The organism is Pseudomonas sp. NPDC007930 (assembly GCF_042958985.1).
Lineage (GTDB): Bacteria > Pseudomonadota > Gammaproteobacteria > Pseudomonadales > Pseudomonadaceae > Aquipseudomonas.
This window is the reverse complement of the sequence record NZ_JBIBKC010000003.1, coordinates 223,411-333,589: the sequence shown is the minus strand read 5'-3', so window position 1 is coordinate 333,589 and position 110,179 is coordinate 223,411. Positions and strand designations below refer to the sequence as shown.

Here is a 110,179-nt window from a genome sequence, read left to right as displayed (position 1 = left end):
GGAAAAAGCGAACCTCCGGCGGGCACTGCAGCTTTTCGTAAAAAGAAAACAACACGCCGTTGCGAATAATTTACGCAAGATTCAAGCCAGAATGTTCCCCTGAAGGCCCTGGGCCAAGCCCTGCGGGCCTTCCAGGGCCCTCAGCGGCCCTTTGCAACACAGGCCCGAGAAAACCGCTATTACCGGAATTCCCAAAAACGGGCGCATGATCGCACCAATTCGAGGCAAGGGTAACACCTTGGAACAAAAACGGTGCAACCGCTCGGCGCAACCGGGTGCAGTGTGCGGCGCAAGGCTTTTTTCGCCATTGGCCGTTGCCACGCGTGATGTTTTTGCACTAAACGCTGTCGAAGGCTGCAACTGGATCGTTTTTTTCGTGGAGCACGTGTAGATGCTGAGACTTTTCGCCTGGCTGCTCATCCCCCTCCTCGCCGCCGGCAGCGCCCAGGCCGCGGAGAAACTGCGCATGGGCATGGAAGCCAACCACCCGCCGTTCAACAACACCGACGACAGCGGCCAGGTGGTCGGCTTCGACGCCGACCTCGGCCAGGCGCTGTGCGCCAAGATGAAGGTCGAGTGCGAGATCGTGGTGGTGCCGTTCGACCAGTTGATCCCGGCACTGGACGCCAACCAGTTCGACTTCATCATGTCGTCGCTGTCGATCACCCCCGAGCGCAAGCAGATCGTCGACTTCACCGACCCCTACTACGAGAACCGCTTGCAGTTCCTCGCCGCGCCCGAAACCTCCGTGAGCAATGACCCCGCCAGCCTGATGGGCAAGAAGATCGGCGCCCAGCGCGAAACCCTGGCCGCCGAATGGGTGCAGGGCAACGCCAGCCAGGTGGCCGACGTACAGCTGTTCGATAACCAGGACGACCTCTACAACGCCCTGGCTACCGACCAGATCGACGCCGCCCTGACCGACAAGTACGCCGCCTACGAATGGCTGCGCACCGACGCCGGCAAGCGCTACGAGCTCAAGGGCGACCCGGTGGAGAACAGCGACCAGATCGGCATCGCCGTGCGCCAGAACGACACCCTGCGCGCGCGCCTGAACCTCGCGCTCAAGGATGTGATCGCCGACGGCACCTTCAAGCGCATCAACGACAAGTATTTCCCGTTCAGCATCCGATGAACGCAGCGGGGCTACAGGGGCACTTCGAGGCGCTGGGGCGGTTTTTGAGTGAGCACCAGGGGCTGTGGCGCCCGGCGCCGTTCACCGTGCTGGCCTGCGCCTGGGAGCGCCAGCACCCGGCGCTGGCCGATTGGCTGCGCCAGCACAGCGTTGAACACGCCGACGCCGCCCAGGCCAACCCGTACGCCCTGCCAGCCCCCGCGCCCTACCCGGCCCTCGCCGAGCACGCCCAGGCGCTGTGCGAACTGCCCGCCCTGCCCAGCGCCGCCGTTGCCGCGCCGCCCCAGGGCCTGGCCACTGGCGTGCCCGGGCGCAAGTGGGCGCAGATAGAAGCCTTCGCCAGCCACCTGATGTTTGCCGCGCCCACGCGGCAGTGGCTCGACTGGTGCGCCGGCAAAGGTTACCTGGCGCGCCGGCTGGCAGCCGGTGGCGCCCCGGCGCGCTGCCTGGAGTGGGACCCAGCCTTGGTCAGCGCCGGCCAGGCCCTGAGCGAACGCCACGGCCTGGCGGTGCAGCACCTGGCCCAGGACGTACTCGCCGCCGGCGCCGCCGAGCAAGTACCGGCCGGCAGCACGCCGGTGGCGCTGCACGCGTGTGGCGACCTGCACCTGCGCCTGTTGGCCCTGGCCCGGCAGGCCGGCTACCCGCAACTGGCCATCGCCCCCTGTTGCTACAACCGCACCCAGGCCGAGCAATACCAGCCGTTATCCCGCGCCGGCCAGGCCAGCGGTTTGCACCTGAGCCGGCAAGACCTCGCCCTGCCCGCCAGTGAAGCGGTCACCGCCGGCCGCCATGTGCGCCGCCAGCGCGACCAATCGATGGCCTTCCGGCTGGCCTTCGACCTCTGGCAGCGCGCCCTCGGCGGCCATGACCGGTACCTGAACACCCCTTCGGTGCCGGTGGCCTGGTTGCACAAGCCGCTGCGCCAGTGGTGCCTCGACATGGCCGCCGTGAAGGGCCTGGCGGTGGCCACCGAGCCCGACTGGGCGCACCTCGAGCAGCAGGGTTGGGCCCGGCTGGCCCAGGTGCGCAACCTCGAACTGCTGCGCAACCTGTTCCGCCGCCCGCTGGAACTGTGGCTGGTGCTGGACCGCGCGCTGTATTTGCAAGAGGCCGGCTACCAGGTGCAGGTGGGCACCTTTTGCCCTCCGGCGCTCACGCCACGCAACGTGATGATCCTCGCCGAGCGGCGTTGAAACCTGTGGATAACTCTGTGCGTAAACCTGTGATAACGCGCACCCAAGCGCGCGCCCGCAGGCCGCTTCAACACCTGGCCGGGCCCGCTCGGATCGCCCATGGCGGGGCTTGCTGCTGGCACGCTGCCCATCCCCATGCAGGCAAAACGCTTTAGACCGATTGTGAATAACTATTCAGCGGTGGCGGTTCGCCTCGAGGATTTCGGCCAGGTCGATCACTGAGCGCACTTCGAATTTGCGTAGCAGCCGGCGCTTGTGCGAGCTCACGGTTTTGTTGCTGATATTGAGCATGCCGCTGATCCCCACGTTGCTGACCCCCAGCGCCAGGTAATGCAGCACCTGCAGCTCGCGCGGCGACAGCCCCGCCAGCACTTCGGCGTGCTTGGCCGCTTCCGCCCGAGGGGGCGCCATCTGGCTGGCCTCGCGGGCAAAGAAGATAAACCCACAGCGCAGCGCTTCGACCGCCAGCAGCAGGTGCTCCAGGCCATGGCGCTTGCACAGGTAGGCCATGGCCCCGGCACGCAGGCAGCGCGGGCCGTAGTGCTCGCCGAGGTGGGCACTGAGCACCAACACCTTGGGCTGGCGGGCCAGGGTCAGCAGCCGGTCGAGCACCTGCAGGCCACTGATGCCGGGCATATCGAGGTCAAGCACGAGCAGGTCGGGCTCGAGCCGGCGCACGCCCTTGAGCGCACTGATGCCATCGCCGGCCTCGCCCACCACTGAAATGTCCGCCCGCTCCAGGGTGCGGCGCACCACCGTGCGGATGAAAGGGTGGTCGTCGGCGATGAATGCGGTTTGCATGGTGTGGCTCCTAAAGGCCGGCATCGAAGATGAACGTGACGAAACCGGACCACTGCTTGCCCCGCGCCTCGTACAGCGGCCGGGTGTTTTCCATGGCCAGGGCGAAGGCGCCATTGAAGTGCCCCGCGCTGACCGAGTAACCCCACTCGCGGCCAGTGCCGGTGGGCCTGCCTTCGCCCGGGTAGCCCGGGGCCAGGTTGGGCGCGCCGGCCCAATCCAGTTTGATGTCGAACGGCGCCAGCGTCGCGGTGCCGGGCGCGCTCAACGCGCAGCGCTGGTCCGGGGCCTGGGTGCCACAACGGTACCCCACGCGGAACGAGCCATTGGTGTTGAGCTCGAACGGCACCCGCGCGTACATCGGCTCGGCCCCTTCCGGCACCCCGCCGCCCGCCGGCTGCAAGGCGATGGTGGTTGCCGGGTCGGGGAAGGTCACCCCCAGCTCGTAGCCCACTTCCAGCTCGAATTCCATCACCGCGCTGCCCAGCGAGATGGCCGCGCCCTGGCCCAGGGCGAAATCCTGCGCGCCCGCCCCAGTGGGCACGGCGCTGAACTGCAGCTGGCCCTTGTAGATACCGGCTGGGATCAGGTTGGCAGGGCGGGCCATCTCCAGCCGGTAGGCCGGGTAGAAATAGCCGTGGAACGACCACGGTTGGCGGCGGGTACTGCTGGTGTTGACCAAGCACTGAGCGCCGGCCTGTGGGGCGGTTACGTACCAATGGGAGTCAACTGTTTGGTTGGGCAGGTAGGTGGCGATCAAACTGCAGCCGTTGCCCACGGTGCCGCTGAAGGCATTGGGAGTAACGCTGGTCACGCTCACCAGGTAGTGGCGGGCGCCGTAGAAGCTCAGGGTTACCTCCACCGTGTTGCTGCCTGATCGCAACGTGACCGTTTGCGCGGGGGGAAACTTCACGCTGTAGTTATCCGCCCAGGCCGTGGAGCCCAAGGTCAAGGTGCGGTCGAACTCAAAAAAATAGCGCCCAGGGGAATCCTCGTTGATGCCGCACTTGTCGTTGTTGCAGAAGTTGCCACGGCTTTTGCCGTACAGGCGAATGTTGCCCGGGGCCGTAGGGTCGTAGCCCATCGATACCTTGAATACGTCGGCCTGGCAGGGCGCCAACACCAGTGCCAGCCACAAACATGCTGCCCCCCCACCCCTCAGGTACTTCATGCTCCCTCCTCCGGGTAGCGCATTCCGCGCACTTTTTCGCCCTCGACCAGGTTGAACCGGTAGTGCTGGCCGTTGCCAGGCAGCAGCGTGTGCGCCTGGCCGGGGCGCAGGTGTAGCTTTTGCCCCAGCGCGCACGGCTGCGCCGGGTCGCCACATTGGCGCAGGTTATCCAACAGCACCGTGGCGTTGCCGGCATTGCGCAGGGTCAAGCCCTGGGCAGACGGCTCAATTTGGGTGAGATAGTGGGTCTCGCGCGGCCGCACGATCAGCACCGCGCCGATTCCCTTGAGCACCTGCACCCCGGCGCCCAGCGCCTCCTGGTAGCGCGCCACTTCATCTTCGGCCAGGGTAAAGCCACTGCCCGCACCGGGTAGCACCGGCACATAGCGCACGCGAAAGTAGCGCTCGCGGTCACGGGCGCCACGGAAAATCAGCCTGACGCTGTGAAACCCCTTCGCCGGGATGATGAACTGCGCCGGCGTACCGAGCAGTGCACGCTGTAAACCCTGCGCCGGCAGCGGCAGTTCGGCCAGTTGGCCGTCGGCGCCGAAGGCCATTTCCGCCAACTCTAATTGCACGAAGGCGGTGTGCTCGCCGAAGTTCTCTACCTGCTGGGCCAGGCTGCTGCGCTCGGCCGGCAGGTAGCTGTACAGCGCGCCCAGGTTAAGGTCAGGCCCGGCTTGGGCGCTGAGCGGCGCCCAACACAGTACCGCCACGGCCCAATGGCGCAGCGCGGCCAGGCACTTCATAGGCCCGCCTCGAAAATCAACGTGAGGGTGCCGCTAAACAGCCGGTCGCGGGCCTTTTGCAGGGCGGCGGGATCCTCCACGCGCAGGTTGAACGCCCCCTGGTTGGCGGTCAGGGTGGGCACATAGCCAAACGTGCGGCCATTGCCGTTCGGCGTGCCCTGCTCGGTATAGCCGGGGGCAATCTCAACGGGCGTATTCCACGCCAGCGCGACCTCATAGGGGTGCTGGTTGCCACTGTACTGGCCGGTCAAGGTGCAGCGGCCATCGGCACTGACGGTGCCGCAACGGTAACTGACGCGGAATGGGCCATTGCTGTCGAGCTCGAACGGCACTCGCCCTTCAAGGTGGGTTGGCACCTGGTTCCATTGCGACCATCGGTTCCATTCACTCTGCCCACCCGGCGGCATCAGGCTTACCTCGTCGCCCTTGGGCAGGCGCACGGCCAGCGCTGGGTTGACCGTCAGGGTGATGTCGAAACCTACGCTAGAGGTGCTGATGTAGCCGTCACCGTTGCGGATTTGCCCTACCTGGAAGTCTGTACCCTCCTGCCCTACCGTGAACAAGGCTTGGCCACGGTACATCCCGTTGGCGGGCTGTTGCCCCGGCAGCAGCTCGGCCTGATAGATACCCTCCAGCTCGCTGCTATAGGTAACGGTGTAGTTGTCTGTGCTCTCGCGCAACGCAAACCAGCACAACTGGCTGGTGCCTGGCGCGTCGAGCATCCAGTTCACCTTCATCGCCGGCGGGGCGCCCAGGGTTCGCCGCTGGCTGCAGCCGGCGTTCACATTGTTGTTGAGCGCCGGGTGCAGCGGGTAATCCGTGTTGACCCCCAGGTAACTGCCGAGGAAGGTCAACTTCAGTTGCAGGGTTGCCCCGCTATCGGATACCAACTGTACCGTGCGCGGTGCTGGCAGCCTCAGCATGAACCCCAGATAGATGCTCGCGCTCCGGTAAAACCAGGCGATGCGCCTGTAATCGAACAACCGGGCTGCGTCTACGTTGGCCGCGCAGGGTTCTTGGCCGCAGTAATCAGAGGGGTTGCGAACGCTTACCCGAAGCGCTTCCCGCGCCTGGCTGGGAGCATATTCGAGCAGCAACGGTACGGTGGCGGCCGCCGAGGGCACGCTTGCCAGTATCACTGGCAACAGGCAGGCCATACGTTTGAGCCAAGGGGTCGGCATGGGTTTTTCCTTCACAACTGGGTGTCGAACACGACCGTGACATCACCGGACCACTGCTTGCCGCGTGCGGTGAACAGTGGGCTGGAGTCATCCATCACAAAGTTGAACACCCCCGGGTAACGGCCCATGGACGCGGCATAGCCGAAGGTCCTGCCCTGCCCGTTCGGCTGGCCCTCGGCAGGGTAGCCGGGGGCCAGCGGCGGTGCGTTGTCCCAGTTCAGGGTGATGGTGAACGGCGCGCGAGTATGGTTGCTGAAGGTGCCAAGGGCGCAGCGGCCATCATCGGCGAGGGTGGCGCAGCGGTAACTGACGCGAAACGGCGCATTGGTGGTGACGGAGAACGGCGCGCGGGCGCGCAGCACGGGCGGCCGGCTACCCGGTGCCCAGCTATCCCAGCCGCCGGCCGGCAGCAGCTCAAGGGTGTCGACCGGTTCGGTGAACCCTGCCTGGAGGTCCCGCTCCACGGTCATCTCGAAGTTCAGGGTGAAGCTGTAGTCGTGCACGCTGGAATTACGGCCTACGTCGAAATCCGGCCCGGCGCCATTGGTGACGTGATACACCAGCGACCCGGTATATACCCCCGCTGGCAAGCGCGGGTAGCCGGCTATCGACAACCGGTAGGCGGGCCCGGCTTCTACGTCCGCGGTCCAGGTCCGGTAGGCCATTGAGGCCGTGTCGATCCGGCAATGGCTGGTGTTCTCCGCTGAGTTTGGCTTCCAGATCACCCCCAGGTAATTACTACCCAGGTAGTAGTAATCCTGATTGCAGCCGGCCGCCATGTTGCCCTGAAACGGGTTGGCACCCATGCCGGTTTGCGCACTAGGGTACGGGCGCAAGTGCAGGGCAAACATTTCAACCTTCAGCTCGACGCTGGCGCTGCCAGAGGTTAACCGCAGCGTACGCTGCCCTGGCATTTGCATGGAAAAGTGCCGGCTGGTGTCTGGGGTACCCAGGGTCACGGTGCGGTCGTACTTGAACAGCGTTTGCGACCCCTCGTTGCTCGCACAGCGCCTGAGCGCGCAATAGGACGAATACGGGGCGTCGACGATTTTCAGCGCGTCAACAGTTCGCGGGTTGTACGCCAGGCGCACGGTGGCGGCCATCGTGGCGCAGGTGCCGAACACCCCCAGCAAGCACAGGCACAGACCCATCAAGCGCTTCATGCATCACCTCCTTCGGCGCCGGCAGTGGCGGCCACGTCTTTGGGCTGGCACAGCAGGTCGCCCATCAGCAACAGGTCGTTGTCGCGCTCGCCGCGGGCGGTGTCGACCGTGACCAAACAGCGCCGCTTGCCGTGGCGCACCTCCAGGGTGGGGGTGGCCTGGGCCATCTCGACCGCGAAGAAACCATCGGCCTCGCTGACGCTGCGGCTGGCGTGGTTCATCACCACCGCGCCAGGCAACGGTTGGCCGTGGTCGTCCAGCAGCCGGCCGATCACCGTGACCGTGCGCCGCACGAACACCTTCTGGTAGGCCACGCCGCCCTTGTTCACGTGGTAGCTCACCACCTGCGGCGCCAGCGCCACCGGTTCGCTGCCGTCGCCGCGCACGTTGAAGCGCAACCGGCCGGGGCGGTAAGGGGTGAGCGGTACCAGGTTGCGGCCCGGCTTGAGCCGCCCGGAGGCGCCGCCGTCGTCGAAGGTGGTGAGGGCGATGTCGTCCACTTCACTCACCACATCGACCACCATGCCGGCACGGTAGTCCACCCGGTCGCCGCTGGTAGCAACGTGTTGGCCGCCGACGGCGACGAGGTTGTCGAGGTTCAGGCCGCCGCCCCAGTCGCCGTCGTAGGAGGAGCTTTGCAGGTAGGCATCGCCGGCCACCCAGCGGTTCTGGAAGGTCGCCCGGCCGCCGACGCCAACGCCGTAGCTGTCCTGGTTGAGGGTGGCGGTAACGCTATCTATGAACGGCCCGCTGACCTGATGCTGGTAGTTCAGCGAGGCGGTTTGCTCGCGGCCGCCATCGCGGGCGGTGCGGTTGCCCACGCTGCCGTACAGCGAGTCGCCCTTGCCGCCGAGGGCCAGGGTGAGGCTGAGGTCGATGCCGCGGTTGCGTTCATCGCCGCTGCTGTAGCCACCGGGGCGATCGAACAGCGACAGCGTCCAGGTGCTGTCGGTGCCGAACAGGCGGGTGCGTTGTATCCAGGATACGTCGGCCCCAGCGCCGGTTTGCGCGCCTTGGTCGTAGGTGACCCGCGCCGAAAAGGTGCCGCTGGGGGTGACCTGGTGCTGCCAGTTCAGCGCGCTTTGCTCGGTGCGCTGCACCACCCGCCGGTAACGCGGGTTGAAGAACACCGGCAGGCGGTCGTCATAGGTGCGCCAGTACATCCATGAGCGGCTGTAGCTGGCCACCAGGTTGCCGCCGTTGTAGCTGTAGATCGCCTGCACATCGAGACCATCACCACGGCCCTGGGTACGGTAAACGTTGGCGTAGGTGCGCAGCGCGCTGGCCAGCGTCCAGTCCAGCGACAAGCCATATTGCATGCTGCCCTGCAGGTGCTCGGCGCTCATGCCGAGGATCGCCCGCGGGTGCAGCAGGTAGTTGGCGATCACCCCAGCGTTCAGGCCTTCGTCGCGCTCGTACTGCCAGTTGCTCGCCAACTCATGGCCCTTGCCGGCATATACGTTGTAGCGCCAACGCTGGCTGAGGTCGCGCCATTGGGTGGGCTTGTACACAAACTCCTCCGTGGTCGAGGTGACCCGGCCATCCTCGACCACCCGCACTTCCACTGAGTAGATCCCGCCCGGCAGTTTGCGCGTGTCCAGCGCCTGCAGCCCGGGCTGCACCGGCTGGCTGTAAAGCAGGCTGCCATCGCGGTACAGCTCGATGGTCGCCGGGCGGTTGGGGGTTACGTAAATGGGCGTGGCGCTGGGCTGCGGGTTGCTCACCGCCAAGGTGTCGCTGCTGCCGTACATCACCCCCAGGGTGCCTTCGGGCATGCCCAGCAGCGTGCGCGGCTGGCGGCTCAAGCCCTGGGCGCTGGGGGTGAAGTAACCCAGCCGAAGAAAGCGGTCGGCGTTCACGTGGTCGCCATACAGGCTGCGCAGGCGGTAGCGGTCGGTTTGGTTGTAATCGGTTTTGCTGCGGTCGAGCTGGCCTTCGGCAACGCCCGTCCACACCCCGAGGTTGGCCGTGGCGGTGCTGCTGAAGCTGGTGTACTGGGTGCGCTCGCTGCCGGCGGCGTTGAGGCGGTTGCGCAGCAGCAGGCCACTGCCCTGCTCGGGCAGGCTGTGGTAACGCGGCTGGCCGTCGTCGTTCTCGGCCTCGGCGGTGAGGATCGACAACGCCGAGCGTTGCAGGCTGTACTCCAGCGCCAGCAGTTGCCCAGGGCATTTTTGCGTACAGGCGCCCAAGGGCGTTGCCACGGCAAGGGCTTCGAGCCAGCGGTCGCGGCGCTCGGCCGAGACTTTGGAGTCTGCCACGCTGGTGTACTTGAGCAACTGCACGCTGTTGTCGCGCCCGAGCATCAGCATGGCATCGGCCATGTAGCGGCCGTTGAGGTCGACGCGCACCGCCAGCGGCACATCAAAAAAATGGTCGCGAAATTCAGCCGGCAGGTTTTTCGCCTGCGCCAGCAGGTCAGGCAAAGGCGCGCTGGCGCCTGGCGTAGCGTGGGCGCTGAGCACGCCGAGGGCGGCCGCGCAGGCGCAGGCCAGCCGCAGTGAAGGGTTCGCAGACACAACAGGTTTCCCATCCAGAAAAAAGAGGCGGGCCCGCAGGCCCGCGGGTGGCTTACGGCGCCTTCACGTCGAACACGACGTTCATGTAGCCGAAGTAGTTGGCCGGCTTGTAGGGGCCCGGCGCGGCGCCCAGCACCACGTCGAGGGTGCGCCCGTTGCCGGCATCCGCCGCGCTGATGAACTCGGTCGGCGTGGTGGCGTTGACGTCGGTGCCACCGATGTTCAGCGTGAGCGGAATGTTCTGGCCCAGGCCGGTGATGGTTGGCGGCGAGGTGAACTTGGCGGTCAGCGGCTCGCTGGATTTCACATACAGGCGTTGCTGAATGCCCAGCAGGTTGCCGTTTTCGTCCAGGCCCATGCGCTGCTCCTGGTTCATCCAGTTGCCTTCGTCACGAATGGTGAAGACCGAGGCCGGGATGTTCGCGGTGACCTTGATCTGGCGGGTGATTGGGTCCGCCGAGGCGAACTGGGTGGCGGCCGCCAGGGCCAGAGGAACCAAAAGGTACTTCTTCATGTGTTGCTCCTATCGTTGAGTGAATGCCGTTTGCTTGGTAGGGCTCGGCGTGCCCTTGATCTCGTAGGGCTGCACCCCATTCACGCCGCGGTCGTGCTCGAACAGCACGGTTTGCTCGGCGGTGAGGGGCAGCACTTGCTCGCCGCCCGGCACCAGGCGGTGCACTTCGGCCATGGCGCAGTCGTAGCCAGAGCTGTCGCAGCGGCGGAATTGGTCCAGCACGGCCGTGGCGTTGCCGGTGTTGCGCAGGCGCAGCACGCCGTCGCGCTTTTCCACCGCCAGCTCGTGCTTGACCGCCGTGGGCCGCACGAACAGCAGCGAGCCAAAGCCGGCCAGCAGCTGCACGCTGCCGCTGAGGGATTGCTCGTAGGCTTGGGTTTCGCCAGCGCTGAGCTGGAAGTCGTCGCCGGTTTCCGGCAGCACCGGGTTGAAGCGCAGGCGGAACAGCCGCTCACGGCTGCGATCACCGGTGAACAACAGCCGCACCGTTTGCATCCCGGCCGCCGGGATGATCAGCCGCGCCGGGCTGACCACCAGCTCGCGCTGGCCACCGGCGTCGGCGTTGTCGAGGGGGATTTCGTCGTAGCTGCCATCGGCCTTGCGGATCAACTCCCAGGCCTGCACCCGCACAAAGGCGGTGCTGTCGCCCTTGTTGTGGATGCGCTTGACGGTCACGTTCTTGTCGGCACGCAGGTAGTCGTTCATCGCCCCTATGGCGATCTGCGGCGCAGCGCTGGCCATGCCTGGCAATAAAGCCAGGGCCAACAGCGCGGCCTTCAGCGGGGTATTCATCGGTGCAGCCTCCCGGTAAACCAGCCGCAACCAGCGCGGCGATGGGGGGCATTTTTCCGGGTTGGCAGGCGGCGCCATGCAGGCACTTTCGCAACGATGGCGCTGAAAAGGCTGCAAATTGTTACAGGGCGGGGAGGTGGGGGTGGATTGAGGGTTTACAGGTTTGGGGCAACCGCTATAATCGGCGCCCTTGGCCGGTATAGCTCAGCTGGTAGAGCAACTGACTTGTAATCAGTAGGTCCCGGGTTCGATTCCTGGTGCCGGCACCACTTTTAGCTCCACTGCATTCCACCGAATGCTCTGGAAGCCCCGAAAACCCGCCCTTTGGCGGGTTTTTTCGTTCCTGGCCCCTCCGACGGGTTCCAAGAAAATCCCCTATCAGCGGGGCGATCTTTGGGGTACAGCGTCTTTGCCACTCGGAGACCGTACCCCTATGCCACGTTTAGCGATCCCCCTCAGCGACCTGCAATGGCGTACCGCCAAACCACGCGAAGGCGCCTAGAAGCTGTACGACGGCGGCGGCATGTACCTCTTTGTGAAACCCAATGGCGTGAAAACCTGGCAACTGCGTTACTTCAAGCCCAATGGCAAGGAAGGCACGCTGATCATCTGCAACTACCCCATCGTGCCGCTGGCCGTCGCCAGGCGTAAACGCGACGAAGCCAAGGCGCTGCTGCTCGACAACCTCGACCCCATGGAAGAGAAGAAAAACGGCAAGGTCGCCGCCCAGCGCGCCGCCCTGCTGTTCGAGACCGTAGCACTGGCATGGCACGCAGAGATGTCCCGGCGCTGGACCGAGGGCCACGCCAAGACCGTGATGAGCCGCCTGCGCACTCACGTATTCCCGCTACTCGGGCAACGGCCCATCGCCGAACTCGACACCCACGACCTGCTGGAAGTCACCCAGCAGCTCAAAGAGCGCGGCACCATGGACGTCGCGCTTCGGGTGCAGAACTACCTGACCACCATCACGCGCGGCGCCAAGCGGGCCCGGCAGATCAACCAGAACCCCGCCCTCGACCTCGCCGGCTCCATCCACGCGCCGCGCACGGTGCACCGCCCTGCCCTCTCACTCAACCGCCTGCCCGAGTTGCTCGAACGCCTCGACAACTACCAAGGCCGCGAACTGACCAAGCTCGCCGTGCTGCTCACGCTGCACGTGTTCGTACGCTCCAGCGAACTGCGCTATGCGCGTTAGCATGAGTTCGACCTGCCGCGCGCCCTGTGGGAAATCCCCGATACCCGCAAACCCATCGACGGCGTGCGCTACTCCACACGCGGCACCAAAATGAGTGGCGATATCCAGATCGTCCCGCTGTCGCCACAAGTGAGTGAGATTCTGGAGCGGCTGCGCAGCATGAACCGCTTTCCGAACTGGTACTGCCCGGTGACCGCAAGTACTGGAAGCCCATCTCGGAAAACACCATCAACCGGGTACTGCGCAACCTTGGCTACGACACTGCGAAAGAGGTATGCGGCCACGGCTTCCGCACCATGGCGTGCAGCGCGCTACTGGAATCAGGCCTGTGGACAGATGCGGCGATCGAACGGCAGATGAGCCACAAGGAGCGCAACCGCGTGCGCGCTGCCTATATCCACAAAGCGGAATTCCTTGAGCAGCGCCGGCTGATCATGGCGTGGTGGAGCAATTACATCGACGCCAACCGCAACGAGCATGTGACGCCGTACGAGTTCGCCCACCCGGCTGGGGATAACATTGCGGCCATGCACCGCCCGAGTGGATCAGTGGACCGGCGATAAGGTCGAGCCGGTGGAGCAACACATATCTCCAAGGTCGGGTCCTTTCAGACAGGGCTGCGAAGCCGCCCTGTCTGAAAGGACCTCACATTAAAAAGCTAAAAGCCAACGCCGATCTGTGGACAACTACTGATGTCCACCGCCGCCTGATTTATCCACAGGCTCAGATTTCAAGGTAATTCAGCGAGTTGACCAAGGTTATCAACAGCAGTAAAACGAAGCTTCACCGTGCTGCCGTTGGCAGCAAATGTGGCCAGAACCTGAAAGGTCACTCCCGGTGAGGGTGGTTCGACCTAAGCACGATTCGCGTCCGGCAGTTCGTGCGGTCACCTACGGGTGATGGAGGCCTACTTGTAAATCAGCCGCTGCGGCAGAGCCTTTTGGTTACTACGCAGCAGCAATCCAACCGCTTGGCCATTTCAGATGCGCCAACTCACCCTTTGCCCGTCTCTTTCACCAGGAAATAGACGGGCGCGCCAAGCACTGCTGCAGCCCACGGATGACGGGGCTTTGCCGCAATCCTCCTCGTGACAATCGGCGTGACAAACGCTGATTTCACCTGCAACAGCGACCTAGGTGATGGTGCCGCAGACCACGGAATGGCCTGCACCTGGCTGACAGCCAGGCACGCCCCGGTCATCGCATCGCTGCCTTCACCCGACTCAGGATCTCGCGGCGCTGGTTTCGTCAGCCAACGCAGCCTCCACCCGCCCACCGGTAACGGTGCTCAGGGGGCCAGATCATGAGATGCCCTAGCTCTTGGAAGTAAGGAGCCGTCAGTCCCGCGTTAGTGGACAAACCCCACAGGCCGCAGGGGCCTTGATCCCTGATAACACTCAACATTCTTGGCGGGACGAAGTGGGACTACCCTAGATCTAACTGCTAAAGGCTATTTCTAAAGCGTTGATTGAACGTCACAGTAAATTTGTGACGGGCAGCTGTGCCGTCCCGAGAACACTGCGCCGGTATTGTTAATTTTCGTAATCGATTCAGTCGGACCCACTGTAGGCTGGAAAATGGATATCAGGCGCGGCCAAGCTGGCTTGCCAATACACCACAGAAACCCTTATATTTCAGCTAGTTACTTAAATTATTGACTTTTTAGATGACACTCGACATTTTGATTGCAAGAAAACTAACTTCATCCACGACTTCATAAAAACAGCACCGGAGGACACCACCATAGTTTTTAAATCGATAGGCCGAGTTACCAATTAGTCATTCCCGTCACAGGCTGCCGCTACCATTGGCTTGTTTGCCGACTAAACAGGGGTTGTAAAATCTTGCAGATTGATGCAGTATCAATGAATAAAGGCTAATAGCCATCACGCTGAGATTAGGGAAGTCGCGATGCCAGGGAAAAAATATCGCCATCTGAATATTTTCTTGAAAAAACCCGAAGTCACCTACAATGGCTTTGCTGATCTTCTCGCTGCGGACAAAGACGTAGTGGGATATGAGACCGCTTCAAACCTTGATCTTAATGGAGTGTTGTACGTAAAGCGTGCAACTGAAAAAAAGCCAAATTGGTCAGACATAGCTGATGAAATTGCAGGACAAACCATTGCGGACATCGGCAACAAATCCAGTTCCGCTGTCCTGTTCATAAGGGTTGATAATGATGTATTTGCAATAGCCTTCGGTTATGGCAGACACTTAGTAGATCTATCATTTTTTGTCCAAGATTTTGGGCTTAAAACAGCATTAAATACTCTTGACCATGAGAGCCTTCGAAGTGTTGACATACATACGCTTGACGATCAGCCTGTGCAGAAAAAGTCACAAGCCACGCGAGACTCAGAAATAAGTGTTTTTGGCATCGATATCTCTAAAGACATTTTGCGAGCGGTCACAGGCACTCCAAAAACTGGCGTCGAATTTAAGAATATATCGGGTGGTGACGCTATGTTTTCTTTCGGGATAGAAATGGAGATAGGCGATCTAACCGATATAGCCAGGACGTTGAAATCTCAATATCAAAAAAATGACTACAAAGCTAACTTTCTATGGGTTGACAACGTCAAAAAAGTCAAGGAAAAGTCTCAAATAGATCATTTTGATGCTATCCTATTGGCAGCCATTAAAGCTCGCGACTCAAATTTAGTTTTAACTTTACCTGAAATTGAAAAATGGGATTCAATCGCAGGGTTCAGCTTTACACGCACAAAATCAAATCAAACGCCCACAATTTCCACCGACCTATACTTGGCTAATGTCGACGCTTCTAAGGTCTCTATCGAATCAATTAAACGGGACCAGCTACACGTTTTTGACATACACGACAACGAGTTTAGTCACTCGATTTACAAATGCATATACTACGAAGTCGCTGAAGCAAACAAAACCACAATAATTTTTGGTGGCACGTGGTATGAAATTGACAACTCGTTCATGGGAAGAACGAATGCAAGCTTGACGCAGATCGCCGTTTCACCTCTTCGATTCCCGCAAATTCATACATGGGAAGAAAGCAATAAATCCAAAATCGAAGCAGAGGGCGACTATAACATCAGAGCAGCTCAAGCGCATAGCTATTACTTACTAGATAAAAAACTTATTAAAAGTAACAAATCAACAAGCTCCGTTGAGCTATGCGACCTGCTCACATCAGCAAAACAGTTTATCCATGTAAAGCATCGAAAAGGTGGTTCAGCCGGATTGAGTCATCTTTTTGCTCAAGACAGTGTCGCTGCAGAAATATTGCTCGGAGACCGTGACTTTAGAAAATCAGCCAGAAAAGTTCTTGGCACGTTCGGTAATGCCGCTCGAGACCTCGTACCAATTGATAATTTTAAGAGTTCGGATTACGAGGTAGTATTTTTAATACTTGGAGATGAGCCAACCACGGTAAAAGATAACTTACCTTTTTTTAGTAAGGTAAATTTAGTGCGCGCCTACGATAATCTTTCCCAGCGTGGTTATACTGTATCCATTTCAGCCGCGTCAAAAATAGAAAAACCTCAGGCCACCCCATGATGTATAAGTAGCCCCTTACACCTCATCAAGCCAACGTGGCTGCCCGGGTAAACACTGTAAACGGTTGCTTGCCTATGAGGGCTACGACGCTGATTATGAGGCGTGATAAGGGGCTGCAAATAAGTCGCAAGCAGCTTGGTCAGCGACCATACTGATGAGAGCAATTGATGCTGGCGCTCCTACACTATTACTTTGGAGAAAGTCTCCTTCGGCGATCGCTCAGCTTGAAGCCCTCAGGTAGTGGCTTAAATAAATCTTCGCTCTGAGGCCATCTTTTTGTCCGGCTTTGGAACGCTCGAAGCGCGTCTATATCTAAAGTTTCCGCAATGATAAAATCATTATCGCCACCACGTACGCGAGCCAACTCTCGCCTATGGGGCTCTTTAAAAGGCGCCCTCACGCGACTACCTCCATACTTTCTGTTGTTAGACAAGGCCCACATTCGCAGAAAAACATGTTCGGCAGTGGCCACTATCGTACGGCTACAGCAGACTGTGAACGTTTGTAGGCATTCGTCAAATGGTGCCGCTCGGAAGGGCACGGCGCCAGCGAGTAAAAACTAAATCAATAAATTAACCCACAACCGGCAGCACAATAGTCAGCCCTAAACCCTTTGCCATCGACAACAGAGACGAGAAATGACATTCCCAATCAAGTTAAATGTAACTATTGAAAGTCACAATGGGAACTACAATAGGTCCATTACCTTGCAGAGCGGGCTAACTGTTTTAATAGGACCTAACGGGAGCGGGAAGACGCATTTACTAAGGGCCCTTAAAAACTCATTACATCCACATATCAAAGGCAAAAAAGTTAGATTTCTCTCTGCGGGCAGAATGGGATTACTTGAGCAGTACAGGTCAGATTTCAACGGTCACCATGGCGGCAATCCGTCATATAATAACGCCCAATTTGGAAGCAAGAGTGATGTTGTTCGCCGACATAACATTGAGACCCTAGAGGGAGATTTTCAAACCCTGTCCGAAAGAGCTGACATACTTATTAAAGTGCAAGAAAGGCTTAGAAAGCTCTTCAAGCGAGACATATTAATAGAATGGGATGGAGGGAGTTTAAAAGTTTCCTTTGCGAGATTAGACGGAGAAGATCAACCATATTCATCTGGAAGAGAAGCTTCCGGATTACTTCACCTAGTTGGGATATTGGCCGCCCTATACGATGATGATGTTGGAGCATTGCTACTCGACGAACCTGAAGTCTCATTACACCCACAACTTCAAGCCTTCTTACTAAATGAAATAATATCGGCGTCTGGTCACCCCTCGGAAGGAAGTTTCAAAAAAACAATTGTAATAGCTACCCACTCAACAGAAATGTTGAGAGTACTAAAGTGCGACGACCTATTATCATTACTATTCTGCCACGACCTCAGCCTCCCACCTGTCCAAGTTGATCCTTCTGCCGAAGAGTTAAAAAATCAAAAACTGAAAACTTTGGTTGCTCGTTTGGGCCAAGAGCACAAGCTTTCACTTTTCTGTCGCAGACCGCTGCTCGTTGAGGGGCCGTCAGATATGCTTCTTTGCAGTTTCATCTCTCAAAAACTGGAACTACATCTAGAGGCTGCTGGCTCTCAGATCTTACCAGTGATCGGCACGGGCCAGATGCCTGTAGTTTCGAAATTCATGAAACTCTTAGGAAAGACGCCAATAGTTTTAGCAGATGCAGATGCTTTCGCTGACGGCTTAGATCTTACAAATTATTTCCTCAAGGACTGCGAAGAGGCTAATCGAAAAGCAACCGGCACTGGAGCTAAGTCGGCCACGCAGCTTGCTACTACTGTGTACAATGATTTCTGCAATCTAGTGATCAGGTCCTGGGATGACATTTCTGCCATCGCAATTAGTCATCCTTATTGGATTAACAGAAAAGACATTGGTGACGCACAAGCAAAAAAACGAGCGTGCTTTTGCTCATTATTTGAAATTGATGACAGCAAGTTAAATGAGCTTAAATCAGGAGCAGAGTGGACCACAATAAAACGTCGAATCGAAGCAATACTCGACCTACTAGAACTGGCGGGATGCTTCATCTTGCGAAAAGGTGCGGTAGAGTCTTATTACAAGCATGCAGATCGACTTACCTCGGAAGGAAAACCAAGCGCTGCCGTTGATGAAATTTCTCACCTCGACACTCTCGGCAGTAAAGATATTTATGAAAACTTCCCTGAAATGGTTAGATGCATTAAGTTTGCGTCTCTGGCTGACCAAATTAGCGAAGCAGAATCATTACGTGACTTACTGTTATCCATTGCAGCACCTGCGATGGCTAAGCTTAATTCCGGCACAACAACACAAGAAATAAAAATCCTCTCAAAAACGATACTCAGAGAAAAGTCTGGGATTTTTGATTTATCCATCGAACATGACAGGCTAGTAGTCAAGCTACAAAGCAAAATTCTTAACGTCAGCGGCTTCCCAATGTACATTAGACGTGGAGATGATGTAATCAAAGTCGTCGAGAGCACATTATGTTAGAATTCAAATTTCTCTTATATTCTCGCATGAGCATCTGAAACAGATTACCTGGTTTATACGCTTAGTGCCTGTCACCATCGATTGTGGTGGCGGGCACTCACAGATCCTACTTAAGCACCGACTATATATCGCTTTATCAGGCGACGCCGTGCAGCTGAACAAGCCAAGAAATCCCGAATTCGATTCCACAGAAAGCCATGACCAGCCAAACGATTTATAGTGACTTTTTGAGATACGCTTAATTTTCCACAGAATTCCAGGCAGCCGGAAATACTACCCCAAGCGGCTGTGACCGTACGTCTGGTGCCACCATGAAACCAACACCATACTGGGGCAACGACCGCCCTAATATCCCTGCCCTTGAATAGGTCTTACCGGTCACTACTACACCACCCCTACAACTCCTCCAACGAAACCACCACACGCTGAGGCACAGCCAAACGCTCACGCACTACCGCGTAGAGCTCCCAATCCTCATCCCTGCCCCCGAGCTCATCAGCCCTCTGGTCACAACCACCCGCAGCATGCAATGCCGGCCCAATAGCCCCCGCCGGACCACCGCCACCCTCATCCAATCACCCCGCCCCGCAACCCAAACCCTACCCCCCCTCCAACCCCACCAAAACCTCCCGCCGCCGCTCCCCCGGCAACCGATAAAACAACACCAACATCCGCGCCAAATCATCCTCATCACAATAGAAATACGCCGCCGGCAACCGCAACACCGCCGCCACCTGCTGCACCGTCGCCGGGTTGGGCACATGCTTGCCCGTCTCATACTGGTTCATCCGCGCGCTCGCCGAAGCCGGCTCGATACCCGCCTCGATGCCCAACCGCTCCTGAGACAACCCCGCGGCCAGCCGCGCTTCCTTGAGCCGTTTACAGAATGTGGTCATTTTCTAGCCGCCAAAAGGCTAAGAGATTCTTAGATTCGGATAAGCTTGGTACTAAGAATTACTTAGCCAATAGTGTATGCCGAGGGGCCTGCCCCCAGGAGAAATGACCGTGAAGGCAAACACCGCCGCCCCGCCACACCACCTGCGCTGCATCGAAGCCGCGGTCATCCAGGCTGCAGAGGCCAATGATGGGCTCGCAATGCTCTTAACCCTGCTGGATGCTGCGCATGACCAAACCGCCAGCCTGGAGCAGGTGCGCTGTTTGCTCGAACCGTTGCAGCGCAAGCTAGCGGTTGCTCTGGAGCAGTTGGAGGGGTGGCGGTGATTGGCTGTTCTGCCGGGTTGCCGCCGCGCATTGGGCATTATTGGGGGGCAGCGTAACCCGGCGGCTTTTGGTTTAAGGGCAACGGTAGCCCCAGGTGGGGTAAATCTGTGTTTTGGCATTCAGCGCATGGCTTCGGGCCGCTTCGCCCGGCACAGCCATGATGCTGTTCACTTAAGCAATCAAAGCGCTGAATTGAGGGTGAAAGGCCCTGACTTCTCCCGTGGTTTTACCGAGCGCATGGCCTGACTGGCCCATCGCCCGGCACAGCCGGCCTCCCACCAGATATGTGTAAGCCATTGATATAATGGGCAATACACGCCCCCTGAGAGGCCGGCTGTGCCGGGCGATGGGCCAGGCAGGGCATGCACAAAATCAGCCCTATACGACAAAGTGAAATGGCTCAAGTGAACAGCATTACGCCACAACCGCCTCCCACCGCTTGTGCATTGCCCTGAAAACCGAGCACCACACAAATCTGGTGGGAGGCACCTGAACAACTACACAAAGCGACTAACAACCCACAGCCCTAAATCACCACCCCCGTAGGCACATACTCCCACTCCCTGGCATTACTGATCCGCCCATCCTGCGGCTCGAGCACCTTCAGTTCCCCACGCGGGTCGATGAACAGGTTTACCGCGTGCCCGCCGTGGTCGTTGACGCCGCGCAGCAGGCCGATGGCGTAGGGCAGGTCTTCCTTGGCGAAGTACGCATGCTTACTGGCCTCGGCCTTGTACACGTAGGAAAAGTCTTCACAGTCGAACACCTCTGGCTTGTAGGTGAACCGCCGCAGGCCAGACTCTTCATAAATTGCGCGGGCCCGTGTGTAGGTCACCGCAGCGCAGTGGCGGTCGTCGCGCAGGTCGGCGTGGGCGAGGCTGGCGTTCGGCCAGGTGGCCTTGAGCAGCGCGGGGATTTTCTCGCGCACCACATAGAATTTGTGCAGCGAGAACTCCAGTGCCGCCTCACTGGCGGAGAACTTCAGCCAGTTCCAGCCATCAGCGCCGGCCGCCAGGTACAGGGGGGTGTCTTCGTTGTTCCAGTACAGCGCGAACCTCGGCAGCTCGCCCGCCTCCTGGCGCTGGAGCCGGGCGATCAGCTTGGTGTGGGGGTGGTGGGGCCACTTGCTCGCGCCGAAGAAGGCCCATTCATTTTCTTTGCCATGGCCATTGGCGTACATCGCCCAGCTTTGCCCGTCGACGGTCAGGCTGAGGGTGCCGCGGGTATCGGTCGGGTTGCCGGTAAAGCGGAAGGTGATCGGGTAAACCGCTTGGTAGTACTCCTCGTACTGCGCCATGAAAGCCCACCCCCAGGTTGCCTTGGCGCCCTTGTGCAGGCACAGCACGCGGCCGTGCTGGTCTTTCAGCACGTAGGCATCCGAGCTGCTGAGGTCGCGCACGCGCAAGGCACGGCTGAGGACCATGGCGGTGTCTTGCGGCAACGGCTCGGGCGCGGGTGGGTCGTGCTCTTCAGGTGAACGCTGGGGTGGCGGGGGTATTTGCTGGGCGGCCAGTTGGTCCCATGGCGGAGTGGCTTCAGGGCCGATGTAGTTCAGTTTCATGTGCATTCCTTTGCAGCGGCTGGCGGGGTGCCAGCTGGAATGCGCGAGGGTGGCCGAGGGGCGTGGTGGCGGCAACCCGCAGGGTTTCCCTGAGGCCAAGCCTGCCGTTCTCCATATGTAACAAAGTCGCTACACTGCCGGCACAAAAACAAGCCCCACCCGTTGCCGGAGCCCCCCTATGGTTGAATGGTCCGCCCTCGCCCTTTCTATCGCCGCGCTTTTTTCCTTGGCGTTCTACGTTAAATGGAGCAGCCCCAAGGCTGAAAAGCGCCGGCACAAAAAACGCTTGAAGCAAATCCCGGCGTTCGACCGCGGCAAGGTGATCTTCCATGAGCACTACCCACGCTTCAGCTACGGCCCCGGCAGCTATGGGCTGCCAGCGGTGCGCGAGTTTGGGGATGGCACCACCTTGGTGATTGGCAACTATTGCTCCATCGCCGAAGAAGTGTTGATCGTGCTGGGCGGCCACCACCGTACCGATTGGGTGAGCACCTACCCCTTCCCCTCGCACCTGAGCGAGGCGGCGCACATTGCCGATGCCAGCCAGTCCCGCGGCGATGTGCTGATCGGCCACGACGTGTGGCTGTGTTCGCGCTGCACCATTTTGAGTGGCGTCACGGTGGGTAATGGGGCGGTGGTGGCGGCGGGGGCGGTGGTAACGCGCAACGTACCGCCGTACGCGATCGTGGCGGGCAACCCGGCGCGGGTGATTGGCTGGCGCTTCGACGAGGCGGTGCGGGCTGAGGTGCTGGCGGCAGAATGGTGGCTGTGGCCACGCGAGGAAGTGGCGGCGGTGGTCGGGCTGCTGTGCAGCGACAACATCGGGGCATTTTTGAACCATGCCCGGGCCCGGGCGGGCGCGGCCGTTGCGGCCTGACACCGGGCAAAGCCCCTCCCGGCAACCGAGAGGGGCCCGCAATCGCCAGCATCAGAAGATGCTGATCGGGTACTCCACGAACGCGCGCACTTCGTTGCCGTCGGTGTTGTAGTCGCTGGCGTTGTTCGACACGCGCAGCCACGAGCCACGCAGGCGCAGCTTGAGGTCTTTGGCCGGGCCGCTTTGTACGACGTACTGCAGCTGGTTGAAGATCTCGCGCTCGGTGCCTTCGCCGTCGTTGGTGCGGATGTTGTCGCCGCGCACGTAGGCCACGCGGTAGGTCAGGCCGGGCACGCCGTACTGGGTGAAGTCCAGGCCGTAGGCCAGCTGCCAGGAGCGCTCGTCTTCGGCGTTGAAGTCCGACCAGTAGGAGTTGGCCAGGAAGATCGTGCTGCCGCCGTCGCCCACGCCGCCGGCGTTGCGGTACCAGCCGTACTGGTAACCGGTGCTGCCGCTGCTGCGCTGGTGCGCCAGGGTGAACGAGTGCGCGCCGAAGGCGTAGGTGGCCGCCAGGCTCCAGATCTTGTTGTCCTGGCCGGTGCCGAGCTGGTCAGCGTAGCTTTGGTCCAGGTGGGTGCGGTAGCCGTTGAAGTCGAAGGTCAGCGACTGGCTGTTCTGCAGCGGCAGCACGTAGGTGGCGCCCAGGTACTGCTTCTTCAGGCGGTCTTGTACGTCGGAGGCGTACAGCGAGGCGCTGAGGTTGTCAGTGAACTTGTAGCTGCCGCCCAGCACGTCGATCTGCTTGAGGTCGCCGCTGTCGGGGTTTTCGGCGCTTTTGCGGGCTTCGCGGGTGAAGTGGCCGGCGTTCAGCTCAAGGCCGGCGATCTCCTTGGAGGTGATCATGGTGCCGGTGAAGCTTTCAGGCAGCAGGCGCGAGTCGTCGTGGTTCAGTACCGGCAGGGTGGGCATCATGTCGCCGTACTTGAGCACGGTGTTCGACACGCGGAATTTCACCGCGGCGCCGGCGCGGGCGATGTCGCCGGCGGCGTTGCCGCTATCGCCCTGCTTGAAGAAGTCGATGCCGGGGGCCCCAGAACGGCCCTTGCCGCCGTCCAGGCGCAGGGCGTACAGGCCGAAGGCGTCAACGCCCACGCCCACGGTGCCTTGGGTAAAGCCAGAGCTGAAGTGGCTGATGAAGCCCTGGCCCCATTCGGCTTTGTCTTGCTTGTGCTGGTAGTCACGGCTGATGTACGCGTTGCGCAGCAGCAGGTCGAGGTGGCTGTCTTCGACGAAACCTTTGGCGTCGGATTGGTCGCTGGCCATGGCCTGGCCGGCGGCGAGTACGCTCAGGGCGGTCAGGCCCAGACGGAATTTCAACATCACTGTTTTCCTTATTGGCAGTTATCAGCGCGTGCGGCCTTGCCCAAAACACAAAAGGCCCGCCAGTGGAGATACTTAGCGGGCCTTCGTAGGCTGGGCAGTGGCGACGGTGAGCTCCCCCCACACGCGCAGGGGCGGCATGCTAGCCAGCAGGTACTAACGTGTCAATTTGGAGATGTGCGCGGGCCACCCGCGAAAACAGCGCAACGGCAAGAGGCATCCTGCCTGCCGTATCAGAAGGGATTTTGTATCAGGGTTTGAAAACACCTAGCAGCGCTTCGAGTTCGGCATCGCTGAACAGCCCGCTGGGGTAGCGGTCGGCCATCAGGCTGCGGGGGTCTTTATGGTCGAACGGTACTGCGCCCTTGGCCTTGAACCACTGGGCCAGCAGTTGCAGCGATACGGCATCAGGTTTGGGCTGAAACGAGCCACTGGATACATTCATGGTGGTCACTCCCGGTAAAACGAGCGGTCAAGCTATCCGATGTTTATGACAAATCCGCGATATCGTTTCGCAATGTAATAGCCTGCTCAACAATACAAAACCTGTGCCAGCCACGCCCCCGGGTAAGCGCGCCGTTACCTGAAAGCCGCCCCTAAGGGCGGCTGGTTGGCCTTACGCGGCCGGTTGCTGCTGGGTCAGGCAGTGGATGTTGCCGCCGCCGAGCAGCAGCTCGCGGCCGGGCACCATCACCACCTGGTGCTGCGGGAACAACTGCTCTAGCAAGGCTTTCGCTTCGCTGTCGAGGGGGTCATCGAAGCTCGGCGCGATGATCCCGCCATTGACGATCAGGAAGTTCACGTATGAGCCGGCGAGGCGCGCGGAGGGGTTGCGCTCTTGGGTACCAGCCACCAGGTCGACCCCGTCGCATTCTTCCTGGGTGGCATACAGCGGCCCGGGGATGGGCATTTTGTGCACTATGAAGGGGCGGCCCTTGGCGTCGCGGCTGCTTTCGAGCACCTTCAGGGCGGCTTGGCAGCGTTCGTAGTTGGGGCTTTTCGGATCATCTGTCCAGGCCAGTAACACTTCGCCCGGGCGGACGAAACAGCAGAAGTTATCCACATGGCCATTGGTTTCGTCGTTGTACAGCCCCTCGGGCAGCCAAACGATTGTGCTCACGGCCAAGTGCTCGCGCAGCACCGCTTCGATCTGCTCACGGTTCAGGTGCGGGTTGCGGTTGTGGTTCAGCAGGCACTCTTCGGTAGTGACCAGGGTGCCCTCGCCGTCTACATGGATAGACCCACCCTCGAGCACGAAGCCCTCGGTGCGGTAGCGGTCGCAGTGCTCGAGTTCGAGGATTTTCTGCGCCACTTCGTCGTCACGCTGCCAGGGGCTGTACAGCCCGCCCTCGAAGCCGCCCCAGGCGTTGAACGCCCAATCCACGCCGCGCACCTGGCCGTTGCCGTCGATCACGAAGGTCGGCCCGGTGTCGCGCACCCAGGCGTCGTCGTTACTGATTTCGACCACGCGGATGTTCGGCGCGTCGAGCCGCGCCCGGGCGTTGCTGAACTGCGCGGCAGACACCGCCACGGTCACCGGCTCGAAGCGGGCGATGGCCTTGGCCAGCGCCACATGGGCGGCCTGCACCGGCTTGCCGCCCAGGCGCCAGTTGTCGGGGCGCTCGGGCCAGACCATCCAGGTCTGGCTGTGGGGCGCCCATTCGGCGGGCATGTGGAAGCCGTCGGCGCGTGGGGTGGTGGTCAGGGTTGCCATGGTGATTACGACTCCAGAGAACCATCAAGGGTTTTGACCGGGCCATACAGGTTGGGCCGGCGGTCGCGGAAGCTGCCCCAGGCGGCGCGAGTGTGCTCGAGCCGGTCGAGGTCAAAGGTGTGCACCAGTATGCCTTCTTCGGCCTCGCCGAGGGCCTGCACCTTGGCGCCGAACTGATCGGCAATGAACGAAGAACCATAGAAGGTGATCGCGTAGCCGTCTTGTTCTTCGCGGCCGATGCGGTTGCTGGCCACCAGCGGCATCAGGTTGGCGCCGGCATGGCCTTGCTGCACGCGCTGCCAGTGGTCGCGGGAGCTGATGGTGGGGTCGTGCGGCTCGCTGCCGATGGCGGTGGGGTAGAACAGCACCTCGGCGCCCAGCAGCGCCATGCTGCGCGCGCACTCGGGGAACCACTGGTCCCAGCAGATGCCCACGCCGATTTTCGCGTAGCGGGTTTGCCACACCTTAAAGCCCGTGTCGCCGGGGTTGAAGTAGTACTTCTCGTGGTAGCCGGGGCCGTCGGGGATGTGGCTTTTCCGATAAGTGCCGAGGTTCTGCCCGTCGGCGTCGATGATCGCGACGCTGTTGAAGCGGGCCCGGCCGGCCAGCTCGTAGAAGCTGATCGGCAGCACCACTTGCAGCTCACGGGCCACCTGCTGGAAATGTGCGATGGCGGCGTTGGCCTCCACCGCGGTGGCCAGTTGCAGGTAATCCGGGTTGGGCTTCTGGCAGAAGTACGGCGCCTCGAACAGCTCCTGGATCAAGATGATCTGCGCGCCCTCGGCGGCGGCGGCGCGAACCAGTTTTTCGGCGCGGGCGATATTGCCCTGGCGGTCCCAGGTACAGGCCATCTGGGTGGCGGCTACGGTGACGAGGCGGCTCATGATCTCTCCTGATCGGCGGGCAGCAGGTATGAAGAGCCGAATTTATAGCCGATAAAAATCGTATTTAGAAGGGTTTGCAATGGATTTATAGGAAATAAATACTAAATAAAGCAGATTAAAATCGGTTATTTGTGCTGTTGCTAATGGCCTATCGCCCGGCACAGCCGGCCTCCCACGGGTTCTGTGTTGCCTCGTGAATCAATGGCTTGCACAAATCTGGTGGGAGGCCATGGTCCGGCACTCCGGCTGTGCCGGGCGATGGGCCCTGAAGCTCATGCACAAAATCAGCAAAGCTCACATGTTCATGCCCTCCACGAGGCCGTGAAGTTGCTTAGGTGAACAGCATTACGGCGTAGCCGGCCTCCCACCGGTGCGGTGATGTGCTCACCCCGTGGGAGGCCCCGAAGCCTAAAGCCCCTCCTCCAGTACCTTCGCCACGCTGTCGACGAAAAAGTCCACGCTGCGCCGGGTGGTGTTCATCGGCGGCTTGATCTTGAGGATGTTCAGGTGGTCACCGGTGGGCTGCATGAAGATCCCCAGCTCGCGCAGGCGCTCGCACAACAGGGCAGTTTCTTCAGTGGCCGGCTCCAGCGTGGCGCGGTCGCGCACCAGTTCCAGGCCCAGGTAAAAGCCCGAACCGTGGGCCGCGCCGGCCAGGGGGAAGCGTGCTACCAGTTCTTCGAGGCGCGCCTTGAAGTAGCGGCCGGTGTCGCGAGCGTTGGCCCACAGGCCTTCTTCGGCCATCACATCGAGCACCGCCATGCCGATCTGGCAACTCACCGGGCTGCCGCCAGCGGAGGAGAAAAAGTACCCCTCGGCTTCCAGCGCCTCGGCCACTTCGCGGCGGGTGATCACCGCGCCCAGCGGGTGGCCGTTGCCCATGCCCTTGGCCATGGTGATGATGTCGGGCACCACGCCCTGCTCCTCGAAGCCCCAGAAGTATTCGCCCAGGCGGCCATAGCCCACCTGTACTTCATCGGCGATGCACAGGCCGCCACGGGCGCGCACCTTGGCGTACACCTGCTCGAGGTAGCCCGGCGGCAGGGCGATGCCGCCGGCGTTGCCGTACACCGGCTCACAAATGAACCCCGCCAAGGGGCGCCCGGCCTGGTCGATGGCGGCCAGCTTGGCGTCGACGCTTTCGAGGTAGGCCGCAGTGCTGCCGGGGCCACGGTGAACGCCGCGGTAGGTGTTCGGCGCCACCACCGGGTGCACCCAGCCGGGGCGGGTTTCCAGGGCTTGGGGGTTGTCGGCGATGGACGTGGAGATGGCGTCGGTGGCCACCGACCAGCCGTGGTAGGCCTCGAGCACGCTGAGCACGTCGCGCCCGCCGCTATAGGCCCAGGCCAGGCGGATCGCCAGGTCGTTGGCCTCGGTGCCGCTGTTGACCAGAAACACCCGGTCCATGCCCGCCGGGGCCTTGGCCAGCAATTGCTCGGAAAACTCCGCGATGGCCGCGTAGTGAAAGCGCGAGTTGGTGTTCAGCAGCGACCATTGCCGCGCCGCCACCTCGGCCATGCGCGGGTGGCCGTGGCCGAGCACCGCCACGTTGTTGAGCATGTCGAGGTAAGAGCGGCCTTGCAGGTCGATCAGGTGGTTGCGCCAGCCGCGTTCGATGCGCGGCGGCGCCTGGTAATAGTGTTTTTGCGAGCGAGCGAAGCTGGCGTCGCGGCGCGCCAGCCATTGGCCGGCGTCGTCTTCGGCGGGGGCCTCGCAGGCCCAGCCGAGCACCGCCGCCGGCGCTGGGCACAACGCCGCCCAGGCCTGGGCGCGGGCGGCGCTGCAGAACAGCGGCGGCGTAAGGCCAGGGGCGGCCAGTTGCACGGTCACGCTGTCGCCGGCGCGGCCCAGGGGCTGCCCGGCCGCCACCGTTTCACCTTCGCCAACGCTGGGCACCAGGCCGCTGAGCCACAGCCACTGGCCGGTGCCCTGCAGGCATGCACGGCCCTCGGCGCCGAGCTGCCACACCCCGGCAAACGGCGCCTGCAGCGGGCTGCCGGCGGGCAACCGCAGTTGCACGTGCAGGGCGAAGGTTTCTGGCGCCTCGGCGCAATCCGGCTGGGTGCGCGCCAGGCGGTACTCGCCATAGCGGGTGCTGGCCACGCCCGTGCCGGCCAGCTCGGCCAGCAACCGCGCTTCGCTGCCGGGTGCCTCCCAGTTGCCGGCCTGCCAGTGCGGGCTGAGCACGCCGAGGTCCACGCTGCGCACGCTGCCGGCGGCCACCTGGGGGAACAGCGGCAGGCACGGCGTGGCCGGCGCGGCCGCCGGTGGCAGTGCACAGGCCTGGAGGATCGCCTGCTCCATCAGCGCCATCGGCAGCGAACGGGCGGTGTCGAAAATCGCCCATTCGTGGGCGACGTTGTCGCGGATGTACTGGTTATCAGGGTCTAGCGCCAACTGCTGGGCAGAGCTGAGCACCAGCACCGCGGCGCGCCCGGCGATGATCGGCCACAACGCCCGCGCCTCGGCCAGGCTCAGCGGCGCCTGGGCATGGAAGGCGCGCACCGCGGGGAGGATCACCCACGGGTCGCCATGGCCATGGTGCAACAGCGCCGAGCAGCTTACCGCCAGCTCCGCCACCCGCCAGGTGCGCACCAGGTCGCCGAAATCGATGATCCCGGCCGGCTGCCAGTGGCGTTCGGCATCGCGCAGCCACACGCTGTTGTCGTCGGTGAGGTCCAGGTGCACCGCTTGCTCCGGCAGTTGCGCCACAAGCGGCGCCAAGGCCGCCCAGGCCTGCGCCACCCACTCGGCGACCTGCGCCTGGCGGGGGGCCCCGGCCAGCACCGGCAACAGGTGTTCGGCCACCGCCGGCAGGTGCTTAGGGTCCCACTGCAAGGCACGGGCGAGGCCGGGGTGATCGAAGCCGGCCAGGCCCTGGCTGACCTGCCCGGCCAGCGTACCCAGGCGCGCCACCAGCGCCGGGCCCAGGTACGGGCGTTGGGTCAGCGGTTCGCCGCTGAGGTAGCTCAACAGCCGCACCCAGTAACCTTCACCGCCCAGTTCGATCGCCAGCAGGCCGTTGCCGGTAATATCCGGCACCACTTTAGCCACGGGTAAACCTTGCCCGGCCAAATGCTCGAGGGCACAGTGCTGCGCCTGTAATTCGGCCTCGGCATACGCCGCGCGGCAGATTTTCATCACGAAGCGCCCGGCCGGGCTGACCAGCAGGAAGTTCTGGTCCTGCTGGCTGCCCAGTGGGCGAAGCTCACCGGCCAACCTATAATGCGCTTGCAACAGCTCTAGCGCCTGAGCTTCGCTCAGGTTGGGGGCGGCCAGGCCGGTTCGGTGGGTGAGGGTGTGCAGCGGCATCGGGGCAACCTCGGCAGTTTTAAGGCGCCAATAACGCCACGGTCAGGGGCCTTTGCGCAAGGCCCCAAGGGTGAAGGCAAAGCAACGTCAAATTGCCAGCGCTGAACGGTTTGCCGACCGATCAAACTTGCGCGCCCCGGCGGTTCACCACACAGTACCGCTGAACCGTTTCGAGTACGAAGCAAGGCCCCCCGTCGACTTCAAGGACTATAGGCACCCTCATGAGAATTCTCGTCACCGGCGGCGCAGGTTTCATCGGCTCGGCTGTGGTACGGCACCTGATCGCCAACACCCAGCACGACGTCCTGAACCTCGACAAGCTCACCTATGCAGGCAACCTCGAATCCCTGCAGCCCATCGCCCACAACACCCGTTATGAATTCGTCCGCGCCGACATCGCCGACCAGGCCACGGTCAGCGCGGTGCTGGCCCGCTTCAAGCCCGAGGCGGTGATGCACCTGGCGGCCGAATCCCACGTCGACCGCTCCATCGACGGCCCCGGCGCGTTCATCCAGACCAACGTGGTCGGCACCTACGCCCTGCTCGAGGCGGTACGTGGCTACTGGGCCGCGCTGCCCGCGGCCGAGCGCGAGGCGTTTCGCTTTCACCACATCTCCACCGACGAGGTGTACGGCGACCTGCACGGCGTCGACGACCTGTTCCTCGAAACCACGCCCTACGCGCCCAGCTCGCCGTATTCGGCGAGCAAGGCGGCGTCTGACCACCTGGTCCGCGCCTGGCACCGCACCTATGGCCTGCCGGTGCTGATCACCAACTGCTCGAACAACTACGGCCCGTACCACTTCCCGGAAAAACTCATTCCGCTGGTGATCCTCAACGCCCTCGAAGGCAAGCCGCTGCCGGTGTACGGCGATGGCAAGCAGGTACGAGACTGGCTGTTCGTCGAAGACCACGCCCGCGCACTGGTCGAGGTGGTCAGCCGTGGCAAGGTGGGCGAAACCTACAACATTGGCGGCCATAACGAGCAGCAGAACATCGACGTGGTGCGCGGCATCTGCGCCCTGCTCGATGAACTGGCGCCGCAGCGCCCCGCCGGCGTCGCCCAGTACGCCGACCTCATCACCTTCGTCAAAGACCGCCCCGGCCACGACCAGCGCTACGCGATCGACGCCAGCAAGATCAAGCAAGACCTGGGCTGGGTCCCGGCGGAAACCTTCGAAACCGGCCTGCGCAAAACCGTGCAGTGGTACCTGGCCAACAAGGACTGGTGCAGCCATGTCCAGGATGGCAGCTACCAACGCGAACGCCTCGGCAACACCGAACACAAGGACTTGATCGCATGAAAGGCATCGTACTGGCCGGCGGCTCCGGCACCCGCTTACACCCCATTACCCTCGGCGTTTCCAAGCAACTGCTGCCGATCTACGACAAACCGATGATCTACTACCCGATCTCGGTGCTGATGCTGGCGGGTATTCGCGAGATCCTGATCATCTCCACCCCGCTCGACCTGCCGCAGTTCCGCAACCTGTTGGGCGACGGCAGCCAGTTCGGCGTGCACTTCAGCTACGCCGAGCAGCCCTCGCCCGATGGCCTGGCGCAGGCGTTCCTGATCGGCGAGCAGTTCATTGGCGATGACTCGGTGTGCCTGGTGCTGGGCGACAACATCTTCCACGGCCAGCACTTCTCCGACCAGCTCAAGCGCGCCATCGCCGAGCCTACCGGGGCCACGGTGTTCGGCTACTGGGTGAAAGACCCTGAACGCTTCGGCGTGGTGGAGTTCGACGCCGCCGGCAAGGCGCTGTCGATCGAGGAAAAACCGAAAAAACCGAAGTCGAGCTACGCGGTCACCGGCCTGTACTTCTACGATAACGACGTGGTGCAGATCGCCAAGAACGTGAAGCCTTCGCCACGCGGCGAGCTGGAAATCACCGACGTCAACAACGCCTACCTCGACCGCGGAGACCTGCGCGTAGAGCGTTTCGGCCGCGGCTTCGCCTGGCTCGACACCGGCACCCACGACAGCCTGCTCGAAGCCTCGCAGTACGTGCAAACCGTGGAGCACCGCCAGGGCCTGAAGGTTGCCTGCCTGGAAGAAATCGCCTACCAGCATGGCTGGATCGACGAAACCCAGTTGCTGGTGCGCGCCGAGGCCTTTGGCAAAACCGGCTACGGCCAATACCTGTTCAGCCTGGCGAGAGACGACCGATGAAAGTGACCCCTACCGCCATCCCGGAAGTGCTGCTGATCGAGCCGAAGGTGTTCGGCGACGAGCGCGGGTTCTTCTTCGAGAGCTTCAACGAAAAGGTGTTCCAGGAAGCCACCGGGGTGGCCTTGCCGTTCGTGCAAGACAACCACTCGCGCTCGCGCAAAGGTGTGTTGCGCGGCCTGCACTATCAACTGCAAAACCCCCAGGGCAAGCTGGTGCGGGTAGTGGCCGGCGAGGTGATCGACATCGCGGTAGACATCCGCAAAAGCTCGCCCACCTTTGGCCAGTGGGTCAGTGCGCGGTTGTCGGCCAGCAACCACCAGCAGTTCTACATTCCGCCAGGGTTCGCCCATGGTTTCGCGGTGCTTAGCGATTACGCTGAATTCCTGTATAAAACCACGGACTACTACAACCCCAGCGCCGAGCGTAGCATCGCTTGGGATGACCCAGACCTCGCCATCGACTGGCAGCTGGGTGGCATCGAGCCGCAATTGTCTGCCAAGGACCTGCAAGGCAAACGGTTCAGAGACGCGGACGTTTTTGAATGAAGATCCTCATCACCGGTGAGCACGGCCAAGTTACCCAGGCACTGCAGCGCGCGCTGCAAGGCCTGGGTGAGGTGGTCGCCTTGGGCAGCCAGGCGCTAGACCTGCGCCAGCCCGAGGCGATCCGCCAGGCCGTGCGCCGGGAGCGCCCCGGGTTGATCATCAACCCGGCGGCCTACACCGCGGTAGACAAAGCCGAAACGGACCAGGCCGACGCCTTTGCCGTGAACGCCAACGCGCCCGGTGTACTTGCCGAGGAGGCCGCCGAGCTGGGCGTGCCGCTGCTGCACTACTCCACCGATTACGTGTTCGACGGCAGCAAGGCTGGCCGTTATGTCGAAACTGACCCTACCGCCCCGCTGGGCGTGTACGGCGCCAGCAAGCTGGCCGGTGAGCAGGCCATTGCCGCCGTGGGTGGCGCGCACCTGGTGCTACGCACCAGTTGGGTGTACTCGCGGCAGGGCAAGAACTTCCTGCTGACCATGCAGCGCCTGCTGCAAGAAAAACCCGAGCTGCGCGTGGTCGCCGACCAGGTGGGCGCGCCCACCTGGGCCGGCACCATCGCCGCCAGTACCCGCCAACTGATTGAACGCTGGCAGGGCGGCAACCCCGGCGCCTGGGGTGTGTACCACCTCGCCGCGGGCGGCGAAACCTCCTGGTTCGGCTTCGCCGAAGCCATCGGCGCCCAGTTGCGCGCCGCCGGCAAGCCGTGCGCCACCCTCGCGCCGATCAGCACGGCCGACTACCCCACCCCGGCCAAGCGCCCGCTGAACTCACGGCTCGACTGCTCGAAGCTGGCCCAAGAATGGGGCGTAAGCCTGCCGGACTGGCACACTGCGCTGCTCGCCTGTTTGGCTGAGCGCTAGGCTTCAGGGCCCTTCGCCCGGCACAGCCGGCCTCCCACCAGATTTGTATAAGCCATTGATTTACGCAGCAATACCCAACCCGTGGGAGGCCGGCTGTGCCGGGCGATGGGCCAGTCAGGTCATGCGCTCAGTGAAACCACCTGAAGTAATCAGGGCTTTTTACCCCCGATTTGGCGCTCTGATTGCTTAAGTGAACAGCATTACGGCACAGCCAGCCTCCCAAGAGGTAAGGCGTTGTGCTGGCGAGTGGTAGGCGCGCATTAGCCCAACGCCTCGGGCATAATCCCCCCATGCCTGCCCAACTCCTCGCCCCCGCCCTGCCACGCCGCCCTCGCTGGCGCAGCCTGGCCATCCTCGCCCTGTGCCTCGCCCCGCTACTGTGGCCGGTGCAGCACCTTGCCGAGCGCTACTACCGCGGTGAGCTGGCCAGCCAGAACCGCCAGACCCTCGACCTTTACGTGGCCAACCTGTTGGGCATCCTGCACCGCTACGAAACCCTGCCGCAGATCCTCGGCGGGCTGCCGCCGCTGCGCCAGGCCCTGGCCGCCCCTGGCAGCGGCGAGGCGATCGACGGCGCCAACCGTTTGCTCAAAGACATCACCCAGCAAACCGGCGCCGAGGTGATGTACCTGATGAACACCTCCGGCGACACCCTGGCGGCCTCCAACTGGGACCAGAAAGACTCCTTCGTGGGCCGCAACTTCGCCTTCCGCCCGTATTACCGCGACGCCATGGCCGGGCACCTGGGGCGCTTCTTCGGCCTGGGGACCACCTCGGCCAAGCGCGGCTACTTCTTCGCCGCGGCGATCCGCGACGGCGAGCGAGTGATCGGCGCGCTGGTGGTGAAGGTCGACCTCGACCACACCGAACGGCTGTGGGGCAAAACCCCCGAGCAACTGGCGCTGACCGACCAGTACGGGGTGGTGATCCTCACCTCGCGCCCTGACTGGCGCTACCGCGCCACCCGCGCCTTGACCGCGCAGGAAAGCCAGGCCATCGAGGCCAACCTCGCCTACCCCACCCGCGACCCGCAGCCCCTGGCGCTGGATGCCACCGCTTGGGTGATCCAAAGCCGCGCCATCAGCGAAACCGGCTGGACGGTCAACCTGCTGGCGCCGCACAGCCTGGTCGACCGCCCGGTGCGCAGCGTGCTGGCCACCGCCGCCGGGGCGCTGCTGGTGCTGATGCTGGCCCTGGGCCTGATGATGCAGCGGCGGCGCAACTACCTTGACCGCATCGCCTTCGAAGGCCGCGCCCGCCATGAGCTTGAAGTGCGCGTGGTAGAGCGTACCGGCGCCCTGGAGCGGCTGAACAACCGCCTCAAGCAAGAAGTGCTCGAGCGCGAACACGCCCAGCAAAAGCTGGTGCAGGCCCAGGACGAACTGGTCCAGGCGAGCAAGCTGACCGCCCTGGGCACGATGTCGGCAAGCATCAGCCATGAGCTGAACCAACCGCTGGCGGCCATCCGCAGCTACGCCGAAAACGCCGAAGTGCTGCTCGACCACCAGCGCACCGACGACGCCCGCGGCAACCTCAAGCTGATTGGCGAGCTCACCTCGCGCATGGCCTCGATCATCGCCCACCTGCGCGCCTTCGCCCGCCGCGACCACCATGCGCCAGAAAGCGTGGCGCTGCAGCCGGCCCTCGAAGACGCCCTGGCGCTGCTGGCCAAGCGCCGCCGGGCGATGGGCGTAGAGCTGATTCGCGACCTGCCAGACGCGCCCCTGTGGGTGCAGGCCGGCGAAACCCGCCTGCGCCAGGTGCTCGGTAACCTGCTGGCCAATGCCCTCGATGCCCTGACCGAAAAAGCCAACCCGCGCTGCCTGTGGATCAGCGCGGAAAAAACCGCCGACGGCGTGGCCCTGCACCTGCGCGACAACGGCCCGGGGTTCACCCGTGAAGCCCTGGCCCACGCCCGCGAACCGTTCTTCACCACCAAAACCCGCACCCAGGGCCTTGGCCTGGGCCTGGCCATTTGCGATACGCTGATGCGTGCCCTGGGCGGTGAGCTGCTGCTGGCCAACCACCCGCAAGGCGGCGCCCTGCTGACCCTGCGCCTGCGCGCGGCGCGGCCGGGCGCCAACCTTCAACCTCCCGAGGAATTCGCATGACCACCGAGCGCATCGACCCCGCCGTGGAGGTGGTGCTGGTCGACGACGACCCCCACCTGCGCCGGGCGCTGGCGCAAACCCTCGACCTCGCCGGGCTGAAGATCCTCCCCTTGGGCGAGGCCAATGGCCTGGCCGAGCGCATCGGCAAGGATTGGCCCGGGGTGATCGTCAGCGACATCCGCATGCCTGGCCTCGATGGCCTGCAATTGCTCGACAAGCTGCGCGGCGTCGACCCAGACCTCCCCGTGCTGTTGATCACCGGCCACGGCGACGTGCCGCTGGCAGTGCAGGCCATGCGCGCCGGCGCCTATGACTTTCTCGAAAAGCCCTTCGCCAACGAAGCCCTGCTCGACAGCGTGCGCCGGGCCCTAAGCCTGCGCCGGCTGACCCTTGGCAACCGCCACCTGCGCCTGGCCAGCGGCGACGACCAAGCGCTGGGCGCGCGGCTGGTGGGCAACTCGGTGCAGATGGCGCGCCTGCGCGACCAGGTCGGCGCCCTGGCTGGCACCCGCGCCGATGTGCTGATCCTCGGTGAAACCGGCGCTGGCAAAGAGGTGGTCGCCCGCGCCCTGCACGACCTTTCAAGCCGGCGCAACGGGCCGTTCGTGGCGATCAACGCCGGCGCCCTGGCCGAGTCTGTGGTCGAAAGCGAGCTGTTCGGCCACGAGCCCGGGGCCTTTACCGGGGCGCAAAAACGCCGCATCGGCAAGTTTGAGTTCGCCAACGGCGGCACGCTGTTTCTCGATGAAATCGAAAGCATGAGCCTGGATGTGCAGGTCAAGCTGCTGCGCCTGTTGCAGGAGCGGGTAGTCGAACGCTTGGGCGGCAACCAGCAGATCCGCCTCGACATCCGGGTGATCGCCGCCACCAAAGAAGACCTGCGCCAGGCCGCCGACCAAGGGCGCTTTCGCGCCGACCTGTACTACCGGCTGAACGTGGCCTCGCTGCGCATCCCGCCGCTGCGCGAGCGTGGCGAAGACATCCTGCTGTTGTTCCAGCATTACGCCGGCAGCGCCGCCGAGCGCCATGGCCTGCCCTACCGCGAGCTGGCCCCGGCGCCGCGCGCGCAACTGATGCGCCACGCCTGGCCGGGCAACGTGCGCGAGCTGCAGAACGCCGCCGAGCGCTACGCCCTTGGGCTGGACTTGGCGCTGGATAGCGACGCCCCGCAGGCGCCCGCCCTGGAGGCCAGTGCCAGCAACAGCCTGGCCGAGCAGGTCGAGCGCTTCGAGCGCAGCCTGATCCTCGAGGAAATGGCCAAGCCGCACACTTCTCTGCGCAGCCTGGCCGAGGCGCTGGGCATGCCGCGCAAAACCCTGCACGACAAACTGCGCAAGCACGGCCTGCACTTTGCCGCCGGCGACGACCCTGAATAAGGCCCCGCGATGGACCTCGAAACCCTGCTGCACCGCGACATCCCCCTGACCCGCGAGCTAGGCCTGACCGTGCAAAGCTGGGCCGCGGGCCGCTTGGCCCTCGGCCTGCCGCTGGCGCCGAACGTGAACCACAAGCACACGCTGTTCGGTGGCAGCCTGTATTGCGGCGCAGTGCTGGCGGGTTGGGGCTGGCTGCACCTGGCCCTGCTCGAGGCCGGCGAGCACGGCGGGCATATCGTGATCCAGGATGGGCACATTCAGTACCCGCTGCCGGTGCGCGGCGACGCGCTAGCCATCTGCGAGGCGCCAGCGCCGGCGCTGTGGCAGCGCTTCTTGACGACCTGGCGGCGCCATGGCCGGGCGCGCATCGAACTGGCCACCTACCTGGTCGAGGCTGGGCAAAGCGAGCCGGCGGTAAGGTTCACCGGGCAGTACGTGCTACACCGCTGAAGTGAGTGCCAGCAGCGGGGCCTTCCAGGCCACGCCGGCGGGCAGCGCGATAAAGAAGTCGTTGAGCAGGCTGGCCCGCGCCGGGTAGCTGAAGGGCGTGCCGTCCAGGCCCAGCACCTCACCGCCGGCGCCTTCGAGCACGCCCTGGGCGGCGGCGGTGTCCCACTGCGAGGTCGGCGCCAGGCGCGGGTAGCAATCGGCGCTGGCTTCGGCCACCAGGCAAAACTTCAACGAACTGCCCACGTTCACCCGCTCCAACTCACCCACCACCCCAGCCAAGCCCTCGAGCAAACGTTGCTGCCGCTCGCTGGTGTGGCGCCGGCTGGCGACCACGGTAAAGGCCTGCCCGGCCGCGGGCTGCTGGCGCACCCGCACCGGTTGCGGCGCCTGGCCAGGTTCGCAGCGCCAAGCGCCGAGGCCCGCGCCGCCGAACCAGCAACGGCCGTTCACCGGCATGCCGACCACGCCGAACACCACCCGGCCGGCTTCGATCAGGGCGATATTGACGGTGAACTCCTCGCTGCCGGCGATGAATTCCTTGGTACCGTCGAGCGGATCGACCAGCCACCATTGCTGCCACTGGGCGCGTTCTTCCAGCGGGATGTTGGCGTCTTCCTCCGACAACACCGGGATGTGCGGCGCCAGCGCGCGCAAGCCCCGCACGATCACCTCATGGGCGGCGAGGTCCGCGGCGGTTACCGGGGAGTCGTCCTGCTTGGCGGTGACCGCCACCTCGGTGCGCCAGAACGGCACGATGGCGCGGCCGGCTTCGGCGGTGAGGGCAATCACGCCCTCGAGCAGTGGGTGCGGGTAGTTCATGGGCGCGCCGCCGCGCGCTCGGCGAGCAGGTCGCGCACCAGGTACAGCGCGGCCAACGCGCGGCCCTCGCTGAACTGGCTGTTCTGCGCCAGGCTCGACAGCTGCCGCAGGTTGACCTTGTCTACCCGCATCGGCTCGGGCTCGTCGCCTTCGAGGCGCTCCTCGTACAGGTCGGTGGCCAGCACCACCTGGATTTTCTGGCTCATGTAGCCGGGGTTGAGCGAGAGCTCGGTCAGGTGTTCAAGCTGGCGGGCGCCGTAGCCGGCCTCTTCTTTCAATTCACGGTTGGCGGCGGCCAGTACGTCCTCGCCAGGCTCGATCAGCCCTTTGGGCAACGACAGCTCATAGGTGTCGGTGCCGCCGCAGTACTCCTCGACCAGCACCGCGTGGTCGGCGTCGAGCATGGCGACGATCATCACCGCGCCATGGCCGGTACCGCGCCCCACCAAGCGCTCGTACACCCGTTCCACGCCGTTGCTGAAGCGCAGTTGCACCTGTTCAACACGGAATATCCGGCTGCTGGCAACGATTTCGCGAGCGAGAACGGTGGGTTTCTGGCGCATGGCGGAGCTCCTTGGCGTGAACGAGTTACTATACATGGGCTATCGCCTTTTCACCTGCCCGAGGCCCCACCATGGCCGTACTCGACTGGTCAAATATCGACACCGTGTTGCTCGACATGGACGGTACCTTGCTCGACCTGCATTACGACAGCCACTTCTGGCTGACCCACCTGCCGCAGCGCTATGCGCAGCTGCACGGCGTGACCCGCGAAGCCGCCGACGCGGCGATGGGCACCTTGTTCAGGGACCATGCCGGCACCCTGAACTGGTATTGCCTGGACTTCTGGACCCGCGAGCTGAACCTGCCGGTGCGTGAACTCAAGCGCGAAACCGCCGAGCGCATCGGCGAGCGCCCCGGCGCGCTGGCGTTCCTGCGGGCGCTGCGCGAGGCGGGCAAGCGGGTGGTGCTGATCACCAACGCGCACCGCGACGTGCTGGCGCTGAAACTTGAAAAAGTCGCCCTCGAACCCTGGTTCGAACGGCTGATCAGCTCTCACGACTACGGCTACCCCAAGGAGGCCCAAGCCTTCTGGCAAGCCTTGCACGGCGAGCTGGGCTTCGCCCCGGAACGCTGCCTGTTCATCGACGATACCCTGCCGATCCTGCGCAGTGCCCGCACTTTCGGCATTGGCCACCTGCTCGCGGTAAAAGCCCCGGACAGCAGCCAGCCGGCCAAGGACACCGAAGAGTTCGACGCGGTAGACGACTACGCCACCCTGGCCGCCGGCCTGTAACCGGCTGCTTCAAGGAAGCCCGATGGACATCAAGCAACTGCGGTTCCTCATCGCCCTGGACGAAACCCGCCACTTCGGCCAGGCCGCGGCGCGCTGCCACATCACCCAGCCGACGCTGTCAATGCGCCTGCGCAACCTGGAGGAAGAACTCGAACTGCCGTTGGTGGTGCGCGGCCAGCGCTTCGAAGGCTTTACCGCCCCCGGCGAGCGAGTGCTGGCCTGGGCCCGCAGCGTGCTGGCGGCCTACGACGGCCTGCACGCCGAGGCCGCCGCCTGCCGCGGGCACCTGGTCGGCACCCTGCGCCTGGGCGTGGTGCCGCTGTCGAGCTTTGACCCGGTGCCGTTGCTCACCGGCCTGCACGCCGAGCACCCGCAGCTGCGCTTCGAGTTGAGCGCGCTGAGCGCCGAGCAGATCCTCGAACACCTGGCGAGCAACCGCATCGACCTGGGCGTGTCGTTCCTCGAACAACTCGACAACGACCGCTTCGAAGCGCTGCCATTGTGCGAAACCCGCATGGGCCTGCTCTACGACGAACGGCACTTCGACTTCGGCGAGCAGCCCTTGAGCTGGGAGGCGGTGGCCGCCTTGCCGCTGGGCATGCTCACCAACAGCATGCAGTTTCGCCAGTCGATCGACCACGCCTTCGGCAGCCGCGGCCTGGCGCCGCAACCGCTGCTGCAAACCGACGCCGTGCACCAATTGCTGCAAGCGGTTCACGGCGGCCTGTGCTGCGCGATCATGCCGCTGGACGGCGGCCTTGAGGCGCTCACCGAGCACCTGCGCCTGCAGCCGCTCGACCAGGGCAGCAACCTTGCCAGCCTGGGCTTGATCATGCGCCGCAGCGCGCCGCGTTCGGCCCTCGCCGAGGCCTGCTTCGCCTTCTGCCAGCGCGGCTTCGAGGAGTGATCGACGCGCTCTATCGGCGTATCGGCACTAGCGATTAGACGCCCCCGGCAAACCGGCATAGGCTGAAATCAAACCTCTGCCGGTTGCCACGCCATGCCTGCCAAGCGCCCGGCCCTGGTGGTGCCTGCCCCGCCGCAGCCCACCCAGGCCAGCCAGCCGTATACCTACAGCAGCCTCGAACAGGCGCCCGCTGCCAGCACCCTGTTGGCAGACGAAATCGCGCTGGCGATCGCCTACAACGGCATCAGCCAGGCCGTGATGATGGTCACCCCGACCGACCTCGAAGACTTCGTGGTCGGCTTCAGCCTGGGCAGCGGCATCGTCACCGCCGCCGCCGACATCTACAGCGTGCAAGTGGCGGGCTGCGGCGCGGCGTATCAGGCCGAGGTGGAGATTTCCAGCCGGGCCTTCTGGGCCCTGAAAGACCACCGCCGGCAGTTGGCCGGCACCAGCGGCTGCGGGCTGTGCGGGGTCGAGGCGGTGGAGCAGGCGCTGCCCGAACTGGCCAGCCTCGCCCCCGCCGCCCTGCCCCCGGCCGAGTGGCTGGTGGGCCTGCGCCAGCGCCTCGGCGAGTTCCAGCCACTGGGCCAGCACAGCGGCGCGGTGCACGCGGCGGTGTTCATGGACGCCCAAGGCACGCTGCGCTTCGGCCGTGAAGACATCGGCCGGCACAACGCCCTGGACAAACTCATCGGTGCGCTGGCGCGCCAGCGCATCAGCAGCCACGGCGGCCTCGCCGTGGTCACCAGCCGCTGCAGCCTGGAGCTGATTCACAAAGCCCTGCGCGCCGGCCTGCACACCCTGGTCAGCTTGTCTGCCCCCACAGGCCTTGCCGTGCAATGGGCACGGCGGCACAACCTCAACCTCATTCACTTGCCGCATCACAGTGCGCCGCGGGTGTATAGCCCCGCGTTGGAGAAGCACGCATGAGCACCGACAAACTCGACACCCGCGCCCCCGCCTCTGCCCCCCGCTACAAGCCCTACAGCGGCGCCGCCGCCGGCTGGGGCGCATTGCAGAGCGTGACCACCGCCTGGCTGCGCAGCGGCAATGCGCTGAAAAACATCCGCACGATGCTCAAGACCAACCAGAACGGCGGCTTCGACTGCCCCGGTTGCGCCTGGGGCGACTCGCCTGAAAGCGGCATGGTGAAGTTCTGCGAGAACGGCGCCAAGGCGGTGAACTGGGAAGCGACCAAGCGCCGCGTAGACCCGGCCTTCTTCGCCCGCCACAGCGTGACCTCGCTGCTTGAGCAGAGTGATTACTGGCTGGAGTACCAAGGGCGGGTAACCCACCCGATGATGTACGACGCCGCCACCGACCGTTACAAGGCGGTGAGCTGGGACGAGGCCTTCGGCCTGATCGCCCGCCACCTGAAAAACCTCGAAAGCCCCGACCAAGCCGAGTTCTACACCTCCGGCCGGGCCAGCAACGAAGCGGCCTACCTGTATCAGTTGTTCGTGCGCGCCTTTGGCACCAACAACTTCCCCGACTGCTCGAACATGTGCCACGAAGCCAGTGGCGTGGCGCTGTCGCAAAGCGTGGGGGTGGGCAAGGGCACGGTGACCTTCGCTGACTTCGAACACGCCGACGCGATTTTCGTCTGGGGCCAGAACCCCGGCACCAACCACCCGCGTATGCTCGAACCGCTGCGCGAGGCCGTGGAGCGTGGCGCCCAGGTGGTGTGCATCAACCCGCTCAAAGAGCGCGGCCTGGAACGCTTCCAGCACCCACAGCACCCGCTGGAAATGCTCACCAACGGGTCCGAGCCGACCAACACGGCGTACTTCCGCCCGGCGCTGGGCGGTGACATGGCCATCCTGCGCGGCATGGCCAAGTTCCTCCTGCAGTGGGAACGCGAAGCCCAGGCCAACGGCGATGCGGCGGTGTTCGACCACGACTTCATCAACGCCCACACCGCCACCGCCGAGGAATACCTGGCGGTGGTCGACGCCACCCCCTGGGAGCAGATCGTTGCCCAATCCGGCCTGCCGCTGTACGAGATCGAGCAGGCCGCGCGCATGTACGCCAGCGCCAAGCGGGTGATCATGTGCTGGGCGATGGGCATTACCCAACATCGCCATTCGGTGCCGACCATCCAGGAAATCGCCAACCTGATGCTGCTGCGCGGCAACCTCGGCCAGCCGGGCGCGGGCCTGTGCCCGGTGCGCGGCCACAGCAACGTGCAGGGCGACCGCACCATGGGCATCAACGAACGCCCGCCGGCGTTCCTGCTCGAGGCGCTGGAAAAACGCTTTGCCTTCAAGGTGCCGCGGCACAACGGCCATAACGTGGTCGAAGCGATCCACGCCATGCTCGACGGCCGCGCCAAGGTGTTCATCGGCCTGGGTGGCAACTTCGTGCAGGCCACCCCAGACAGCCCACGCACCGCCGAAGCGCTGCGCAACTGCGACCTCACCGTGCAGATCAGCACCAAGCTCAACCGCAGCCACCTGATCCACGGCAAGGACGCGTTGATCCTGCCGTGCTTCGGCCGCACCGACATCGACCTGCAGGGCGAAGGCCCGCAGGCGGTCACCGTGGAAGACTCGTTCAGCATGGTGCACGCCTCGTTCGGCCAGTTGCGGCCGATTTCCGAGCAGATGCGCTCGGAGCCGGCGATCGTCGCCGGCATGGCCAAGGCCACCCTGGGCAACCACCCGGTGGACTGGGACTGGGTGATCGCCGACTACAACCGCATCCGCGACTTGATCGCCGACACCATCCCGGGCTTTACCGACTTCAACGTCAAGCTCAACCACCCGGGCGGCTTCTACCTCGGCAACAGCGCCGCGGCGCGGCGCTGGAACACCCCGTCCGGGCGCGCCAACTTCAAGCCCAACGCGCTGCCCAGCGACCTGTTGCATGAGAAGGTTCACGCCACTGGCCTGGTGCCGGACCTGATCCTGCAAACGTTCCGCTCCCACGACCAGTACAACACCACCATCTATGGCATGGACGACCGCTACCGCGGCGTACGTGGCCAGCGCGACGTGGTGTTCGCCAACGAGGCCGACATCATCCGCCTGGGCTTCCAGCCAGAGCAGAAGGTCGACCTGGTCACCGTGTGGGAAGACGGCCGCGAGCGGCGGGTCAAGGGCTTCACCCTGCTGCCGTACGACATGCCGGCCGGCCAGGCCGCGGCCTACTACCCGGAAACCAACCCGCTGGTGCCGCTGGAGAGCGTTGGCACGGGTAGCCACACGCCGACCTCGAAGTTCGTCGCGATACGCGTGGAACGCGCCAGCGAGAGCGCGCGGATCATCTGAAGCCAGGCGATGAAAGGGCTGAAAAACCCGATCACGGTACTGGCATAAAGCCCTGGTGCGCGGATAAGCTGCGCGGCATGTAACGGCCTTGCTACAGGTTTCCCGGTCAAACGCACGGGAGTGGCAAGCAGGAGATGCCCATGCAGCCCGCCAACCAGGACGGCGTAACACAGATGCAACACGCGCAACCCGGCAAGATCGACGTGGTGCTCGGCTCGCCCGCGCGCAAAACCCGCCGCCCCGCGCCTGCCAGCGGCCCCTCGTGGGGGCGTTGGGCGCTGTTGGTGGCGTTGGGCCTGGGCGGCGCTTGGTACTGGCAAGGCAGCAAGGCGCCGGCCAGCGTGCCAGCGGTGGCCGCCGAAGCGATGCCAGCCCCAGCGCCCGAGGCGCCCCAGCCGCTCATTGGCGAACGGGGCGCGGCCAAGCCGGCACCCGCGCACAGCTTCGCCCCTATCGAAACCGCGCCAGCGCCCTTCGTCGCCGAGCCCGCCCCGGCACCGGCGCCCGCCGCGCCACGCACCGGGCTGGTGTCGCAGGCCTACCTCGACAAATTCCACGCCACCCGCCAGCCGGCGGCGCGCCCACGCGCCTTCCAGACTGCGCAGGTGATGATCCGCGGCGTGCGCGAGGGGCGCTACCAGGCGCAATGGCGCATCTATGACGGCGTGATCGACAACGACAGCGTGTGCATGAACTTCGAGGCCAACACCGGCGAACACATGGACTGCCGCGCCGCGGCGGCGCAGTTCTTCCGCGAGCAATGCAAAAGCTGGAGCCGCCGCGCCGAAGGCAGCCGCGACGAGGTGACCAAGGCCACCCGGGAGCAGTACTGCGGGGCGAGCCAAAGCTTCAAGGCTTGAGGGCCTATCGCCCGGCACAGCCGGCCTCCCACAAGGTCTGTGTTGTGCTTGATTTCCGGGACAATACACATCTGGTGGGAGGCCGGCTGTGCCGGGCGAAGGGCCGGTAAAGCTGGCAAAAAACCTTCCCCCTGAACGCAAAAAACCGCCCGAAGGCGGTTTTTCTGGCAGCGGGCGGGTTAGGCCTGCGGGCCGGCGTTGCGGATGGCGTCGGACACTTCGAACTTCTTGAAGTTTTCAGTGAACAGGCCCGCCAGGCCTTTGGCCGCGGCGTCGTAGGCGGCTGGGTCAGCCCAGGTGTTGCGTGGGTTGAGCAGGCCGGCGTCAACGCCCGGTACGGCTTTTGGCACGTCGAGGTTAACGATGGCCAGGTGCTCGGTTTCAGCACCGATCAGCGCGCCACTCTGGATGGCGGCGATCACGCCACGGGTGGTCGGGATGTTGAAGCGCTTGCCCACGCCGTAGCCACCGCCGGTCCAGCCGGTGTTGACCAGGTACACCTTCGAGCCGAACTGGCGGATGCGCTTGATCAGCAGCTCAGCGTACACGCCAGCCGGGCGCGGGAAGAACGGCGCGCCGAAGCAGGTGGAGAAGGTCGACTTGATGCCGCTGCCCGAACCCATTTCAGTAGAGCCCACCAGCGCGGTGTAGCCCGACAGGAAGTGGTAGGCGGCTTGTTCTTCGCTCAGGATCGACACCGGTGGCAGCACGCCAGTCAGGTCGCAGGTGAGGAAGATCACCGCGTTCGGCTCGCCGCCGAGGTTTTTCGGCGCGCGTTTTTCGATCAGCTCGCGCGGGTAGGCGGCGCGGCTGTTCTGGGTCAGGCTGTCGTCGGTGTAGTCGGGCAGGCGGGTTTCGGCGTTCAGCACGACGTTTTCCAGCACCGCGCCGAACTGGATGGCCTTCCAGATCACCGGCTCGTTCTTCTCGGTCAGGTCGATGCACTTGGCATAGCAACCGCCTTCGATGTTGAACACCACGCCGTCGCCCCAGCCGTGCTCGTCGTCACCGATCAGGTAACGGGATTCGTCTGCCGACAGGGTGGTTTTACCGGTGCCCGACAGGCCGAAGAACAGGGTCACATCGCCCTCTTCGCCCATGTTGGCGGCGCAGTGCATCGGCAGCACGCCCGAAGCCGGCAGCAGGTAGTTCTGCACCGAGAACATGGCTTTTTTCATTTCGCCGGCGTAACGCATGCCAGCGATCAGCACCTTCTTGGCGGCGAAGTTGATGATCACGGTGCCGTCGGAGTTGGTGCCATCACGCTCCGGCTCGCACACGAACCACGGCGCGTTGAGGATCTGCCATTCCTGCTTGCCGGCCGGGTTGTACTGTTCCGGGTTGATGAACAGGCAACGGCCGAAAAGGTTGTGCCAGGCGGTTTCGGTGGTCATCTTGACGGCGAGGTAGTGCTGCTCGTCAGACCCTACGTGAACGTGGGAAACAAAGTGGTCGCGCTCGCCAACGTAGGCTTCGACCCGCGCCCACAGGGCGTCGAATTTGTCGGCCGGGAACTTGCGGTTGATCGGGCCCCAGGCGATCTGATCCTGGCTGGATGGCTCTTCCACGATGAAGCGATCGACCGGCGAACGGCCGGTACGATGGCCTGTCTTCACAACCAGCGAGCCATTGGCGGCAAGCTCACCTTCACCGCGGCGAAGGGCTTCTTCGACCAGTTGTGCGGTGCTGATGTCGGTGTACACGGCGTTTTTGGCTTGCGTCATGTGAATCCCCGTCGGCTCTCGGGCCGAGTATTTCAAACGTTTTGTAGTAGAAAACACAAACCTACTACAGCTGAAAATTGGGCCGGATTATGCCAGAAACGCCCAAAAAGAGTAGAGCCTTCCGGTCGAAAACGGCGCTATTCCGGCGCTTACACGCTCACTTGGCAGTGGTAAATCGCTTCAGTGACGGGTCTCTGACGGCCCTTGGACCCCACCGCCGGCAAACAGTTGCGCGACGTCGGCCTCGTCGAACAGGTAGCGTTCGTTACAGAACTGGCAGTCGATCTCGACCTGCCCGCCCTGCTCCTGGACCAGGCTCAGGGCGTCTGCTTCACCCAGGCTGACCAGCGCCCGCGCGGAACGTTCGCGCGAACAACTGCACTGAAAGCGTAGCGGCTGTTCGTCGAACAGGCGTACCGCTTCTTCGTGGTAGAGCCGGTGCAGCACGGTTTCGTTGCTCAAGCCCAGCAGTTCCTCGGCGCTGAGGGTGTGGGCCATGGCCAGCAGGTGCTCCCAGGTATTGGCGCGGTCTTCGTCGTCGCGCTGGTGCTCGGCCGGCAGTTGCTGCAGCAGCAGGCCACGGGCGTTGCTGCCGTCGGCCTGCAGCCAGAAGCGCGTGCCCAACTGTTCCGACTGGGCGAAGTAGTTGTCGAAGCACTCGGCCAGGGTTTTGCCATCCAGGGCGACGATGCCCTGGTAGCGCTGGCCTTTGCGCGGGTCGATGGTCATCGCCAGCGAGCCGTCGGGCATCAGTTCGGCGAGGTCCGTGGCAGCGCCCAGGGCGGCTTCGTCGTAGCGCGCCAGGCCGCGGATTTCGCGCTCGCTCGAGCACTCGATCATCAGCAGCGGGATCGGCCCGTTAGAGCGCGCCTGGAGGATCAGCAGGCCGTCGAACTTGAGGGTACCGACCAGCAAGGCCGCGGCGGCCATGAACTCACCCAACAGCCGGGCCACCGGCTCGGGGTACGGGTGGCGCGCGAGCACCTCGCCGTAGCTGCTGGCCAGGCTGACGAACTCACCGCGCGCGTCGGCCTCGTCAAAAATGAAACGTTGGGAAAAATCGGAAGGCAACGATGAAGGCATAGGTTTGCAGATCATTAAAAGATGACAAAATATGTATCGAAGAAAAAATTAATTCTCCGACCCCGGCATACCGCAAGGCGCCGCTTGAAACTGCTCTACAGAGGTATCTTATGAACAAACCGGACTTGTTCCAACCAAGGTGGAACGCCAGCGGTCTAATTCTGTGCAACCTGGCCGCGCTGGTGCTGCTGGGCCTGTGGCTGTGGCCCAGCGCGCATGAGGCGATGACCGCGTTCGACCAAGGCTTCTATACCTGGGTCAACCAACCCCTGGCGACCAACACAACCTGGCGATACCTCTGGACGGTGGGCAGCCTGCGCCCGTTCGATGCGGTGGTTGGCCTCATTCTACTGTTTTTGCTGATCCGCGGTGATTGGGTTTTCCGCGCGGTGCAGGTGCGCCAGGCATTCTGGGGCTTTATCGCCGTGCTGCTGCTGTTGCTGGTGATCCGCGCGCTGTTCTCCAAGCTGTGCGACCGGCTCGGCTGGCAGCACGACAGCATCTCGATGGTGATGCCCAATGCCGTGCACCTGAGCGACTGGTTCCCGCACCTGGAGAAAACCTGGGAGCTGAAAGACCGCTCCAGCAATAGCTTCCCCGGCGACCACGCCTCGGTGCTGTTGATCTGGGCGATGTACATGACCGTCGCCGCCCGCCGCGCCGGGCAGGTTGTGCTGGTGTGGGCGCTGGCCGCGTTGTTCAGCCTGCCGCGGCTGGTGGCCGGCGCGCACTGGGGCCAGGACGACTACATCGGCGGCGTACTGATGGCCCTGCTGGCGTTGGGCTGGGGGTACTACACCCCGTTCGTGGCCCACGCCAGCGGGTGGCTGACCCGCGTGACCGCGCCGCTGTTCAACCTGCTGCAGCGCCTGCCACTGGTCAACCGCCTGAGCGTGATCAGCGCTTGAGCCCGAGCAACTGGCGGCGCTGCTTCTTGGTCGGGCGGCCGTCGGTCTCGATGCCCATTGCCCCCGCCTTGCGCAGCGCCGCGGCGTTCTCCCGCCCGGCCAGGCTGGCGGGGGTTTCTTCATACAGCGTTTGCGCTTCGGGGGCGCCACGGCGCACCGCCGAAAGCGCCTTGACCACCACCGTGCGTTCGTCGAAGCCGGCGCGGATCTGATACTCATCCCCCACCCGCGGCTCTTTGCCTGGCTTGCAGCGCTCGCCACGGTGGTGAACCTTGCCGCTTTCTATCGCCGCCTTGGCCAGCGCGCGGGTTTTGAAAAACCGCGCCGCCCACAGCCATTTGTCGAGGCGGACCTTGTCATCCTGTTCAGCCAGATCGGGCTTAGCCACAGCGTTACCTCATCTTGAAACATAACCGCACTCTACTACCACCTGCGGTGGATGCAATCTCACCCGCCTTGCGATTACAGTTCAGCGGCACGGTCTATTCTGTGCAGGCATGGCCAAGGGCCTGCCTTTATTCACGTATTGCGGCTGAACCCATTGAAAACATTCGATCATCTTTCTGTGATAGGCCTTCGCGAGTGGGTGGCGCTGCCCGAATTGGGTGTGGCGGGCCTACGGGCCAAAATCGACACCGGCGCCAGCACCTCCAGCCTGCATGCCACCGAAATCGAACCGTTCGAGCGCGGCGGTGAACCTTGGGTGCGTTTCAACGCTCATCTGGGGTCAGTGGTGCAGTTGCGCCACCGCCGCTGCGAAGCGCCGCTGGTGGCGATGAAAACGATCAAAAGCTCCAACGGCCAGGCGCAGGTGCGTTACACCATCCGCACCACCCTGGCGCTGGGCGACCGGGTATGGCCGGTGGAATTCACCCTCGCCTGCCGCAAGGCCATGCGCTACCGCCTGCTGCTGGGCTCCAAGGCGCTGGTGGCGGGCCAACTGGTGGTCAACCCGGGCCTGACCTACGTACAAGACAAACCGGCGTTTCCGGTTTCCATCCCTAGCACCACAGGTGTTGCATGAAGATAGCCGTACTGTCGCGAAACCCGCGTCTGTATTCCACCCGCCGCCTGGTCGAGGCCGGTGAGCAGCGGGGCCACGAAATGGTCGTGGTCGACACCTTGCGCGCGTACATGAACATCGCCAGCCACAACCCGCAGATCCACTACCGCGGCAAGCCGCTGGAGGGCTTCGACGCGGTGATCCCGCGCATCGGCGCTTCGGTGACCTTCTACGGCTGCGCGGTGCTTCGCCAGTTCGAGATGATGGGCGTGTACCCACTCAACGAGTCGGTGGCCATCGCCCGCTCGCGAGACAAACTCCGCTCGCTGCAGTTGCTGTCGCGGCGCGGCCTGGGCTTGCCGGTCACCGGCTTTGCCCACTCCCCCGACGACATCCCCGACCTGATCCAGATGGTCAACGGCGCCCCGCTGGTGATCAAGGTGCTCGAGGGCACCCAGGGCATCGGCGTGGTGCTGTGCGAAACGACCAAGGCCGCCGAATCGGTGATCGAGGCGTTCATGGGGCTGAAGCAGAACATCATGGTGCAGGAGTACATCAAGGAAGCCGGCGGCGCCGACATCCGCTGCTTCGTGGTGGGCGACAAGGTGATCGCGGCGATGAAACGCCAGGCCAAGCCTGGGGAATTCCGCTCGAACCTTCACCGTGGCGGCACCGCCAGCCTGATCAAGATCACCCCGGAAGAACGGGTCACGGCCATTCGCGCGGCCAAGGTGATGGGCCTGCAAGTGGCCGGGGTCGACATCCTGCGCTCCAACCATGGGCCGCTGGTGATGGAGGTGAACTCCTCGCCTGGGCTGGAGGGCATCGAGGAAACCACCGGCAAGAACGTGGCGTCGATCATCATCGAGCATTTGGAGAAGAACAGCGGGCCTAACCTGACCCGTACCAAGGGCAAGGGCTGAAGGGCCCATCGCCCTTAAGTGGCGTCTCTGGGCAGCATCAAGTTCAACGGCAAACGCACTCGCGCTTCCATCCCGCCGCCCTCACGGTTGCGCAACTCCACGTTGCCGCCGTGCATGCCGGCGATCCGCTTGACGATCGCCAGCCCCAGCCCGGTGCCCTTGCTGCGCGCCCGGTCACCGCGGGTAAAGGGGTTGAAGATGTTCTCGAGCTCCTGCTCGGTCAGCCCCTCGCCGCGGTCGAGCACGCTGAGCACCACGTAGGGGGCGATCGAGTCCCCCGCCAGGTGCGCGTGCACCTCAACCTGGTCGCCACCCCCGTGGTACAGCGCGTTATCCACCAGGTTGGTCAGCAAGCGCTTGATCGCCACCCGCCGCAACGGCACCGGCGGCATGGGCTGCAACTGCAGGGCCACCTGCGGTGCCACCTGGTTGAACGGCGCGACGATCTCTTCGACCAGGCAGCCCAGGTCGGCCTCTTCCACGGCCTCGTCACGGCCGTCACGCATGAACGCCATGAACTGGTCGAGAATGGCGTCCATGTCTTCGATGTCGCGGACCATGTCGTCGGAAAACTCGTTGCGTTCGCCCATCAACGCCAACGACAGGCGCAGGCGGGTCAACGGGGTGCGCAGGTCATGGGACACCCCTGCCAGCATCAGCTCGCGCTCGCGCCCGGCCTGCTCCACGTCTTCGGCCATCTGGTTGAAGGCGCTGTACACCTCCTGCATCTCGCTGGGCTGGTCGCTCAGCGGCAGGCGCACGCTGCGGCCCTTGCCCAGTTCACGGGCGGCGGTCACGAGCATTTTCAACGGGCGGATCAATTGGCTGACGAAGATCCACGCCGACAGGGTAGAGAGCACGCCAATGGCAAGGAACCAGCCCAGCACGCTCCAGATTTTCTGCCCGCGCAGCGGGTGGGGGTACAGCGGTACTTTCATCCAGTCCGGCCCCAGGCTGGGGGCGCGCACCCACAGTGCTGGCGGTGCGTGCACGCGCAGGCGCACCTCGGTGTCTTCGCCCAGCTCGGCCTGCATCTGCCGCTGGTAGATCTCGCTGTACGGCCAGTGCTGTTCGCCCTGCGGCACCCCATTGCCCACCACGCGGATCAGCCCGGCGGCGGCGGCGATTTTCTCTCGGTTCAGTTCATCCGCGGCCCAGTAGGCGCGAAGCGTCAGGCCAACGCCGTGGCTGTACTGGCGGTCGACCAGTACGTCTTCGTTCATCAGCAGGTAAACCAGCGTCAGCGCCTTGGAGAACAGAACGGCGATCAGCACCAGCCAGAGGGTGCGGGCAAAGAAGCTTTGGGGGAACCAGAGCGGCGCTTTCATAGAGGCTCATCAAACACGGAAACGCAGAAACGAAACAACCCACCACTGGCGCGTAGGCCAGCAGTGGGCGGGGGCGTTGTGGGCCCAGCAGCTCACTTGGCGGTGTGGCCGTCCGGTACGAATACGTAGCCGACGCCCCAGACCGTTTGGATGTAACGCGGCTTGGCCGGGTCCGGTTCGATCATCCGGCGCAGGCGGGAGATTTGCACGTCGATGGAGCGCTCCAGCGCATCCCATTCACGGCCGCGGGCCAGGCTCATCAGCTTGTCGCGCGTCAGCGGCTCGCGGGCGTGAGACACCAGCGCCTTGAGCACGGCGAATTCGCCGGTGGTGAGCATGTGCACTTCGTTACCGCGCTTGAGCTCGCGGGTGGCCAGCGACAGCTCGTAGTCGCCGAAGGTGACCACTTCGTCGGAGTTACCCGGCGCGCCCGGCACCGGTACGTACTGGCGGCGCAACACCGCCTTGACCCGGGCCATCAACTCGTCGGGGTTGAACGGTTTGGCGAGGTAGTCGTCGGCGCCGATTTCCAGGCCCTTGATGCGGCTCAGCTCGTCGCCCTTGGCGGTAAGCATGATGATCGGCACCAGGTTGTTGGCCGCGCGCAGGCGGCGGCAGGCGGAGAGGCCGTCTTCGCCAGGCAGCATGAGGTCGAGCACCACGAGGTTGAACACTTCACGGCCGAGCAGGCGGTCCATGTCTTTGGTGTTGGTGACGGTGCGGGCGCGGTAGCCCTTGCTGACAAAGAAACGCTCCAGCAGGCTGCTCAACCCTGGGTCGTCATCGACGATGAGGATTTTATCGCCTTCAACGGTTGCGGCAGTGCTACTCATGAATAACTCCTGTGGGGGGCGCGGCGCGCATTATGCCGTGGGCCGGTGGTAGCCGTGCTGTATGCATTGTTAGCAGATTTTTCCTGGCGGGGCAGCCGAGGGTTTTGTCGCTGTTTGCCGCAGGCCTGACCCGCGCGCCCCCTGGGTGGTTATAATGCGGCCTTTTTCGAGCTCCGGCAGCGCCGGAATGTGACCGCCACGCCGCGCCAGGCCTGGCCCCAATCGTTTGCAGGTGGTTTTATGGAAAGCATCAACAGCCGCATCGCCGAGGAACTCGGCGTTCGCCCCCAGCAGGTCGAAGCGGCCGTCGCCCTCCTCGATGAAGGCTCTACGGTACCGTTCATCGCCCGCTACCGGAAAGAAGTCACCGGCAGCCTCGATGACACCCAGTTGCGCCACCTCGAAGAACGCCTGCGCTACCTGCGCGAACTCGACGAACGCCGCGCCAGCATCCTGGCCAGCATCGACGAGCAAGGCAAGCTGACCCCAGAACTGGCCCGCGAAATCAAACTGGCCGACACCAAAACCCGCCTCGAAGACCTCTACCTCCCCTACAAGCAAAAACGCCGCACCAAGGGCCAGATCGCCCTCGAGGCCGGCCTCGGCGAGCTGGCCGACGGCCTGTTCGGCAACCCAGGGCTCGAGCCCGAGGCCGAAGCCGCGCGGTTCATCGATGCTGAAAAAGGCTTTGCCGACACCAAGGCCGTGCTTGAAGGCGCCAAGTACATCCTGATGGAGCGCTTCGCCGAAGACGCCACCCTGCTCGAAAAACTCCGTGGGTTCCTCAAGCAGGAAGCCACCCTGAGCGCGCGCCTGGTGGCCGGCAAGGAAACCGAAGGGGCGAAATTCCGCGACTACTTCGAGCACGACGAGCCGCTCAAGAGCATGCCGTCGCACCGCGCCCTGGCGATTTTCCGTGGCCGCAACGAAGGCATCCTGAGCGCCACGCTGAAGGTTGGCGAAGAGCTGCCCGGCACCCTGCACCCGTGCGAGCTGATGATCGGCGAGCGCTTCGGCGTCAGCAACCAGCAGCGCCCGGCCGACAAGTGGCTTGGCGAAGTGGTGCGCTGGACGTGGAAGGTCAAGCTGTACACCAGCCTCGAGAACGACCTGTTCGGCGAGCTGCGTGACAACGCCGAAGGCGAAGCGATCCGGGTGTTCGCGCACAACCTCAATGACCTGCTGCTGGCCGCCCCCGCCGGCCCGCGCGCCACCCTCGGGCTTGACCCAGGCCTGCGCACCGGCTGCAAGGTCGCGGTGGTCGACGCCACCGGCAAGCTGCTCGACACCGCCACCGTGTACCCGCACGTTCCGAAAAACCAGTGGGACCAGACCATCGCCGTGCTCGCCGCGCTGTGCGCCAAGCACGCGGTAGACCTGATCGCCATCGGCAACGGCACCGCCAGCCGCGAAACCGACAAGCTCGCGCTGGAGCTGATCAAAAAGTACCCAGGCCTGAAGATGACCAAGGTGGTGGTGTCCGAGGCGGGTGCTTCGGTGTACTCGGCCTCGGAACTGGCCGCCCGCGAATTCCCCGAGCTCGACGTGTCGCTGCGTGGCGCCGTGTCGATCGCCCGGCGCCTGCAAGACCCACTGGCCGAACTGGTGAAGATCGACCCTAAATCCATCGGCGTGGGCCAGTACCAGCACGACGTCTCGCAATTGAAGCTGGCGCGCAGCCTCGATGCCGTGGTCGAAGACTGCGTGAACGCCGTGGGCGTAGACGTGAACACCGCCTCGGTGGCGCTGCTCAGCCGTATCTCCGGCCTCAACGCCACCCTGGCGCAGAACATCGTCAGCCACCGCGACGCCAACGGTGCCTTCCGCACCCGGGCTGATCTGAAAAAAGTCAGCCGCCTGGGCGAAAAAACCTTCGAGCAGGCCGCGGGCTTCTTGCGGGTGATGAGCGGTGACAACCCGTTGGACGCCTCTGCCGTGCACCCGGAAGCCTACCCGCTGGTGCAGCGCATCGCCCAGGGCACCGACCGCGACGTGCGCTCGCTGATCGGCGACAGCGGCTTCCTCAAGCGCCTCGACCCGAAGAAATTCACCGACGAAACTTTCGGCCTGCCGACCGTGACCGACATCCTGCAAGAGCTCGACAAGCCCGGCCGTGACCCGCGCCCCGAGTTCAAGACGGCGGAGTTCCAGGAGGGCGTCGAAGACCTCAAAGACCTGCAGCCCGGGATGATCCTCGAAGGCGTGGTCACCAACGTCACCAACTTCGGCGCGTTCGTTGACATCGGCGTGCACCAGGATGGCCTGGTGCACATCTCGGCGCTGAGCGAGAAGTTCGTGAAAGACCCGCGTGAAGCGGTCAAGGCCGGCGACGTGGTCAAGGTCAAGGTGATGGAAGTCGACATCCCGCGCAAACGCGTGGGCCTGTCGATGCGCATGGGCGACACCCCCGGCGAAAAAACCGAAGGCCCCCGTGGTGGCGGCCGCCCAGCTGCCGCGCCACGCGCTGCCCAGGGTGGCCAGCCACGCGCCAAGGCTGAAGCCGCTCCCGCCAGCGGGGCCATGGCCGCGCTGTTCGCCAACGCCAAACAACTGAAGAAGCGCTAATGGACATCCCTGCCGGCCTGACCGAAAGCCCCTTCAGCCAGTTGCTCGGCTGCCGCGTGGTGCGGCTCGAAGAGCACCTGGCGGAGGTGGCCCTGGCGTTGACCAAGCCGCTGCGCAACCGCCTCGGCAAGCTGCACGGCGGCGCCATGTTCAGCCTGGTAGACGTCGCCATGGGCCTGGCCTGCTCCACCGCCCATGGCTTCGACAAATCGAGCGTGACGCTGGAATGCAAAATCAACTACATCCGCGCCGTCGCCGACGGTGAGGTCAACTGCATCGCCCGGGTGATCCACGCCGGGCGGCGCACGCTGGTGGTCGACGCCGAAGTGTTCCAGAACGACAAACTGATGGCCAAGGCCCAGGCCACCTTCGCGGCTCTGTAGCCGAAGCCCCCCGGGTTGGAGTAGTGTCGGCGCAAACGGCACTGCTTGCAGCCCGGGTATTCCCGACCAGGCGACGACGCCGGTGATTGCGCCCCCTTGTAACTGATCGTTCCACCCCCATATCGGGGCGACCGATGCGTGAAGGAACTGACTTTGAGCGAATTTCTCACCCGCCGCCTGCAGCTGCTGGGCGCGCCTGCCAACCTGAGCCTGCTCACGCAGTGCCTGCACGGTATCGAACGTGAATGCCTGCGGGTAACCGCCGATGGCCGCCTGGCGCAGACGCCGCACCCCGAAGCCCTGGGCTCGGCGCTGACCCACGAACAGATCACCACCGATTATTCCGAATCCTTGCTGGAGTTCATCACCCCAGCCCTGGCAGACCCAGCCGACACGCTGAAAAGCCTCGAAGCCATCCACCGCTTCGCCTACACCGGCTTGGCCGACGAACTGCTGTGGAGCCCGTCGATGCCCTGTACGTTGCCGGCCGAGGCAGACATCCCGATCGCCTGGTACGGCACCTCGAACATCGGCCAGCTCAAGCACGTGTACCGCAAGGGCCTGGCCGTGCGCTATGGCAAGACCATGCAGTGCATCGCCGGCATCCATTACAACTTCTCGATCCCCGAGGCGTTGTGGCCGCTGCTGCGCGCCAGTGAGGGCAGCAACGCCAGCGACCGCGATTACCAATCCAGCGCGTACATCAGCCTGCTGCGCAACTTCCGCCGCTACAGCTGGCTGCTGATGTACCTGTTTGGCGCCTCGCCAGCGCTGGACGCCGGCTTCCTGCGGGATCGCCCGCACCAGCTCGAAACGTTCGATGCCACCACGCTGTACCTGCCCTACGCTACCAGCCTGCGCATGAGCGACCTGGGCTACCAGAACAACGCCCAGGCCGGCCTCACGCCCTGCTACAACGACCTCGCCAGCTACACCGAAAGCCTGCGCCAGGCCGTGGCCACCCCGTACGCGCCGTATCAGGAAATCGGCACGCACAAGGATGGCGAGTGGGTGCAGCTGAACACCAACGTGCTGCAGATCGAAAACGAGTACTACTCGAACATCCGCCCCAAGCGCGTGACCTACCCCGGCGAGCGGCCGATCCAGGCCCTGGCCGCACGCGGCGTGCAGTATGTAGAAGTGCGCTGCCTGGACATCAACCCGTTCCTGCCGACTGGGGTCGACCTGGCCGAGGCGAAGTTCCTCGACGCCTTCCTGCTGTTCTGCGCGCTGGAGCACAGCCCGCTGATCGACGACAACGAGTGCGGCGCCTGCGCCAGCAACTTCATGAGCGTGGTCAAGGAAGGCCGCCGGCCGGGCCTGCAACTGCAGCGTGGCGGCGAGCCAGTAGCCCTGCAAGCCTGGGCCAGCGAGCTGCTGGAGCGCATCGCGCCGATCGCCACGCTGCTCGACCGCGCCAACGGCCAAAGCGCCCACGCCGAAGCCCTCGCGGCCCAGCAGGCCAAGGTCGCGGACCCAGCACTGACGCCGTCGGCGCAGGTGCTGGCGAGCATGCGCGAGCATGAAGAAGGCTTCGTGGCGTTCTCGCTGCGGCAAAGCCGCGCCCACGCCGAAGCACTGGCCAGCCAGCCGCTGACCGAAGCCGAGAAGGCCAGCTTCGGCCAATTGGCCCGTGAGTCGCTGGAAAAACAAGCCGCCATGGAACGCGAGGAAGTGGGGGATTTCGACCTGTTCGTGGCGGCGTATCAGGCGAGCATTCTCGCCATCAGCCACTGACCCCTCGCCCGGCACCGCCGGCCTCCCACCTCATCTTGGGGGAGGCCAGCCGCCTCAGCCTATCGTCTTCTCGAAAATCTTCGAATTACGCTGGAAGTTGTACAGCGACGCCCGCGCCGCCGGCAGCCGTTCTACCCCGCTGGGCTCGAAGCCGCGCTCGCGAAACCAGTGGGCGGTGCGGGTGGTGAGCACGAACAGGGTTTTCAAGCCGCTGGCCAAGGCCCGCTCTTCGATACGCTCCAGCAGCTCGTCGCCGCGCCCGCCATGGCGGTACTCCGGGTTCACCGCCAGGCACGCCAGCTCACCGGCGTCTGAGTCGGCAATCGGGTAAAGCGCCGCGCAGGCGATGATCATCCCCTCCCGCTCAACGATGCTGAAGTGCGAAATTTCCCGCTCCAGCACCTCGCGCGAGCGCCGCACCAGAATGCCTTGTTCTTCCAGCGGGCTGATCAGTTCGATCAACCCGCCCACGTCTTCGATGTTCGCCTCGCGCACCCGCTCGAACTGCTCCTGGGCCACCAGGGTACCGTTGCCCGCACGGGTGAACAGCTCGCTGAGCAGCGCGCCGTCTTCGGCGTAGCTGACGATGTGGCTGCGCGCCACGCCGCCCTGGCAGGCCTGGGCGGCGGCGTCGAGCAGCTCGCCCTGGTAGTCGTCCGGGCCCAGCCTTTGCAGTTGCGCCGGCACTTGCAGTGGGCTGATTTCCCGCACCAGGCGGCCATTGGCATCGAGCAGGCCGGGTTCGGCGCCGAACAGCAGCAGTTTGTCTGCCGCCAGGTCTACCGCCGCGCGGGTGGCGACGTCTTCGCAGGCAATGTTGAAGATCTCGCCGGTGGGCGAATAGCCCAAGGGCGACAGCAGCACGATGGCGCGCTCGTCCAGCAAGCGGTTGATGCCCTTGCGGTCGATACGCCGCACCTCGCCGGTGTGGTGGTAGTCCACCCCTTCGAGCACGCCGATCGGCTTGGCGGTCACGAGGTTGCCGCTGACCACGCGCAGCCGCGAGCCCTGCATCGGCGAGGAGGCCATGTCCATTGACAACCGCGCTTCGATGGCGATGCGCAGGTGGCCGACGGCGTCGATCACGCACTCCAGGGTGGGCGAGTCGGTGATGCGCAGGCCGTTGTGGTAGCGCGGGGTAATACCGCGGGTGGCCAGGCGGCTTTCGATTTGCGGCCGCGAGCCGTGCACCAGCACCAGGCGCACGCCCAGGCTGTGCAGCAACACCAGGTCATGGACGATGTTGCCGAAGTTAGGGTGTTCTACGCCATCACCGGGCAGCATCACCACGAAGGTGCAGTCCCGGTGGGCGTTGATGTAAGGCGAAGCGTGGCGGAGCCAGTTAACGTATTCGGGCATGGGGCAGAGGGCCTGTGGCAATTCAAGACGAAAGCGCGATGCAACGGTTGAGGTTGGTTATCGTCGTAACAGGCTTGGCAACACGCGCGCGCTCCTTAGGGTGTGAATACGGTAACGGCCACCGGCTATTCAGGCCGGGGCCAGGCAGTAATGCTGGATCAATTCACGCAATAGACGCACGGTAGGCTCTAAACGTGACAATTCCAGATACTCGCCGGGTTGGTGGGCGCAGCGGATGTCGCCGGGGCCCAACACGATGGTCTGACTACCCAATTTCTGAAAATACGGCGCTTCGGTGCCGAAGGCCACCGCCTCGGCGCGGTGGCCGGTGAGGCGTTCGGCCACCTGCACCAACTCGGCGTCGGCGGCCTGCTCGAAAGGCGGGACCTCATCGAACAGCGGCGCGTAGTCGATTTTCACCTGGTAGCGCTCGGCCAATGGGTTGAGCTTTTGCGCGATCGCAGCGCGCAGTTGGGCAGGGTCCATGCCGGGCAGCGGGCGCAGGTCGAACTCCAGCGAGCATTGCCCGCAGATGCGGTTGGGGTTGTCGCCACCATGGATGCAACCCAGGTTGAGGGTGGGCTGCGGCACGCCGAACTGCGGGTTGTTGTACACCGCCTGCCAGTGCTGGCGCAGGCCGATCAGCTCGCCCATCACCGCGTGCATGGCCTCCATTGCGCTGTGGCCCAGGCTGGGGTCGGACGAGTGGCCGCTTTGCCCGAGAATGTCGATGCGCTCCATCATCACGCCCTTGTGCAGGCGGATCGGCTTGAGGCCCGTGGGCTCGCCGATCACCGCCGCGCGGCCGAGCGGCTTGCCGGCCTCGGCCAGGGCCTTGGCGCCCGACATCGAGCTTTCTTCGTCACAGGTGGCCAGCACCAGCAACGGCTGCTTGAACGGCTGCGACAGCAGCGGCTTCACCGCCTCGATCACCAGCGGGAAGAACCCCTTCATGTCGCACACGCCCAGGCCCAGCCAGCGGTCGCCCTGCTCGGTCAGCGCCAGCGGGTTGGTCGCCCACAGGCGCTCGTCGAACGGCACCGTGTCGCTGTGCCCGGCCAGCACCAGGCCGCCGGGGCCAGTACCGAAGCTGGCGAGCAGGTTGGCCTTGCCCGGCGCCACCTGCTGCACCTCACAGGTGAAGCCAAGGTCCCCCAGCCAAGTGGCCAGTACGTCGATCACCGGCTGGTTGGGCATGTCGAGCGAAGCTTGGGTGCAGCTTACCGACGGCGTGGCGATCAGCGTGGCAAACTGCTCTTTCAGGGGCGGCAAAGGCATCGGTCATCTCCCGGTTGTGCCCCATCATAGAACCATCCGCCCGCTGGAATAAACCGGTCAGCGCCCCGGTGCGGTACACTGGGCGCCTTTTTCGCAGCTACGCTACTGCCCCCCGGGCGCCTGGATTCAAACCTGCCATGCACAAAGAAACCGAAATCAAACTGCGGGCCAGCCGCGACACCCTGGCCGCCCTGCGTGAGCACCCGTTGCTCAAGAAGCGCAACAAAAGCGGCTGGTCGCGCCATGAGCTGAGCAACCAGTACTTCGATACCCCCGAGCGCGACCTGGCCGCCGCCAAGGTCGCGCTGCGCCTGCGCAAGGATGGCGAGCAGGTGATCCAGACCCTGAAAACCCGCGGCCAGAGCGTGGCGGGTTTGTCTGAGCGCAACGAGTACGACTGGCAGCTCGACAAACCCAAGCTCGACCTGAAAAAACTCAACGACGAGTGCTGGCCGGCCGCCTTGGCCGAGCTGGATAAAAAAACCATCAAGCCGCTGTTCACCACCGATTTCGTTCGTGAAAAAGCCGAAATCGCCTGGGGCCGCGGCAAGGCCAAGGTGGTGATCGAGGCGGCGCTGGACCTCGGCCACGTGGTCGCCGGCAAGCAAAAGGAAGAAATCTGCGAGCTGGAACTCGAACTGCGCGAAGGCGAGCCTGCCGCACTGCTGGAGCTGGCCGCCGAGCTGGCGCAAACCCTGGCGCTGATGCCGTGCGACATCAGCAAGGCCGAGCGCGGCTACCGCCTGTTCGACGCCGGCAGCTACAGCCTCGGCCAGCCTGCGCCGGCGCTGAACGCCGACATGGCGCTGGACGCCGCCTTCACCGCGATCGCCTGGCACCTGCTGGGCAGCAGCCAGCGCCTGGCCGAGCAGTATCGCTTCAACGGCCACTGGCGCCTGCTGCAAGACTGGCTGCAATGCCTGGTCGAACTGCGCGCCGTACTCGGCAGCCTCGGCCAGGCCGCGCCGCGCGCCAGCACCCACGGCCTGCGCGCCGCCCTCGACGCCCTGCTCGAAGACTGGCGCCCGCTGGTGCAAGCCGGTAACGACGATGAAGACGTGCGCCAGGTCGCCCCGGAGCAATTCGCCGAAGAACTGCTCGACCCGCGCTGGGGCCACTTCTCCCTGAGCCTGGCGCAGTGGCTGCTGGCCGAAGGCTGGAAGGCCGAACGCAAGGCCCGTGGCGACAAGCTCGGCGCAGTGGCCCTGAGCAACTGGCTGGCGACCTTCATCGGCGACGAAGGCGGGGCGCTCAAACCCGAACGCTACCAGCTGCAACCCGAAGACCTCGCCGAGCAGCTGCCGCGCATCGAGCGCCTGATGGTGTGGCTGCGTTACGGCCGTGAGGTGCTCGAGGTGCCTGAGCTGGACCGCCTGTTCGGCGAATTGAACAAGCTGCGCGAACTGGCCCTGGCCGAGCTGACCGATGACACCCGCCCTGCCCGCGCCGCCCAGGCATTGGACGTGTCGCGCCAGGTGGCGTGGAAACAACTGGTCAAACGCTGACCGGCAAACTGGTGGTGGACTTGATCTCCGACAGCGCGACGGTCGAGTTCACCTCCTGGATGCCCGGCACCAACGACAGCTTCTCGAAGAAAAACCGTTCGTAGGCCTCGATGTCGGCGGTGACGATGCGCAGCATGAAGTCCACCGCCCCCATCAGCACATAACACTCCAACACCTCCGGGAAACCGCGAATCGCCTCGGTGAACTCGGTGAAGTTCGAGCGCCCGTGGGCGTTGAGCTTGACCGCGGCGAAGATCTGCGTGTTCAAGCCCAATTTTTTGCGGTCGAGCAGCGACACCTGGCTGCGAATCACCCCCTCCTCCTTCAACCGCTGGATGCGCCGCCAGCACGGCGACTGCGACAGCCCCACCCGCTCGGCCACCTGCGCGCTGGACAGCGTGGCGTCGTCTTGTAGCACCACCAGAATCTTACGATCGAAGGCATCCAGCTCTGCTTGCATAAAAATACCCATTAACGGCCGTTAGCCGATTGAACAATTTTTGAATCGGTTATAGGCAGCATAGATAGCAAAGAACCTCTCGCCGCGGCAATGCCACAATAGCCCCGACCCCAACGGAGCCCAGGCCATGACCCTGCATACCCTCGACACCCCTTCCCGCCAGGACCCATGGGGCAAAGCCCAGGCGTTGACCCGCGTGCGCTTTCGCCTCACCGCCCAGGCCCAGCCCGACGTGCCCTGCCGCGTGCTCAACCTGCTGGCGATGCAGTACCTGATGGCCGAACAGGCCCAGTGGCAGGTCAGCCAGGGGCAGCTGAACCTGGAGTTGGAGGTGGCCGAGGTGAGCTGGCACCGCGCCCAGTTGATCGCCGAGCGCATGCGCGGGCTGGTCGACGTTGCCGCCGTAACCCTGGAAGAAGCACGGCCCCTGGCCGCGCTGGCGTGAACAGACACATCGGCTTACCGGCCCAGCCGCCGCGGCGCCCTGGGCTGAACTAGGCTGCGGGGCCGTGACCACGGATGGTCACTCACTGCCAGGACGCCCCCATGAACAGCCCAAGCCTTGATGACGACCGCCCGCTGGTGCTGCGCGACGTGCTCGCGCAACTGGCCAGCCAGCACATTCTCGACGCGGCAGACACCGCCGCGGTACTGCACACGGTGAACGCCGGGCGCCACCCGCTGGTGGCCATCGCCCAGCGGCAATTGGCCGACCGGCGCCCACCGCACGCCACGCTGTGCCTTGAAACCCTGACCCAATGGCTGGCGGAGCACAGCGGCCTGCCGTACTGGCGCATCGACCCGTTCGAGGTCGATGCGCTGAGCATCACCGCTCAGGTGCCGGCAGCCTTTGCCGAGCACCATCAAATTTTGCCGTTGCGGGTCGAGGCCGAGCGGATCATCGTCGCCACCGCCCAGCCCGGCGTGCGCAGCTGGCATGCCGCGCTGGCCAGCGCCACGCAAAAACGCATCGAGCCGGTGGTCGCCAACCCCGAGGTGATCGCCCGCTTGATCGGCCAGTACTTCAGCCTGGCGCATTCGGTGCGGGGCGCGCGCCAGGCGAGCGAGGCCGCCGAGCCGTTACCCCAGCCACCGAGCGTGGCCAACGCGCCGGTGGCGCAGATCGTAGACTGGCTGCTGGGCTATGCCTTCGAACAAGGCAGCAGCGACATTCACCTCGAGCCACGCGGCGGCCACGCGCAAATCCGCCTGCGCATCGACGGCCAGTTGCGCAACGTGTACAGCCTGCCCAGCGCGGTGGCCACGGCGGTGATCAGCCGGCTGAAGAGCCTGGCGCAGCTGAACCTGGCGGAAAAACGCAAACCGCAAGACGGGCGCTTTCGCCACAACCTCGCCGCCGGCCAGGTGCTGGAGCTACGCGCCGCCACCCTGCCCACGCCCTTTGGCGAAAAAATCGCCCTGCGCGTGTTCGACCCACAAGTGCTGCAAAAACGCTTCGCCGACCTGGGCCTGGCCGGCGAGCCACTGGCGCGGTGGCAGGGGATCATCGCCCAGCCCAATGGCATCATCCTGGTCACCGGGCCCACCGGCTCGGGCAAAACCACCACGCTGTACACCACCCTGGGCGAGCTGGCGCGGCCGGAGGTGAACCTGTGCACCCTCGAAGACCCGATCGAGATCGTTAACCCGGCGTTCAACCAGATGCAGGTGCGCCACAACATCGAGCTGGGCTTTGCCAGCGGCCTGCGCGCGCTGATGCGGCAAGACCCAGACATCATCATGGTGGGTGAAATCCGCGATGGCGAAACCGCGCAAATGGCCGTGCAGGCCGCGCTCACCGGGCACCTGGTGTTGTCGACCCTGCACACCAACGACGCCCCTTCGGCCATCACCCGGCTGCTAGAGCTGGGCGTGCCGGGCTACCTGATCAACGCCACCTTGCGCGGGGTGATGGCCCAGCGCTTGTTGCGCAGCCTGTGCCCCCGCTGCAAAGCCGCCAGCCCACTGCCTGAGGGCCAGTGGGCGGCCTTGATACACCCCTGGCAGGCCGCCGCGCCGCGCCAGGTATACAACCCGGTGGGCTGCCATGAATGCCACGGCAGTGGCTACCGCGGCCGGCTGGCGGTGTACGAAATCCTGCCGCTGCCCGGCGGCGACGCCGAACAGCCCAGCGCTGGGCTGGCCCCCGGCAAATTGCGCGCGCAGGCTTACCGCCAGGGCATGCGGCCGCTGCGTATCAGTGGGCTGTTACAGGTGGCGGCGGGTGCTACCAGCGTGCAAGAGGTGTTGCGGGTGACACCTGCGGTGCAGGGAAATAGTTGCGCGGCGCTGTGAACTCTAGGGCACTGCCCGCCATCAAAAACATCAGCGTACAACAATCAGGAGTCTTGCCATGCGCGTCAAAACCGTCATCTTCAGCGCTGTGCTGCTTTCCCTGCCAGTGGGCTCGGCGATGGCCGATTCGTTCTGGCGCAACGTGCTCTCTTCGGGGGCAACCACCGGGTCGACCTACCTGACCTTCAAAGACCACAAAATGGTGGTGGCCGCGCAAGACGACGCGGGCAGCTTCGTGGCCAGCGACGGCGCCATCCGTGGCCCGTTCCTGGAAGCGGCGATCACCCGCTACCGTAGCGAAAACCCTGGCGTACAGGCCAGTGACATGGACCTGGCCAACGCCATCCTGGCCAAGAACGCCCTGGCCGACCAGCAGTAACCCGCTGCCGGCGCCTGGGGCTTACTCGCCGATGGCGCTTTTGTAGCCGGCGGCGTCGAGCAGTTTATCCAGCTCGGCGGCATCCGCCGGCTTGAGCTTGAAGAACCAGGTGCCGTACGGGTCGGTATTGACCGCTTCCGGCCCATCGGCCAGCGAGTCGTTGACCGCGATGACTTCGCCGCCGACTGGGGCGTAGATGTCCGAAGCGGCCTTGACCGACTCGACCACCGACACCTGCTCGCCCGCGGCAACGCTTTTGCCAACCTCTGGCAACTCAATGAACACCACGTCACCCAGGGCTTCCTGGGCATGGTCGCTGATGCCAACGGTCACACTGCCGTCGGCTTCCAGGCGTGCCCATTCGTGGCTTTCGGCGTAACGCAGTTCGGCGGGGATATTGCTCATGTGGTTCTCCTCAAGGACATCAGCGGTAGACCGCCTGTAGTAATCACTTCACACCAGGATTTTGCCATGGCGCACGAAGGTTGGCTTGACCACCCTCACCGGCAGCCAGCGCCCGCGAATTTCGACCTCGGCGCGCTCGGCGGTGCCGGCCGGCACCCGGGCCAGGGCAATCGACTTGTTCAGCGTAGGCGAGAAACTGCCGCTGGTGATTTCACCTTCGCCCAGCCCCGCCACCCGCACCACCTGGTGGGCGCGCAGCACGCCGCGCTCTTCGAGCACCAGCCCGACCAGGCGGCTACCCGGCCCTTGGGCTTTTTCTGCCTCCAGCGCCGCGCGGCCGATAAAGGCCCGGCCCTGGGGCTCCAGCGCCACCGAACCGGCGAGGTTCGACACCCACGGTGAATGCTGCTCGTCCATGTCTTGGCCGTACAGGTTCATCCCGGCTTCGAGCCGCAATGTATCACGCGCGCCCAGGCCGATGGGCGGGATACCGGCGCCCATCAATTCGTTGAACAGGCCCACTGCCTGCTCGGCCGGCAGCAGGATTTCCAGGCCGTCTTCGCCGGTGTAGCCGGTGCGGGCGATGAACCAGTCACCGGCCAGCGCGCCCTCGAACGGGGCCAGCCGTTGGATCAGCTCGGCGTGTGCCTGGCCGAGCAGTTGCGCGACCTTCTCCCGCGCTTGCGGGCCCTGCACGGCGAAAATGGCGAGGTCTGGCCGCAGTTGCAGGCGGATGCCCTGGGCCGGCAAGTGCTGCTGCAGCCAGGCGAGGTCTTTGTCGCGGGTGGCGGCGTTGACCACCAGGCGCAAGCCAGTGGCCATGCGGTACACGACCACGTCGTCGATCACCCCGCCGCGCTCGTTGAGCATCGCGCTGTACAGCGCCTGGCCGGGCACGGCCAAACGTGCCAGGTCATTGGCCAGCAGGCCGCGCAACCAGGCCTGGGCGCCTTCGCCCTGTACATCGATGACCGCCATGTGTGAAACATCGAAAACGCCGCAGTCACGGCGCACCTGATGGTGTTCTTCTACCTGCGATCCATAGTGCAGGGGCATGTCCCAACCGCCAAAGTCGACCAGTTTGGCCCCCATGGCCACGTGCAGGTCATAGAGAGGCGTACGCTGTCCCATGGGTTTCTCCTTCCGGGCAATGCGAAAGCGCGCGCCAGAGCGGTTGCCGGCGCTTCAACGAGAAGCGCGGCAGCCCTGGCAGGCGCCACGTGCCGCGCATTGTAGCCGTATGGCGGGCGCTCGGCACCTTAAGCCAGGCGCGCCGAACGGCGGATCAACAGAATCACCGGCACCAGCCCGACCAGCACCAGCGACAGCGCCGGCAGCGAGGCGCGGGCCCACTCTCCCTCGCTGGTCATTTCAAATACCCGCACAGCGAGGGTGTCCCAGCCGAACGGGCGCATCAGCAAGGTGGCGGGCATTTCCTTGAGCACATCGACGAACACCAGCAGCGCCGCGCTCAGCGCGCCAGGCAGCAACAGCGGCAGGTACACCCGGGTGAACAGCGGCCGCCCAGCCACCCCCAGGCTACGGGCGGCCTCTGGCAAACTGGGGCGCACCTTGGCCAGGGCCGCCTCCAGCGGCCCGTGGGCCACCGCCAGAAAGCGCACCACATAGGCCAGCAACAACGCGCCGAGGCTCCCCAGCAGCAGCGCCTGGCCGTACAGCGGCACCACCAGCCAGCGGTCCAGCGCGCCGAAGGCGAGCATGATCGACACCGCCAGCACCGAGCCTGGCAAGGCATAGCCCAGGGTTGCCAGGCCCACCCCCGCCGCCACCCGGCGCTCCGGCACATTGCGCCGGGCGAAGGCCAGCAAGGCCGCCAGCGCTACGGTAGCCAGCGCCGCGGCGGCGCCCAGGTAGAGGGTGTGCAACACCAGCCCCAGGTAGCGTTCGTCGAGGTCGAGCCGCCCGCGCCGCCAGCACCAGGCCAGCAATTGCAGCAGCGGCACCACAAAGGCGCAGCCAAACACCAGCAGGCACCAGCCACTGGCCAGCGCCGCACGCCAGCCGCGCAGCGTATACAGTGCCTGGCGCCGGCCACGCTCCTGGGTAGGCGCCACCCGGGTGCGGGTGCGCCGCTCGCCATACAACAGCAGCATCACCGCCAGCAGCAGCAGGCTGGCCAGTTGCGCGGCGGTGGGCAGGCTGAAGAAGCCGTACCAGGTTTTGTAGATCGCCGTGGTGAAGGTATCGAAGTTGAACACCGCCACCGCGCCAAAATCCGCCAGGGTTTCCATCAGCGCCAGGGCCACACCGGCGCCGATCGCCGGGCGCGCCATGGGCAGGCCGACGCTGAAGAACGCCCGCCACGGCGAGTGCCCGAGCGAGCGCGCGGCTTCCATCAGGCCGCGCCCCTGGCTGATGAAGGCCGTGCGCGCCAGCAGGTACACATAGGGGTAGAACACCAGCACCAGCACCAGGATCACCCCGCCGGTGGAGCGCACCCGCGGCAGCCGCACGCCACTGCCGAACCACTCGCGCAGCGCGCTTTGCACCGGCCCGGCGAAATCGAACAGGCCAACGAAGACGAACGCCAGCACGTAGGCGGGAATGGCAAAGGGCAGCATCAACGCCCAATCGAGCCAGCGCCGGCCGGGGAATTCACACAGGCTGGTGAGCCAGGCCAGGCTCACCCCAAGCAGGGTGACGCCGCTACCCACGCCCACCACCAGCAGCAGGGTGTTGCCCAGCAGGCGCGGTAATTGGGTGGCCCAGAGGTGCGACCAGATCTCCAGGTCGATGCGCTGCCAGCTCAGCACCAGCACACTCACGGGCAGCAGTACCAGGGCGGCGCTGGCGAACACCAGCGCCCGCCACCGCTGCCGGGCCGGCCACGGCATGGGGGTCAATTCCAGGCCGCGCGGTCCATCATGCGGATGGCCTCGGCCTGGCGCTTGCCTGCCACTTCCACCGGCAAGGTATCAGCCTTGAAGCTGCCCCAACTGGCCACCTCCGCCGACGGGGCGACCGCCGGGTTGGCCGGGAACTCCTGGTTCACGCTGGCGAAAATCGCCTGCGCCTCAGGCCCGGTCATCCATTCCACCAGCGCCTTGGCGGCCTCCGGGTGGGGGGCGTAGCGGGTCAGGCCGATGCCCGAGAGGTTCACGTGCACGCCGCGGTCCTGCTGGTTGGGCCAGTACAGCTTGACCGGCAACGCGGGGTTGTCTTTGTGCAGGCGGCCATAGTAGTAACTGTTGACGATGCCCACGTCGCACTGGCCAGCGGCGATGGCCTGGAGCACGGCGATGTCGTCCGAGAACACGTCGGTGGAGAGGTTGTTCACCCAGCCCTTGAGCACCCGCTCGGCCTGCTCGGCGCCATGGGTTTCGATCAGGGTGGCGGTCAGCGACTGGTTGTAGACTTTTTTCGCCGTGCGCAGGCACAGCCGCCCTTCCCAGGGTTTGTCGGCCAGTGCCTCGTAGGTAGACAATTCTTGCGGTTTGACCCGCTCGGTGGAGTAGGCAATGGTTCGCGCGCGCAGGCTCAGGCCGGTCCAGGCGTGGCTGGCGGCGCGGTATTGCGGGGGAATGTTGGCATCGATCACTGGCGACTGCAGCGGCTGCAGAATGCCCATCTGCTCGGCCTGCCAGAGGTTGCCGGCATCGACGGTGAGCAGCAGGTCGGCCTTGGCGTTCTCGCCCTCGGCCTTGATGCGCTGCATCAGCGGGGCTTCTTTGTCGGTGATGAACTTCACCTCGACGCCGGTGCGCTGGGTGTAGGCGTCGAACACCGGTTTGATCAGCTCGTCGATGCGCGAGGAATAGACCACCACCGGCTCGGCGGCCTGGGCGCTGGCCACGCCGCCGCAGAGGGCCAGGGCCGCCAGTAAACGCTTGCATGCCGCCATGAGTATCGCCTCGCCTGAAGTAAAGAGCGCGAGATGATAAAAAATCGCATCTAACCGGACAAAGGCAAGCGGTTACCGAATGTTACGGGCGCGCCAGTTCCGGCAGGTCGCCCACCTGCCCCAGGGCCTGGCGCACGAACAGCGCCTTGGCGTCGGGCAAGCGGTCGGCCCACTTCAAACCGGTGTTGCGCAGCCAGCGCAGCGCCACTGGTTCAGCCTGGAACAAGCGCTCGAAGCCCTCCATCGCCGCCATCAACGCCAGGTTGTGCGGCATGCGCCGGCGCTCGTAACGGCTGAGCACCCGCTCATCGGCCAAGGCCTCGCCGCGGCGGCGGGCGTGCAGCAGTTCTTCGGCCAGCACCGCGGCGTCGAGCAGGCCGAGGTTCACGCCCTGCCCGGCCAGCGGGTGGATGGTGTGGGCGGCATCACCGATCAGCGCCAGCCCGGGTTGTACATAGCGCTTGGCGTGGCGCTGGCGCAACGGCACGCACAGCCGTGGGTCGGCTTCGAGCACCGCGCCCAGGCGCTGTTCGAACGCGCCGCCCAAGGCCTGGCAAAACGCCGGGGTATCGAGGGCCATCAATTGTTCGGCCTGCGCCGGGGTGGTCGACCAGACGATCGAGCACCACTGCTGCTGGCCCTCGCGCAGCAGCGGCAAGAACGCCAGCGGCCCCTCGTCGGTAAAGCGCTGCCAGGCGGTAGCACGGTGCGGCTGCTCGGTGCGCACGCTGGTGACGATGGCATGGTGCAGGTAATCCCACTCACGGGTGGCGCAACCGGCCAGGCGGCGCACGGCGGAGTTGGCGCCATCGGCGGCGATCACCAGCGGGGTGCGCACCTGCTGGCCGTTGCTCAGGGTAAGCAGCCAATCATCGCCGGAGTGGCGCAGTTGCTCCAGCCGCGCCTGGCCCACCAACGCAACGCCGGCGGCGTTCAGGGCGTCGAGCAGGGCGTCTTGGACCACGCGGTTTTCAACGATGTGCCCAAGCACCTCGGCCTGCACGCTGGCGGCACTGAAGTGGATGCGCCCGGTGCCGCTGCCATCCCACACGTGCATGTCGCTGTAGGGGCTGGTGCGCCGCGCGGCCATGCCGGCCCACACGCCCAGCCGCTCGAACAAGCGCTGGCTGGCGGCAGACAACGCGCTGACCCTCGGTTCGAAGGCCGCTGCCGCGTCAAACGGCTGCGCCGCGGTGGCGCCGCCATCGATCACCAGCGCCTCGACGCCCTGCCGGTGCAGGGCCAGGGCCAGGGTGCTGCCGACCATGCCGGCGCCGACGATGACGATCTCTGCCTGGGTGTGCATAGGGTGGCCTTGTGAGGTCATGGCAGGGGCAAGCCCGGGCGAGTGCCCAGGCCCATGGCCTGGCGGGCGAAGGCATGCCGCGCCGGCGGGAACAGGTCGAGCGCGGCCAGCCCCAGCCCGCGGCCAGTGGCCAGCCAGTGCTGGGCGCCGCTGAACAGCCGGGTGACCCGGTCAGAGAAGCCGACCGTCAGCCACTGGTCCCGCTGCTGGCTGGCCAGGTAGGCCTGCAGGGTGGGGAAATCCCCCGGCAGCGCCGGGCTGGCGGCCAAGGCCTGGGCCAGTGCGTTCACATCACGCAGCGACAGGTTGAAGCCTTGCCCGGCGACCGGGTGCAGGCTGTGCGCGGCGTTACCCAGCACCACCAGGTGCGGGCGCACCTGCTCGGTGGCCTCCACCAGCACCAGCGGGTAGGCATGCCGCGCGCCAACCTGGCGCAGGCCGCCCAGGCGGAAGCCAAAGGCGGCTTGCAGCTCGGCCATGAAGGCGGCATCGGGCAGCGCCAGCAAGCGCTCGGCATCGGCCGGCTGGCGCGTCCATACCAGCGCGCAACGGCGCTCGGGCAGCGGCAGCAGGGCCAGTGGCCCGGCCGGGGTAAACCGCTCAAAGGCCTGCCCGGCGTGATCGTCACTGAAGCTGACGTTAGCGATCAGCGCGGTTTGCCCATACGGGCGGTGGTTCACCGCGATGCCAAGCTGGTCGCGCAACTGCGAGCGGCCGCCGTCGGCCAACACCGCCAGCGCGCAGCTGGCCTGCGAGCCATCATCGAGCTGCAACTGGTAGCCCGCGCCCGCGGCGCTCAGGCGCTCGACCTGCGCCGGGCAGCGCCAGGTGATCACCTCGCGGTCCAACGCCTGCCACAGGCACTGGCCGAGCCAGGCGTTCTCCACCACGTAGCCCAGCGCCGGCACGCCTTCTTCGGCGGCGCTCAGCCGGGCAGCGCCGAAGCGGCCTTGGTCAGACACATGAATGCGTTCGATCGCGGCGCCGCGCTGGGCAATCGCCGCCCACACGCCGAGGCGCTCGTAAATCAGCCGGGTGCCGTAGGCCAGCGCCGAGCTGCGCGCGTCATAGCTGGGCTGGTAGCTGTCGCCGGGGGCGAACGGTTCGACCATCAGGATCGACCAGCCGCGCGCCTTGGCCAGGCCCTGCAGGGCCAGCGCCAGGCTGGCGCCGACCAGGCCGCCGCCAATGATGGCGATGTCGTAATGCTTCATGCGGTCACGGCCTCGGCCATCAGCGCCTCGATGGCATCAGCCGTTTTTGGTACGCCGCCGGTGAGGATTTCACACCCCTGGCGGGTGACCACCACGTCGTCTTCGATGCGCACGCCAATGCCGCGCCACTTCTTCGCCACGCGGCTGTTGTGCGGGGAGATGTAAATGCCCGGCTCGACCGTCAGCGCCATGCCCGCTTCGAGCACGCGCCACTGGCCGCCGACCTTGTATTCGCCCACGTCGTGCACGTCGAGCCCCAGCCAGTGGCCGGCGCGGTGCATGTAGAACTCCCGGTGGGCGTCGGCGGCGATCAGCGCATCGACCTCGCCCTCGAGCAGGCCCAGGCGCACCAGCCCGGCGGTGATCACCCGCACGGTGGCCTCATGGGCCTGGTTCCAGTGCTTGCCGGGGGCGATTTGTTCGAAGGCGGCCAGTTGCGCCTCCAGCACCAGGTCGTAGATGGCGCGCTGCTCGGGGCTGAAGCGGCCGTTGACCGGGAAGGTGCGGGTGATGTCGCTGGCGTAGCAGTCGATTTCACAGCCGGCGTCGATCAGCACCAGGTCGCCGTTGCGCAACGGCGCGTTGTTGTCCTGGTAATGCATGATGCAGGCATTACGCCCAGCCGCGACGATCGAGCCGTAGGCCACCAGCCGTGCGCCGCTGCGGCGGAATTCGTAGTCGAGCTCGGCCTCCAGGCTGTATTCGTGCAGCCCTGGCCGCGCCGCGCGCATCGCCCGCAGGTGGGCCCGCGCGGAAATGGCCGCGGCCTCGCGCATCACCTTCACCTCGGCGGCGCTCTTGTACAGGCGCATGTCGTGCAGCAGGTGGTTCAGCGCCACGAATTCGTTGGGCGGCTGCGCGCCCATGTGGGCCTTGGAGCGGATGGTATTGACCCACTCCATCAGGTGCCGGTCGAACTCCGGGTTGCTGCCCATGGCGGTGTACACCCGGTCGCGGCCTTCGATCAGCCCGGGGAGGATGTCGTCGATGTCGCCGATGGGGAAGGCGTCGTCGGCGCCGTACTGGGCGATGGCGCCCTCCTGGCCGGCGCGCACGCCATCCCAGAGCTCGCGGTCTGGGTCACGGTCGCGGCAGAACAGCACGTATTCCCCATGCTCGCGCCCGGGGATCAAAGCCATCACCGCTTCCGGCTCGGGGAAGCCGCTGAGGTACTGGAAGTCGCTGTCCTGGCGGTAGGCATGCTCCACGTCACGGTTGCGGATCGCCAGGGCGGCGGCGGGCAGGATTGCGATGCTGTTGGGCACCATCTGCTGCATCAGCGCCTTGCGGCGCCGCGCGTACTCGGGCTTGGGGATCTGAACCATGGGCAAGCAGTGACCTCAGCGAATGCTCAGTGCAAGGAAGGCTTGGGCGCCTCGGCGGTGGCGGCCTGCCCGCCCAGTTCGGAGAACAGCAGCAGCGGCGCGACGCGCAGGTACTCCATCACCTCCATGTAGTCGTTCTCGCCGTCTTCGGATTCCTCGAGGGCGTCTTGCACCTGGGCGATCGCGGCGAGGTCTTGCAGCACCTCGCGGGCGTCGTTGCTCAGGGCACGGTCGCCGGCGACGATGCCGAAGCCAGCGAGAAAGCCTTGGCACCATTGGCCCAGGGCTACGGCGCGCTCGGCCAATGGGGCGTTGTCGTCGGGCAGCAGCAGGACCACGGTCACTTCACTGCCGCCGAGCTCGGCCTTGGCCATTTCCTGCAGGCCCAACAACGCCTGGCGGATGTTGTCGGCCGGCTCGCTGGCGAGGATTTCGGCGGCGTCGGCCAACCAGGGCCCGGGCTCGAAGCCGGCGCCGGCGCAGCAACGCCCCAGCAACAGGCCGTGCAGCTCAGCCGGCGAGACGGGATGGCCAGCACTGCCGAGCAGGGTGGCGAAAGCTTGATAGGGTGAACTCGGAGTCGGCATGGGCAGCTAGGCGCCAAGCGGCGCAATGTCTAGAATGGAAGCCTCGTATCCTACACCGGCAGGTAAGCCAAGACCATGACCGGTGCCAGGTTGAACACCCGGCACGCACGCAGGTCTTCACTCGTTCGGATGCCCCACAACAGGACCGCCCCGCCCCCATGGAACAGAACGACCTGCAAGAATTGATGGACCGGCTCGAGCGCCTGATCGACCGCGTCGAACAGCTCAAGCAACAGAACAGCCTGCTGCAGGCGCAGGAAAAGAACTGGCGTGAAGAACGCGCCCATCTGATCGAAAAGAACGAAATCGCGCGGCGCAAGGTGGAATCGATGATTTCCCGCCTAAAGGCCCTGGAGCAAGATTCATGAGTTCGAGCAACAGCGTGACCGTACAAATTCTCGACAAAGAGTATTCGATCATGTGCCCGCCGGAGGAGCGCAGCAACCTGCTGAGCGCGGCCCGCTACCTGGATGGCAAGATGCGCGAGATCCGCAGCGGCGGCAAGGTGATCGGCGGCGAGCGCATCGCCGTGATGGCCGCGCTGAACATCACCCACGACCTGCTGCACCGCCAGGATGCGCCCGACGCGCCGCTGGCTGGCACCACTCGCGAGCAGGTGCGCAGCCTGCTCGAGCGGGTCGATCTGGCCCTGGCACCGGACCAGGAACCGCCCAAGGGCTGATTCCAGCGCTGCTTTGCGGTATACTTGTGTTCGCTCCCTGAAGTATGCGCCAGTCGGTTATGTCCCTGAGCCGATACGCACAACCACGGAAGTTGCACGTTGAGGCTGGTGTGCATGTCCGCCTGACGGAAAGCCTTAAAGCCTCCTGCAATCTCCACCTTGAACTTTCGGGTTCAAGGGCTACACCGACAGCGGTTCGTCGGGGAGCCCCTCTTTCCAAGCCGGCCTGGCAGGGCACCGCATGATCGAAACCAACGGCCTGTCACGCCAGCAATTGCGCCGCCAGCTACGCCTGGCGCGGCGCGCCCTGGGCCCAGCCGAACAACGCGCCGCGGCCCAGCGGCTGTACCGGCAACTGGCGCAGCACCCGCTGTTCCGCCGTGCCCGGCACCTCTCGCTTTACCTTCCCAACGACAGCGAAATTGACCCACGCCCCTTGCTGCTCGAGGCCCAGCGCCGCGGCAAAGCGACCTACCTGCCGGTGCTGCGCGCCTGGCCGCGCACCCATATGGTGTTCCAGCGCGTGCGCCCCGGCGAACGCCTGCGGCCGAACCGCTTTGGCATCCCGGAGCCGCACGTGAACGTGCGCAAGCAGCGAGTGGTATGGGCGTTGGATGTGGTTCTGCTGCCGCTGGTCGGTTTCGACGACAGCGGCGGCCGGCTGGGCATGGGCGGTGGCTTTTATGACCGCAGCCTGGCCTACCTGGGGCGGCGCAAGGCGTGGCGCAAGCCGCTGCTGCTGGGGCTGGCCCATGAATGCCAGCGGGTCGACCGGCTACAGCAGGCGAGTTGGGACGTGCCCCTGGCGGGCACGCTCAGCGACCAGGGCTGGTACCTGGCTCAGCGCAACGGTACGGCGTAGGCAGCCTCGATCGGCGCGGGGCGGCTTTTGCCCCAGAAGCTTTGCGCGTACCCGGTGGTAACGATGCCCAAACCGAATAGAAACACCAATACCCACAGCAAATCCGGTTTACGGCGCATCGAGTGCCCCCCTTCAGGCCACTGAAAATTCAACGATGCCGGGGTTGCCCCCGTGCAAAAACGCGCGCATTTTGCGGCAACTGGCAGCGCTGCGCAAACGCTCTGATCGACCGGTTGTCGGTTAGGCAAAAGCTGGCCCAAGGCCTTCATTCCACGCACCAAAGGCACCTTCCGCATGGCCTACTGGCTGATGAAATCCGAACCCGACGAACTGTCGATCAGCACCCTCGGCACCCTTGGCCGCGCCCGTTGGGATGGCGTACGCAACTACCAGGCGCGTAATTTCATCCGCGCCATGGCGCCAGGTGACGAGTTTTTCTTCTACCACTCCAGTTGCCCCGAGCCGGGCATCGCCGGCATCGCGCGCGTCACCGGCCCGGCGTATCCGGACCCAACCGCACTGGAGAAGCAAAGCCCGTACCACGACGCCAAGGCCACCCCTGAGAAAAACCCCTGGAGCGCGGTAGATGTGGAACACGTGCGCACCTTTAGGCAGGTGATCAAGCTGGGGGCGCTGAAGGCCCAGGCCGGGCTGGAGGGCTTGGCGCTGGTGCAGAAAGGCAGCCGGCTGTCGGTGATGCCGGTGACGGATGAAGAGTGGGCGGTGGTGTGTGGGATGGCCTGAAAAGTAGAGACACTATTGGTGCCAAGGCAGCTTCAATAAAAAGGCTTAGTATCGCCATTTTGGCTATATGCGCTAAAATGTCGACCAAATACAGATTCAGAGAATGCTATCGCATCGAGCTTAGGGAGAAGGATCACCGCCCACCCCATGTTCACCTTACAGGTGCGGGTGTTGACGTGATGATTGCTCTACAGCCTGTATCCATTATGCAAGGGACTGCCCCTGCCCCTGTCCTGAGGGAAGCACTCACATGGGTCAGGCAACATCAGCGAACACTGCTGGAGGACTGGTACTTATGGCACCCATGAAGCGGCCACGGCTGGCCTCGGTCAGAGTGAGTGGCAAACAGTCACTGCAATTGCAGTTCATAGACGGGCGCTCACTACATCTGCACATGGGTAGCGACATCGCAGCGTTTCCTGGCCTTCGGCCGTTGAAGGATGCCAAAGCGTTCGCCCAAGCGACTTTGGGCGATGGGGGCTGGTCTGTTGAGTGGCCCAAGCTTGATATCCAACTTGGTGCCGACACACTGCTCTACGATGCTCTTGCCCAGAATGCCCCGGATGAAGAAACCAGGGTTTTCATCAAATGGCGGGCGACCAGTGGTCTACCGCTGAAGCTGGCAGCGGATGCCCTAGGCGTCGCCCAACGCACAATCACCCGCTACAGCAGTGGCCAGGTTCCGGTGCCTAAAACTCTGGCCCTGGCCTGCATTGGCTGGGAAACCCAGCAACAACGACAGGTGCATTAGCTACCCTCACTGCACAATCAAGTTGTTAAACAACAAATCCTCAACGATCGGCTTGCCTTCTTCGTCATTGAGCACCTGCTGGGTTTCCTTCAAGGCTTCCTGGCGCAGCTTCTCCTTGCCCTCCATGGTGCTCATGCTGTCTTGGGTTTGCTGGGTGAACAGCTGCACCAGTTGGTTGCGAATCAACGGCTCATGGTGCTTGAGCGCGGCCTCGGCTTCGGCGCCGGTGACCTTCAGCGCGATGTCGGCCTTGTACACGTGCAGGCGCGCGCTGCCGTCGAGGGCGTAGTTCCCCACGAACGGTGGGTTGAGGCTGTAGTACACAACCTTGGTGGCCGCGTCCTTGCCGCCTTCTTCGGCGGCGGAAGCGCCCAGCGGCAGGGCCAGGGCAAGCAGCAGCGGGATCCAGGCTTTCACGTCGATGACTCCTTGAACAATGCGCACAGCATAGCCGCCAGGGGCAGCGCTGCCAAAAGATACAGCAGCGTATCGGCCGCGGCGTGGGAAGCCTTAGGGTATTTGCGGGACCGGGTTGAAGCAGCGGCGGATGCGCGCTTCGAGGTTCCGGTCGGGCATGGCGTGGGTGCGCAACGCCGCAATCGTTTGTTCTACGTATTCGCGGGTAGTGCCCGAGCGGCCGCAGGCGCTGGCCAATACCTGCACCAGCAGGTCGTCCGGAAGGTTGCCGGCGTAACTGGGCAAGTGGCGCTGCAGCACGAAGCCCAGGGCCTGCACCTTGGTGCCGTCGTCCAACCGGCAACCGAGCCAGTGCGGGCGGTACGACGGGTACGGCATCTCGCGCTTCCACAGCGCCAGCAGGCAGTTCTCAAGGTCGTCTTCAGGCAGCCGATAGGCGAAGCCGCTGCACGAGCCGCCTCGGTCCAGGCCAAACACCAGCCCGGGGTTTTCCGGGGTGCCGCGGTGCTCGTGGGACCACAGGTACAGCCCTCGGTGGTAACCGAATACCCGCGCGCGCCGGCGCTCGACGCTGTGGCACTCGGGCCGCCAGATCAGCGAGCCGTAGGCGAACAGCCACACCGGGCCGCCACGGTGCTGGCTCATGGTTTGCGCGAGCGAGAGGTGCAGTTGCGCTTCGGTCAGTTGCGGGCCGAAGTCGAGCGACGGTGGGTAAACCACCCGGTTGAGCAGCGTAGCGTCGATGGGCGACATGGCGAAAGCCTGGAATCCCCGTGTTCAGCGCTGGGGGCTGAACACTCTGCAGCGTGTGGCCGTTGGACTGGCTTTTACCGTAAGGCAAACAGGCTGGCGATAGCAACCCCCCGGAAACTTATAACCCGCTGATTTACCGGCCGTTATAAGCACCGAGATGGAACACCCCGGCCGCCCGCGCACAACCGCCGTGCACAAGCCTACCCGCGTGGGGCATAGGCAAACACGTCGGCACGCATCTGGTGCGCGTCCATGCCCGCCTCGACCAGCGCATCGAGGGTGGCGTAGACCATGTTCGGCGAGCCGCTGGCATACACGTGCACGCCTGCGAGGCTGGGCAGGTCTTCGCGCACGGCCTCATGCAGCAGGCCACAACGGCCCTCCCAGCCGCAGAGGTCGCTGACCACCTTGTGCAGGTAGAGGTTGGGCAACTGCTGCCACTCGTCCCAGTGGTCGAGCTGGTAGAAGTCTTCGGGGCGGCGCACGCCCCAGTAAAGGTGCACCGGGTGCTTGAAGCCTTGGGCGCGGCAGTGCTCGATCAGGCTGTGCATCTGCGCCATGCCGGTGCCGGCGGCGATCAGCACCAAGGGGCCGTTGGGCAGCTGTGCCAGGTGGGTATCGCCAAACGGCATGTGCACCCGCGCGGTGCCGTCGCGGCGCAATTGCGCCAGGATGGCCTTGGCACTGCCCTCGCGGCCGAGAATATGCAATTGCAGGTCACGCCCGCTGTGGGGCGCCGAGGCCAGCGAGAAGGCCGCCTTGTCGGCGCCTTCGCGTTCGAGCATCAGGTATTGCCCGGCGTGGTAACGCGGCGGCTTGCCGGCCGGCGCGCGCAGGTGCACCAGCACCACATCGCCGCCCACCTCGCGGCACTCGACCACCTGGCAGCCATACACCTTGGCCGGCAGCTCGCCCAGGGCCAGCACGCCATCCCAGAGCACGATGCAGTCTTCCAGGGGCTCAGCCACACAGGCGTAGAACTCGCCGTGGTCAAGCACCTTGCCGTCCTGGCGCACCGAGCCCTCCACCAGCAGCGCGGCGCACACATGGCAGTTGCCATTGCGGCAGCTTTGCGGGCATTCATAGCCCAGGCGCCGCGCGGCCTCGAGAATCCGCTCGCCGGGCAAGGTCTGCAATACCGCCCCTGAAGGCTGCAAGGTTACGCGCATCAATCTATTCCCAACTGGTTCCAAAGCTCATCGACACGTTGGCTGACCGCATCGTCCTTGACGATCACCCTGCCCCATTCGCGGCTGGTTTCACCCGGCCACTTGTGGGTCGCGTCCAGGCCCATCTTCGAGCCCAGGCCCGACACTGGCGAGGCGAAATCCAGGTAGTCGATCGGCGTGTTGTCGATCATCACGGTGTCGCGCTTGGGGTCCATGCGCGTGGTCACCGCCCAGATCACGTCGTTCCAGTCACGGGCATTGATGTCGTCGTCGGTCACGATAACGAACTTGGTGTACATGAACTGGCGCAAAAACGACCACACACCCAACATCACGCGCTTGGCGTGGCCGGGGTACTGTTTTTTCATGGTGACCACGGCCATCCGGTACGAGCAGCCTTCCGGCGGCAGGTAGAAGTCGGTGATCTCCGGGAACTGCTTCTGCAGGATCGGCACGAACACCTCGTTCAGCGCCACGCCGAGGATCGCCGGCTCATCCGGCGGCCGGCCGGTGTAGGTGCTGTGGTAAATCGGATTGCGCCGGTGGGTGATTCGTTCAACGGTGAACACCGGGAAGCGATCGACCTCGTTGTAGTAACCGGTGTGGTCGCCGTAGGGGCCTTCATCGGCCATTTCACCGGGGTGGATCACCCCTTCGAGCACGATTTCGGCGCTGGCCGGCACCTGCAGCTCGCTGCCGCGGCATTTGACCAGCTCACTGCGATGGCCGCGCAGCAGGCCAGCGAAGGCGTATTCGGAGAGGCTGTCTGGCACCGGGGTCACAGCGCCGAGAATGGTCGCCGGGTCCGCGCCCAGCGCCACGGCCACTGGGAACGGCTGGCCGGGGTGTTTTTCGCACCATTCACGGTAATCAAGCGCGCCGCCGCGATGGCTCAACCAGCGCATGATCACCTTGTTGCGGCCCAGCACCTGCTGGCGGTAGATGCCCAGGTTCTGCCGGTCTTTGTTCGGCCCACGGGTCACGGTCAGGCCCCAGGTGATCAGCGGCGCCACGTCGCCCGGCCAGCAGTGCTGCACGGGCAGCATGCCGAGGTCGACGTCTTCGCCCTCGATCACCACCTCCTGGCAGGCGGCGTCTTTCAATACCTTCGGCGCCATGGCGATGATCTTTTTGAAGATCGGCAGCTTGGACCAAGCGTCTTTCAGGCCCTTGGGCGGTTCGGGCTCCTTGAGGAAGGCCAGCAGCTTGCCGATTTCGCGCAGCTCGCTAACGTCTTCGGCGCCCATGCCCAAGGCCACCCGGCCGGGGGTGCCGAACAGGTTGCCCAGCACCGGGATGCTGTGGCCGGTGGGGTTTTCGAATAGCAACGCCGGGCCCTTGCGCCGCAGGGTGCGGTCGCAGATCTCGGTCATCTCGAGCACCGGCGACACCGGCACCTGAATACGTTTGAGTTCTCCGCGCCGCTCCAGCTGCTGCACGAAGTCCCGCAGGTCCTTGAATTCCATTGGCTACGCCATGTACGAATTGATGGCGTATATCCTAACCGTTGCGCCGCTGCGTGGCACGGGGCAGAAGCAAATGGCCCTTCGCCCGGCGCCGCCGGCCCTTCCCGGGCCAAGGTGAGGCCCAATAAAAAAGGCGCCCGTTTCGGGGCGCCTTTTTAAGGCCAGCAACCAGGGTTACTTGCGCTTCATCGACAGGAAGAACTCGTCGTTGGTCTTGGTCTGCTTGAGCTTGTCGACCAGGAACTCGATGGCGGCGATCTCGTCCATCGGGTGCAGCAGCTTGCGCAGAATCCACATGCGCTGCAGTTCGTCGTCGGCGGTCAGCAACTCTTCGCGGCGGGTGCCGGAGCGGTTGATGTTGATGGCCGGGAACACGCGCTTCTCGGCGATGCGGCGGTCCAGCGGCAGCTCCATGTTGCCGGTACCCTTGAACTCCTCGTAGATCACCTCGTCCATCTTCGACCCGGTTTCGACCAGGGCGGTGGCGATGATGGTCAGCGAACCGCCTTCCTCGATGTTACGGGCGGCGCCGAAGAAGCGCTTGGGTTTTTCCAGGGCGTGAGCGTCGACACCACCGGTGAGCACCTTGCCGGAGCTCGGGATCACGGTGTTGTAGGCACGCGCCAGGCGGGTGATGGAGTCGAGCAGGATGACCACATCCTTCTTGTGCTCGACCAGGCGCTTGGCCTTCTCGATCACCATCTCGGCCACTTGTACGTGGCGGGTTGGCGGCTCGTCGAAGGTCGAGGCAACCACTTCGCCGCGCACGGTGCGCTGCATTTCGGTCACTTCTTCCGGGCGCTCGTCGATCAGCAGAACGATCAGGTGGCACTCGGGGTTGTTACGGGTGATGTTCGCCGCGATGTTCTGCAGCATGATCGTTTTACCAGCCTTCGGCGGTGCGACGATCAGGCCACGCTGGCCTTTGCCGATCGGCGCGCAGAGGTCGATCACACGGCCGGTCAGGTCCTCGGTGGAACCGTTGCCGGCTTCCATCTTCAGGCGCTTGTTCGGGAACAGCGGCGTGAGGTTTTCGAAGAGGATCTTGTTCTTGGCGTTCTCAGGGCGGTCGAAGTTGATCGAGTCGACCTTGAGCAGCGCGAAGTAACGCTCGCCTTCTTTTGGCGGGCGGATCTTGCCGACGATGGTGTCGCCGGTACGCAGGTTGAAGCGGCGGATCTGGCTGGGCGAGACGTAGATGTCGTCTGGGCCGGCCAGGTACGAGGCGTCTGCCGAGCGCAGGAAGCCGAAGCCATCCTGGAGGATCTCCAGCACGCCGTCACCGGAGATTTCTTCGCCGCTTTTGGCGTGTTTCTTCAACAGGGCGAAGATCACATCCTGCTTGCGCGAACGGGCCATGTTTTCAATGCCCATCTGTTCGGCCATGTCGAGCAGATCGGTAATCGGCTTTTGCTTGAGTTCAGTCAGATTCATAGAGGGAATGACGTGTTCAGAGATGGAGGGATTAAGCTTTGGGCTTAGGAAGGCCGCGCCGTGGGAAGGCGATAGGATCGCGTATATTCGACTTGGAATGGGTCGGCGGCGACTAGCAGAGGGCACTGGAGGAACCAGGGCGAAGCCGAATGTACCACCGTGAAACGCATGCAGCAAGCGCCCAGGCAGAAAAAAGCCCCGCATTTTGCGAGGCTTTTCAGCTCAGGCGGGCTGGGCTCAGATGTTCGCGTCGAGGAACGCGGCCAGTTGCGACTTCGACAGGGCGCCGACCTTGGTGGCGGCGATTTCGCCGTTCTTGAACAGCATCAGCGTCGGGATACCGCGCACGCCATGCTTGGCTGGGGTTTCCTGGTTTTCGTCGATGTTCAGCTTGGCGATGGTGACCTTGCCGTCGTAGGTGCCGGCGATTTCGTCCAGTACCGGGGCGATCATCTTGCACGGGCCACACCATTCAGCCCAGTAATCGACCAGCACGGGGCCGGCGGCTTTCAGCACGTCGGCGTCGAAGCTCGCGTCGGTGACGTGCTTGATTTTATCGCTGCTCATGTGTGTCTCCGGGTTTCGAAAGTGGAAAAGAGTGGCACCATCATAGCCTCCCCCGCCCGCTGCTGAAAGGCTTGGGTGATTGTCTCTCACTATAGGAAACATCATTCGCGTCAATCGGTTCAGGGCGCGACGAAGGCGATCCCGGTGCGCAGGGCGGCGTTGCGCACGTGGTCCTGCATGGCCTTTTGCGCCGAGGCGGCGGCATGGCGCGCCAGCCCGCGGAGGATTTTCCGGTGCTCGGCCCAGGTTTCCATGGCCCGTTCGGGGCGAATGAACGGCAGCTTCTGGCTTTCGAGGAAAAGGTCGGCGCGGGCGCTGAGGATGCCAGCGATGGCCTGGTTGCCACTGGCCCAGAGAATGCGCTGGTGGAAGTCGAAGTCCAGGCGGGCGGCGGCCTCGAAGTCGGCGTTGCGCAGCTCGAGGCGCATTTGCCGCACGTTGTCTTCGAGCAGGTCGAGGTCGCTGGCGGTCAACGTGACCGCTGCCAGCCCGGCGCAGAACCCCTCCAGCGCATAGCGCAGCTGGAAGATGTCCGCCGCGCCAGCCTGCCCGGCGAACGGCCAGGCGCCTTCCGCCAGTTGGGCCTCTGGCGCCTGCACGAACACCCCCTTGCCCGGCTGCACGCTGACCACCCCCAGCGCGCTCAGCGACGACAACGCCTCGCGCAGCGACGCGCGACTGACCCCCAGCTGCAACGCCAGGTCGCGTTGGGACGGCAGGGCATCGCCGGGGCGAAAGCCCTGCTCGCTGATGAGCTTGCGAATGCCGTCCAGGGCAACCGCCGGCACGGCACGGGAGAGAGAGTTCATGGTTGGCCAGTCACGGGTGAAAACGCTGTTTTATAGCGAAACCCAGCACACTGCAAGCCACGCCCAACACTGGCGCAAGCCCCGTATTCATTGGGCCAAAACAGTGCACCAAGCCCACCCCGGCGCACGCCAACTGTTCAGACCAGTATGACCGCCAAGGCACACCCGGCGCGCCCTCGCGGGCCGCGCGCAAGCGCTGGCACGCCCTGTGCTAAGCCTCAACCAGCCCATTCACGCCTCGGAGGTTCCCCCATGCTCAAGCGCTCCACTCTCGTGTTCGCCGCGCTGCTTGGTGCCAGTGCACTGTTCCAATCGGTAGCCCAGGCGGATGCGCTGAGCGACATCACCAGCCGCGGCACGCTGAAGGTCGCCGTGCCGCAGGACTTCCCGCCGTTCGGCTCGGTCGGCCCCGACATGCAACCGCGCGGGCTGGACATCGACACCGCGGCGCTGCTGGCCAAGCGCTTGAACGTCAAGCTCGAGCTGACCCCGGTCAACAGCACCAACCGCATTCCGTTCCTCACCACCGGCAAGGTCGACCTGGTGATCTCCAGCCTCGGCAAGAACCCCGAGCGCGAGCAGGTGATCGACTTCTCCAAACCCTACGCGCCGTTCTACCTCGCCGTGTTCGGCCCACCTGACGCTGCCATCGCCAGCCTCGATGACCTCAAGGGCAAGACCATCAGCGTGACCCGCGGCGCCATCGAAGACATCGAGCTGAGCAAGGTCGCGCCCGCCGAGGCCACCATCAAGCGCTTCGAGGACAACAACTCGACCATCGCCGCCTACCTGGCCGGGCAAACCGACCTGATCGCCAGCGGCAACGTGGTGATGACCGCCATCAGCGAGCGCAACCCCAAACGCATCCCGGCGATGAAGATCAAGCTGAAGGATTCGCCCGTGTACGTGGGCCTGAACAAGAACGAACCGGCGCTGCTGGCCAAGGTGAACGAAATCATCGCCGCCGCCCGCGCCGATGGTAGCCTCGACAAGAACAGCCAGACCTGGCTGAAGCAACCCCTGCCCGCCGACCTCTGACCCGCCGGCGCCGGCCTTGGCCGGCGCCCTCAGCCTGCGAGTGCTCCATGGCCTACCGCTTCGATTTCCAGCCCGTGCTTGCCCACACGGACCTGCTGCTCAAAGGGGCGCTGTTCACCCTCGAGCTGACCGCCATCGGCGCGGTGCTGGGGGTTGCCCTGGGCATCATCGGCGGGGTGCTGCGCGCCTGGCGCATCCGCCCCTTCGCGCAGGTGTTCGGGGTGTACGTCGAGCTGATCCGCAACACACCGTTCATCGTGCAGTTGTTCTTCATCTTTTTCGGTCTGCCCTCGCTGGGCGTGCAGCTCAGTGAATGGCAGGCCGCGGTGCTGGCGATGGTGATCAACCTCGGCGCCTACAGCACCGAGATCATCCGCGCTGGGGTGCAGGCCATCCCTCGCGGCCAGCTCGAAGCCGCCGCCGCGCTGGCCATGACCCGCGCCGAGGCGTTCCGCCACGTGGTCCTCAAGCCCGCGCTGGGCAAAGTGTGGCCGGCGCTGTCGAGCCAGATCATCATCGTGATGCTCGGCTCGGCGGTGTGCTCGCAGATCGCCACCCAGGAGCTGAGCTTCTGGGCCAACTTCATCCAGTCGCGCAACTTCCGCGCCTTTGAAACCTACCTGCTGACCACCCTGGTGTACCTGCTGATGGCCATCGCCGTGCGCCTGCTGCTGAACTGGATCGGCCGCCGTTTCATCATGAGGAGCCGCTGATGGAATTCACCCTCTGGGACATCGTGCGCAACCTGTTCACCGGCCTGCAATGGACGCTGTTGCTGTCACTGGTGGCGTTCATCGGCGGCTCGCTGATGGGCCTGGTGATCATGGTGATGCGTATTTCCAGCCATGGCCTGCCGCGCAACCTGGCGCGCACCTGGATCGACCTGTTCCAGGGTACGCCACTGCTGATGCAGTTGTTCCTGGTGTTCTTCGGTGTTTCGCTGCTGGGCGGCGACGTGTCGGCCTGGGCCGCGGCGGCCATCGCCCTCACCCTGTTCACCAGCGCCTACCTGGCTGAAATCTGGCGCGGCTGCGTCGAGGCAGTACCCCACGGGCAGTGGGAAGCCTCCGCCAGCCTGGCCTTCAACCGCCTCGAGCAGTTGCGCCACGTGGTGCTGCCACAGGCCCTGCGCATCGCCATCGCACCGACGGTGGGGTTTTCCGTGCAGGTGGTCAAAGGCACCGCGGTGACCTCGATCATCGGCTTCACAGAGCTGACCAAGACCGGCGGCATGATCGCCAACGCCACCTTCGAACCGTTCCTGGTCTATGGCTTCGTGGCCCTGGGCTATTTCCTGCTTTGCTATCCCCTCTCGCTGACCGCCCGCTACCTGGAAAGGAGGCTGCATGCCGCTGCTTAGAGTGTCCGCCCTGCACAAGTACTATGGCGACCATCACATCCTCAAGGGCATCGACCTGACGGTAGAGCAAGGCCAGGTGGTGGCGATCATCGGCCGCAGCGGCTCGGGCAAAAGCACACTGCTGCGCACCCTGAACGGCCTGGAGTCGATCAACGACGGGGTGATCGAGGTCGACGGCCAGTACCTCGACGCTGCCCGCGCCGATTTGCGCAGCCTGCGGCAAACGGTGGGCATGGTGTTCCAGCAGTTCAACCTGTTCCCGCACCTGAGCGTGGGCCAGAACGTCGCCCTGGCGCCCCAGGTGGTGAAAAAAACCCCGCGCCGCGAAGCGGAAAAACTCGCCCGGCAAATGCTCGAGAAGGTTGGCCTCGCGGAAAAATACGACGCCTACCCCGACCGCCTCTCCGGCGGCCAGCAGCAACGGGTGGCGATCGCCCGGGCCTTGGCGATGTCGCCCAAGGTGCTGCTGTGCGATGAGATCACCTCTGCGCTGGACCCTGAGCTGGTCAATGAAGTGCTGGCGGTGGTGCGCCAGCTGGCCGCCGATGGCATGACCCTGATCATGGTCACCCACGAGATGCGGTTTGCCCGCGAAGTGGGCGACAAACTGGTGTTCATGCACCAGGGCAAGGTGCACGAAAGCGGCGACCCGAAAGTGCTGTTCGCCCAGCCGCAAACCCCTGAGCTGGCGCAATTCATTGGCATGCAGCAGTAACCCCGGCGGCGCGCCAGCGTTGGCGCGGGCGGCGGAAAGTGGCACGATGGCGGTCTTGATCTTCGAGAAGCGCTGACCATGCCACCCTTAAAGCCTACCAACTTGTCCCTGATCGCCGCGATCGACCTGGGCTCGAACAGTTTTCATATGGTGGTTGCCAAGCCGCACCAGGGTGATATCCGCATCCTCGAACGGCTCGGCGAGAAGGTGCAACTGGCCGCGGGCATTGACGAAAACCGCCAGCTGACCGAAGAGGCCATGCAGCGCGGGCTCGATTGCCTGAAGCGCTTCGCCCAACTGATCAACGGCCTGCCCTTGGGCGCGGTGCGTATCGTCGGCACCAACGCCCTGCGCGAGGCGCGTAACCGCGCCGAGTTCATCCACCGCGCCGAGGCCATTCTTGGCCACCCGGTGGAGGTGATCTCCGGCCGCGAAGAGGCCCGCCTCATCTACCTGGGCGTGTCGCACACCCTGCCAGACAACCCCGGCAAGCGCCTGGTCACCGACATCGGCGGCGGCAGCACCGAGTTCATCATTGGCCAGCGCTTCGAACCCCTGATGCGCGAAAGCCTGCAGATGGGCTGCGTGAGCTTCACCCAGCGCTACTTTCGCGACGGCAAGATCACCCCGGCGCGCTACGCCCAGGCCTACACCGCCGCGCGCCTGGAAATCATGAACATCGAAACCGCCATCAACCGGCTGGGCTGGGACGAAGCCATTGGCTCCTCCGGTACCATCCGCGCCATCGGCTCGGCGCTCAAGGCCGGCGGGCAAACCTCTGGCGAAGTCACCCCCGACGGCCTGGCCTGGCTCAAGCGCAGGCTGTTCAAGCTGGGCGATGTCGACAAGATCGACTTCGACGGCATCAAGCCCGACCGCCGCAGCATCTTCCCGGCGGGCCTGGCCATCCTCGAGGCGATCTTCGACGCCGCCGCGGTGCAGCGCATGGATCACTGCGAAGGCGCCCTGCGTGAAGGCGTGCTGTATGACCTCATGGGCCGCCACCAGCACGAAGACGTGCGCGAGCGCACCCTGAAGTCGTTGATGGACCGCTACCATGTCGACCTCGAACAGGCCGAACGGGTCGAGCGCAAGGCGCTGCATGCCTTCGACCAGGTGGTCGCCGCCTGGGACCTCGACGACGGCATCTGGCGCGACCTACTCAGTTGGGCGGCCAAGGTGCACGAAGTGGGCCTGGACATCGCCCACTACCACTACCACAAGCACGGCGCCTACCTGATCGAGCACTCCGACCTGGCCGGCTTCTCCCGTGAAGACCAGCAAATGCTCGGCCTGCTGGTGCGCGGCCACCGCCGCAACATCCCCCGCGACCGCTTCGCCGAGTTCGGCGACGAAGGCATCAAGCTGATCCGCCTGTGCGTGCTGCTGCGTTTTGCGATCCTGTTCCACCACATCCGCGGCACCCAGGAAATGCCCACCGTCACGCTCAAGGCAGACGGCGACAGCCTGGAAGTGAAATTCCCGGACGGCTGGCTGGAGAACCACCAGCTGACCCAGGCGGACTTCGAGCAGGAAGCGCTGTGGCTGGCGCGGCTGGAGTTTACCCTGGTGGTGCAGTAGGCCTAGCGCCTTAGCGCCTCTCGCCCGGCACAGCCGGGCGAGAGGCCGGCTCAGCGAACGATCAGCGCCTGGGTACTCAACCGATCGAGCAACGCCGCCTGCGCATTGCGCGCATTCTGGTTGCCCACCGGTTGCAGCCGCTGGTAGTTGCCATCGGGCTGCAGGATCCACGCATGGGTGTTGTCGGTCAGGTACGCCTCGACTTCCTTCTTCACCCGGGTAATCAGCTTCTTGCCCTCGACCGGGAAGCAGGTCTCGACGCGGCGGTCGAGGTTACGCTCCATCCAGTCGGCGCTCGAGAGGTACAGCTGCTCGTCGCCGCCATTGAGGAAGTAGTAGATGCGCGTGTGCTCGAGGAAGCGGCCGATCACCGAGCGCACCTGAATGTTGTGCGACACCCCCGGAATGCCCGGGCGCAGGCAGCACATGCCGCGCACGATCAAATCAACCCGCACCCCGGCCTGGCTGGCCTTGTACAGCGCGCGGATCACCTTGGCGTCGGTCAGCGAGTTGCACTTGGCAACGATGTGCGCCGGCTTGCCTTCCACGGCGAACTGGGTTTCCCGCGCGATCATGTCGAGCATGCCCTTCTTCAGGGTGAACGGCGCGTGGAGCAGTTTTTTCATGCGCAGCGTTTTACCCATGCCGATCAGCTGGGTGAACAGCTTGCTCACGTCTTCGCAGAGCGCATCGTCGGAGGTCAACAGGCTGTAGTCGGTGTACAGGCGGGCGTTGCCGGCGTGGTAGTTACCCGTGCCCAAGTGCGCGTAGCGGGCAATCTCGCCGCCTTCACGGCGCAGGATGAGCATCATCTTGGCGTGGGTCTTGAAGCCCACCACGCCGTAGATCACCACCGCGCCGGCGGCCTGCAGGCGGCTGGCCAGCTGCAGGTTGGACTCTTCATCGAAGCGCGCGCGCAGTTCGATCACCGCGGTGACTTCCTTGCCGTTGCGCGCGGCATCGACCAGGGCGTCGACGATCTCGGAGTTGGCGCCGCTGCGGTACAGGGTTTGCCGCACGGCGAGTACGTGAGGGTCTTTGGCGGCCTGGCGCAGCAGGTCGATCACCGGGGTGAACGACTCGAACGGGTGCAGCAGCAGCACGTCTTGCTTGCTGATGGTGGCGAACAGGTTGTCGGCGTTCTGCAGCAGCTTGGGGATCGCCGGGGTGAACGGCGCGTGCTGCAGCTCCGGGTGGCTGTCGAGCCCGGTGATGCTGAACAGGCGGGTCAGGTTGACCGGGCCGTTGACCTGGTACAGCTCGCTCTCGCTCAGGCTGAACTGCTTGAGCAGGTAATCCGACAGCGCCTTGGGGCAGGTGTCGGCCACTTCGAGGCGCACGGCGTCGCCGTAACGGCGCGAGAACAGCTCGCCACGCAGGGCGCGGGCGAGGTCTTCGACGTCTTCGGAATCGAGCGACAGGTCGGCGTTGCGGGTCAGGCGGAACTGGTAGCAGCCTTTTACCTTCATGCCTTGGAACAGGTCATCGGCGTGGGCGTGGATCATCGACGACAGGAACACGTAGTTGTCGCCGGCGCCGCCGACGTCTTCCGGCACCCGGATGATCCGCGGCAGCAGGCGCGGCGCCGGGATGATCGCCAGGCCCGAATCGCGGCCGAAGGCGTCGATACCCTCAAGCTCGACGATGAAGTTCAGGCTTTTGTTCACCAGCAACGGGAACGGGTGGGTCGGGTCGAGGCCGATCGGGGTGATGATCGGGGCGATTTCGTCACGGAAGTAACGGCGCACCCAGGCTTTGATCTTGGGCGTCCAGTAGCGCCGGCGGATAAACCGCACCTGGTGTTTTTCCAGCTCTGGCAGCAGCACATCGTTGAGGATCGCGTACTGGCGCTCGACCTGCACGTGCACCAGTTCGCTGATGCGCGCCAGGGCCTGGTGCGGCTGGATGCCGTCGGCGCTGGCCTGCTCGCGGGCGAAGTTGATCTGCTTCTTCAGGCCGGCCACGCGGATCTCGAAGAACTCGTCGAGGTTGCTGGAGAAGATCAGCAGGAATTTCAGGCGCTCGAGCAGCGGGTAGCTCTCATCGAGGGCCTGCTCCAGCACCCGAATGTTGAACTGAAGCTGCGACAGCTCGCGGTGAATGTACAGGCTGCTGTCGTCCAGGCTCGGGACGACCAGCGCCGGCGTGGGCGCCTCCACGGGCGCGGCCGGGGCCTCGGCGGGCATTTCGACGACAGGTTCCAACACTGCAATAGCCTCTTTCACGGAAGAGTCGGGTAGCGCTTCATTGTTCATCAGAAATTCCTGGAGGGCCATAGCCCCTTCGGCAAAGTGGGCGGCGCGGGCAACCGTGGCACATAGAGGGTGACGCAGGCTGCATGGGCGAGGTCACGGGCTAGGCTGCCGGGCGCGCGGGAGGCAAGTGCACACCGTTATAAGACGATTGCATGACAATCCCATGACAACCTTTGACACTAAAAATACCGCCGCACCAGCCTAAATGTTCACGCGAAGACACATTTGGACACTTTCATGAATTCCCTGTAAGGGTTAGGCTGCGCGTTCATTTCGCCAGCACCTGAAAAATGCTCCAACATTTTTTGCAAAATTTTGGCTATCTGGCCCTCTTTCTCGGCACCTTCTTCGAAGGCGAAACCATATTGGTACTGGCCGGGTTCCTGGCGTTTCGTGGCTACATGGACATCAACCTGGTGATGCTGGTTGCATTTCTGGGCAGCTATGCCGGTGATCAGCTGTGGTATTTCCTCGGCCGCCGGCACGGCCGGCGCCTGCTCGCGCGCAAACCGCGCTGGCAAAGCATGGGCGACCGGGCCTTGGAGCACATCCGCAAACACCCAGACCTGTGGGTGCTGAGCTTCCGTTTCGTTTACGGCCTGCGCACGGTGATGCCGGTGGCGATCGGCCTGTCGGGCTACCCGCCACGCCGTTACCTGATCCTCAACGGCATTGGCGCGATCGTCTGGGCGGTGGTGCTGGCCCAGGCGGCGTACCACTTTGGCTCGGTGCTCGAGGGCATCCTCGGCAACGTGAAAAAATACGAGCTGTGGGTGCTGGGCGCGTTCCTGCTGCTCGGCGGGCTGCTGTGGATCAGCCGCCGCATCAAGGCCGCGCGCATCGCCCGGCGCGCCGAGCAGGCCGAAAAGCCCTGATTGGGGAACGCCAGGCAGTGTTCGGGATCAACCTAACAATTGCCTAAGGAGCCCCCGCCATGCCCCGCAAAGTAGCAGTCATCCTCTCCGGCTGCGGCGTTTACGACGGCGCCGAAATCCATGAAAGCGTGCTCACCCTGCTGCGCCTCGACCAACGTGGCTGCGAGGTGCAGTGCTTCGCGCCGAACATCAGCTTCGAGGTCGTCGACCACCTCACCGGCCAGGCCACCGGCGAGCAGCGCAACGTGCTGGTCGAGGCGGCGCGCATCGCCCGCGGCAACATCAAAGACCTGCGCGACGCCAGCGCTGAAGCGTTCGACGCGCTGATCATCCCCGGCGGCTTCGGCTCGGCCAAGAACCTCTCCAACTTCGCCAGCGCAGGTCCGCGCTGCCAGGTGCAAGCGGATGTACTGGCCCTGGCCGAAGCCTTCGCCGAAGAGCGCAAGCCGGTGGGGCTGATCTGCATTTCACCCGCGCTGGCGGCGAAGATCTACGGCCCCACCGTGACCTGCACCATCGGCAAAGACCCGCAAACCGCTGAAGCCCTGACGCAGATGGGCGCCATCCACCAGCAATGCGAGGTGGACGACATCGTCGAGGACGTGGAGCGCAAGCTGGTGAGCACCCCGGCTTATATGAGCGCGCAGTCGATTGGCGAGGCCGCGGCGGGCATCAACAAGTTGGTCGACCGAGTGATCGAGCTGGCCCAGGCCGAACCCGCGCAGGCGTGATCAGGCCGGCGCGCGGCGCACCAGTGCCAGCAAGCTGGCGGCACCGACGAACAACCCGGCGAAGGTGCGGTTGACCCGCACCTGCTGGCGCGGCGAGCGCAGCGCGCGCAATACCCGCGCGGCCAGGCCGGTGTAGCCGGCCATCACGATCAGGTCGACGCTGATCATGGTCACCGCGATGATCGCGTACTGGCCGAACAATGGCGCCTGCGGCTCAACGAACTGCGGCAGCACCGCCAGCATGAACACGATCGCCTTGGGGTTGCTGGCATTGACCAGAAACCCACGGAACATCAGTGCCAACGGTTTGCCGATCGGCCGCACCGCCACGCTCTCGGCCATTTCGGTGGGCAGCGCGCGCCATTGCTTGTAGGCCAAAAACAGCAGGTAGAACACCCCAAACCATTTGATCACCGCGAACGCCGTGGCCGAGGTGGCGAGCAAGGCGCCCACGCCCAGCGCCACCACCACGATCTGCAGCAGCAGGCCGAGCTGCAAGCCCAGCGCGTTCCAGTAGCCGCGGGCGAAGCCGTACTGCAGGCCGCACGCCATCGACGCCACCGCGCCCGCCCCGGGGGACAGGCTGATCACCCAACACGCAACAAAAAAACCCAGCCAGGTGTGCAGCGCCATCCTGTGTAGCTCCCGTGATCAGGCGTTGAGGGTTTCGAGTTCAGCTTGCATCGCTTCGAGGGTTTCCAGCGCTTCGAGCCAGGCTTCTTCCAGCTCGCCCTCACGTGCCTTGAGCTTGGCCTGGCGGGCGAGCAGGTCACGCAGCTCGTCTTTGCGGCCGGCCTCGTAGACACCGGCGTCGCCCAGGCTGTGTTCGATCTGCGCCAGGCCTTGCTGGACCTCGCCGAGGTCTTTTTCCAGGCGCTCGGCCTGCTTCTTGTGCGGCGCCAACTGCTGGCGCAGCGCGGCCGCGGCCTGGCGCTGGGCCTTTTTGTCGGTTTTGTCGGCGGCGGGCTCGCCACTGGCGGGCACCGGCGCCGAACGCTGCCGGTAGTCGGCCAACCAGCGGGTGTAGTCTTCGAGGTCGCCGTCGAAGTTGGCGACCTTGCCGTCTGCCACCAGCAGGAATTGGTCCGTGGTGCTCTTGAGCAGGTGGCGGTCGTGAGACACCACCAATACCGCGCCGCCAAACTCCTGCAAGGCCATGGTCAGCGCCAGGCGCATCTCGAGGTCCAGGTGGTTGGTCGGCTCGTCGAGCAGCAACAGGTTGGGCCGGCCCCAGGCGATCAATGCCAGGGCCAGGCGGGCTTTTTCACCACCGGAGAAGTTCAGCACCGGCTCGTCGCAGCGCGCGCCACGGAAGTCGAAGCCGCCGAGGAAGTCTTTCAGGGTTTGCTCGCGCTCGGTCGGGGCCAGGCGGTGCAGGTGCAGGTACGGGCTGGCGCTGTCGTCGAGCGAATCGAGCTGGTGCTGGGCGAAATACCCCACCACCAGGTTCTCGCCGCGGTGCAGGCGGCCGCCCAACGGCTGCAGCTCACCGGCCAGGGTTTTGATCAGCGTGGATTTACCCGCCCCGTTGGGGCCAAGCAAGCCGATGCGGGCACCGGGGGTGAGCTGCAGCTTGACCTTCTCCAGCACGGTTTTGTCGCCGTAGCCCAGTTGGCCTTCGGCCAGGTCGAGCAAGGGGCTGGACAGCTTGAGCGCCTCGCGGAAGCCGAATTCGAACGGCGAATCGACGTGCGCGGCGCTGATTTCCTCCATGCGCTCCAGGGCCTTGATGCGGCTTTGCGCCTGGCGGGCCTTGGTGGCCTGGGCACGGAAGCGGGCGATGTACTTTTCCATGTGCTCGCGGCGCGCCTGTTGCTTCTCATAGGCCTGCTGCTGCTGGGCCAAGCGTTCGGCGCGGGTACGCTCGAAGGCGCTGTAGCCGCCGCGGTAGAGCGTTAGCCGGGCCTGCTCCACGTGGGCCACGTGGTCGACCACCGAGTCGAGGAAGTCGCGGTCGTGGGAAATCAACAGCAGGGTGCCGGCGTAACCCTTGAGCCAGTCTTCGAGCCAAAGGATGGCGTCGAGGTCCAGGTGGTTGGTGGGTTCGTCGAGCAGCAGCAGTTCGGACGGGCACATCAGCGCCTGGGCGAGGTTAAGGCGCATCCGCCAGCCGCCGGAAAAGTCCCCCACCCGGCGGCTCATCTGCTCGTGGCTGAAGCCCAGCCCCGCCAGCAGCTTGCGCGCCCGCGCGTCGGCGGTGTAGCCGCCAGCGGAGTCGTAGTCGGCGTGCAACTGGCCCAGCGCGGCGCCATCGTGGGCGGCTTCGGCGCGGGCCAGCCCGGCCTGTACCTGGCGCAGGTGCTGGTCGCCGTCGAGCACGTACTCCACCGCCACGCGCTCGAGGTCGTCGACCTCTTGGCGCATGTGGGCGATACGCCAATCGGCGGGCAGGTCGCACTCGCCAGCGTCGGGCAGCAGTTCACCGCGCAGCAGGGCGAACAGGCTAGACTTGCCCGCGCCGTTGGCGCCGATCAAGCCGGCCTTTTGCCCAGCGTGCAGGGTCATGTCGGCGTGCTCCAGCAAACGCTTGGGGCCACGCTGTAAAGTGAGGTCTTGGATTCGGATCATAATGGCGCCGGAGTCTATCAGTTTCCCGGCGTACTGGCGTGGGGTGTGTGATGAGCAAGGGGTTGTGGGCGTTCGCCGTGCATTGGTACGCGCGCCCGGGGGTAGAACCGGCCTGCCTGGCCTTGCAGGCGGCGGGGGCGAACGTGTGCCTGCTGCTGTGCGCGGCCTGGCTTGGCCAGCGCGGCGTGAGGTATTGGCCGGAGCGCGAGCAAACCTTGAGAGAAGTGGCCGGCCCCTGGCATGGGCAGGTGGTCACGCCGCTGCGCGAGTTGCGCCAGCAGTGGCGCGAAGACGCCGCCCACGACCCGGTGCTGCAAGCGCTGCGCGAGCAGGTAAAGGCGCTGGAGTTGGCAGCAGAGAAGGAATTGCTGGAGCGGTTGGAACGGGCTACCGAAGGCTGGCTGCCCGACCAGGCGCAAGACCTCGAGGCATGGCTGGCCAGCAGCCTGCAAGGCCTGGATGAGCAGGCCCTGCAGGTGTGGCTTGGCGCCGGCGTTAGCTGAGCATCAGGAAGCGCTGGAAGCCGGCGGCGTGGCGCTGGCGGGGGCTGGCGTAGCAGGCGCGGGTGCCACGGCCGGGGTAGCGGCAGGCTTGGCCGCAGCCGGTTTGGCGGCGGCTTTAGGCGCCGCAGGCTTGGCGGCTACTGGCTTGGCGGCGGGCTTGGCAGCCGGTTTGGCGGCGGCAGGCTTGGCAGCGGCTTTAGCAGCAACCGGCTTGGCAGCGGCTGGCTTGGCGGCGGCTTTAGCAGCAACCGGCTTGGCGGCGGCAGGCTTGGCAGCGGCTTTAGCAGCAACTGGCTTGGCAGGGGCAGGCTTGGCAGCGGCTTTAGCAGCAACTGGCTTGGCAGGGGCAGGCTTGGCAGCGGCTTTAGCAGCAACTGGCTTGGCAGCGGCTGGCTTGGCAGCGGCTTTGGCGGCAACCGGCTTGGCAGCGGCTGGCTTGGCAGCGGCTGGCTTGGCGGCGGCTTTGGCGGCAACCGGCTTTGCAGCGGCTGGCTTGGCGGCGGCTTTAGCGGCAGCTTGTTTGGCCGGCGCGGCCTTGGCGGCAGGTTTGGCCGCTGGCTTGGCGGCGGGCTTGGCAGCGACCTTCACCGGGGCAGCTTTTTTACGCTGTTCCAACGCCTTGTTGGCAGCGTCTTGCACCTTGCCGATACCCTGGGCGAGCTTGAGGCTTTCCTGGGCATCACGTTTCAGCGAAACGATGTAATGGCGGGTTTCACCCTGGTGCTTTTGCAGGCCTTCGAGCAGGGCTTCAAGTTCCGCCACAGCGGTTTTTGCTTTGGCCTGGGCCTTGGATTTACCCGCGGCGGCAGCATCTTCAATCTTGGTGCGCGACTTGTGGAGTTTTTCCTGAGCCTTTACTCGCTGTTTCTCCAACTTCGCCAGCAGTTTCTCAGCATCAGCCAGGGCCTTGGCGCATGCGCTTTCCAGGGTCTCCAGCAAATTGCCGGTGAGCTGTTGAAGCAGGTGCAACGGAGTGTTTACAGGCTTCTTGTTAGCCGACATGACTTTCCTCCTGACTGACATGGATAGTTGCCATGTTAGTCCTCGAACATGTCAGCGGCTAGACCATTTCCGGGGGTTTCGCGGGGTATTCACCGGTTTTTTCGCTTTTTTTGCCCGCCCCGGCGATGGCACGGCCTTTTCACGGTTTAAAAACCCTCTGCGTACGGGCAATAATTCCAACAGCCTCAGGAGAAGCCCTTCATGCCGCGCTATCTGTTACTCGCTACTTTACTAGTTGCCCCGCTGGCCATGGCCCAAGACCCAAGCCCGCCGAATAACCACGATCTTTCCTATAGTGTGGGCGCCAGCCTGGGCGAGCGGTTGCGCCAGGGCATGCCCGAACTGGACCTCGACGCGCTGGTGCAGGGGTTGCAGCAATCCTACAAACAGCAACCGCTGGCGATCAGCGCCGAGCGCATGCAGCAGATCCTCGCCGACCATGACGCGCAGGCTGGCGAGGCACCCAGCACACCGGTAGAAACCGCCCTGGTGGCGGAGAACCAGTTTCTCAGCGATGAGCGCAGCAAACCCAATGTGCGAGAAATCGGCGACGGCGTGCTGGCCACGGAACTGGTTGCCGGTAACGGCCCCAAGCCCAGCGCCAGCGGGCGGGTGCAGGTGAAGTACGTGGGGCGCCTGCCGGATGGCAGCGTGTTCGACCAGAACGACCAGCCGCAATGGTTCACCCTGGGCAGCGTGATCGAGGGCTGGCGTATCGCCCTGCAGCAGATGCCGAAGGGCGCAAAGTGGCGGGTGGTGATTCCTTCTCCGGCCGCTTACGGGGCGGACGGCGCCGGCAGCCTGATACCACCCTACACCCCGCTGGTGTTCGACATCGAGTTGCTCGATGTCGCGGGTTGAGGCGGTTAGGCTTGGGCGATACGAGGGCCGTTAAGCGAGGGTAGCCTCAGGCAGGCTCGGTATCTTCCCGGCTGTGCGCGGTGTGCAGCACTTCGATCAGGCAGTCTTCCAGTTCGAAGCGCTCGTGCAGCAAGCCGCCCAGTGCCTTGAGCTGCTTTTGCAGTTCAGGGCGGTCCGTGCAGTCGGTTTGGTCGCAATGGTCGTTGAAGGTCAGGGCCTGGTCGGTCAGCGCCTCGAGGCGTGGGCAGATACGCTCGGCCAGTTCCACCGCGCCGTTGTCGCCAAAGGCCTTGGCCTCACCGATCAGTTGCTCGTATACCGCGAAGTGCCCCGCTGAGAAATAGTCGACCAGCGTGCCGCAGAATTCCTGCAATTGGTCGCGGGTCAGCGGGCTGGTTTCCGGCAGGCCGCTCAGCCGCTCGAACGTGGCGATCAGTTCGCGGCGGGCTTGCAGCCAGCGATCGATCAGCAAATGCACGCCACCCCAGCGCTCCTGTGCGTTATGACAACTTTCCAGCATGGTCTTGTCTTCCTATGGCCCTTGGCGACGACACCGCCTGCCCGCCAGGCGAGAACAGCGGTACCGTAATCTCCAGTTCTGTAGCGAGAGTATGCCCCCGCGCCGATGCCATCAAGCGGTGGGTTTTAATAAGTTCATACGGGCGTTTGATAGCTAGCAGCGTGCCATCAGCGACGCAAAATCGCGCCGGCCGACAGGGCCGCTAGCAGGCAGAAATTGAGCAGGCTCCACTCCGGCAAGCTCAGGCCCAGGAACGACCAATTGACCAGCCCGCAGTCAGGCGTGCCCAGCACGTAGGCCGCCAGGGAATGCGGCAGCGCATGCAGCCGGGTGCCGTTGTCGGCATTGAGAAGGTCCAGCGCCTGGGCCGGCTCTACCTGGGTTTGCAACCAGAGTTGGCGCAACGCAGCCGCAGCGCCGGCGCCACAGCAGCCAAGCAGGGCCAGCGCGAACGCGCGGCCAAGCACCGCCCGGGGCGCCAGCCAGATGCCCAGCAGGCTCAACACGGCGGCGGCAGCCAACCAGGCACGTTGGGTGTAGCACAGTGCGCAAGGGGTCAGGTAGGCCCAGGTTTGCACGGCATAGGCCGCCGCCAGCGCCCCTGCGCTGATCAGAAAAGCGGCCATGAACAACAGGCGCACGGGGGCCAGCAGCATCGAGCGAGTCCTGGAAGCCGGTGAACAGGGGCTCAACGGTAGTGGATAGGCGAGCAGGGTTTCAAGCGCCTGCCCACCAGAGATGTCCGATTTTTCTCAGGGGGAAACGTTTCATCAGACAACACGAGGCGCCGCCGGCAACGGCAGCGCCAACAAACGCTCATCCAGCAGCCCGAGCCCTTCCTGGAACAGCTGGTTACTGCGCTCGGCATCGCCCAGCCGGCCGAGCAAGCGCGCCAGCTCCGCGCAGGCCTCAGGGTTGCGTTGCTGGCGCAGGCTGGCCTCGAAATAATCCCGCGCCTTGCCCCACAGGCTGTTTTGCAGGCTCAGGCGGCCCAGGGTGAGCAGCAGGCCCGGGTCATCCCCATGCTGGCCCAACCAGGCCTCGGCGGCCTGCAACTGCTTGACCGGGTCACGCCCGCGCACCAAACCGTAGAGCCGGGCCAAGTGGCTGTCGTAATGGCGTTTGAGGGCGGCACGCAGCACCTCTTCCGCTTCTACCGCGGCCCCGCCCCGGCGCAGTTGCTCGGCGTAGGCCAGCACCAGCGGTGGCTCCTGGCGTTGCGCGGCGCTCAACTGGCGCCAGGCGGCGTCGAGTTCTTCGCGGCTGGCGCCCTGGCCAGGCACGCCCAGGTGCAAGCCTTCGCGCCAGGCTTGCTGCTCGAGGCTGGCCAGCTCTTTACTCGGCAACACCTTGTGCTGGCGCAGTTCAGGCAGCAGGCGCAGTAGCGCGGCCCAGTCATCCTGCTGCAGGTGCAGGCGGTACAGTTGGCGCAGCACCTGCACGTTTTTCGGGAAGCGCTCGCGCATCACCTCGAGGGTGTCGCGGGCGCCGGCGGCGTCGCCACGGTCAAGCTGCAACTGGGCATGGCTCAGGGCAATCGCCAGCTCCGCTCGCGGTTGCCGCTCCAGCGCCCGCTCAAGCAGGGCGTCGCTGTCTTCGGCATGGCCTTGCTCGTTGGCGGCGCGGGCGGCGCCCAGGTAATAGAACAGCGGGTAGCGTTCGGCCTCGGCGGCGATCCGCAAGTGGCGCTGGGCGCTGCTCCAGCGGCCCTCGGCGAGGTCGACCTGGCCTTGGGCAACGGCGGTATCGATGCGCCGGCGGCGGTTGCGCCGCGACCACGGGTTGACCACCCCGGAAGACGCCAGCAGCACCCGCGCCGCGGCCACCACCAGCAGCACCGCCAAGCCGATCGCCAACAGCGCCCCGAGGGTCGCCCAGAGGCCGGACTCATAGCGGAACACGTGGGGGTAGTCGATCAGGATGTAACCCGGTTGCTTGGCGATGCCCAAGCCCAGCACCAACGCCAGCAGCACGGCCACGAAGATGATCGTATAGAGGCGCTTCATGGCGTGCCTCCTTCGCGCGGCGCGGCGGGCTCCGGCGTGTGGCGCTGGGCGAGGTAGGCATGCAGGGCGTTGATGCTGGCGCTGATGTCGGGCGTTTGCACCTCGACCGGCTTGCCCTTGAGCGCCACCAGTTGCTCGCGCAGCTGCCGGGCTTGAACGTTGTCCTGGTTGAAGCTGCTGGTCAGCACTTGCAGGGCTTGGTCGAGGGCCTGGTCATACACAGCCTTCTGCCCGTTCAGCGCGCCCCACTGGGCCTGCTCCAGGCCCAGGCTCAAGGCCAGGCGTACCTGCCCCAGGCTTTGCCCGGCCAGCAGCGGGCGCACATTGGCATCCGGGTTGAAATCGACCCGGAAGAACCCGGAAATCTTCTGCCAGTAGCGGCGCCAGTGCAGCCAGCCGTCTTCAGTCGCCGGCAGCGGCGCAGCACCGCCCTGGGCCTGGAACTCCGGCGCCAGCGCCGAGAGGGTGGCGGCTTGATCACGCAGCGCGCCCAATTGCAGGAACAGCCCGGTACGGTCCGGCTGCTCCACGCTACCCAGCGCGGCCAGGGTACGCGCCAATTGTTCACGGGTGGCGAAGGCGGCCGGGTCATCCTGCTCGCGCAGGATCTGGTCGGCGCCCTCGACCAGCGCCTTGGCGCTGGTCACGTCCTGCAACGCAGACAACCGCAAGCTGGCCAGGCGCAACAGGTGCTCGGCCTCGGCCAGGCGCCAATCCTGGCGGCTGGCGCCGAGCACGGTTTCGATGCGCTGACTCAGCCGTTGCTGGTCGCCCTGCAACTCGGCCACCAGGCGCCGGCGCTCTTCGAGCTCCTGGGGCTGGGGGAACTGCGCCAGGCGCGCGTCGAGTTGCTGCTCGGTCTGCTTCAGAATCTGCGACTGCGAGCTGAGCGATTCGATTTGAGTGCTTTGGCGCTGGTGGCTGGCGGTGAGCGTACGCAACTGCCACACGCCCCAGCCGGCCACCGCCACGCCAACGGCCGCCACCAGCAGCGCCACGGCGGCCAGGCCCTTGCCGCCACGGTTGGGCTTGGCGGGGGCCGCGGCCGGCGGCTTCGGGGGTACGCTCGGTTGGGGCTGGTCTTGTTGGGGAAGGTCTTTCTCGCTCACGTTCTATTCCTTAAGTGTTGGGCGGCCCCCGCAAAGGGTCAGGGCACCGCGCTCACAACCAGGCGCTGCGCCAGCGCGGAAGTGCCCGCGCCTGCGCATACAATCACATGCTGCGCGCCGGCCGCCACTGCCAGGCCGGCGACACGTTGACTCGGCACGAACACCGGCAGGCCGGCCAACGCCGGCCATGCCTCGCCCGCCAGCGCGTGCAAATGCTCGAACCCCTGACCACTGCTGACCACCAGCGCATTCAGGCGTTCCGCTTCTATCCGCCCGAGCAGCACGCGGCCGTCCAGCACCGGGCAGCGGCGCCGGTACAGTTCGAGGTAGTCGATGCCCGCGCCCTGCTCCAGCAAACCGTCAGCCAGGGCCTCGCGGCCGCCCTCGCCGCGTACGATCAGCACCCGGCCGCCGGGTTGCGCCAGGCAGGCGCGCAGCGGCGCAAAGGCCAGCAACGCTTCGCTGTCTTCACCGCCCTGGGGGCTTTGCGCCGGCAGGCCGAATTCGCGCAGGGTCGCCGCGGTGGCAGCGCCTACGGCGAACACATTCTGCACAGGGGCCGCCAGGCCTTCGGCGGCGAGATGCTCACCGAGCAACTGCGCGGCGGGCTGGCTGACGGCGATCACCGCTTGATAATCAGCCAGCGCCGCCAGCCGCGCGCGCTGCGCCGCGCTGGGCGCCAGGGCCTCGATAGCCATCAACGGCAGCACACTGGCGTAATGGCCAAGGCCGCGCAGGGCTTGGGCCTGGGCATCCGCGCCGGGTTGCGCGCGGGTGATCAGCAGCCGCCAGGCACTCACGCGTCGGGGGCCTGCGCGTACACGGCGGCAAGAATATGACCCGCGCCCTGGGCCAGCAACGCCTCGGCCACGGCAACGCCCAGTTGCTCGGCCTGTTCACGGGGGCCACGGGCCTCGGCGCGCAACAGCGTGCCGCCGGCCGGGTCGCCGACCAGGCCGCGCAGCCACAGGCCGCCCTGCTCCAGCTCGGCGTAACAGGCGATGGGGACCTGGCAGCCACCATTGAGGTGTTTGTTCATGGCCCGCTCAGCCTGCACTCGCGCGGCGGTGTCGGCGTGGTTCAGCGGCGCCAGCAGGCTGTGGATGTGCGCGTCGGCGCTACGGCATTCGATGCCTACCGCGCCCTGCCCGCCCGCGGGCAGGCTGTGCTCCACCGCCAGCCGGGCGCGGATGCGCGCTTCGAAGCCCAGGCGGATCAGCCCGGCCGCGGCCAGCAGGATCGCGTCGTACTCGCCGGCATCGAGCTTGGCCAGGCGGGTGTTCACGTTGCCACGCAGAAAGTGCACGGTGAGGTCAGGCCGCAGCGCCAGCAGTTGGGCCTGGCGGCGCAGGCTGGAGGTGCCGACCACGCTGCCGGCGGGCAACGCCTCGAGGCTGTCGAAGCGGTTGGAAACGAACGCGTCGCGCGGGTCTTCGCGCTCGCAGATGCAAAACAGGCCCAGGCCTTCGGGGAAGTCCATGGGCACGTCTTTCATCGAGTGCACGGCGATGTCGGCGGTGCCTTCGAGCAAGGCGGTTTCAAGCTCTTTGACGAACAGCCCCTTGCCGCCGATTTTCGACAGCGGCGAGTCGAGCAGCTTGTCGCCACGGCTGACCATCGGCACCAGTTCAACCTGCAGCCCGGGGTGGGCCTGCTCCAGGCGGGCCTTGACGTATTCGGCTTGCCACAAGGCCAGGGCGCTTTTGCGGGTCGCGATGCGGATGAGGCGTGAAGGCATGGATCGATCCGTACGGGTAAATGCCCGCGATAATACCAGTTCACGCCGCCCTGCGCGGCCTCGCGGCCGTTACAGGTTGCCCATCATCTTGCGCACGCCCGCCACGTGCCGGCGGCTCACGGTCAGGGCATCGCCGCCGAGGCCCTTGAGGTACAGCTGAAAGTGCCCCAACGGCGTGCGCTGCAAGCGCTCGATGCGCTCACGCGCCACCAGCGCGTTACGGTGGATACGCACGAAGCGGTCGCCGAATTCATCCTCAAGGGCCTTCAGTGGCTCATCGAGCAGCACCTCCCCGCCCTCGTGGCGCAGGGTGACGTACTTGTGGTCGGCGATGAAGTAGATCACCTGGTCGAGCGGGATCAGCTCGATGCCCTTGCGGGTCCGCGCGCTGATGTGCGAACGCGGGCCGGTGCCGCGCTCGGCGGCCGGGCGGGTCAGCGCGGCCAGTTGCACACGGTTCGGCCGCTCGGCTTTTTTCAGGGCATCGGAGAGGTCTTGCTGGCTGACTGGCTTGACCAGGTAGCCCACGGCGCTGACCTGGAACGCGTCCACGGCGAACTCGTCGTGGGCGGTGCAGAACACCACCGCTGGCGGCGCTTCGCGCTCGCACAGCCTGGCGGCGACCTGCAGGCCATCCAGGCCTGGCATGCGGATGTCGAGCAGTACGACATCGGGCTTGAGATTATCTATGAGCGTGAGGGCCTCATCGCCATTCGAGGCACTGGGCTCCAGCACGCTATACCCGTCGAGGCTGCTGACCATGCGGGTCAGCCGCTCGCGGGCCAGTGGTTCGTCATCAACGATCAGGACATTCATAAAGGGCCGGATTCCTGCGTGAGTCTCGCACATGGGTAGCGTAGACAAGTGGAGTGACGACCGTCACGGCGTTCGACGGTGAGACCCGCTCCTGGGCCAAAAAGTGCCCCAAGGCGCGCCTCGATGTTCGCCAATGCCTGCCGCGTGCCACCAGAAACCTGGGCACTGGCGGCTTCGTCATAAGGGTTACTGACGCTCAAGACGAACACTCCCCCGTCGTACTTCGCTTCGATACTGACCTGCCCGCCCTCTTTGCGTGGGGCGATTCCATGAATCAACGCGTTTTCCAGCAACGGCTGGAGCGTCAACTGGGGGATCGGCACATCATCGGGCACATCATCGATCCTCCATTGCAACTGTAGACGCTCGCCGAGACGATAGTGCTCAATTGATAAATATCGTTTCGACAACGCCACTTCATCCGCCCAGCTCACCACCGTGCCTGGCGCGCGCAAACTGGCGCGGAACAGGCTGGAAAGATCGAGCACCGCCTGCTCGGCTTTATCTGGCGCCATCACGATCAAACTGGCGATGCTGTTCAGGCTGTTGAACAGAAAGTGCGGTTTGATGCGGGCTTGCAGCGCCTCGAGCCGCGCTTGCAGTTCGGCCCGTTGCTGGCGCCGCCACTGGCTTTGCAGGTAGAAGTAACGCAGCAGCAAGGCCGACATGATCGCCGCGATCAGGCCATGGCGCAGGTAGCGATAAACACCCTCCACCGCCCCCGGCCCGCTGAGGTGATAATGGTCGGTGATGGCCGTTCCCGCCAGCGCCAGCGACACCACGATCAGGCAGCACAGCGCGCCGGCGCTGCCCGGGTGCAGCCGCGCCAGCCACGGCCGGGCCTGGCACAGCAGGGCCGCGCTGAGCAGCACGATCCACTGCACGAACAGCGACGTCAGCGCCAGCCGCACCCAGTTGAAGCCCACCGCCATCGGCTCGGACAACACCAGTACCAGCACCAGCAGTTCGGCCAGCAGCACCAGCATCAGCAGCGCCTGCGGCTCGCACAACTGCGGCAGGAAGAACTCCCGGGGCACCCTGGCTTTTACATCACCACGTCGTCGGATCACGCACTTGGCCCTTACGGCAAAACGTCAGAATAGATAACCCGGAGGGGCGCTGGCGAGGGCAAGCCTGCTATGATTGCCGGCATTTTCCGCCGATGCCTTCAACGAGCCTTGTCATGAGCCTTGAAAAGACCAATCAGTCCTGGGGCGGCCGCTTCAGCGAGCCCGTCGACGCCTTCGTCGCCCGCTTCACCGCCTCGGTCAGCTTCGACCAGCGCCTGTACCGCCATGACATCATGGGCTCGATCGCCCACGCCACCATGCTGGCCAAGGTCGGCGTGCTCAGCGATGCCGAGCGCGACAGTATCATCGATGGCCTGAAGACCATCCAGGGCGAGATCGAAGCCGGCCAGTTCGACTGGCGCGTCGACCTCGAAGACGTGCACATGAACATCGAGGCACGGCTGACCGACCGCATCGGCGTGACCGGTAAAAAACTGCACACCGGGCGCAGCCGCAACGACCAGGTCGCCACCGACATCCGCCTGTGGCTGCGCGATGAAATCGACCTGATCCTCGGCGAAATCACCCGCCTGCAAAAGGGCCTGCTGGAACTGGCCGAGCGTGAAGCGGGCACCATCATGCCGGGCTTCACCCACCTGCAAACCGCCCAGCCGGTGACCTTCGGCCACCACTTGCTGGCCTGGTTCGAAATGCTCAGCCGCGACCACGAGCGCCTGGTCGACTGCCGCAAGCGCACCAACCGCATGCCCCTGGGCAGCGCCGCGCTGGCCGGCACCACCTACCCGATCGACCGCGAAATCACCTGCGAACTGCTCGGCTTCGAGGCCGTGGGCGGCAACTCGCTCGACAGCGTTTCGGACCGCGACTTCGCCATTGAATTCTGCGCCGCCGCCAGCCTGGCGATGATGCACCTGTCGCGCTTTTCCGAAGAACTGGTGCTGTGGACCAGCGCGCAGTTCCAGTTCATCGACCTGCCCGACCGCTTCTGCACCGGCAGCTCGATCATGCCGCAAAAGAAAAACCCCGACGTGCCCGAGCTGGTACGCGGCAAAAGCGGCCGGGTGTTCGGCGCGCTGATGGGCCTGCTGACCTTGATGAAAGGCCAGCCGCTGGCCTACAACAAAGACAACCAGGAAGACAAAGAGCCGCTGTTCGATGCCGCCGACACCCTGCGCGACTCGCTGCGGGCCTTCGCCGACATGGTCCCGGCCATCCAGCCGCGCCGCGAGAGCATGCGCGAAGCCGCCCTGCGCGGCTTCTCCACCGCCACGGACCTGGCCGACTACCTGGTGCGCAAGGGCCTGCCGTTCCGTGATTGCCACGAAATCGTCGGCCACGCGGTCGGCTACGGGGTCAAGAGCGGCAAGGACCTGGCCGAGATGAGCCTGGCCGAACTGCGCCAGTTCAGCGATCAGATCGGCGACGATGTCTACCAAGTGCTCACGCTCGAAGGTTCGGTCAACGCCCGTGACCACATCGGCGGCACGGCCCCGGCACAGGTCCAGGCAGCGGTGATCCGCGGCCAGGCTTTGCTGGCGGCGCGCAACGCCTGAGCCCTGGCCGGGGCCCCGCGCCCCGGCCTTTTGCCCCCCTTTTGGAGAAGCCGCCATGGCCACTGAATTACCCGAAGACGACGAAGCCTTCGCCGAATCGACCCTGACCCAGGCCATCGAGAACCAAATCGAAAGCGGCGAGCCCGCCGCCGCGCTGGCGGTGTTCAACAAGCTCACGCTGGTCAACTACGAGCGCGAAGACATCATCAACATGATGGCCCACGTGCTGGCGATGGAAATCGACGCCATGCTCGACGCCGACCGCCCGTTCGACGGCGCCTGGTACGAAGCCGCCTTGCGCGCCCTGCCCGAGCTGCCCGAAGAACGCTGAAAATTTGGCTACACTGGTCGTGGCGACAACAACAATATCAGGAGCCGCCATGACGCTTGCCCCAGAACTGCTTGCCGAATTCGAAATCCTCTCCCTGTATAACCTGGCCAATACCCAGGAAGGCCTGAAGGTGCACCAGGCCGCCGGTAGCCACGCCATCGCCGCCGCCCGGCGCCTGCATGCCAAGGGCCTGATCAGCCAGCCCGATGGCGGTTACCTGACCTCCCTGGGCCTGGAAGCCGCCGAACATGCCCAGGGCCTGCTGACCATTCTCGGCCAGCGCCAGGCCGCCTGACCTTCCCGCCTCAACCTCCGGGGCAGCCTGCCGATAACGCTCTGTAGCCACCGTTTCGGCACCGGCCGCCCCTGAGTTGACCATGACCCGCACTGATCACATTCGCCCTGACCTGGACGACGGCATCGACCGCAAGGTGCTGGGGCAACTGCGCGCGCGTTTTCTCAAGGTCACCCAGGCCCGCATCGAGCGCGCCTGCGAGGGGTTTTCCAGCCGCCAGCGGCAGGTGCTCACGCTGCTGCCGTTGCTGTTTCATGTGAACCACCCGCTGCTGCCCGGCTACGTGTCGGGCTTCACCCCCGCGGGCATCAGCGGCTACGAGCCCGATGAGGCGCTGCTCGCCGAGGCCCAGCGGCTGACCCGCTCGTTCATCTATAAGCACCGGCGCAACGCACCCACGCCGATCCTTGGCCTGTACCTGATGGGCAGCCTTGGCACCCTGGCGCAAGACGAACACAGCGACATGGACATGTGGGTGTGCCACAGCTCCGACCTCGACGCCCACCAGCGCATGGAGCTGGAAAAAAAGTGCCGGCTGCTCGAAGCCTGGGCCGAAACCCAGGGCGCCGAGGCGCACTTTTTCCTGATCGACTGCGAACGCTTCGTCAACCAGGAGCGGGAAAACCAGCTCAGCGCCGACGACAGCGGCAGCACCCAGCACTTTTTACTGCTCGATGAGTTCTACCGCACCGCGCTGTGGCTGGCCGGGCGCATCCCGCTGTGGTGGATGGTGCCGGCCGAGCAGGAGCAGAACTACCTGCACTTCAGCCAAACCCTACTCGGCAAGCGCTTCGTGCGCGAGGACGAAGTGCTCGACCTCGGCCACCTGGCGCACATCCCGCCCGGCGAGTTCATCGGTGCCGGCCTGTGGCAGCTGTACAAGGGCATCGAGTCGCCGTTCAAGTCGGTGATCAAGCTGCTGTTGATCGAGGTATACGCCGCCCAACACCCCCAGGTGGAATGCTTGAGCGTGCAGTTCAAGGAGGCGATCTACGCCAACCGCCTGGCCCTGGACGATCTTGACCCGTACCTGATGGTGTACCGGCGGATCGAGGCCTACCTGCAAGGCATTGGTGACCTCGAGCGCCTAGAGCTGGTGCGCCGGGCCTTTTACCTGAAGGTCAACAAGCGCATGAGCGGCCCGCCCCGCGGCCGCCATCAGGGCTGGCAGCGGCCGCTGATGGAAAAACTGGTGGCCGAATGGGGCTGGGACGAGCGCCAGTTGGCGGTGCTCGACAGCCGCGCCTTCTGGAAGGTGCGGCAGGTCAGCCTGGAGCGCCAGGCGCTGGTGGGCGCGCTGAACCAAAGCTACCGCTTCATCGGTAATTTTTCGCGCCAGCAGGCGGCGACCAGCGCCGCCAGCCGCACCGACCTGAACATCCTCGGGCGCCGCCTGTACGCCGCCTTCGAGCGCCGCGCCGGCAAGCTCGAGCTGATCAACCCGGGCATCGCCCCGGATTTGTCCGAAGACACCCTCACCCTGGTGCAAGCGCCCAACCGCCGCGAGCCGGGGCAGGTGCAATGGGGGCTGTTCCACGGCAACCTCAACGTGCTGGAGTGGGAGCACTTCGCCCCGTTCAAGCGCAGCCATTCGCTGATCGACCTGCTCGCCTGGGGCCACCGCAATGGCGTGATCGACGCCGCCACACGCCTGGCGCTGCACCCGGGGCAAAGCGATGTGACCGAGTTCGAGCTGTTCAACCTGCTCGGCGCCCTGCAGCAGGCGGTGCCGCTGCCGATGCCGCCGGTGGCCCAGGAGCGCTGGCTGCAACCGGCGGTGGCCACCGAGGTGTTGCTGCTGGTGAACGTGGGCGTAGACCCGCTCAAGCACCACCGCGACCTGAATATCCTGATGACCACCTCGCGTACCGATTCGCTGAGCTACGCCGGTGCCCGTGACAACCTGGTGCTGACCCTGGACCAGGTCACGGTGAACAGCTGGAACGAAGTCAGCGTGAACCGCTTTGACGGCCGCTACGCCCTGCTCGACTGCCTGCGCGACCTGCTCAACAGCCTGCCCGAAGGCCGCCCGTGGCCACGCATCAGCGTGCGCTGCTTTTGCCACAACCGTGCCCAGGCGATCGCCGCGCGGGTGGTGGAGCTGCTCGAAACCGCGCAAACCCTGCTGGCGCGCAACCTCGGCCACCGCTACCTGATCCAGGTACAAGAGCAATACCACGTGCTCGACCTCGCCCCCGGCCAGGTGCGGCACTTCCCGCTGCCCAGCCAGCAGGTGCTGCTGGATTACCTGTCACGCCCGCTGAAGCGCTACAGCCCGCTGCACATGGACCCCAAGGCCCTGCAGGAGCACGACCTGGCGCTGATCCTGCCGCATGCGCACCCCAACTGCGTGCAGGTGTTCCATGCGGTGATGGGTGACGAAGCCCAAGTTTACGTGCTCGATGAGTTCAATACGCTGTGGCGCCAGCGCCAGGCGTTCTTCGACGAACCCAGCCTGCTGGCGCCGCTGCGGCGCTTTCTGACCCGCATCGCCGACCGCCGCGCCACCCAGCTGAGCCTGCGCGAGCCGCAGCAACTGGAGACGATTTTCTACCGGCTGAACACCCCACAGGGTTCACGCCTGCGCCAGGTCGAGCGCCTGGAGCCCAGCAGCGCGGTGAACGAAGGGTTTTACGAGGTACAGGCGATCCTGTTCAAAAGCACCTCGCAGCAAACCCGCGTGGTGCTGTATTGCAACCAGCGCGAGTTCAACGAACTGGAGCACGGCGAGGCGTTGTACCGAGTGGTCGCCGAGGAGATTCTCAGCCAGCGCAGCGGCGGCGAGCGCTACCACTGCTACATCACCGACCTCGACCTGTCGGCCCTTGGCAATGAACAAACGCTGTCGAGCAACGTTTACCTGCGCTACAAGGCAGACCTGGAGCAGGCGATCAACCAGGCGCTGGCGCAGCACTGAGGGGGTTCACGGGGGGAGGAAGCGGTACGGCTTCAGGGCCCTTCGCCGATCGCCGCGCGGCGGGCCTGCGCCAGGGCGCGGATCTCGCGGCGGCGCTCGTCGCTGGCGGCGCGCCACTCGCGGATGTGCTCCACGTGGCGCAGGCAGCCCAGGCAGTAACGGTCTTCGTCGAGCTTGCACAGGCTCACGCAGGGCGACTGCACCGCCGGGCTGACGTTACTGTACAGCGGCTTGGGGCTGGCCATCAGAGCTCATCGAACTCCAGCTCGGCGCCGCCCTGCTCGGCAACGATGCGCACCAGCATTTCATTGAGCAGTTCGTCGGTGGAGTCGCACATCCACTTGCCCGAGTCGGCGTCGTAGTCGAAGTGGAAGCCCCCGGAACGGGCGGCCAGCCACAGTTGGCGCAGGGCTGGCTGGCGGCTGAAGATCAGTTGGCTGCCGTTTTCGAAGCGCAAGGTCAGCACACCGCCGGCGTTTTCCATGTCTACGTCCAGGTCGCTGTCGTCGAAAATGTCTTCCAGGCCCTGTTGGGTCGCATCGACCAGGTCATGGAAGCGGGCTTCGCTCAAACTCATGTGTCCACCTCGGTAATTGGCGCAAGCGCGGCAATGTACGAGCCATGCTGGCCGATTGCAAACACTCACGTTCGGGCGCCGCTGAGCGGGCGCCCATTTATTAGGCATTGGCGCGGGGCGCCGGTATACTCGGGCGCAATTGCCGGTTTATACAAAGGATTCCACATGAAGCGCCTGATCGCCTCATTCGCTGCCCTGCTCGCCGTTGCCTGCCTGCTGTCCGCCTGTGGCCAAAAAGGCCCGCTGTTCCTTCCCGACGATAGCAAAGGCCCGAACAGCGCGCCGGGTTCGCACACGCATCAGCAGTCTTCCTGAGGGGCGCGCCATGAACGCATTCACTCCCCGCGGCGGCCAGCTGTTCGCGGAAGGCGTCGCGCTTTCCGCCGTTGCCGAACGCTTCGGTACCCCCACCTACGTGTACTCGCGCGCCCACATCGAGCACCAGTACCGCAGCTACACCGCCGCCCTGGCCGGCATGGAGCACCTGGTGTGCTTCGCGGTCAAGGCCAACTCCAACCTGGGCGTGCTGAACGTGCTGGCGCGCCTGGGCGCGGGCTTCGACATCGTGTCTGGCGGTGAGCTGGAGCGGGTACTGGCCGCCGGCGGCCGCGCCGACCGCGTGGTGTTCTCCGGCGTTGGCAAAACCCGCGAAGACATGCGCCGCGCGCTGGAAGTGGGCGTGCACTGCTTCAACGTCGAATCGGCCAACGAGCTTGAGCGCCTGCAGCAAGTGGCCGCCGAAATGGGCGTGCGCGCCCCGGTGTCGCTGCGGGTGAACCCCGACGTAGACGCCGGCACCCACCCGTACATCTCCACGGGCCTGAAAGAAAACAAATTCGGCATCTCGATCGACGACGCCGAAGACGTGTACGTGCGCGCCGCGCACCTGCCCAACCTCGAGATCATCGGGGTCGACTGCCACATCGGCTCGCAGCTCACCAGCCTGGCGCCATTCATCGACGCGCTGGACCGCCTGCTGTTGCTGGTCGACCGCCTGGCCGCTTGCGGCATCCACCTCAAGCATCTCGACCTGGGCGGTGGCCTCGGCGTGCGCTATCGCGACGAGCAGCCGCCGCTGGCCGGTGATTACATCCAGGCCATCCGCCAGCGCCTCGAAGGCCGCGACCTGGCCCTGGTGTTCGAGCCGGGCCGCTACATCGTCGCCAATGCCGGCGTGTTGCTGACCAAGGTCGAGTACCTCAAGCACACCGAGCACAAGAACTTCGCCATCGTCGACGCCGCCATGAACGACCTGATCCGCCCGGCCCTGTACCAGGCCTGGATGAACGTCAGCGCGGTCACCCCGCGCCAGGGCGAGGCCAGTGCCTACGACATCGTCGGGCCGATTTGCGAAACCGGCGATTTCCTCGCCAAGGACCGCGCCCTGGTGCTGGAAGAAGGCGACCTGCTGGCCGTGCATTCGGCCGGTGCCTATGGCTTTGTGATGAGCTCGAACTACAACACCCGCGGCCGCTGCGCCGAGGTGCTGGTCGACGGCGAGCAAGCCTTTGAAGTGCGCCGCCGTGAAACCGTGGCTGAACTGTACGCCGGCGAAAGCCTGTTGCCGGAGTAAACCGATGCTGCTGCGTTTTACCAAGATGCACGGCCTGGGCAACGACTTCATGGTGCTGGACCTCGTCAGCCAGCACGCCCACGTCACGCCCAAGCACGCACGCCAGTG

General features: G+C 64.7%; 105 protein-coding genes, 1 tRNA gene, 1 other RNA gene and 1 pseudogene (1 of these 108 cut by a window edge). 53 read left to right on the top strand and 55 right to left on the bottom strand.

The genetic code is table 11. The annotated features are described in order from the left end of the window. Positions 1 to 391: 391 nt before the first annotated feature. Together ACFZCE_RS09025 and ACFZCE_RS09020 are read left to right on the top strand one after the other, a co-directional pair. Positions 392 to 1,135 (top strand): transporter substrate-binding domain-containing protein, encoded by a 744-nt coding sequence (locus ACFZCE_RS09025; RefSeq protein ID WP_390938124.1) that lies wholly within the window; start codon positions 392 to 394, stop codon positions 1,133 to 1,135. Continuing rightward, the gene (locus tag ACFZCE_RS09020; RefSeq protein ID WP_390938122.1) at positions 1,132 to 2,331 is read left to right on the top strand and encodes a methyltransferase; all 1,200 of its coding nucleotides are present in this window, start codon (positions 1,132 to 1,134) and stop codon (positions 2,329 to 2,331) included. The genes ACFZCE_RS09025 and ACFZCE_RS09020 overlap by 4 nt, the downstream gene beginning before the upstream one ends. A 174-nt stretch (positions 2,332 to 2,505) precedes the next feature. Here the strand turns inward: ACFZCE_RS09020 and ACFZCE_RS09015 are convergent, their stop codons facing one another. The 8 genes from ACFZCE_RS09015 to ACFZCE_RS08980 are packed head-to-tail and all read right to left on the bottom strand — an operon-like array spanning position 2,506 to position 11,215. After that, positions 2,506 to 3,132, bottom strand: coding sequence for a response regulator (locus ACFZCE_RS09015; protein WP_390938120.1), 627 nt, complete (start codon positions 3,130 to 3,132; stop codon positions 2,506 to 2,508). 10 nt (positions 3,133 to 3,142) lie between these two features. Beyond that, entirely contained in the window at positions 3,143 to 4,300 is a 1,158-nt protein-coding gene (locus ACFZCE_RS09010) for a hypothetical protein (protein WP_390938118.1), read from the bottom strand. Then, on the bottom strand, positions 4,297 to 5,049 hold the full coding sequence (locus ACFZCE_RS09005; protein ID WP_390938116.1) for a molecular chaperone: 753 nt from the start codon (positions 5,047 to 5,049) through the stop codon (positions 4,297 to 4,299). The genes ACFZCE_RS09010 and ACFZCE_RS09005 overlap by 4 nt, the downstream gene beginning before the upstream one ends. Then, a complete protein-coding gene (locus ACFZCE_RS09000; protein ID WP_390938114.1) occupies positions 5,046 to 6,230 on the bottom strand; it encodes a hypothetical protein in 1,185 nt (394 codons plus the stop codon). The genes ACFZCE_RS09005 and ACFZCE_RS09000 overlap by 4 nt, the downstream gene beginning before the upstream one ends. Positions 6,231 to 6,241: 11 nt before the next feature. Beyond that, positions 6,242 to 7,393: a hypothetical protein gene (locus tag ACFZCE_RS08995; protein WP_390938112.1), complete on the bottom strand. Its 1,152-nt coding sequence runs from the start codon at positions 7,391 to 7,393 to the stop codon at positions 6,242 to 6,244. Further along, positions 7,390 to 9,909: a CS1-pili formation C-terminal domain-containing protein gene (locus ACFZCE_RS08990; RefSeq protein ID WP_390938110.1), complete on the bottom strand. Its 2,520-nt coding sequence runs from the start codon at positions 9,907 to 9,909 to the stop codon at positions 7,390 to 7,392. The genes ACFZCE_RS08995 and ACFZCE_RS08990 overlap by 4 nt, the downstream gene beginning before the upstream one ends. Positions 9,910 to 9,961: 52 nt before the next feature. Then, entirely contained in the window at positions 9,962 to 10,423 is a 462-nt protein-coding gene (locus ACFZCE_RS08985) for a CS1 type fimbrial major subunit (protein ID WP_390938108.1), read from the bottom strand. Between the two features lie 9 nt (positions 10,424 to 10,432). Then, positions 10,433 to 11,215 carry a molecular chaperone gene (locus tag ACFZCE_RS08980; RefSeq protein WP_390938106.1) on the bottom strand — a complete coding sequence of 261 codons (783 nt, stop codon included), beginning with the start codon at positions 11,213 to 11,215 and terminating at the stop codon, positions 10,433 to 10,435. Between the two features lie 193 nt (positions 11,216 to 11,408). Here ACFZCE_RS08980 and ACFZCE_RS08975 point away from each other — a divergent pair. From ACFZCE_RS08975 to ACFZCE_RS08960, 4 genes and pseudogenes are all read left to right on the top strand, one after another. Beyond that, positions 11,409 to 11,484, top strand: a tRNA-Thr gene (locus ACFZCE_RS08975). A 164-nt stretch (positions 11,485 to 11,648) separates the two neighbouring features. Further along, positions 11,649 to 12,976, top strand: a pseudogene (locus ACFZCE_RS08970) (tyrosine-type recombinase/integrase). A 1,347-nt stretch (positions 12,977 to 14,323) separates the two neighbouring features. After that, complete coding sequence (locus tag ACFZCE_RS08965; RefSeq protein WP_390938104.1) at positions 14,324 to 15,949, top strand: TIGR04141 family sporadically distributed protein; 1,626 nt, start codon at positions 14,324 to 14,326, stop codon at positions 15,947 to 15,949. A 638-nt stretch (positions 15,950 to 16,587) separates the two neighbouring features. Then, positions 16,588 to 18,441, top strand: coding sequence for an AAA family ATPase (locus tag ACFZCE_RS08960; RefSeq protein WP_390938102.1), 1,854 nt, complete (start codon positions 16,588 to 16,590; stop codon positions 18,439 to 18,441). A 599-nt stretch (positions 18,442 to 19,040) separates the two neighbouring features. Here the strand turns inward: ACFZCE_RS08960 and ACFZCE_RS08955 are convergent. Continuing rightward, positions 19,041 to 19,337, bottom strand: a complete 297-nt coding sequence (locus ACFZCE_RS08955; RefSeq protein ID WP_390938101.1) for a helix-turn-helix domain-containing protein — start codon at positions 19,335 to 19,337, stop codon at positions 19,041 to 19,043. 109 nt (positions 19,338 to 19,446) lie between these two features. Between ACFZCE_RS08955 and ACFZCE_RS08950 the strand changes: the two genes are divergently transcribed. Then, complete coding sequence (locus ACFZCE_RS08950) at positions 19,447 to 19,662, top strand: hypothetical protein (RefSeq protein WP_390938099.1); 216 nt, start codon at positions 19,447 to 19,449, stop codon at positions 19,660 to 19,662. Positions 19,663 to 20,188: 526 nt separating this feature from the next. Here ACFZCE_RS08950 and ACFZCE_RS08945 read toward each other — a convergent pair. Next, a complete protein-coding gene (locus tag ACFZCE_RS08945; RefSeq protein ID WP_390938096.1) occupies positions 20,189 to 21,223 on the bottom strand; it encodes a lectin MOA-related protein in 1,035 nt (344 codons plus the stop codon). A gap of 178 nt (positions 21,224 to 21,401) precedes the next feature. Here ACFZCE_RS08945 and ACFZCE_RS08940 point away from each other — a divergent pair, with 178 nt between their 5' ends. After that, positions 21,402 to 22,100 (top strand): DapH/DapD/GlmU-related protein, encoded by a 699-nt coding sequence (locus tag ACFZCE_RS08940; protein WP_390938094.1) that lies wholly within the window; start codon positions 21,402 to 21,404, stop codon positions 22,098 to 22,100. Positions 22,101 to 22,151: 51 nt separating this feature from the next. Here the strand turns inward: ACFZCE_RS08940 and ACFZCE_RS08935 are convergent, their stop codons facing one another. From ACFZCE_RS08935 to ACFZCE_RS08915, 5 genes are all read right to left on the bottom strand, one after another. Continuing rightward, on the bottom strand, positions 22,152 to 23,420 hold the full coding sequence (locus ACFZCE_RS08935) for an OprD family outer membrane porin (RefSeq protein WP_390938092.1): 1,269 nt from the start codon (positions 23,418 to 23,420) through the stop codon (positions 22,152 to 22,154). Between the two features lie 250 nt (positions 23,421 to 23,670). Then, positions 23,671 to 23,865 carry a hypothetical protein gene (locus ACFZCE_RS08930; protein ID WP_390938089.1) on the bottom strand — a complete coding sequence of 65 codons (195 nt, stop codon included), beginning with the start codon at positions 23,863 to 23,865 and terminating at the stop codon, positions 23,671 to 23,673. Positions 23,866 to 24,036: 171 nt separating this feature from the next. Continuing rightward, complete coding sequence (gene aguA / locus ACFZCE_RS08925; protein WP_390938087.1) at positions 24,037 to 25,134, bottom strand: agmatine deiminase; 1,098 nt, start codon at positions 25,132 to 25,134, stop codon at positions 24,037 to 24,039. A gap of 5 nt (positions 25,135 to 25,139) precedes the next feature. After that, the gene (gene aguB, locus ACFZCE_RS08920; RefSeq protein ID WP_390938085.1) at positions 25,140 to 26,018 is read right to left on the bottom strand and encodes an N-carbamoylputrescine amidase; all 879 of its coding nucleotides are present in this window, start codon (positions 26,016 to 26,018) and stop codon (positions 25,140 to 25,142) included. Positions 26,019 to 26,426: 408 nt separating this feature from the next. Continuing rightward, entirely contained in the window at positions 26,427 to 29,330 is a 2,904-nt protein-coding gene (locus ACFZCE_RS08915) for an aminotransferase (protein ID WP_390938083.1), read from the bottom strand. A gap of 221 nt (positions 29,331 to 29,551) precedes the next feature. On the opposite strand from ACFZCE_RS08915, the gene rfbB reads away from it, so the two are divergent. From rfbB to ACFZCE_RS08880, 7 genes are all read left to right on the top strand, one after another. Then, a complete protein-coding gene (rfbB, locus tag ACFZCE_RS08910) occupies positions 29,552 to 30,634 on the top strand; it encodes a dTDP-glucose 4,6-dehydratase (RefSeq protein ID WP_390938081.1) in 1,083 nt (360 codons plus the stop codon). Further along, on the top strand, positions 30,631 to 31,503 hold the full coding sequence (gene rfbA / locus ACFZCE_RS08905; protein ID WP_390938079.1) for a glucose-1-phosphate thymidylyltransferase RfbA: 873 nt from the start codon (positions 30,631 to 30,633) through the stop codon (positions 31,501 to 31,503). The genes rfbB and rfbA overlap by 4 nt, the downstream gene beginning before the upstream one ends. Then, entirely contained in the window at positions 31,500 to 32,048 is a 549-nt protein-coding gene (gene rfbC / locus ACFZCE_RS08900) for a dTDP-4-dehydrorhamnose 3,5-epimerase (RefSeq protein WP_390938078.1), read from the top strand. Before rfbA ends, rfbC begins: the two co-directional genes overlap by 4 nt. After that, the gene (gene rfbD, locus ACFZCE_RS08895) at positions 32,045 to 32,911 is read left to right on the top strand and encodes a dTDP-4-dehydrorhamnose reductase (protein ID WP_390938077.1); all 867 of its coding nucleotides are present in this window, start codon (positions 32,045 to 32,047) and stop codon (positions 32,909 to 32,911) included. Before rfbC ends, rfbD begins: the two co-directional genes overlap by 4 nt. 290 nt (positions 32,912 to 33,201) lie before the next feature. After that, the gene (locus ACFZCE_RS08890) at positions 33,202 to 35,022 is read left to right on the top strand and encodes an ATP-binding protein (protein WP_390938075.1); all 1,821 of its coding nucleotides are present in this window, start codon (positions 33,202 to 33,204) and stop codon (positions 35,020 to 35,022) included. Further along, a complete protein-coding gene (locus ACFZCE_RS08885) occupies positions 35,019 to 36,398 on the top strand; it encodes a sigma 54-interacting transcriptional regulator (protein ID WP_390938074.1) in 1,380 nt (459 codons plus the stop codon). The genes ACFZCE_RS08890 and ACFZCE_RS08885 overlap by 4 nt, the downstream gene beginning before the upstream one ends. A gap of 9 nt (positions 36,399 to 36,407) precedes the next feature. Next, positions 36,408 to 36,848, top strand: a complete 441-nt coding sequence (locus ACFZCE_RS08880; RefSeq protein ID WP_390938072.1) for a YiiD C-terminal domain-containing protein — start codon at positions 36,408 to 36,410, stop codon at positions 36,846 to 36,848. On the opposite strand, the gene cysQ is transcribed toward ACFZCE_RS08880, so the two are convergent. Next, positions 36,837 to 37,667, bottom strand: coding sequence for a 3'(2'),5'-bisphosphate nucleotidase CysQ (cysQ, locus tag ACFZCE_RS08875; protein WP_390938071.1), 831 nt, complete (start codon positions 37,665 to 37,667; stop codon positions 36,837 to 36,839). The genes ACFZCE_RS08880 and cysQ overlap by 12 nt on opposite strands. Beyond that, positions 37,664 to 38,230, bottom strand: a complete 567-nt coding sequence (gene nudE / locus ACFZCE_RS08870; RefSeq protein ID WP_390938069.1) for an ADP compounds hydrolase NudE — start codon at positions 38,228 to 38,230, stop codon at positions 37,664 to 37,666. The genes cysQ and nudE overlap by 4 nt, the downstream gene beginning before the upstream one ends. A 71-nt stretch (positions 38,231 to 38,301) precedes the next feature. Between nudE and yrfG the strand changes: the two genes are divergently transcribed. From yrfG to ACFZCE_RS08845, 5 genes are all read left to right on the top strand, one after another. Then, the gene (gene yrfG, locus ACFZCE_RS08865; protein ID WP_390938067.1) at positions 38,302 to 38,964 is read left to right on the top strand and encodes a GMP/IMP nucleotidase; all 663 of its coding nucleotides are present in this window, start codon (positions 38,302 to 38,304) and stop codon (positions 38,962 to 38,964) included. Between the two features lie 22 nt (positions 38,965 to 38,986). Further along, complete coding sequence (locus ACFZCE_RS08860; RefSeq protein WP_390938066.1) at positions 38,987 to 39,871, top strand: LysR substrate-binding domain-containing protein; 885 nt, start codon at positions 38,987 to 38,989, stop codon at positions 39,869 to 39,871. 93 nt (positions 39,872 to 39,964) lie between these two features. Next, positions 39,965 to 40,801, top strand: a complete 837-nt coding sequence (fdhD, locus tag ACFZCE_RS08855; RefSeq protein WP_390938064.1) for a formate dehydrogenase accessory sulfurtransferase FdhD — start codon at positions 39,965 to 39,967, stop codon at positions 40,799 to 40,801. Further along, positions 40,798 to 43,140 (top strand): FdhF/YdeP family oxidoreductase, encoded by a 2,343-nt coding sequence (locus ACFZCE_RS08850; RefSeq protein WP_390938062.1) that lies wholly within the window; start codon positions 40,798 to 40,800, stop codon positions 43,138 to 43,140. Before fdhD ends, ACFZCE_RS08850 begins: the two co-directional genes overlap by 4 nt. 140 nt (positions 43,141 to 43,280) lie before the next feature. Next, positions 43,281 to 44,000, top strand: a complete 720-nt coding sequence (locus tag ACFZCE_RS08845) for a hypothetical protein (RefSeq protein ID WP_390938060.1) — start codon at positions 43,281 to 43,283, stop codon at positions 43,998 to 44,000. A gap of 179 nt (positions 44,001 to 44,179) precedes the next feature. On the opposite strand, the gene ACFZCE_RS08840 is transcribed toward ACFZCE_RS08845, so the two are convergent. Further along, entirely contained in the window at positions 44,180 to 45,724 is a 1,545-nt protein-coding gene (locus tag ACFZCE_RS08840) for a phosphoenolpyruvate carboxykinase (RefSeq protein ID WP_390938058.1), read from the bottom strand. Between the two features lie 180 nt (positions 45,725 to 45,904). Then, positions 45,905 to 46,807, bottom strand: a complete 903-nt coding sequence (gene hslO / locus ACFZCE_RS08835; protein ID WP_390938056.1) for an Hsp33 family molecular chaperone HslO — start codon at positions 46,805 to 46,807, stop codon at positions 45,905 to 45,907. Positions 46,808 to 46,917: 110 nt separating this feature from the next. Between hslO and ACFZCE_RS08830 the strand changes: the two genes are divergently transcribed. Then, positions 46,918 to 47,715: a phosphatase PAP2 family protein gene (locus ACFZCE_RS08830; protein WP_390938054.1), complete on the top strand. Its 798-nt coding sequence runs from the start codon at positions 46,918 to 46,920 to the stop codon at positions 47,713 to 47,715. Here ACFZCE_RS08830 and ACFZCE_RS08825 read toward each other — a convergent pair. Beyond that, positions 47,705 to 48,103 (bottom strand): S4 domain-containing protein, encoded by a 399-nt coding sequence (locus tag ACFZCE_RS08825; protein ID WP_390938052.1) that lies wholly within the window; start codon positions 48,101 to 48,103, stop codon positions 47,705 to 47,707. The genes ACFZCE_RS08830 and ACFZCE_RS08825 overlap by 11 nt on opposite strands. A 180-nt stretch (positions 48,104 to 48,283) precedes the next feature. Here ACFZCE_RS08825 and ACFZCE_RS08820 point away from each other — a divergent pair, with 180 nt between their 5' ends. After that, entirely contained in the window at positions 48,284 to 48,739 is a 456-nt protein-coding gene (locus ACFZCE_RS08820) for a RimK/LysX family protein (RefSeq protein ID WP_390938634.1), read from the top strand. After that, entirely contained in the window at positions 48,736 to 49,641 is a 906-nt protein-coding gene (gene rimK, locus ACFZCE_RS08815; RefSeq protein ID WP_390938050.1) for a 30S ribosomal protein S6--L-glutamate ligase, read from the top strand. Before ACFZCE_RS08820 ends, rimK begins: the two co-directional genes overlap by 4 nt. Before the next feature lie 14 nt (positions 49,642 to 49,655). On the opposite strand, the gene ACFZCE_RS08810 is transcribed toward rimK, so the two are convergent. Further along, complete coding sequence (locus ACFZCE_RS08810) at positions 49,656 to 50,969, bottom strand: ATP-binding protein (protein WP_390938048.1); 1,314 nt, start codon at positions 50,967 to 50,969, stop codon at positions 49,656 to 49,658. A gap of 92 nt (positions 50,970 to 51,061) precedes the next feature. Then, positions 51,062 to 51,802, bottom strand: coding sequence for a two-component system response regulator OmpR (gene ompR / locus ACFZCE_RS08805; RefSeq protein WP_390938046.1), 741 nt, complete (start codon positions 51,800 to 51,802; stop codon positions 51,062 to 51,064). A 240-nt stretch (positions 51,803 to 52,042) separates the two neighbouring features. Between ompR and ACFZCE_RS08800 the strand changes: the two genes are divergently transcribed. The 3 genes from ACFZCE_RS08800 to gshA all read left to right on the top strand — a co-directional run bounded on the left by ACFZCE_RS08800 (position 52,043) and on the right by gshA (position 56,487). Then, a complete protein-coding gene (locus ACFZCE_RS08800) occupies positions 52,043 to 54,367 on the top strand; it encodes a Tex-like N-terminal domain-containing protein (RefSeq protein WP_390938044.1) in 2,325 nt (774 codons plus the stop codon). After that, a complete protein-coding gene (locus ACFZCE_RS08795) occupies positions 54,367 to 54,750 on the top strand; it encodes a hotdog fold thioesterase (protein WP_390938042.1) in 384 nt (127 codons plus the stop codon). Before ACFZCE_RS08800 ends, ACFZCE_RS08795 begins: the two co-directional genes overlap by 1 nt. A gap of 138 nt (positions 54,751 to 54,888) precedes the next feature. Beyond that, a complete protein-coding gene (gene gshA / locus ACFZCE_RS08790; RefSeq protein WP_390938040.1) occupies positions 54,889 to 56,487 on the top strand; it encodes a glutamate--cysteine ligase in 1,599 nt (532 codons plus the stop codon). Between the two features lie 54 nt (positions 56,488 to 56,541). Here the strand turns inward: gshA and argA are convergent, their stop codons facing one another. Both argA and argE read right to left on the bottom strand, forming a co-directional pair. Next, complete coding sequence (gene argA / locus ACFZCE_RS08785; RefSeq protein ID WP_390938036.1) at positions 56,542 to 57,846, bottom strand: amino-acid N-acetyltransferase; 1,305 nt, start codon at positions 57,844 to 57,846, stop codon at positions 56,542 to 56,544. Between the two features lie 129 nt (positions 57,847 to 57,975). Further along, positions 57,976 to 59,124 carry an acetylornithine deacetylase gene (gene argE / locus ACFZCE_RS08780; RefSeq protein ID WP_390938034.1) on the bottom strand — a complete coding sequence of 383 codons (1,149 nt, stop codon included), beginning with the start codon at positions 59,122 to 59,124 and terminating at the stop codon, positions 57,976 to 57,978. A gap of 137 nt (positions 59,125 to 59,261) precedes the next feature. Between argE and ACFZCE_RS08775 the strand changes: the two genes are divergently transcribed. Next, a complete protein-coding gene (locus tag ACFZCE_RS08775; RefSeq protein WP_390938033.1) occupies positions 59,262 to 60,629 on the top strand; it encodes a CYTH domain-containing protein in 1,368 nt (455 codons plus the stop codon). Here ACFZCE_RS08775 and ACFZCE_RS08770 read toward each other — a convergent pair. Beyond that, positions 60,619 to 61,089 carry an Lrp/AsnC ligand binding domain-containing protein gene (locus ACFZCE_RS08770; protein WP_390938031.1) on the bottom strand — a complete coding sequence of 157 codons (471 nt, stop codon included), beginning with the start codon at positions 61,087 to 61,089 and terminating at the stop codon, positions 60,619 to 60,621. The two genes, ACFZCE_RS08775 and ACFZCE_RS08770, sit on opposite strands and share 11 nt — an antisense overlap. A 127-nt stretch (positions 61,090 to 61,216) precedes the next feature. Between ACFZCE_RS08770 and ACFZCE_RS08765 the strand changes: the two genes are divergently transcribed. The 3 genes from ACFZCE_RS08765 to ACFZCE_RS08755 all read left to right on the top strand — a co-directional run bounded on the left by ACFZCE_RS08765 (position 61,217) and on the right by ACFZCE_RS08755 (position 63,763). Next, positions 61,217 to 61,534 (top strand): hypothetical protein, encoded by a 318-nt coding sequence (locus ACFZCE_RS08765; RefSeq protein ID WP_390938029.1) that lies wholly within the window; start codon positions 61,217 to 61,219, stop codon positions 61,532 to 61,534. A 101-nt stretch (positions 61,535 to 61,635) separates the two neighbouring features. Continuing rightward, the gene (locus ACFZCE_RS08760) at positions 61,636 to 63,384 is read left to right on the top strand and encodes an ATPase, T2SS/T4P/T4SS family (RefSeq protein WP_390938027.1); all 1,749 of its coding nucleotides are present in this window, start codon (positions 61,636 to 61,638) and stop codon (positions 63,382 to 63,384) included. Positions 63,385 to 63,442: 58 nt separating this feature from the next. Then, positions 63,443 to 63,763, top strand: a complete 321-nt coding sequence (locus ACFZCE_RS08755; protein ID WP_390938025.1) for a DUF2388 domain-containing protein — start codon at positions 63,443 to 63,445, stop codon at positions 63,761 to 63,763. Between the two features lie 21 nt (positions 63,764 to 63,784). On the opposite strand, the gene gcvH is transcribed toward ACFZCE_RS08755, so the two are convergent. The 8 genes from gcvH to ACFZCE_RS08715 all read right to left on the bottom strand — a co-directional run bounded on the left by gcvH (position 63,785) and on the right by ACFZCE_RS08715 (position 72,462). Continuing rightward, positions 63,785 to 64,168: a glycine cleavage system protein GcvH gene (gcvH, locus tag ACFZCE_RS08750; protein WP_390938023.1), complete on the bottom strand. Its 384-nt coding sequence runs from the start codon at positions 64,166 to 64,168 to the stop codon at positions 63,785 to 63,787. A gap of 48 nt (positions 64,169 to 64,216) precedes the next feature. Continuing rightward, entirely contained in the window at positions 64,217 to 65,299 is a 1,083-nt protein-coding gene (gene gcvT / locus ACFZCE_RS08745) for a glycine cleavage system aminomethyltransferase GcvT (RefSeq protein WP_390938022.1), read from the bottom strand. A gap of 128 nt (positions 65,300 to 65,427) precedes the next feature. Further along, on the bottom strand, positions 65,428 to 67,023 hold the full coding sequence (locus ACFZCE_RS08740) for an ABC transporter permease subunit (RefSeq protein ID WP_390938020.1): 1,596 nt from the start codon (positions 67,021 to 67,023) through the stop codon (positions 65,428 to 65,430). Between the two features lie 5 nt (positions 67,024 to 67,028). Continuing rightward, entirely contained in the window at positions 67,029 to 68,030 is a 1,002-nt protein-coding gene (locus tag ACFZCE_RS08735) for an extracellular solute-binding protein (protein ID WP_390938019.1), read from the bottom strand. Positions 68,031 to 68,112: 82 nt separating this feature from the next. Beyond that, a complete protein-coding gene (locus ACFZCE_RS08730; protein ID WP_390938017.1) occupies positions 68,113 to 69,336 on the bottom strand; it encodes a 2-octaprenyl-3-methyl-6-methoxy-1,4-benzoquinol hydroxylase in 1,224 nt (407 codons plus the stop codon). A gap of 17 nt (positions 69,337 to 69,353) precedes the next feature. Further along, positions 69,354 to 70,550, bottom strand: a complete 1,197-nt coding sequence (gene ubiH, locus ACFZCE_RS08725; protein ID WP_390938015.1) for a 2-octaprenyl-6-methoxyphenyl hydroxylase — start codon at positions 70,548 to 70,550, stop codon at positions 69,354 to 69,356. Beyond that, positions 70,547 to 71,875 (bottom strand): Xaa-Pro aminopeptidase, encoded by a 1,329-nt coding sequence (gene pepP, locus ACFZCE_RS08720; RefSeq protein ID WP_390938013.1) that lies wholly within the window; start codon positions 71,873 to 71,875, stop codon positions 70,547 to 70,549. The genes ubiH and pepP overlap by 4 nt, the downstream gene beginning before the upstream one ends. A 26-nt stretch (positions 71,876 to 71,901) precedes the next feature. Continuing rightward, positions 71,902 to 72,462: a UPF0149 family protein gene (locus tag ACFZCE_RS08715; RefSeq protein ID WP_390938012.1), complete on the bottom strand. Its 561-nt coding sequence runs from the start codon at positions 72,460 to 72,462 to the stop codon at positions 71,902 to 71,904. Positions 72,463 to 72,620: 158 nt separating this feature from the next. Here ACFZCE_RS08715 and ACFZCE_RS08710 point away from each other — a divergent pair, with 158 nt between their 5' ends. The 4 genes from ACFZCE_RS08710 to ACFZCE_RS08695 all read left to right on the top strand — a co-directional run bounded on the left by ACFZCE_RS08710 (position 72,621) and on the right by ACFZCE_RS08695 (position 74,006). Continuing rightward, entirely contained in the window at positions 72,621 to 72,830 is a 210-nt protein-coding gene (locus ACFZCE_RS08710; RefSeq protein ID WP_390938010.1) for a TIGR02449 family protein, read from the top strand. Beyond that, complete coding sequence (locus ACFZCE_RS08705) at positions 72,827 to 73,144, top strand: cell division protein ZapA (RefSeq protein WP_390938008.1); 318 nt, start codon at positions 72,827 to 72,829, stop codon at positions 73,142 to 73,144. Before ACFZCE_RS08710 ends, ACFZCE_RS08705 begins: the two co-directional genes overlap by 4 nt. A 31-nt stretch (positions 73,145 to 73,175) precedes the next feature. Continuing rightward, a non-coding RNA gene (ssrS, locus tag ACFZCE_RS08700) (6S RNA) lies at positions 73,176 to 73,354 on the top strand. A gap of 31 nt (positions 73,355 to 73,385) precedes the next feature. Next, on the top strand, positions 73,386 to 74,006 hold the full coding sequence (locus ACFZCE_RS08695) for a 5-formyltetrahydrofolate cyclo-ligase (protein ID WP_390938006.1): 621 nt from the start codon (positions 73,386 to 73,388) through the stop codon (positions 74,004 to 74,006). Here ACFZCE_RS08695 and ACFZCE_RS08690 read toward each other — a convergent pair. Beyond that, on the bottom strand, positions 73,985 to 74,125 hold the full coding sequence (locus tag ACFZCE_RS08690) for a hypothetical protein (protein WP_390938005.1): 141 nt from the start codon (positions 74,123 to 74,125) through the stop codon (positions 73,985 to 73,987). The two genes, ACFZCE_RS08695 and ACFZCE_RS08690, sit on opposite strands and share 22 nt — an antisense overlap. Positions 74,126 to 74,300: 175 nt before the next feature. On the opposite strand from ACFZCE_RS08690, the gene ACFZCE_RS08685 reads away from it, so the two are divergent. The 3 genes from ACFZCE_RS08685 to ACFZCE_RS08675 all read left to right on the top strand — a co-directional run bounded on the left by ACFZCE_RS08685 (position 74,301) and on the right by ACFZCE_RS08675 (position 75,501). After that, positions 74,301 to 74,750: an EVE domain-containing protein gene (locus ACFZCE_RS08685; RefSeq protein ID WP_390938003.1), complete on the top strand. Its 450-nt coding sequence runs from the start codon at positions 74,301 to 74,303 to the stop codon at positions 74,748 to 74,750. A gap of 77 nt (positions 74,751 to 74,827) precedes the next feature. Next, positions 74,828 to 75,058, top strand: a complete 231-nt coding sequence (locus ACFZCE_RS08680; RefSeq protein ID WP_390938002.1) for a DUF4160 domain-containing protein — start codon at positions 74,828 to 74,830, stop codon at positions 75,056 to 75,058. Then, positions 75,046 to 75,501, top strand: a complete 456-nt coding sequence (locus ACFZCE_RS08675; RefSeq protein ID WP_390938000.1) for a DUF2442 domain-containing protein — start codon at positions 75,046 to 75,048, stop codon at positions 75,499 to 75,501. Before ACFZCE_RS08680 ends, ACFZCE_RS08675 begins: the two co-directional genes overlap by 13 nt. Before the next feature lie 6 nt (positions 75,502 to 75,507). Here the strand turns inward: ACFZCE_RS08675 and ACFZCE_RS08670 are convergent, their stop codons facing one another. The 7 genes from ACFZCE_RS08670 to ACFZCE_RS08640 form a co-directional block, all read right to left on the bottom strand. Next, positions 75,508 to 75,918: a flagellar basal body-associated FliL family protein gene (locus ACFZCE_RS08670; protein ID WP_390937998.1), complete on the bottom strand. Its 411-nt coding sequence runs from the start codon at positions 75,916 to 75,918 to the stop codon at positions 75,508 to 75,510. A gap of 93 nt (positions 75,919 to 76,011) precedes the next feature. Next, on the bottom strand, positions 76,012 to 76,671 hold the full coding sequence (locus tag ACFZCE_RS08665; RefSeq protein WP_390937997.1) for a gamma-glutamylcyclotransferase: 660 nt from the start codon (positions 76,669 to 76,671) through the stop codon (positions 76,012 to 76,014). Positions 76,672 to 76,871: 200 nt separating this feature from the next. Continuing rightward, on the bottom strand, positions 76,872 to 77,840 hold the full coding sequence (locus ACFZCE_RS08660; protein ID WP_390937995.1) for a 2Fe-2S iron-sulfur cluster-binding protein: 969 nt from the start codon (positions 77,838 to 77,840) through the stop codon (positions 76,872 to 76,874). After that, a complete protein-coding gene (gene ubiD / locus ACFZCE_RS08655) occupies positions 77,840 to 79,306 on the bottom strand; it encodes a 4-hydroxy-3-polyprenylbenzoate decarboxylase (protein WP_390937994.1) in 1,467 nt (488 codons plus the stop codon). Before ubiD ends, ACFZCE_RS08660 begins: the two co-directional genes overlap by 1 nt. Before the next feature lie 174 nt (positions 79,307 to 79,480). Continuing rightward, complete coding sequence (gene rho, locus ACFZCE_RS08650) at positions 79,481 to 80,740, bottom strand: transcription termination factor Rho (RefSeq protein WP_390937993.1); 1,260 nt, start codon at positions 80,738 to 80,740, stop codon at positions 79,481 to 79,483. A gap of 237 nt (positions 80,741 to 80,977) precedes the next feature. Beyond that, complete coding sequence (gene trxA, locus ACFZCE_RS08645; protein WP_390937991.1) at positions 80,978 to 81,307, bottom strand: thioredoxin TrxA; 330 nt, start codon at positions 81,305 to 81,307, stop codon at positions 80,978 to 80,980. Between the two features lie 119 nt (positions 81,308 to 81,426). Further along, positions 81,427 to 82,116, bottom strand: a complete 690-nt coding sequence (locus ACFZCE_RS08640) for an FCD domain-containing protein (RefSeq protein ID WP_390937989.1) — start codon at positions 82,114 to 82,116, stop codon at positions 81,427 to 81,429. 252 nt (positions 82,117 to 82,368) lie between these two features. On the opposite strand from ACFZCE_RS08640, the gene ACFZCE_RS08635 reads away from it, so the two are divergent. From ACFZCE_RS08635 to ppx, 5 genes are all read left to right on the top strand, one after another. Further along, positions 82,369 to 83,154, top strand: coding sequence for a transporter substrate-binding domain-containing protein (locus ACFZCE_RS08635; protein ID WP_390937987.1), 786 nt, complete (start codon positions 82,369 to 82,371; stop codon positions 83,152 to 83,154). Positions 83,155 to 83,201: 47 nt separating this feature from the next. After that, the gene (locus tag ACFZCE_RS08630; RefSeq protein ID WP_390937986.1) at positions 83,202 to 83,867 is read left to right on the top strand and encodes an ABC transporter permease subunit; all 666 of its coding nucleotides are present in this window, start codon (positions 83,202 to 83,204) and stop codon (positions 83,865 to 83,867) included. Beyond that, positions 83,864 to 84,514, top strand: coding sequence for an ABC transporter permease subunit (locus tag ACFZCE_RS08625; protein WP_390938632.1), 651 nt, complete (start codon positions 83,864 to 83,866; stop codon positions 84,512 to 84,514). The genes ACFZCE_RS08630 and ACFZCE_RS08625 overlap by 4 nt, the downstream gene beginning before the upstream one ends. Further along, positions 84,501 to 85,229, top strand: coding sequence for an ATP-binding cassette domain-containing protein (locus ACFZCE_RS08620; RefSeq protein ID WP_390937984.1), 729 nt, complete (start codon positions 84,501 to 84,503; stop codon positions 85,227 to 85,229). The genes ACFZCE_RS08625 and ACFZCE_RS08620 overlap by 14 nt, the downstream gene beginning before the upstream one ends. Positions 85,230 to 85,307: 78 nt before the next feature. Beyond that, positions 85,308 to 86,810: an exopolyphosphatase gene (gene ppx / locus ACFZCE_RS08615; RefSeq protein ID WP_390937983.1), complete on the top strand. Its 1,503-nt coding sequence runs from the start codon at positions 85,308 to 85,310 to the stop codon at positions 86,808 to 86,810. Between the two features lie 50 nt (positions 86,811 to 86,860). On the opposite strand, the gene ppk1 is transcribed toward ppx, so the two are convergent. Further along, entirely contained in the window at positions 86,861 to 89,065 is a 2,205-nt protein-coding gene (gene ppk1, locus ACFZCE_RS08610; protein WP_390937982.1) for a polyphosphate kinase 1, read from the bottom strand. A gap of 290 nt (positions 89,066 to 89,355) precedes the next feature. Between ppk1 and ACFZCE_RS08605 the strand changes: the two genes are divergently transcribed. Together ACFZCE_RS08605 and elbB are read left to right on the top strand one after the other, a co-directional pair. Continuing rightward, entirely contained in the window at positions 89,356 to 89,940 is a 585-nt protein-coding gene (locus ACFZCE_RS08605; RefSeq protein ID WP_390937981.1) for a VTT domain-containing protein, read from the top strand. A 59-nt stretch (positions 89,941 to 89,999) separates the two neighbouring features. Beyond that, a complete protein-coding gene (gene elbB, locus ACFZCE_RS08600; RefSeq protein ID WP_390937979.1) occupies positions 90,000 to 90,671 on the top strand; it encodes an isoprenoid biosynthesis glyoxalase ElbB in 672 nt (223 codons plus the stop codon). Here elbB and ACFZCE_RS08595 read toward each other — a convergent pair whose 3' ends face one another. Further along, positions 90,672 to 91,304 carry a LysE family transporter gene (locus tag ACFZCE_RS08595; protein WP_390937977.1) on the bottom strand — a complete coding sequence of 211 codons (633 nt, stop codon included), beginning with the start codon at positions 91,302 to 91,304 and terminating at the stop codon, positions 90,672 to 90,674. Positions 91,305 to 91,322: 18 nt separating this feature from the next. After that, positions 91,323 to 93,239, bottom strand: coding sequence for an ATP-binding cassette domain-containing protein (locus ACFZCE_RS08590; protein WP_390937976.1), 1,917 nt, complete (start codon positions 93,237 to 93,239; stop codon positions 91,323 to 91,325). Positions 93,240 to 93,289: 50 nt separating this feature from the next. Between ACFZCE_RS08590 and ACFZCE_RS08585 the strand changes: the two genes are divergently transcribed. Next, positions 93,290 to 93,742 carry a TIGR02444 family protein gene (locus tag ACFZCE_RS08585; protein WP_390937974.1) on the top strand — a complete coding sequence of 151 codons (453 nt, stop codon included), beginning with the start codon at positions 93,290 to 93,292 and terminating at the stop codon, positions 93,740 to 93,742. A gap of 3 nt (positions 93,743 to 93,745) precedes the next feature. On the opposite strand, the gene ACFZCE_RS08580 is transcribed toward ACFZCE_RS08585, so the two are convergent. Next, on the bottom strand, positions 93,746 to 94,744 hold the full coding sequence (locus ACFZCE_RS08580) for an AlgP family protein (RefSeq protein WP_390937973.1): 999 nt from the start codon (positions 94,742 to 94,744) through the stop codon (positions 93,746 to 93,748). A gap of 201 nt (positions 94,745 to 94,945) precedes the next feature. On the opposite strand from ACFZCE_RS08580, the gene ACFZCE_RS08575 reads away from it, so the two are divergent. Next, positions 94,946 to 95,605, top strand: coding sequence for an FKBP-type peptidyl-prolyl cis-trans isomerase (locus ACFZCE_RS08575; RefSeq protein WP_390937971.1), 660 nt, complete (start codon positions 94,946 to 94,948; stop codon positions 95,603 to 95,605). Positions 95,606 to 95,651: 46 nt separating this feature from the next. Here the strand turns inward: ACFZCE_RS08575 and rsd are convergent, their stop codons facing one another. The 8 genes from rsd to ACFZCE_RS08535 form a co-directional block, all read right to left on the bottom strand. Next, positions 95,652 to 96,125: a sigma D regulator gene (gene rsd / locus ACFZCE_RS08570; RefSeq protein WP_390937969.1), complete on the bottom strand. Its 474-nt coding sequence runs from the start codon at positions 96,123 to 96,125 to the stop codon at positions 95,652 to 95,654. A gap of 167 nt (positions 96,126 to 96,292) precedes the next feature. After that, the gene (locus ACFZCE_RS08565; protein ID WP_390937967.1) at positions 96,293 to 96,781 is read right to left on the bottom strand and encodes a disulfide bond formation protein B; all 489 of its coding nucleotides are present in this window, start codon (positions 96,779 to 96,781) and stop codon (positions 96,293 to 96,295) included. A 114-nt stretch (positions 96,782 to 96,895) separates the two neighbouring features. Further along, positions 96,896 to 98,131 carry a heme biosynthesis HemY N-terminal domain-containing protein gene (locus ACFZCE_RS08560; RefSeq protein ID WP_390937965.1) on the bottom strand — a complete coding sequence of 412 codons (1,236 nt, stop codon included), beginning with the start codon at positions 98,129 to 98,131 and terminating at the stop codon, positions 96,896 to 96,898. Then, a complete protein-coding gene (locus tag ACFZCE_RS08555; protein ID WP_390937963.1) occupies positions 98,128 to 99,240 on the bottom strand; it encodes a uroporphyrinogen-III C-methyltransferase in 1,113 nt (370 codons plus the stop codon). Before ACFZCE_RS08555 ends, ACFZCE_RS08560 begins: the two co-directional genes overlap by 4 nt. Positions 99,241 to 99,278: 38 nt before the next feature. Further along, positions 99,279 to 100,040 carry a uroporphyrinogen-III synthase gene (locus ACFZCE_RS08550; protein ID WP_390937961.1) on the bottom strand — a complete coding sequence of 254 codons (762 nt, stop codon included), beginning with the start codon at positions 100,038 to 100,040 and terminating at the stop codon, positions 99,279 to 99,281. Continuing rightward, on the bottom strand, positions 100,037 to 100,978 hold the full coding sequence (gene hemC / locus ACFZCE_RS08545; RefSeq protein WP_390937959.1) for a hydroxymethylbilane synthase: 942 nt from the start codon (positions 100,976 to 100,978) through the stop codon (positions 100,037 to 100,039). The genes ACFZCE_RS08550 and hemC overlap by 4 nt, the downstream gene beginning before the upstream one ends. A gap of 69 nt (positions 100,979 to 101,047) precedes the next feature. Beyond that, a complete protein-coding gene (locus tag ACFZCE_RS08540; protein WP_390937958.1) occupies positions 101,048 to 101,794 on the bottom strand; it encodes a response regulator in 747 nt (248 codons plus the stop codon). After that, positions 101,791 to 102,864 carry a histidine kinase gene (locus tag ACFZCE_RS08535; RefSeq protein WP_390937956.1) on the bottom strand — a complete coding sequence of 358 codons (1,074 nt, stop codon included), beginning with the start codon at positions 102,862 to 102,864 and terminating at the stop codon, positions 101,791 to 101,793. The genes ACFZCE_RS08540 and ACFZCE_RS08535 overlap by 4 nt, the downstream gene beginning before the upstream one ends. Positions 102,865 to 102,977: 113 nt before the next feature. Between ACFZCE_RS08535 and argH the strand changes: the two genes are divergently transcribed. The 4 genes from argH (at position 102,978) to ACFZCE_RS08515 (ending at position 107,921) form a co-directional block, all read left to right on the top strand. Then, a complete protein-coding gene (argH, locus tag ACFZCE_RS08530; protein ID WP_390937954.1) occupies positions 102,978 to 104,378 on the top strand; it encodes an argininosuccinate lyase in 1,401 nt (466 codons plus the stop codon). A gap of 55 nt (positions 104,379 to 104,433) precedes the next feature. Further along, positions 104,434 to 104,709 (top strand): hypothetical protein, encoded by a 276-nt coding sequence (locus ACFZCE_RS08525; protein WP_390937952.1) that lies wholly within the window; start codon positions 104,434 to 104,436, stop codon positions 104,707 to 104,709. Between the two features lie 49 nt (positions 104,710 to 104,758). After that, the gene (locus ACFZCE_RS08520; RefSeq protein ID WP_390937950.1) at positions 104,759 to 105,004 is read left to right on the top strand and encodes a TIGR02647 family protein; all 246 of its coding nucleotides are present in this window, start codon (positions 104,759 to 104,761) and stop codon (positions 105,002 to 105,004) included. A gap of 82 nt (positions 105,005 to 105,086) precedes the next feature. Next, positions 105,087 to 107,921, top strand: coding sequence for a class I adenylate cyclase (locus ACFZCE_RS08515; RefSeq protein ID WP_390937948.1), 2,835 nt, complete (start codon positions 105,087 to 105,089; stop codon positions 107,919 to 107,921). 32 nt (positions 107,922 to 107,953) lie between these two features. Here the strand turns inward: ACFZCE_RS08515 and ACFZCE_RS08510 are convergent, their stop codons facing one another. Together ACFZCE_RS08510 and cyaY are read right to left on the bottom strand one after the other, a co-directional pair. Beyond that, positions 107,954 to 108,166 (bottom strand): DUF1289 domain-containing protein, encoded by a 213-nt coding sequence (locus tag ACFZCE_RS08510; RefSeq protein WP_390937946.1) that lies wholly within the window; start codon positions 108,164 to 108,166, stop codon positions 107,954 to 107,956. Continuing rightward, positions 108,166 to 108,498, bottom strand: a complete 333-nt coding sequence (gene cyaY / locus ACFZCE_RS08505; protein ID WP_390937944.1) for an iron donor protein CyaY — start codon at positions 108,496 to 108,498, stop codon at positions 108,166 to 108,168. The genes ACFZCE_RS08510 and cyaY overlap by 1 nt, the downstream gene beginning before the upstream one ends. A 165-nt stretch (positions 108,499 to 108,663) precedes the next feature. On the opposite strand from cyaY, the gene ACFZCE_RS08500 reads away from it, so the two are divergent. The 3 genes in view from ACFZCE_RS08500 to dapF are tightly spaced (at most 10 nt apart) and all read left to right on the top strand, a layout consistent with a single transcriptional unit that may run on beyond the window. Next, positions 108,664 to 108,813 (top strand): lipoprotein, encoded by a 150-nt coding sequence (locus ACFZCE_RS08500; RefSeq protein WP_390937942.1) that lies wholly within the window; start codon positions 108,664 to 108,666, stop codon positions 108,811 to 108,813. Positions 108,814 to 108,823: 10 nt separating this feature from the next. Then, positions 108,824 to 110,071 (top strand): diaminopimelate decarboxylase, encoded by a 1,248-nt coding sequence (lysA, locus tag ACFZCE_RS08495; RefSeq protein ID WP_390937940.1) that lies wholly within the window; start codon positions 108,824 to 108,826, stop codon positions 110,069 to 110,071. Positions 110,072 to 110,075: 4 nt separating this feature from the next. Next, a protein-coding gene (gene dapF, locus ACFZCE_RS08490; RefSeq protein WP_390937938.1) for a diaminopimelate epimerase crosses the window boundary here: on the top strand, positions 110,076 to 110,179 show its beginning. The gene runs 727 nt beyond the window's last position; 104 of the gene's 831 nt are visible here — the first part of the coding sequence; it begins with the start codon at positions 110,076 to 110,078; its stop codon lies beyond the right edge, outside the window.

Coding starts and splice junctions, on each gene's coding strand:
- rimK (WP_390938050.1), top strand. CDS start 48,736: ATGAAGATAGCCGTACTGTCGCGAAACCCGCGTCTGTATTCCACCCGC.
- ACFZCE_RS08635 (WP_390937987.1), top strand. CDS start 82,369: ATGCTCAAGCGCTCCACTCTCGTGTTCGCCGCGCTGCTTGGTGCCAGT.
- ACFZCE_RS08575 (WP_390937971.1), top strand. CDS start 94,946: ATGCCGCGCTATCTGTTACTCGCTACTTTACTAGTTGCCCCGCTGGCC.
- lysA (WP_390937940.1), top strand. CDS start 108,824: ATGAACGCATTCACTCCCCGCGGCGGCCAGCTGTTCGCGGAAGGCGTC.
- ACFZCE_RS08800 (WP_390938044.1), top strand. CDS start 52,043: ATGGAAAGCATCAACAGCCGCATCGCCGAGGAACTCGGCGTTCGCCCC.
- ACFZCE_RS08980 (WP_390938106.1), bottom strand. CDS start 11,215: ATGAATACCCCGCTGAAGGCCGCGCTGTTGGCCCTGGCTTTATTGCCA.
- ACFZCE_RS08630 (WP_390937986.1), top strand. CDS start 83,202: ATGGCCTACCGCTTCGATTTCCAGCCCGTGCTTGCCCACACGGACCTG.
- ppk1 (WP_390937982.1), bottom strand. CDS start 89,065: ATGAACAATGAAGCGCTACCCGACTCTTCCGTGAAAGAGGCTATTGCA.
- ACFZCE_RS09005 (WP_390938116.1), bottom strand. CDS start 5,049: ATGAAGTGCCTGGCCGCGCTGCGCCATTGGGCCGTGGCGGTACTGTGT.
- ACFZCE_RS09020 (WP_390938122.1), top strand. CDS start 1,132: ATGAACGCAGCGGGGCTACAGGGGCACTTCGAGGCGCTGGGGCGGTTT.
- gcvT (WP_390938022.1), bottom strand. CDS start 65,299: ATGGGACAGCGTACGCCTCTCTATGACCTGCACGTGGCCATGGGGGCC.
- pepP (WP_390938013.1), bottom strand. CDS start 71,875: ATGGTTCAGATCCCCAAGCCCGAGTACGCGCGGCGCCGCAAGGCGCTG.
- cysQ (WP_390938071.1), bottom strand. CDS start 37,667: ATGAACTACCCGCACCCACTGCTCGAGGGCGTGATTGCCCTCACCGCC.
- trxA (WP_390937991.1), bottom strand. CDS start 81,307: ATGAGCAGCGATAAAATCAAGCACGTCACCGACGCGAGCTTCGACGCC.
- ACFZCE_RS08520 (WP_390937950.1), top strand. CDS start 104,759: ATGACGCTTGCCCCAGAACTGCTTGCCGAATTCGAAATCCTCTCCCTG.
- ACFZCE_RS08940 (WP_390938094.1), top strand. CDS start 21,402: ATGGTTGAATGGTCCGCCCTCGCCCTTTCTATCGCCGCGCTTTTTTCC.
- yrfG (WP_390938067.1), top strand. CDS start 38,302: ATGGCCGTACTCGACTGGTCAAATATCGACACCGTGTTGCTCGACATG.
- ACFZCE_RS08690 (WP_390938005.1), bottom strand. CDS start 74,125: ATGCGCCGTAAACCGGATTTGCTGTGGGTATTGGTGTTTCTATTCGGT.
- rho (WP_390937993.1), bottom strand. CDS start 80,740: ATGAATCTGACTGAACTCAAGCAAAAGCCGATTACCGATCTGCTCGAC.
- nudE (WP_390938069.1), bottom strand. CDS start 38,230: ATGCGCCAGAAACCCACCGTTCTCGCTCGCGAAATCGTTGCCAGCAGC.
- fdhD (WP_390938064.1), top strand. CDS start 39,965: ATGCCTGCCAAGCGCCCGGCCCTGGTGGTGCCTGCCCCGCCGCAGCCC.
- ACFZCE_RS08795 (WP_390938042.1), top strand. CDS start 54,367: ATGGACATCCCTGCCGGCCTGACCGAAAGCCCCTTCAGCCAGTTGCTC.
- ACFZCE_RS08840 (WP_390938058.1), bottom strand. CDS start 45,724: ATGACGCAAGCCAAAAACGCCGTGTACACCGACATCAGCACCGCACAA.
- ACFZCE_RS08715 (WP_390938012.1), bottom strand. CDS start 72,462: ATGCCGACTCCGAGTTCACCCTATCAAGCTTTCGCCACCCTGCTCGGC.
- ubiD (WP_390937994.1), bottom strand. CDS start 79,306: ATGGAATTCAAGGACCTGCGGGACTTCGTGCAGCAGCTGGAGCGGCGC.
- ubiH (WP_390938015.1), bottom strand. CDS start 70,550: ATGAAGCATTACGACATCGCCATCATTGGCGGCGGCCTGGTCGGCGCC.
- ACFZCE_RS08845 (WP_390938060.1), top strand. CDS start 43,281: ATGCAGCCCGCCAACCAGGACGGCGTAACACAGATGCAACACGCGCAA.
- ACFZCE_RS08585 (WP_390937974.1), top strand. CDS start 93,290: ATGAGCAAGGGGTTGTGGGCGTTCGCCGTGCATTGGTACGCGCGCCCG.
- ACFZCE_RS08560 (WP_390937965.1), bottom strand. CDS start 98,131: ATGAAGCGCCTCTATACGATCATCTTCGTGGCCGTGCTGCTGGCGTTG.
- ACFZCE_RS09010 (WP_390938118.1), bottom strand. CDS start 4,300: ATGAAGTACCTGAGGGGTGGGGGGGCAGCATGTTTGTGGCTGGCACTG.
- ACFZCE_RS08995 (WP_390938112.1), bottom strand. CDS start 7,393: ATGAAGCGCTTGATGGGTCTGTGCCTGTGCTTGCTGGGGGTGTTCGGC.
- ACFZCE_RS08885 (WP_390938074.1), top strand. CDS start 35,019: ATGACCACCGAGCGCATCGACCCCGCCGTGGAGGTGGTGCTGGTCGAC.
- hemC (WP_390937959.1), bottom strand. CDS start 100,978: ATGCCTTCACGCCTCATCCGCATCGCGACCCGCAAAAGCGCCCTGGCC.
- ACFZCE_RS08960 (WP_390938102.1), top strand. CDS start 16,588: ATGACATTCCCAATCAAGTTAAATGTAACTATTGAAAGTCACAATGGG.
- rfbB (WP_390938081.1), top strand. CDS start 29,552: ATGAGAATTCTCGTCACCGGCGGCGCAGGTTTCATCGGCTCGGCTGTG.
- ACFZCE_RS09000 (WP_390938114.1), bottom strand. CDS start 6,230: ATGCCGACCCCTTGGCTCAAACGTATGGCCTGCCTGTTGCCAGTGATA.
- aguB (WP_390938085.1), bottom strand. CDS start 26,018: ATGAGCCGCCTCGTCACCGTAGCCGCCACCCAGATGGCCTGTACCTGG.
- ACFZCE_RS08525 (WP_390937952.1), top strand. CDS start 104,434: ATGGCCACTGAATTACCCGAAGACGACGAAGCCTTCGCCGAATCGACC.
- ACFZCE_RS08765 (WP_390938029.1), top strand. CDS start 61,217: ATGACCCTGCATACCCTCGACACCCCTTCCCGCCAGGACCCATGGGGC.
- ACFZCE_RS09025 (WP_390938124.1), top strand. CDS start 392: ATGCTGAGACTTTTCGCCTGGCTGCTCATCCCCCTCCTCGCCGCCGGC.
- ACFZCE_RS08930 (WP_390938089.1), bottom strand. CDS start 23,865: ATGAATGTATCCAGTGGCTCGTTTCAGCCCAAACCTGATGCCGTATCG.
- ACFZCE_RS08810 (WP_390938048.1), bottom strand. CDS start 50,969: ATGAAAGCGCCGCTCTGGTTCCCCCAAAGCTTCTTTGCCCGCACCCTC.
- ompR (WP_390938046.1), bottom strand. CDS start 51,802: ATGAGTAGCACTGCCGCAACCGTTGAAGGCGATAAAATCCTCATCGTC.
- ACFZCE_RS08710 (WP_390938010.1), top strand. CDS start 72,621: ATGGAACAGAACGACCTGCAAGAATTGATGGACCGGCTCGAGCGCCTG.
- ACFZCE_RS08705 (WP_390938008.1), top strand. CDS start 72,827: ATGAGTTCGAGCAACAGCGTGACCGTACAAATTCTCGACAAAGAGTAT.
- ACFZCE_RS08760 (WP_390938027.1), top strand. CDS start 61,636: ATGAACAGCCCAAGCCTTGATGACGACCGCCCGCTGGTGCTGCGCGAC.
- ACFZCE_RS08730 (WP_390938017.1), bottom strand. CDS start 69,336: ATGCACACCCAGGCAGAGATCGTCATCGTCGGCGCCGGCATGGTCGGC.
- ACFZCE_RS08915 (WP_390938083.1), bottom strand. CDS start 29,330: ATGCCGCTGCACACCCTCACCCACCGAACCGGCCTGGCCGCCCCCAAC.
- ACFZCE_RS08605 (WP_390937981.1), top strand. CDS start 89,356: ATGCTCCAACATTTTTTGCAAAATTTTGGCTATCTGGCCCTCTTTCTC.
- ACFZCE_RS08540 (WP_390937958.1), bottom strand. CDS start 101,794: ATGAATGTCCTGATCGTTGATGACGAACCACTGGCCCGCGAGCGGCTG.
- ACFZCE_RS08665 (WP_390937997.1), bottom strand. CDS start 76,671: ATGTCGCCCATCGACGCTACGCTGCTCAACCGGGTGGTTTACCCACCG.
- argE (WP_390938034.1), bottom strand. CDS start 59,124: ATGCCTTTGCCGCCCCTGAAAGAGCAGTTTGCCACGCTGATCGCCACG.
- ACFZCE_RS08660 (WP_390937995.1), bottom strand. CDS start 77,840: ATGCGCGTAACCTTGCAGCCTTCAGGGGCGGTATTGCAGACCTTGCCC.
- rsd (WP_390937969.1), bottom strand. CDS start 96,125: ATGCTGGAAAGTTGTCATAACGCACAGGAGCGCTGGGGTGGCGTGCAT.
- ACFZCE_RS08510 (WP_390937946.1), bottom strand. CDS start 108,166: ATGGCCAGCCCCAAGCCGCTGTACAGTAACGTCAGCCCGGCGGTGCAG.
- ACFZCE_RS08935 (WP_390938092.1), bottom strand. CDS start 23,420: ATGTTGAAATTCCGTCTGGGCCTGACCGCCCTGAGCGTACTCGCCGCC.
- ACFZCE_RS08500 (WP_390937942.1), top strand. CDS start 108,664: ATGAAGCGCCTGATCGCCTCATTCGCTGCCCTGCTCGCCGTTGCCTGC.
- ppx (WP_390937983.1), top strand. CDS start 85,308: ATGCCACCCTTAAAGCCTACCAACTTGTCCCTGATCGCCGCGATCGAC.
- ACFZCE_RS08890 (WP_390938075.1), top strand. CDS start 33,202: ATGCCTGCCCAACTCCTCGCCCCCGCCCTGCCACGCCGCCCTCGCTGG.
- ACFZCE_RS08955 (WP_390938101.1), bottom strand. CDS start 19,337: ATGACCACATTCTGTAAACGGCTCAAGGAAGCGCGGCTGGCCGCGGGG.
- ACFZCE_RS08680 (WP_390938002.1), top strand. CDS start 74,828: ATGTCGACCAAATACAGATTCAGAGAATGCTATCGCATCGAGCTTAGG.
- ACFZCE_RS08860 (WP_390938066.1), top strand. CDS start 38,987: ATGGACATCAAGCAACTGCGGTTCCTCATCGCCCTGGACGAAACCCGC.
- ACFZCE_RS08965 (WP_390938104.1), top strand. CDS start 14,324: ATGCCAGGGAAAAAATATCGCCATCTGAATATTTTCTTGAAAAAACCC.
- ACFZCE_RS08880 (WP_390938072.1), top strand. CDS start 36,408: ATGGACCTCGAAACCCTGCTGCACCGCGACATCCCCCTGACCCGCGAG.
- ACFZCE_RS08850 (WP_390938062.1), top strand. CDS start 40,798: ATGAGCACCGACAAACTCGACACCCGCGCCCCCGCCTCTGCCCCCCGC.
- ACFZCE_RS08515 (WP_390937948.1), top strand. CDS start 105,087: ATGACCCGCACTGATCACATTCGCCCTGACCTGGACGACGGCATCGAC.
- ACFZCE_RS09015 (WP_390938120.1), bottom strand. CDS start 3,132: ATGCAAACCGCATTCATCGCCGACGACCACCCTTTCATCCGCACGGTG.
- gcvH (WP_390938023.1), bottom strand. CDS start 64,168: ATGAGCAATATCCCCGCCGAACTGCGTTACGCCGAAAGCCACGAATGG.
- ACFZCE_RS08590 (WP_390937976.1), bottom strand. CDS start 93,239: ATGATCCGAATCCAAGACCTCACTTTACAGCGTGGCCCCAAGCGTTTG.
- ACFZCE_RS08945 (WP_390938096.1), bottom strand. CDS start 21,223: ATGAAACTGAACTACATCGGCCCTGAAGCCACTCCGCCATGGGACCAA.
- ACFZCE_RS08565 (WP_390937967.1), bottom strand. CDS start 96,781: ATGCTGCTGGCCCCCGTGCGCCTGTTGTTCATGGCCGCTTTTCTGATC.
- aguA (WP_390938087.1), bottom strand. CDS start 25,134: ATGGCAACCCTGACCACCACCCCACGCGCCGACGGCTTCCACATGCCC.
- rfbD (WP_390938077.1), top strand. CDS start 32,045: ATGAAGATCCTCATCACCGGTGAGCACGGCCAAGTTACCCAGGCACTG.
- hslO (WP_390938056.1), bottom strand. CDS start 46,807: ATGCCTTCATCGTTGCCTTCCGATTTTTCCCAACGTTTCATTTTTGAC.
- ACFZCE_RS08580 (WP_390937973.1), bottom strand. CDS start 94,744: ATGTCGGCTAACAAGAAGCCTGTAAACACTCCGTTGCACCTGCTTCAA.
- ACFZCE_RS08685 (WP_390938003.1), top strand. CDS start 74,301: ATGGCCTACTGGCTGATGAAATCCGAACCCGACGAACTGTCGATCAGC.
- ACFZCE_RS08755 (WP_390938025.1), top strand. CDS start 63,443: ATGCGCGTCAAAACCGTCATCTTCAGCGCTGTGCTGCTTTCCCTGCCA.
- rfbC (WP_390938078.1), top strand. CDS start 31,500: ATGAAAGTGACCCCTACCGCCATCCCGGAAGTGCTGCTGATCGAGCCG.
- argH (WP_390937954.1), top strand. CDS start 102,978: ATGAGCCTTGAAAAGACCAATCAGTCCTGGGGCGGCCGCTTCAGCGAG.
- rfbA (WP_390938079.1), top strand. CDS start 30,631: ATGAAAGGCATCGTACTGGCCGGCGGCTCCGGCACCCGCTTACACCCC.
- ACFZCE_RS08675 (WP_390938000.1), top strand. CDS start 75,046: ATGGCACCCATGAAGCGGCCACGGCTGGCCTCGGTCAGAGTGAGTGGC.
- elbB (WP_390937979.1), top strand. CDS start 90,000: ATGCCCCGCAAAGTAGCAGTCATCCTCTCCGGCTGCGGCGTTTACGAC.
- ACFZCE_RS08985 (WP_390938108.1), bottom strand. CDS start 10,423: ATGAAGAAGTACCTTTTGGTTCCTCTGGCCCTGGCGGCCGCCACCCAG.
- cyaY (WP_390937944.1), bottom strand. CDS start 108,498: ATGAGTTTGAGCGAAGCCCGCTTCCATGACCTGGTCGATGCGACCCAA.
- ACFZCE_RS08740 (WP_390938020.1), bottom strand. CDS start 67,023: ATGCCGTGGCCGGCCCGGCAGCGGTGGCGGGCGCTGGTGTTCGCCAGC.
- ACFZCE_RS08640 (WP_390937989.1), bottom strand. CDS start 82,116: ATGAACTCTCTCTCCCGTGCCGTGCCGGCGGTTGCCCTGGACGGCATT.
- ACFZCE_RS08695 (WP_390938006.1), top strand. CDS start 73,386: ATGATCGAAACCAACGGCCTGTCACGCCAGCAATTGCGCCGCCAGCTA.
- ACFZCE_RS08775 (WP_390938033.1), top strand. CDS start 59,262: ATGCACAAAGAAACCGAAATCAAACTGCGGGCCAGCCGCGACACCCTG.
- ACFZCE_RS08620 (WP_390937984.1), top strand. CDS start 84,501: ATGCCGCTGCTTAGAGTGTCCGCCCTGCACAAGTACTATGGCGACCAT.
- argA (WP_390938036.1), bottom strand. CDS start 57,846: ATGCCCGAATACGTTAACTGGCTCCGCCACGCTTCGCCTTACATCAAC.
- ACFZCE_RS08595 (WP_390937977.1), bottom strand. CDS start 91,304: ATGGCGCTGCACACCTGGCTGGGTTTTTTTGTTGCGTGTTGGGTGATC.
- ACFZCE_RS08830 (WP_390938054.1), top strand. CDS start 46,918: ATGAACAAACCGGACTTGTTCCAACCAAGGTGGAACGCCAGCGGTCTA.
- ACFZCE_RS08735 (WP_390938019.1), bottom strand. CDS start 68,030: ATGGCGGCATGCAAGCGTTTACTGGCGGCCCTGGCCCTCTGCGGCGGC.
- ACFZCE_RS08770 (WP_390938031.1), bottom strand. CDS start 61,089: ATGCAAGCAGAGCTGGATGCCTTCGATCGTAAGATTCTGGTGGTGCTA.